This is a genomic window from Amycolatopsis orientalis (assembly GCF_000943515.2).
GTDB lineage: Bacteria > Actinomycetota > Actinomycetes > Mycobacteriales > Pseudonocardiaceae > Amycolatopsis > Amycolatopsis orientalis.
This window is the reverse complement of record NZ_CP016174.1, coordinates 6,341,208-6,455,023: the sequence shown is the minus strand read 5'-3', so window position 1 is coordinate 6,455,023 and position 113,816 is coordinate 6,341,208. Positions and strand designations below refer to the sequence as shown.

Genomic DNA, 113,816 nt, shown 5'->3' with positions numbered 1-113,816 from the left:
CGCCTCCGGGGCGCCGATCGTCGCCGGGCTGATCGCGGCCGTGGTGGGCGGTGTGGTCGCCGGCGCGCTCGGCGGCTCCCCGCTTCAGGTCAGCGGCCCGGCCGCCGGGCTGACGGTGATCATGGCCGAAACGATCGCCACCTTCGGCTGGGCGACCACCTGCGCGATCACCGTCGCCGCCGGGGCGCTGCAGATCCTGCTCGGGCTGAGCCGCATCGCCCGCGCGGCGCTCGCGATCTCGCCCGCCATCGTGCACGGCATGCTCGCCGGTATCGGCGTCACCATCGTCCTCGGCCAGCTCCACGTCGTACTGGGCGGCTCGGCCCAGAGCTCCGCGCTCAAGAACATCGCCCAGCTGCCCGCGCAGATCGTCGGCCATCACGACACCGCCACGCTGATCGGTGTGCTCACCATCGGCATCCTGCTGCTGTGGCCACGGCTGCCCGGGTCCGTCCGGAAGATCCCCGGCCCCCTGGCCGCCATCGCGGTGACGACCGTGCTGTCCGTCGTCGCCGGGATGACCCTGCCCCGCGTCGACCTGCCCGGTGACCTGCTCAACATCCGCTTCGCCCCCGAGTTCCCGGACACCGGGTGGGGCGCGTTCGCCATCGCGGTCATCACCATCGCGCTGATCGCCAGCGTGGAGAGCCTGCTGTCGGCCGTCGCGGTCGACAAGATGCACACCGGGCCGCGATCGAACCTCGACCGCGAACTGATCGGCCAGGGCGCCGCGAACATGACCTCCGGCGCGCTGGGCGGCCTCCCGGTCACCGGCGTGATCGTCCGCAGCTCGACCAACGTCGCCACCGGCGCCCGCACCCGCGCGTCCGCGATCCTGCACGGGCTCTGGATCCTGGTCTTCGTCGCCGCGTTCGCCGGGCTGATCCAGAACATCCCGCTCGCGGCGCTGGCCGGCCTGCTCGTCCACGTCGGCGCGAAACTGGTCAACCCCGGGCACATGCGCCAGGTCCTCAAACACGGTGACCTCGGGCTGTACCTGGTGACGCTCGCCGGTGTCGTCGTCTTCGACCTGCTCACCGGTGTGCTGCTCGGCATCGCGCTGTCGGTCCTGCTCATGCTGCGGCGCACGGTGTGGTCAGGGATCCACGCCGAACGCCACGGTGACGAGTGGCGTGTCGTCGTCGAAGGCGTCCTCACGTTCCTTTCGGTGCCGAGGCTGAGCCGGGTGCTCGCGACCGTGCCCAATGGCGCGAAGGTGACCCTGGAGCTTGTCGTCGACTACCTCGACCACGCCGCTTTCGAAAGCCTTTCGAACTGGCAGCAGGCGCACGAACGGGCCGGTGGCGAGGTGGTCGTCGACGAGGTCGGGCATCCGTGGTTCGCCAACGGCAAGTCCGGCGATCCCACCCTGACCCGGACGGACGCGGTGCGTTCGGTGCCCCGGTTCCTCGCGCCCTGGTCGGACTGGCAGGCCAAGGACGTCGAGGTACCCGGTCAGCGCGGCGGGCCGACCCGTCGCGGGGCGACCGAGTTCCAGCGGCGCACCGCCGCGCTCATGCAGCCCGCGCTCAGCAAGCTGGCGGGCGGTCAGTCGCCGCACACCCTGTTCATCACCTGCGGTGACGCCCGGATCGTGCCGAACATGATCACCACCAGCGGTCCTGGCGACCTCTTCACCGTCCGCAACATCGGGAACCTGGTGCCCGCGCGCCAGGCCGACCCGTCGATGGGCGCCACCGTGGAGTTCGCCGTCGGCGTGCTGAAGGTGCGCGAGATCGTGGTCTGCGGGCATTCCGGTTGCGGCGCGATGCAGGCGCTGGCCACCGGCGCCCCCGACGGCGCGCCGATGCTGGCCTCCTGGCTGCGGCACGCCGAGCCGAGCGCCAAGCGCAAGGTCACGGTGACCCTCGACGGCGAGCGGCCGGACGCCGAGGTCAACCGGCTGGCGCTGCAGAACGTGCTTCAGCAGCTGGACCACCTGCGTCACTATCCGCTGATCGCCGAAGCGGAGGCACGCGGCGAACTGCACCTGACCGGGATGTACTTCGACGTCGGGGCTGCCCAGGTCTATCTGACCGACGACGGGAGCCCGTCCTTCGTCCCGGTGGGTGCCGTGACCGCTTCCGGGAGCTGAAGGACGCCTTCCCCGCATGCCATGAGGTGAAAGCGCCCTTCACCCGATCGCATGCGGGGATGGTCCCCTTCAGCTCCTCTCCAGCCCGACCCACTAAGTTCAACCCACGTGAGCATGCTGGTCATGACCGGCACCGGAACCGGTGTCGGCAAGACGATCTCCACCGCCGCCATCGCCGCCCTGGCCGCCGGTCAGGGCCAGCGCGTCGCCGTGCTGAAACCGGCGCAGACCGGGGTGGGGCCGGACGAGCCCGGCGACCTCGCCGACGTCCTGCGCCTCGCCGGTCCGGTCACCACGCGCGAGCTGCGGCGATATCCGGATCCGCTGTCACCGGAAGCCGCCGCGCGGTTGTCCGGGCAGCCGACGCTGTCCCCGAGCGAGATCGCCGCCGCCGCGAGCGACCTCAACGGCGAGCACGACCTCACCCTCATCGAGGGCGCGGGCGGCCTGCTGGTCCGGTTCGACGCCGACGGCGCCACCCTGGCCGACGTCGCGTGGTCGCTCGGCGCGCTGGTCATCATCGTGGCCGAGGCGGGGCTGGGCACGCTCAACGCGACCGCCTTGACCGCCGAGGTCGCGACCAGGCGCGGGCTCACCGTGGCCGGGGTGATCATCGGCTCGTGGCCCGACGAGCCGGACCTGGCCGCGGTGTCGAACCTGCGTGACCTGCCGGTCGCGGCCGGTGCCCCGCTGCTGGGCGTGCTGCCCGCCGGGCTGGGCACGGCCGGGCGGGAAGAGTTCGCCGCGCGGGCCAGGGCGGGTCTCTCGCCGTGGTTCGGCGGGGAGTTCGACCCGGAGTGCTTCGTCGGCAGCGCCTCCGCCCAGAAGTGACCTTCGTCGCTGTGTGAGAGCCTTCCGGTCGTGCACGATGATGTGCCTTCGCTTTGATGCCCCACCCGAACAGGAGCCGCCTCGTGACCACAGCCCCGGAGACCGTCGACATCCTCGCCGTGGCGCGTGACCAGGTCCTCGAGCGTGGCGTCGGGCTCGCCGAAGAACAGATCCTCGAAGTGCTGCGGCTCGGCGACGAGCACCTGACCGACCTGCTGGCGCTGGCCCACGAGGTCCGGATGCGCTGGTGCGGCCCCGAGGTCGAGGTCGAGGGCATCATCAGCCTCAAGACCGGCGGCTGCCCGGAGGACTGCCACTTCTGCTCGCAGTCCGGCCGGTTCCCGACGCCGGTCCGTTCGGCGTGGCTGGACATCCCCGGCCTGGTCAAGGCCGCTCGCCAGACCGCCGAGACCGGCGCGACCGAGTTCTGCATCGTCGCCGCCGTCCGCGGCCCCGACAAGCGGCTGCTCTCGCAGGTGCGCGAGGGGATCAAGGCCATCCGCGAGGACGGCAACGACATCCAGATCGCCTGCTCGCTCGGGATGCTCACCCAGGAGCAGGTCGACGAACTCGTCGAGATGGGCGTGCACCGCTACAACCACAACCTGGAGACCGCGCGCTCGCATTTCGCGAACGTCGTCACCACGCACACGTGGGAAGAGCGCTGGGAGACCCTGCGCATGATCCGCGAGGCCGGCATGGAGGTCTGCTGCGGCGGCATCATCGGCATGGGGGAGAGCATCGAGCAGCGTGCCGAGTTCGCCGCGCAGCTGGCCGAGCTGAACCCGGACGAGTGCACGATGAACTTCCTCATCCCGCAGCCGGGGACGCCGTACGAGGGCTACGAGGTCGTCGAGGGCAAGGACGCGCTGCGCACCGTGGCCGCCTTCCGGCTGGCGATGCCGCGTCCGCTGCTCCGGTTCTCCGGCGGCCGCGAGCTGACCTTCGGCGATCTGGGCACCAAGCAGGGCATGCTCGGCGGTATCAACGCGATCATCGTCGGCAACTACCTGACCAACCTCGGCCGCCCGGCCACCGCGGATCTGGAGATGCTCGAAGAGCTGAAGATGCCGGTGAAGGCGATCAGTGACGTCCTCTGACCGACCGGCGTTCTGCGTCCACTGTGGACAGCCGTCCGACGGCGGCGCGGAACATCCCGCCTGCCACAACCCGAGAACGGCACTCGAACCGCCGCGCTACTGCACGTTCTGCGCGCGTCGGATGGTCGTCCAGATCACCCCGGTCGGCTGGACCGCGCGGTGCAGCCGCCACGGCTCGCTTTCCGGCTGACCCGCGTTTCGTCCTCTGGACGCGGTAATTGCACGCGCAAGTACCGCATCCAGAGGACGAAACGCGTGAGAGTGCCGGGTTGCGTGCGCTGGGAGCGTCATTGGTTACGCTCTGCACAAGCAGCGTGAGGGAGGAGTCCGGGTTGGGCGAGACGTCGGGCAAACCGGCACACCTGTCTTCCAGCGTGCCCGACCCCTGGTCGGTGCCCATGCTGCCGAAGCCGCGCCGTCCGCATCCCAAGGTCGTCGTCAAGGCCGATCTGCTGCCGGCGGTCAGCGTGCTGTCCACGGCCGGGCTGCTCGGCTTCCCGCTGGCGTGGCTGTGGTCGCGGCTCGCGCCGCCGCAGCGCATGCGGGTGATCAACGCCGAGGGCGGCCTCGCGCCACTGGAACTGGAGAGCTGGCACCGCTTCGACGACCTCGCCATCTACGGTTTCCTCGCCCTCGCCGCCGGGCTGCTGATCGGCGTCGTGACCTGGCTCCTGCGGGAACGCCGTGGCCCGGTCGTGCTGATCGCGGCCACCGGTGGCGCGACGCTCGCGGGCTGGCTCGGCACGACGATGGGTGTCTCGTTCGCCAACGGCCGCTACGAGATCGGGGCGGCGCCCGCCGTCGGTGACGTCATCCTGAAGGCGCCGCAGATCGAGTCGACCTGGATCATGCTCGCGGCGCCGCTGATGACCACGCTGGCCTACACGCTGCTGACCGCGTGGAACGGCCGGGAAGATCTGGGCCGCCGCCTCGGCTGACGTTTTTCCTCTAGGGTGGGCCGGGACTTCTCTAGGGGGCTTTTCTTGACTGACGACATCGAGGTTTCCCGGCACAACGCCGTCCGGTTCCCCGGCATCAGCCCGCGGGCCTACGAACACCCCGTCGACCGCGGCGCGCTGGCCACCCTGCGCGCGGTTCCCGGATTCGCGCAGGTCGTGAAGGCGGTTTCCGGTTTCTACGCCGAACGCGGCGAGCGGCTCATGGCGCTGGCGTCCGCGATCCGGGTCGGCCCGAAGCAGTACCCGGAACTGGACAAGCTGCGCAACGAATGCGCCGAAACGCTCGACCTCGACCGCGTGCCGAACCTGTTCGTCGCCCGCAGCCCCGAGGTCAACGCGCAGACGATCGGCATGGACGAGCCGTTCATCGTGCTCAACACCGCGGCCGTCGAGGCGATGGACCTGGCGTCGCTGCGGTTCGTGATCGGGCACGAGATGGGGCACGTGCTGTCCGGGCACGCGGTGTACCGCACGATCATGATCCGGCTGATCGGCCTGCAGATGTCGATGTCGTGGACGCCGGTGAGCGCCATCGGCATCCGCGTCGTCATCGCCGCGCTGCGCGAGTGGTACCGCAAGGCCGAGCTGTCCTGCGACCGCGCCGGGCTGCTGTGCTCGCAGGACCCGACGGCGGCGCTGCGGTCGCAGATCCTGGTCGCGGGCGGCGTCGACCCGGCGAAGATCGACATCCCGGCGTTCCTGCAGCAGGCCTCGGAGTACGAGTCGGTCGACGACATCCGGGACAGCTACCTCAAGCTGCGTTACGTCGAGACGATGTCGCATCCGCTGGCCGTCGTACGCGCCGCGCAGCTGCAGAAGTGGGCCGCCTCGGAGGAGTACCGGGCGATCCTGGCCGGCGAGTATCCGCGCCGTGACGCCGACTCGCCGTCGTCCACCTGGACCGACGACCTGAAGTCGGCCGCGAAGTCGTACAAGGACTCCTGGAACAGCTCGGCCGACCCGCTGACGAAGGTGTTCAGCGACGTCGGCGAGGCGGTGTCCGGGGCGGCGGGCAAGGTGTGGAGCAAGTTCGGCGGCGGCAACGGTTCGGACGACGAGGGCCCTGCCCAGGAGTCCGGAAAGTAGGGTCTCGCGCGCGCCATGAAAGGTCCTTTCCTTGCAAAATTTGCAAGGAAAGGACCTTTCATGGCGCTTGAGGGGGTTCGGTCTTGAGGGGGTTCAGTTCAGGTTTGAAGGGCGGGTGAACTCGCCGAGTTCCCCCGGCGGCATCGGCACAGCGCCGAGGGTGTTCAGGAACCCGGCCTCCCGCGTCAGCAGGCGGCAGGCGATCCGCAGCCGCCGCAGCGGGTTGGTCTCTTCCAGCAGGTGCTGCCGGTCCTCAAAGGGGAGCAGGCAGTCCGCGGTGAGCCGGTAGGCGAGGGCGGCGATGTCGCCGTCGTCGGGCGGGGTGGTCCAGTCGTCGGCGTGCCAGGCGGACTCGCAGTAGCGCCGGTGCGCGGCCTTGGCGACGTCGGCGAGCCTGGTCACGGTCTCGCCGGGCACGCTGGAGACCCGGTCGTCGGGCACCCATTCGACCGAACCGATCAGGTAAGGCGCCGAAACCCGGTCGAGTTCGAGCAGCCGGAACCGGCGCCGCGCGGTGGTGACGACGTCGAATCTGCCGTCCGGCAGCCGTTTCGCCTCGCGCAGCACCGTGCTGCAGCCGACTTCGTGGACGTGCTCGGGCCCGCTGACCTCCCTGATCACCGGCGTGCGCAGCGCGATGACACCGAATTCGCGGTCCGGGATGACGTCGCCGACGAGATCCGTCATCAGCTGCCGGTACCGCGGTTCGAAGATGTGCAACGGAAGGTGTGTTCCGGGCAGAAGCACTGTCTGTAGCGGGAACAGCGGCAAGATCGCCTTCCCGGTGGACTCCTCGCTCGGCTCGGTCACCCGTTCAAGGTACGGGGACCGCGTGGACTTCGCAGGACGGTCACTTCCCGGCCGGCGGGCGGAACACCGCGAACGGGTCGGTGATCTGCATACCCTTGCCCGCGAAGGAGAAGAGCGCCGCCGGACGGCCACCGCTGCGGCCGGGCGGGGCGGTGTGCCCGGTGGGGACGAGCAGTCCTCGCCGGGACAGCACGCGTTGCAGGTTCGTCGCGGACACCCGGTAACCCAGCGCAGCCGAGTACAGCCTCCGTAACGCCGATACGGTGAACTCTTCCGGGGCGAGCGCGAACCCGAGATTCGTGTAGCAGAGCTTCGAACGAAGCCGGTCCCGCGCGCGCAGCACGATGGACTCGTGGTCGAACGCCGTTCGCGGCAGCGCGGACACGTCGTGCCATTCGGTGTCTTCCGGGATTTCCGGGTCCACATCGGACGGTACGAGGCCGAGGAACGCCGTCGCCACGACGCGGGGCCCCGGCACCCGGTCCGGCGCGCTGAACACCGCCAGCTGCTCGACGTGCTTCAGCTGGCAGATGTCGACCTTCTCGGCGAGCTGCCGCCGGATCGACGCCTCGACGTCTTCGTCCGGGCGCAGCCTGCCGCCGGGAAGGGACCAGCGGCCCAGATGCGGATCGAGCGCACGACGCCACAGCAGGACCCGGAGTGTGTCCGAGCGCACTTGCAGGACCGCTCCCAAAACCTCGTGGGCGAGGGGGGTCTGGGTGTTAAGATGACTTCGCACGGTTTTCGATTGTAAGGCGAAAACCGACAGTGGACAAATCGGTCCGGAGGGCCAGAACGATGACGAGCATCCTGCAGAACGACCTGACTCCCTACGGTGGCGTCGTCGCCGACGCGGCCTGGGCGGAGGAGGTGCGGAGCCTCGCTCGCAAGCGCGACGCCGTCCTGCTCGCGCACAACTACCAGGTCCCCGAGATCCAGGACATCGCCGATTTCACCGGCGATTCCCTCGCGCTCAGCCGTATCGCGGCGAGCAGCGACGCGTCGACCATCGTCTTCTGCGGCGTGCACTTCATGGCCGAGACGGCGAAGATCCTGGCGCCGGAGAAGACGGTCCTGATCCCGGACGCGCGGGCGGGCTGCTCGCTCGCGGACTCGATCACCGGCGAGCAGCTGCGCGCCTGGAAGGCCGAGCACCCCGGGGCGGTCGTCGTGTCCTACGTGAACACCACGGCCGAGGTCAAGGCGGAGACCGACATCTGCTGCACCTCGTCGAACGCCGTCGACGTGGTCGCCTCCATCCCCGCTGACCAGGAGGTTTTGTTCCTGCCGGACCAGTTCCTCGGCGCGCACGTCAAGCGCGTGACCGGCCGGGAGAACATGCACATCTGGGCCGGGGAGTGCCACGTCCACGCCGGGATCAACGGTGCCGAGCTGGCCGAGCGGGCTTCGGAGAACCCGGACGCCGACCTGTTCATCCACCCGGAATGCGGCTGCGCGACGTCGGCGCTGTACCTGGCGGGCGAGGGCGCTGTCGCCCCGGAGCGGGTCAAGATCCTCTCGACCGGCGACATGGTCCACGCGGCCCGTGACACCAAGGCGAAGTCGGTGCTCGTGGCCACCGAGATCGGCATGATCCACCAGTTGCGCAAGGCCGCGCCGGAGATCGACTTCCGCGCGGTCAACGACCGGGCGTCCTGCCGGTACATGAAGATGATCACCCCGGCCGCCCTGCTGCGGTCGTTGCGTGAGGGTGCGGACGAGGTCCACGTCGACGCCGAGACCGCCGCCCGTGCCCGCGCTTCCGTGCAGCGCATGATCGAGATCGGGCAGCCTGGCGGCGGAGAATGACCGACCCGGTTACCGCCCTTCAGGCGAAAACCCACCCGGTGTGGGAGGCCGCCGCCGATCTCGTGGTGATCGGCAGCGGGGTCGCCGGTCTCACCGCCGCGCTGCGCGCGCGGGAACTCGGGCTGCACGTCCTGGTCGTCACCAAGGCGGCGGTCTCCGAGGGGAACACCCGCTGGGCACAGGGCGGGATCGCGGTCGTGCTGGAGGGTGAGCACGAGCCGGGTGACTCGGTCGGCAAGCACGCGGCGGACACGGTCACCGCGGGCGCCGGACTGTGCGACGAGGACGCCGTCCGCTCGATCATCGACGGCGGCCCGGCCGCGGTGGCCAGGTTGCGGGCGGAGGGCGCCCGCTTCGACCCGGCCGTCGAAGGCCATGGCGAACTGGCGCGTACCCGGGAAGGCGGGCACAGCGCGTTCCGCGTCATCCACGCCGGTGGCGACGCGACCGGCGCGGAGGTCGAGCGGACGCTGGTCGCGAAGGCCGGTGACCGGCGGATCCCGGTACTGGAGCACCACATCGCCGTCGACGCGATCCGCACACCCGCGGGCGAGGTCGTCGGCGTGACCGTCCTGGACCACAACGGCGTGCCCGGTGTCGTGCGGGCACCGGCGGTGCTGCTGGCCAGTGGCGGGCTGGGGCAGCTGTACCAGGCGACGTCGAATCCGGAGATCGCCACGGGGGACGGGCTGGCGCTCGCGTTGCGCGCGGGGGCGCAGGTGGCGGACGTCGAGTTCGTCCAGTTCCATCCGACGGTGCTGTTCACGCCCGGCGCGCGCGGCCGCCTCCCGCTGGTCACCGAGGCGGTGCGCGGCGAAGGTGCCACCCTGCACGACGCGACGGGGGCTTCGGTCATGCGCGGCGTGCATCCGCTCGGTGATCTCGCGCCGCGGGACGTCGTGTCGGCGGCGATCACCCGCCGGATGACGCAGGCGCCCGGCGGTATCGACGACCACGTCTTCCTTGACGCGACAGGGATCTCCGGGTTCGCCAAGCGCTTCCCAACCGTGTACGCGGCGTGCGCGGCGATCGGACTGGATCCGGCGGCGGAGCCGATCCCGGTCACGCCCGCGGCGCATTTCGCCTGCGGCGGTGTGGTGACCACTGTGGACGGACGTTCCGGCGTCCGTGGGCTCTACGCGGCGGGTGAGGTCGCGAGGACCGGTCTGCACGGCGCGAATCGACTGGCCTCCAACAGTTTGCTCGAAGGTCTGGTGGCCGGTCGCCGGGCGGCCGAAGCGGTCGCGGCGGATCTCGCCACGGGCAGGCTCGCCGACCCGCGCCGCGGCGTGCTCGCGCCTCCGGCGGAGGTGCCGGTGGCCGACCGTGACGCGCTGCAGCGGGCGATGAGCCGCTACGCCGCGATCGGCCGGGACGCCGAAGGCCTTTCGGTCGTCGGTTCGGTGCTGGATCTTTCGGTGATCGAGAGTCCTTTGTGGACGCCTCGGCTCGTGGAGGACGCGGCGCTCACCCTGGTGGCGGAGGCACTGGTCGCGGCGGCCGCGCGCCGGACGGAGTCCCGCGGTTGCCATGTGCGGACCGATTTCCCCGAACGCGACGACAACGTCTGGCAACGCGGCCAGCTCATCCGGCTCAGCCCGTCGGGGCAGCCGGTGCTGGCCGATCCGATCGCTTTGGAGGGTGTGGCATGAGCGAATTCTCCCCGTGGGTCACCAAGGCGCTGGCCGATCACGGCCTCGACGTCCTCGATGTGCACCGTGTCGTCACGACGGCCTTGACCGAGGATCTGCGGTACGGGCCCGACGCGACGACGAACGCCACCGTGCCCGAAGCCGCGAACGCGCTGGCCGAACTCACGCCGAGGACGGCGGGCGTGGTCGCCGGGATCCCGGTGGCGCTCGCGGTGTTCGACCTGGTCCTCGGCAAGGACCTGGAGATCCTGGCCGCCCGCGACGACGGTGACCGGCTGACCGCCGGCGAGCCCGCGCTGGTCGTGCGCGGTCCGGTGCGCGGCCTGCTCACCGCCGAACGCACCGCGCTGAACCTGCTGTGCCACCTCTCCGGCATCGCCACCGCGACCGCGGCTTGGGTGTCCGAAGTGGACGGTACCGGTTGTCAGGTCCGCGATTCCCGCAAGACCTTGCCCGGACTGCGGTTGCTGGAGAAGTACGCGGTCCGCGCGGGTGGCGGGGTGAACCACCGGCTCGGCCTCGGTGACGCGGTGCTGATCAAGGACAACCACGTCGTCGCCGCCGGTTCGGTGACCGCGGCGCTCGCCGCGGCCCGGGCGCACGCGCCCGAACTGCACTGCGAGGTCGAAGTCGACGACCTGGCCCAGCTGGAGGAGGCGCTCGCCGCGGGGGCCGACGAGGTGCTGCTCGACAACTTCACACCGGACGAATGCGCGAAGGCCGTCGACCGGCGTGACGAGGTCTCGCCGAAGACCCGGCTGGAATCCTCGGGCGGACTCCGGCTGGACGTCGCGCGGGCCTACGCGGAGTCCGGTGTGGACTTCCTCGCGGTCGGCGCGCTCACCCATTCCTCGCCCGCGCTCGACCTCGGGATGGACCTGCGCTGACTTGAGTGGTCATCATCGGACCAGTAGAATTCCCTTGTGTGACAAGGGAATTCTGGAGGAATGGTGGGCTTTGCCGGTAAAAGTGCCGTCGCGGGATGCGCCGGACTCATGGCACTGCTCGGCGCACCGGTCCCGGCGACAGCGGTCGCCGAGCAGTGCGCGAACCCGACGGGGACCTACACCGCCGCCGTTCCGTGGGGCCAGCGGCTGATCGACCCCGCGCGGGTCTGGCCGCTTTCGCGCGGCACCGGGCAGCTGGTCGCGGTGATCGGCACCGGGGTGGACGGCGGCAACGGCCAGTTCGCCCGCGGTCAGCTCGTCGGCGGACAGGGCACCGAGGCCGAGGACTGCGACGGCCGGGGCACGATCGCCGCCGGGATCGTCGGCGCGCAGCCGGATCCGTCCACCACCTTCGCCGGGATCGCTCCCGGGGTGAAGCTCCTGCCGCTGCGCTACACGCAGGCGAACGGCGGCGGCGATCCCGGTCAGCTCGCGTCCGCGATCGAGACGGCGCTCAACCGCGGTGCCGGGATCATCCTGATCGCCGTCCCGGCCGCTTCCGACAGCCCCGCGTTGTCCGGCGCCGTCTCGCGCGCCAGGGAGAAAGGCGCGCTGATCGTGTCGCCCGCCGCGGGGACACAGCAGGGCCAGACGTCCTATCCGACCGCGACGCCCGGCGTGCTCGCGGTGGGGTCTACCAATCAGGCAGGCGAGGCGGTGCAGGCGGAATCCGGCTCCTACCTCGGGATTTCCGCACCCGGCGCCGAACTGGTCAGCACCTCGGCCGGCGCGGGCGGGACCGTGGCGCACCGGTGGCCGGTGAGCGATCCCGGCCTCGCCGCCGCCCATGTCGCGGGCGTCGCCGCGCTCGTGCGCGCGTATCACCCCGGGCTTTCGCCGGAGCAGGTCGTCGCCCGGCTGACCCTGACCGCGCACCGCGGCCCGGGCGGAGGGCACGATCCGCGCCGGGGCTGGGGCTCGATCGACGCCTACGCCGCCGTTTCCGCCGCCATCCCGGCCGGGACGCCGGGACCGGGAGGGCCGCCGAGCGTCGGCCCGGACACCGTCGTCGTCCCCGCGGCCGCCCCCGCGCGTGGTGGCGCGGACAAGGTTTCCGGTGTGCTCGCCCTCGCCGGGGTGGCCGCTGCCGTCGCGGCGGGCGTGGTGGTGGCCGCGGTCCGGCGGGGCAAGCGCCGCGGTTGGCGGCCTTCGCGTTTCGTGGAGCGGTAGGGGCATGGCTCCCTGATGAGGCAGAGCGCATCACTACTGTCCACACAGGACAGTTTTCGGTCAATCGATGTCCGATTGATGCCTGCCTGTACGGTCCTGAATGGGGTCGTGAGTGGCAAAGAGGGTTAGAACGCTCTTTATCACTCACGACCAGCTTGTGAGACCGCGCGAACTGCTCAAATCGGACACTTATGGCCTGGAAAGTGTCTCTTGTGGACACCCGAAACGCAATCAGAGGACTGATTGCGAGACCGGGCAGTGCCTCGTGAGCGGCAGCGGCGTACTGGGGAACACCACTGCCGCTCACGAGGTCTTTCGCGACCCCCGGGGTTCTAGGGGACGGGTACGCAGGCTGTCGAGCCCACGATGGCCACGCCGTCGCCGACGCGGGAGACATGCACGTTGAAATCGGCGCCGTCGCGGCTGAACTGCGCGATCAGCTCACGCGGGTTGCTGCGATCGCGGGTCCGCCAGCCCTGGCCTTCCAGCATGGGCAGGACGACGTCGACGAGCTTGCGCACCGCGTCGGTCGCGTCGTCCACCCGAAGGCCGTACTGCCAGCAGAACAGGCGGCCAGGCTGGGTCGGATCGCAGTCCAGTTCGCCTTCCACGGTGCGCTCGGCGCTGCTGCCGAAGGTGCCCGCGACGCCGTCGATGACCGCGGTCAGGTCTTCGGCCAGTGGCTCGAGTCCGGTGTTCCCGGTGATCATGACCAACCCCTCACAAGCCTCGGCCGATGCCTTCGACGGCCATCTCCCGCAGGGAGCCACCCGTGAAGCCCTCGTGCGTGACCGGTCCGCCCGTGATCACACCGTAGATGTTGTTCCACGAATCCGAACCGGGTTTGAGCACCCCGCTGTGGGAGTCCAAGCCCCACTGCAGATCCCCGTTCGCGTCGCGGCCGGTTTCCAGTTCGACGACGCCGGGGAAGCGGTCGGGGTCCGCTCCGTGCCCGGCGCCGAGCCATTCGATCAGGCCGGCGTTGCCCTGCGCGACCACGATCGGATCGAGGGGAGCCGTCATGGAGTAGCGCTGTACCCCGGCTTGACTGGCGGGCAGATCGTTCGGGCCCCAGATCCCGTGGCCCATGCCCGCGGATTCGACGTGCAGCACCTGATCGGCCCTGAGCCCGAGCTGTTCCGCCAGCCCCACGGTCGCGCCGCCGTAACTGTGCCCGACGGCGGTGACCACGACGCCCGGACCGGCGTGGCTGTCGATCTGCCCGCGCAGTTCGTCGCCGAACGCCTTGAGCTCGGGGGCCATCGTCTGGGCGTAATGCGCGGCGGGGCCTTCGGTGACGACGTTCTGCGGGAAGACGCCGTCGGCCCAGACCACCATCGCGGTCCGTCCGGTGGCGTCGGCGGCGACCAGGCTCTTGCCGAGGTCGGCGTAGCTCTGGAAGTTGCCGAACGAGGTGTTGACGCCGGGCACGAACAGGCCGACGTTGCGGGTGCCCGGTTCGATCCGGCCGACCAGTTCGGCGATGCGCCCGTTTCCGGACGGGTCGAACCGCAGGATCTGCCGGTCGTTGGCGAGAATGTCCTCGTACAGCGCGATCCTGGTGCGCGCGTTCGCGATGTCGTCGGCTTTTCCGCCGTGTGCCAGAAGATTCGCGAGCCTGTCGCGTTCGGACGTCAGGGCGTCGGAGACCTTGACGCGGTTCTCGGCGATCGCGGTGGCCCACTTGCCGGTGTCGGCCGCGCCGCCGACACCCGCCGGATTCCCTGCCTTGGGCAACGGGTTCTCCGGCATCAGCGCCCGGTACGAGGCGGCGACCTGGACGTCGGCGCGCCGGTAGCCGCCCGCCGCCGCCGTCAGGCCCTGATGGATCACGGTCGCCTTGGTGACGCGGCCGTCGAGTTTGCCGGCGACGTCCTTGATCGTCTTGGTGTACGTCGCCGAAGCCGCTGCGGACGCGGAAACCTGGCCGAACGCGGCGGCGGGCACGTTCTCACCCGCCAGCGCGGCCTGCGCGGTCTTGAGCACGCCGGCGCGCTGTTCGAGTTCGGCCGCCGCCGCTTCGAGCCTGGCGGGGGCGACCCGGTAACCGCCCGCACTGGATGCCATCACCGAGCCGCCTCTCCTGCTTCAGGGATTTCAGTACTGTTCGGGTTCTTCGCCGAGCACGGCCGGGGCGACCGGGGACGACTGGCCCCAGACGTTCTCGGTCTCCACGAGCCACGGCGGGATCCGGCGGCCGGAGCCGAGGTCGCCGCCCGCGCCCATGCCCATCGGCATCATGGGCATCATCGGCATCGCGCCCTTGGCCGCCGCCGCGCCCGCGGCACCGGCGGCTCCGCCGGCCAGCCCGCTCATCGCGCTGCCCGCCGAACCGTCGCCGGCCAGACCCGAGAACGCGGCCGGTGCCTCGCCGGGACCGGAGAACCCGCCGCCCGCGCCGATCGCGCCACCGTCCAGCGACGGCGCGCCGCCACCGCCGATCGGGATGCCGCCCCCGGCGCCGCCCGCGGTCGCGCCCGTGCCCGCACCAGCGCCTCCGCCGACGACTTCGCCGTCTTTCTTGTCCTCTTTGGGATTCTTGCCCGCCGCCCAGCCGGGCCCCCGCGGCATGATCGAGCCGAACCGGCCGAACGCGGCGGCCGAGGCCGCGGCGAGACCGGCGGTGAACATGTCGCCGAACAACGGGTTCGACTTGATGGGCTGATTGGGCTGCCCGGTGGTGGGCGGGGTCGAGCCGTCCGAAGGCAGCGGGTGCGTGTTGTCGCCCGGGACAACACCGACGCCGGGAGCGCCGCCGATGTCGTTGCCGACGGCGCCGCCGCCCGGGGCGGTGCCGCCACCGGTCACCGGCGGCGGGGTGACGGCGTACGGCGAGGCGGGAATCGACTCCTCCGCCGAGGAGTACTCGCCCGCGAGCTGGGTCATCACCACGATCGCCTTGCTGTGCGCCGCGCTGGCCGCGCCCGCTGCCTGCTGCTGGGCCTCGACGTTCGCGATCGCCTGCTGCCGCTGCTGGGCGGCGCTGATGATCGTCGCCTGCGACGAATCCGGGGGCAGCAGCGGCGGATTGACCGCGAGCGCCACGTCGGCCGGGGAGACGTCAGGCACCGCGACCGGCGGCGGCATCTCCTTCTTGGCCTTCACCAGCGCGTCCGCCGCGTCCTCGAGAAGATGGTTCATCGCGTTCGCGGTCTGGGCGACCTTGCGGATCCCGCCGACGAGGTCGGAGATCATCGTGTGGTACTTGTCGGCCGCGCCGCCGGTCCAGCTGCCGGAGAAGTCCTTCAGCTCGCCGGTCAGGTTTTCGGCCTGTTCGAACAGAGTGGAACCCGTGGACTGCCATTTGTGGGCCGCGTGGCGCGCCGTGTTGGGGTCGCCCGCCTGCAACATCGCGTAGAGCTGCTGATGGGAGTAGGCGGCGAAGTTCGTGTGCGCGGTGTTCGTCATCCCTTGATCCCCCCGCCGTGAGAGCCGCCGTTGCCACCGAGGACTCCGCCGAGCACGTTGAGCAGCGGATCGAGCAATCCGGTCTGCTGGCTGGAGTGGTTCATGTCGCCCGCCACCGAGTCGTCGGCCGCCGCGTAGCCGTCGGCGACGGTCGTGGTGACGTCCTGCGCGAAGGTGATGGCGCCCTTGACCTGATCCAGCAGGCCCTGCATCTCGGCGACCGCCGCCTGATGGGCCTTGGTGAGGGAACCCGCCTCCCCGAACTCGCCGAACAGCAGCGGCTCTTCGCTCAGGGTCAGCAGGAAGTCGTTCGGCTTGGACATCGCGTGGATCTGGGTCTCCAGTTCCCGCACGAAGTCCTTCAGTGATTCCAGATGGACGTAGTACGACTGGTCTTGCATTGATCCCGGCTCTCTCGTGATCGGCCATGCCATCGAAGGACGACTACGCGCAAAGCCGGCCGACCGGTGCCGAGGGGGGTGAAAGCACCGGCCGGCCGACGGTGGGGGGATCAGCCGGCGAACAGGCCCTGGTTGCGGTTCTCCAGGCTGTGCTGGAGATCGTGGGCGTCGCCGACCTTGCCACCGAACTGCGCGATGATCGCCACGATGTCCGCGGTGGCCTGGCGCAGGCGGGTTTCAGACGCGCGGGCCGCCTCACCGGCGGAGCTGCCGGAGGCGTACCAGGTCTGGGTGATCGGCTGCAGGTTCGTGTGCAGCTGTTCGAGCTGGGACGTGAGCGCCTTGGCCTTGGCGGCCAGCGAGGCCGAGCTGTGCTGCAGCGCGGCGAAGTTGATTTCGACGACGTCAGCCATGATTGGTGGTCCTCTCGCGGATCAGGGGTTCAGCCGGTGGATCACGGTCTGGTCGACGGTTCCGCTGACCCCGGTCAGGCTTTCCCGGACCTGCTCGTCACCCGAGTTGTAGTTCCGGTTGCTCTCGTGGACAAGGCGCGACATCGTGTTGAGCTCGTTCACGGCGATGGTCATCTTCTCCTGCAGACGACGCTGCAGATCCCAGAACGCGACCGCCTGGTCACCCTTGTAGTTGTGCAGGGTCTGGGTCAGCTCGCTCTCCAAGCTGGCCATCGTCGTCTTGGCGTTCGACGCGGTTTCCTCGAACCCCTGGACGGCGCGCGCCATCGCGGCTGCGTCAGCCTGATATCCCGTACCGGTCATCGATGGGCCACCTCCTCTCATCTCGCTGGAAATCCCGGTGAGCACCAGGGCGCCCCTGTCTGCTCTTGTGAAGGACACGCTAGAAAACCGGGGAGTGTGGTCAAACGGCACAACTGCCGGTCACAGTGACGGCACTATTACCCACAGGTCGGTGGTGGGGCCTTCCCCACCACCGATCCGGGGGAGTGCGCCAGTGTCTCGACGGGGGTCCACCGGCACGCTCGAATCCATGGTGGACAAGGGATCCGTGACAGTACGGCATCGGCCGCTGATGATCTTGGCGGCCGCGATGGCGGTACTCGGGGTGATCGCGCTCGGTGGTCTCGTTTTCGATGATCGCAGCCTCGTCAACGCGCCCATCTGGCTCAAACCGCTCAAGTTCACGATTTCCGTCGGCCTTTACGCGGTGACTCTGGCCTGGCTGATCGGGCAGCTGACGCGGGGCCGCCGGATCGGCTGGTGGCTCGGGACGGTGTTCGCGGTCGGTCTCGGCCTGGACATGGCGCTGCTGTTCTGGCAGATCATCGTGCGCGGCCGGACACTGCACTTCAATCGGGCGACCCCGGACGACCAGTGGATCAACAACATGGTCGCGAACGGTGCCTTCACGGGCTGGGGCGCGACGGCGGCCATCGCGATTCTCCTGTTGTTCCAGCGTCTTCCCGACCGGGCGATGAACTCCGCGTTACGCGCGGGTGCCGCGTTGTCGGTGGTGGGCATCGGGATCGCGATGCTGATGTTCGGCCCGAACGAGCAGCAGAAGGCGCAATTCCGGTCCGGGGAGCGGCCATCGATCGTCGGCGCCCACGCGGTCGGGGTGCCCGACGGTGGTCCCGGATTGCCGGTGCTGGGGTGGAGCACCGAAGGCGGCGACATGCGCATCCCGCACTTCGTCGGGATCCACGCGATCCAGGTGCTGCCCCTGATCGCCTTCGGACTGCTCATGCTCGCCCGGCGGTATCCGGTGCTCGAAGCGGAATCCGTGCGGCGGAATCTCGTCCGGACCGCGTCCGTGGGTTTCGCGGGAGTGCTGGCGCTGCTCACGTGGCAGGCGCAGCGCGGTCAGTCCGTCGTGCACCCCGACTTCTGGACGCTGGCCGCGGGCGCCGGGATCATCGCCGTCGTCGCGGCTGGATCGGCGCTCGCGCTCCGGCAGCGGCGGCCGATGCACCAGCTCGCGTGATCTTCACCGTACCTCCACGAAATCCACTCGGGACTTCCTCGGGGATCCGATAGTTTCCGGGTGATGAAGGGGGTAAGCGTGCACAAGACGCGTACTAATCGGAGGATTTCGGGCAGACGCGCGGGCGTCGTGCTCACCGCCGCGGCGGTGCTGATCGGCGGGGTGGCGTGTTCGTCGTCGCCTGGCTCTCCCGACGGGGCCAAGCCGGCGGCGCCCGAGGTGTTCGGCCCGGCGGGTTACCGCGGTCTCACTCCGGGCATGGCGAAGGACGCCGCGTTGGCGGGCGGAAAGCTCGCTTCGGCACCGACGTCCACTTTGGACGGTTGTACCGATTTCTCCTATACCGGTGGTCCGGCACCCGACCCGGCACGGATGAAGGCGGAGGCCGACATCGAGGCCAAGGCCAAGGAGCTGAACAAGAAGGCCGACGAGCTGCAGACGAAGCCGGATCCGAAACCGGGTTCGTCCGCCGCGGACAGTGCCAAGGCCGCGGAGAAGGACGCCGCGGACGCCAAGCTGTACGCCGACGCCGCACTCGCGTCCGCCGATCTCGCGGGCAAGCGGGAGGAGCGGGACAAGGCGTTCGTCGCCGCCGGGGGTGCCTCCTTCGGCAAGGACGGGCTGCGTGAACTCGCGGCTCCGCCGGAAGCCAAGACGGCCGAAGGTATCGGCGCCGGGTCCTCGTTGGCCGACCTCAAAACGGCCTACGACGCCAAGGGCATGAAGACGGGCGACAACGGCCGGTTCCAGGTGCCTGTCGACGGGAAACCGGACTGGGTCTACGAGTTCACCGTCAACGGGGACAAGGTCGGATCGGTGTCGATGGTCAACCCGAAGTCGAAGTGCGCCTAGGGTTTTCGCGCGTTGAGTAAAGGGGCCGTCCGATTTCGGGCGGCCCCTTTCCTCAGCTGATCAGACTCCCGCGGTGGTGCGGATCCAGCTGCGGCTGGCCGCGACGCTGGCGTAGTTCTGGGTGCCCTGCGGGTTCGTACCGGAGTTGTTGCCGGTCGAGCAGACACCGACCTGGACCCCGCCCGAGAGCTGCGGGCCGCCCGAGTCGCCGTGCCACGCCGAACCGTTGACGCCGACGCTCGCGATGGCCTGGCCACCGTAGGCGTCGCTGCTGGTTCCGGTGATGCGGACGTTGGCCGTCTTCAGGACGCTCGACGGCGGGTTGCTGCCCTGCGTGCGACCCCAGCCGTAGATCTGGTTGGTGGTCCCGGTGGCCGGGTTGGCGGTGCCGAGCTTCATGTACGTCGTGTTGACCGCTGTCGTGAGGTGCAGTAGCGCGATGTCGCCGCTCGGGGCGGCCTTCTGCTGGTCGACGTCGGCCTCGGTGCCCTGGCCCAGGTTGACGTTTCCGACCTTGACGTGCATGCCGGGCTTGTTGAGGCAGTGCTTCGCGGTGAGGACCCACTGCGGGGCGATGATCGTGCCGGAGCAGTTGAAACCGCCGAACGCGGTGGCGTCGTCCCAGTAGATCTGGGCGCCCCACGGCGCGGAACTCACGGTGCCGCCGCCGATGATGTCCTGGCCCGCGTTCGCGGCAGGAGTAGCGGCAAGGGTCAGTGCCGCGGCGGTGCCGGCCACTGCTGCGACGATCTTGGACATACGCATGAATACGCCCTTCGGCCTGCGTCGGGGAGTTCGTTTCGAGTTGAAACGGTTTCACCAAGTTAGGCGGCGGTAAGGCTTTTTGTAACCTACCGAAGTCGGTAACCGGTGCGAGGAAAGTATTGGGCCGTCCGGGGTGGGACAGTCGGATGTGGACGCCGACCCTGGCCTCGGCTTCGAGGATCGCGAGCGCCACGCTTGAGACGCTGATCGTCACAGGCGAGGCGCATGGGACATCCGCTGTCTTGCTCCCTTGAGAGTCAAGGTCAGGTGCTTGGGGTCGACGGGATGGGGATACGGTCAAACTGGATGCAAGGGACATTTTCCTTGATTTGTATCCTCTGTGGACGGTCGGCGGGTCTGGGGAGCCCGCCTGAGCCGGTCGTGGCACGTTGGTCTTCTAGGGTGTCCTGGTGGGAACTCAGGTGATCGTGCTGAACGGTGGCTCCAGTTCGGGCAAATCGGGAATCGCCCGGTGTCTCCAGGCGGTGCTGCCGGACCCGTGGCTCACGCTCGGCGTGGACACCCTGATCGACGCCATGCCCGCCACTGTGGACGAGGGGATCGACTTCGCCGCGGACGGCGAGGTGAGCGTGGGGTCCGGGTTCCGGCGCATCGAGGACGCGTGGATGGCGGGTGTCGCGGCGATGGTGCGGTCGGGTGCCCGGGTCATCATCGACGACGCGTTCCTGGGCGGGGCCGAGTCGCAGCGTCGATGGCGTGACGCGCTGAAAGGGCTTGCGGTGCTGTGGGTCGGCGTCCGGTGTGACGGCGTGATCGCCGCCGGGCGGGAGATGGCACGCGGGGATCGGGTCGCGGGGATGGCCGAGGCGCAGGCGGAAATCGTGCATCGGGGCGTGGTTTACGACGTCGAGGTGGACACGGGGGCCGGTGAGGCTTTGGCCTGTGCGCGGGAGGTCGCCGCGCGGGTCGGGTGAGTGCTGCCGCTGGGGAGGGCCTTGCAGGTGGGCTGGCGGAGAGTGCGATGCCGCCGCTGTCGCAGTTCGGCGGCCAGGCTTTCTTCTGTGCTCGTGAGCGGGGCTCCAAAGTGGACAAGGGCGCTAGGTCGAGTCGGGAAGGCTCGATGGCCGTGGCTGAGGCACGAAGGTGCCTCCGGATGGCCTTCGTCGAAGTCGGGCGGGCTTCGGAACAGCGGGGTGTCGTCCTTTGGCTCCGGTGGTGGGCCGCGGAGTTGCGGATCGCGTACGACCGGGCTCGGCTCGACGACGTGCGGGGGCACGCGGGGGTCAGCGACTCCCTGTGGGTAGGGGTGGTTCGGGCGCGCTCATTTCAGGGCGCGCCGGTGCCGCCACCCGGCGCGCGTCCGGGTAGCCGCGGTCAGCTTCGCCCTGATCAGAACGGTGGGGTGTCGTCCTCCGGTTCCGGTTGTGGGTCGTGGAGTGGTTCGGGTGTCGCGCTGTAGGTGTGTCCACTGGGGGTGGTGATGGTCATGCCGCCGTTGCCGGTGGGTTCCGCGGTCCAGCCGGGTTCTTCCTTGAGCAGGTTGTGGGTTCTGCAGGCGCCGTGGCAGTTGTGGTGATCGGTCCTGCCGTCGCGTGCCCAGGTGACGATGTGGTCGATCTCGGAGAACTCCGCTGGACGATGGCAGGTGGGATGGGTGCATTCCCGGTCCCGCGCTTTGATCAACCTGGCCAATGAGGCTGGGGATCGGTACTTGTTCGGGCCGGCTTCGAGAAGTTGGCCGGTGGCGGAGTCGGTGATCAATCGAGACCACGTCGAGCCGGGGTCGGATGCGATTTCTCGCACCAGCCAATCGGGAATGGACCCGTATCCGGCGAGGAATGCGGGATCATCGCGGGCTCCGGTCAAGGTCAGGAAGTCGACATAGACATGAATGTGTGCGCGTGGCTTTCCGTGTCCGTCTTCGGCGAGGAGGCGTTCGGCGAACACGTCGGCTCGGTGCTGGTCGAGGGTGCGGGATTTGTCCTTCGCCCGTCGCGTCCGCGCGGCGCGGCTCAGCGACGCATAGATCGAACTGGCGACCTCGGCGGGGAGAAGACCCGACAGCGTCGACATGGTCTCGTCCTCGTGCTCCAGCGAAACATGCCGCAGGGCGCGTTTCTTCGTCGCCCGCTCCCGGTAACCTTCGGGATCGAACTTCTGTACCGCGCGGTTCACCGAACCTCGGATCGCCGACGGATCACGATCGGCGAGCCGCTTCTTCATGAACTCGTCCACTTGGGCCGCGACCTCGTCCGACACCTCCCGGGTCAACTGCGTGACCTTGGAGGCCTTGTACAGATCGATGTCGCCGTTTTCCAGCGCCGCCAACGTGTTCGGCAACCGGGCAACCAGGGCGCAGGAGGTTTCGATCAGCAGATACGCCTGATTGCGGGAGACCGAGAAGCGCAAGGAAACCTCCTCGGTCACCGATCTTCGGGAACCACCCACCGCGGCGAACCCGGCTATGGAACGCACCTGCCGCCCCTGTGCCCGACGAAGCACGACTTCCTCGTCATAAGCGGCATCGAGAAGGCGCGCGGCCTTCTGGTTATAAGTAAGAGTGTCGGTCATGACCAAGATCATACTCGAACAGGAGTTCGACAGCTACCAGATCTGTGGCGACGTTTACGCGGACAGTGAACTCTTTCATCCTGGAGTTCCGAGGTGAGGGGCTGAAGGGCCCTTTCCCCTCATCTCACGCGGCGAAGGGCGCTTTCCTCGCAAGCGATGCGGGGAAAGCGCCCTTCAGCCTCTTACCCACTCACGAGTCCGTGAGTGCTCAGTCCTCCACGGGTTTCGTCCAGGCCACCTGGACCAGTCCCGTCCCGTGCCGCCGCGAAACCAGCACGCCTCGCCCCGCCGGCTGTGGCTCCGGCTTGACGTCGCCGAGCAGCGCGCCCTCCTCCCGCGATCCGGACATCACGATCCCGGGCGACCCGAGTTCGCGGATCCGTTGCAGGACGGGCTCGAACAGCGAACGCCCGGCGCCGCCGCTGCCGCGTGCGAGGACGAGGTGGAGTCCGATGTCCCGCGCCTGCGGCAGGAATTCCAGCAGTGGCTGCAACGGGTTCCGCCCCACGGTCGCGACCATCTCGTAGTCGTCGACGAGGACGAACAGCTCCGGTCCGCGCCACCACGACCGGTTCCGCAGCTGCTCCGGCGTGACGTCCGGGCCGGGAAGCCGGTTCCGCATCGCCTGCTGGCACTGCTCGATCAGCCCGGTCAGGACGGTCTCGGATCCGGCGTAACCGAGCAGATGCGACTCCGCCACCGCGCCCAGCATCCCTCGCCGATAATCGGCGACGACGATCGCGGCCTCGGAAGGCGAGTATTTCGACACGATGCCTTGCGCGATCGCGCGCAGGAGCGAACTCTTGCCGGATTCCACGTCGCCGAAGGCCAGGAAATGCGGTTCGGTCGCGAAATCGAGGTAGACCGGCCGCAGGTTCGATTCCGCGATGCCGAGTGTGACCTGCTTGCGCGGTCCGGTCTCCAGGGAGTCCAGCGGGATCTCGGGTGGCAGCAACCGGACCTGAGGCGCGGCCGCACGCGGCCAGGCGGCGGAGATCCGCCGGTTCAGATCCAGTCCGCCCGCGCCGATGGTCTCCGGCCGCTGGTCCGAATCGATCCGCGGCAGCGCCGCGAGGAAGTGCAGTTTGTCCGCCGTCAGCCCGCGGCCCGGCTTGTCCGCCGGGACGTTCTGCGCGATCTTGCGGTCGATCAGCGAGTCCGCCGGTTCACCGAGCCGCAGTTCGAGTTTGGTGCCGATGGCGTCGCGCAACGGCGCGCGCATGCCCATCCACTGGTTGATCGAGACGACGACGTGGATCCCGAACCCGAGCCCGCGCGAGGCCAGGCTGGTGATCTGCTCCTCCAGCTGTTCGTATTCCTGCCGGATCGTGGTCCAGTTGTCCACGAACAGGAAGACGTCGCCGAACTCGCGGCCTTCCGTGCTCTCCTTGAACTCCGAACGCCGCTGGCGGAACGTCGTGATCGACTCGATCCCGTTGGTGGAGAAGAACTCCTCGCGCTGTTCGAGCAGGGTCGTCAGTTCCGCGACCACCCGGCGGCAGCGCTGGGCGTCGCGCCGCGTCGCGTAGCCGGACACGTGCGGCAGCCCGGCGATCGGCGCCAGCGCGCCACCGCCCATGTCCAGCACGAACAGCTGGACCTCTTCCGGGGTATGGGTGAGCGCGAGCATCGCGGCGATGTCGCGCATCAGCGTGCTCTTGCCGCTCTGCGGCGCGCCGACGATCAGCGCGTGCCCGGCGGCCCCGGAGAAATCGGCCCACAGCATGTCGCGCCGCTGCTCGAACGGCTTGTCCACCAACGCCACCGGGATCATCAGCTTGCCGTTGCCGCCCCAGCCCAGCGGGCACAGCCCGCGCTCGGGATCTTCGCCGATCGGCGGCAGCAGCTGGTCCAGCGTGGGCGGTTCGGCCAGCGGCGGCAGCCAGATCTGGTGTGCTTCCGGGCCTTTGCCTTCGAGCCGCGAGAGCATCGCGCCGATGATCGTCTCACCGGTGCCCTTTTCGACCGGCTCCTCCGCTTCGACGGTCACCGGGATCTCCACCGGCGCCAGCGTGAACGGCATCAGGCCGAGGCTCTGCCCGTCCTTGCGCACGATCTTGCTGCGCGGCGGCAGCTCACCCGAGACGTAGGCGGCCTTGAGCCGGATGAGGGTGTCGTTGTCGGACTTCAGGTACGCCGAACCCGGCACCGGCGGAAGCTGGTAGGCGTCCGCGACACCGAGCACCGCGCGGCTTTCCGAGGCGGAGAACGTCCGCAGGCCGATCCGGTAGGACAGATGCGAATCCAGCCCGCGCAGCCGTCCTTCCTCCAGCCGCTGCGACGCCAGCAGCAGGTGGATCCCGAGACTCCGCCCCAGCCGCCCGATCGCGACGAACAGGTCGATGAACTCCGGACGCGAGGACAGCAGCTCGCTGAATTCGTCGATGATCACCAGCAGCGAGGGCAACGGCCGCAGGTTGGCGCCCGATTCCCTGGCCTTTTCGTAGTCCCGCACCGACGCGTAGTTCCCGGCCGCGTGCAGAAGTTCCTGACGCCGCAGCAGCTCCCCGTTCAGCGCGTCCGCCATGCGGTCGACCAGCGCGAGATCGTCGGACAGGTTGGTGATGACGGCGCAGGTGTGCGGCAGCCCGGTCATCCCGGCGAAGGTCGCGCCGCCCTTGAAGTCGATCAGCGCGAGGTTGAGCTTTTCCGAGGAATGCGTGACGGCGAGCGCGGTGACCAGCGTCCGCAGCAGTTCGCTCTTACCGGATCCGGTCGCGCCGATGACGAGGCCGTGCGGGCCCATCCCGCCTTCGGCCGACTCCTTGAGGTCGAGGTCGACCGGCCTGCCTTCGGGGTTGACGCCCAGCGGGATCCGCAACCGGTCGCGCGCCGAACGCGGTGCCCAGGTGACCGCGGTGTCGGTGTCGCGCGGGTCGCCGATGCCGAGCAGCCCGGCCAGCCCGAACGTCGCCGACATCGGTGCCTCGCTGACCACCGCGGCCCCTTGGAACAGCGGCGTTAGCATGCGGGCCAGCGCCTCGGCGGCCCCGCGGTCCAGGGTGTCCGGTGTGCCGAGGAAACCGAGGTGCTGCTCGGTCCCGTCGCCGACGACCATCCCCAGCTGCCCCGGGCTCATGTGCAGGCTCAGGAGCCGATCGGACGACACCGACCGCGGCTGCTCCGTGCCGACCTCCACCACCGTGACGCCGAGCCTGCCCTCTTCGGCGACGAGTCTCGTGTCGCCGAGGGTGTGCCCGCCGTCCACGACCACGACGACATGGGGCAGGTCGAGCCGGGAATCCGGCCGCCGCGTGAACGCGGGCCGGTCGCCGAGGTCGGGGCCCAGCAGATCGGCGAGCTTCCCGGAGTCGGCGTCGACGAGCCGTCGCGGACCGGCGGCGTCGGCGGCGGTGGAGGCGACGTGCGGCAGCCACTTCGCCCATTCCCAGTCGTGCAGCCGGTCGTCCTTGACGCACAGCGCGATCCGCAGGTCACCGGGTGAGTGGAAGGTCGCGAGCTGGGTCAGCAGCGCCCGCGCGGTCCCGAGCGTGTCCGGGCGGCGGCCCGACAGCATGACCTGCGCGAACGAGCGCAGCGAGACCGCGACCGGAAGCCCGTCGACCGTCGAATAGGTCCGGATGAAGTGCTTGAGGTTCGTCGAGCACACCGGGTCGAGGTCTTCCAGCGGCACGGTCTGCGGCGCCTTCAACGGGGTCGCGAGCCGCTGCGGCCCCGTCCCGACGCGCACCTGCGCGAACTGCGAGTCGGACCGGCGGCGATCCCACAGCTTCCCCGCCTCGATGTACGCCCACAGATCGGCCGGATCGGGCTGCAGCGCCGTCATCGCCGCGCGCTGGTTGTCCGCGATGTCCCGGACCTGGCCGCGCAGCCCGGTCAGATATCGCTGGTAGTCCCGGCGTTCCTCGTTGATCTGCGCCTTCTTCGCCGCGCCGCCGCGCCCGAGCGACATCACCACCATGCCCGCCATCGCGGTGAGGAACAACGCGCCGAAGATGTAGGTCATCACCCCGCCGTCGCGTCCGATGTAGACGAACGACATGGCGCCCATGCCCAGCATCATCGGCATGAACATCAGCAGCTGCATGGCTCCGCCGCCGGAGCCCTTCGGCAGCATCGGCGGGGACTGCAGGACGATTTCACCGGGCTGCTCGCCCAGGGCCGGCAGGCGGTCGCGAGTGGCGCTCATCAGGGTCTTTCTGGCCGCTTGTGGGTAATCCTGCCGATCATTCTGGCCACTCGTGCCGCCCTCGCGGTGGGTACTTTTGCCGTCCGCCCGCGTCTGGTGACGAACTTACGCTGCTGGCACAGGGCAGACGCGGGGGAACGAGAGAAGGAGAACCATGGTCGGCACGGGCGAGTACCGGGCGGAGCCCGAGGCCATGCGCTCGGCGGTCGGGAACCTCGGCGGCATCATCATGCAGGGCATCAACGTCGTCGCCGACCTCGAACGCACCGTTCTCCAGCCGATGTCGTTCGCCACCTTCGGCAGCGCGGTGGCGGCGGCCAACACGGCGATGCAGAGCCAGCAGGTGGTCGCGGTCCGCACGCTCCTGCAGCTGCTGCAGCAGATCAACGGCTTCATCAAGAGCAGCGCCGACGCCTATCAGGCCGCCGACGAGGCCGTCGCGGGCGGATACGGCGGTCATCACGGTGGCGGCGCCGGTTCGACGTCGTCGATCTGGGGGAACTCGCACGCGGCCGAACTGGCGACGCTGGCCATCAACGACAGCGCGGGCGGCGCGGGCGAACCGTCTTCGGTCGGCAACGTCCTGCGCTACCTGGGGGACGCGCGGCTGGGGCAGCTCGGCGACCACCCGATCACCGACACGCGGTTCCAGGGCGTCTCGGACTTCAACGACTGGCTGGCCGGTGACGCCGACAACCAGGCACGGGTCGGGGTGATCGAGGTCTACGCCGGTACGGCACGCAATTTCGGCGACATCCCGGGCGGGGTGCACAGCGGGGACGTCGTCGTGGTCGAACCGCTCCTGTTCTCCGACAGCAAGCCGATCATCGCCATCGCCGGAGAAGGCGGGCAGCTCTACAACCACGGACTGATCGAGGCGGACATCAACGGCCTGGCGAAGGTCAGCGTCTACCGCCCGGCGTCCGTCTGACTTCCGGCCTGAGGAGCGAGGTTCCATGCTGACTTACCCGAATTCCAGCGCGATGGACGCCACGGCGTCCTCGGGCGGGCCGATCACCATCCTGCCGCAGATCCTCACCGGCCAGCCGGAACAGATCGCGAAGCACGTGCTCGAGGTGCTCAAGAAGGCCAACGAGTTCCTCACCATGTACAACGAGGTCACGAAGGCCGCCGAGCAGCTGGGCAAGATCTGGTCCGGCGCCGCGTCCGACTCGGCGTTGAAGAAGATCACCGACTCCCTGAACTCGCTCAACAAGATCATCCAGGTCGTGCAGAAGGGTGCCGAACTGCTCGGCGTCGCCGGGACGCTGATCAAGACCGCCCAGACGGCCTACAAGGCGGTGGTCTCGGCGGTGAACCCGACAGTCGCGGGCCTGATGTCGAATCCGTGGACCTACGGCGCCGCCGTCGCGCTTTCCACCGCCACCAGTGCCTCGCTGCGCGGGTTCATCACCGCGATCGGCGCGCTGCTGAAGGCACTCGGCGTCGTCGACCTCGCCAACCAGATCTCCCAGATCGCCGCCATCATCGGCGAGGTCCAGAAACTGTTCGGGCACAACGACTCCGGTGGCGGCGCGGCGGGCAACGCGGCCGTCTCCGGTACCCCGGTCACCGCTCCGCAGGCACCGGGTTCGGTCGCCAGTGGTGCGGGACAGGCCGCGATCGGCGGTGCGGGTGGAGGTGCGGGCGGCGCTTCCGGCGGTGGTTCGACGCCGGGCGAGGCGCCGCCGTTCACCCAGTACCGGCCGCCCGCCCTGGGCGGCAACGGGTCCCAGGGCGGCTGGCCGGGCGGTGCCGACGCCTGGATCCCGGTGGACAGGCCCTCCGGTGGCGGCTCGGGTTCCGGCGGCCCGCTGCCGGGCGCGGGTGCGGGCAACGGGAACACGGTCACCATCACCACCGACCTGAGCACCGGGAAGTCCACGGTGCAGGCGCCGGGCGGGCAGGACATCGATATCGACATCGACATGGACTACGGCGGTAAGCACTTCGAGCAGCACATCGACATCGATGCGGGAGCTGACTCACCGGCGAAGGGCAGGTAACCGTGTGGGGGAGCGGTGTGGTCGACGCGTCGGGCGTCGTCAGCTCGATCCTGTCGAACTACCGGCGGCTCGTGGTCGAGTACCAGCGGCGGGTCACCGGTGACCCCTCGGCGCTGACCGCGGCGGGACAGCGGTGCGGTGAGCGGGCGTCGACGGTTTCGGGCCGGGCGGAGGAGATCGGCAAGGCGGCGAAGGCGCTCAACGCCTCCTGGGAGGGCGACGCCTACATCGCGTTCGCCACGTCCGCGGCGGAACTGAGCCAGGACCTCGCCGAACTCGGCGCCAAGCTGAGCGACCAGTCGAACCGGCTGCGGGCGGGCGCGCAGGCACTGCAGGGCGCGAAGTCCTGTGTGGACTCGATCCTCGCGCAGTTCGACCAGTACGCCGCCCAGCTCGTCAGCCAGGCGCGGACAGCGAACGCGGGCGCGGTCAACGCGTTCATCTCCGCCGCCAGGCAGCTCGGTGAACGCGCCGCGCAGGCGGCGCGGGAGATCGCCGACGAACTGAGCGACGAACTCGCGCGGCTGTTCCCGCCCGAAGGCGTCGGCCGGATCGAGCACGAACTCGGCAAATGGGGCCGCGGCCCGTTGTACTGGCTCAACGGCGAGACGCTCGACGGGCGTAAGCGGCCGCGGTCGCATCCGTCCTGGTTCGGCAATTCGGGCTGGAAGAAACTCACCTGGGACGGTCTCGAAGGAACCCGCGCCCCGCGCGCCGCCGATACCCCTTTCGGCAGGCCGAAGCCGGAAGGCCTGCGCGACAAGGCCTGGAACAGCACCGAGATCACCTATCTCAAGTGGAAGCAGGAACAAGACGGCTTCACCCCGGGCTGGGACGCCAAGGTCTCCTCGCAGGGCTGGGACGTCAAAGCGTCCGGGCACGCCGAACTGGCCGCCTTCAAGGAAGAACTCGAAGGCAAGAAGGAATGGGGCGTCGCTTCGGCCGGCGCCAAGGGGACCGCGTTCGTCGGCGGTGAGGTGAACGGGTCGGTCCAGGCGGGCGCGCACGGTGTCGGCTTGCACGCCAACGCTTTCGTCGGCGGCAAGCTCGAAGGCGAGCTGGCGGCGGACGTGGCCGGGGTCGGCGTCGGGGCCAGCGGCACCCTCCAATATGGACTCGGCGCGCAGCTCGACGGACAGGCCGTCTACGACGCCGGGCATATCAAGGTCAACTTCAAGGCCGGTCTCGCACTCGGTCTCGGTGCCGGGGTCGGCGCGAAGATCGACATCGACCTGCCGAAGATCGCGGACACCGTCGGTGAATACGGCGGCGCGGCCGTCGACGCGGTGAGCGACGCGGCCGGCCAGGCCGCGGACGCCGTCGGCGAGGCGTGGGACGACGCGGTCTCCTACGTGGGCACGTGGTGAGCGGGATGGTCGCACAGGACCGGGTCTCCCTCCCTCTCGGCTTCGACATCCCGGACGGCTGGGTGCCCGTCGAGCCCGCGTCGGTCGGCGCCGACGGCGCGGTGTTCGTGGCCGTGCGTTCCGGACCGGCCGAAGAGTTCACCCCGAACATCACCCTGAGCGTGGGGCAGCGGCCTGACGGGGCGCGGATCACCGACATCGCCGACGAGGCCGTCGAACGCCTCGGCCGGTCCATGGCCGCGCTCGAAGTGGTGCGGCGCAAGGAAGTCGGCACTCCGGCCGCGCCCGGGGTGACGCAGGTGCTGCGCCTGCGCACCGGCGAAGGACGGGATCTCGTGCAGACCCAGGTGCAGCTGACCGTGCCCGGTGCGAGCCCGGCCGACCGGCTGGTCCTCGAAATCGCTTGCACCGCGACGCCCGAGACGGCCCGCCGGCTCGGCGACGACTTCCGCCGCTTCGTGGGCAGTGTCCACGTCCGGCGGGATTTCACCGCAGATGAAGGAGAAGACTCGTGACCACCGACCCCTACGCCATGCCGGACATGGACGAGCTGCTGGACCAGGTCCGCAAGCAGACCGAAGAGGTGCAGCGCATCCAGCGTTCGGTCGAAGCGATGGAGGTCAAGGCGCACTCGCGGCAGAACGAGGTCACCGTCGTGCTGCGCGGTGACGGCCGGTTCACCTCGATCGACATCGACCCGCGCGCGCTGCGCCAGTACGACGCGCGCAACCTTTCGGAGATCGTGCTGGAGGCGGTCAACAACGGGCTGCAGAAGCTGGCCGAGGCCAGCAGCGCCAAATTCGCCCCGGTCATCGAGTCCGCCAAGTCGATCGAAGCATGACCGCCGCGATCGCGGGCTCCACCCGGCGCGTCACGGTGGTGACACCGAGGGCGCGCGTCGACGTGGCGCTGCCGCAGCAGAGCACGTTCGCCGAACTGGTCCCGCAGCTCGTCCGGCTCGCGGGCGCTTCGGGGCAGGCGTCGGCCGAGCATCCGGGCTGGGTGCTGTCGCGGCTCGGCGGCGCTCCGCTCGCGCTCGGGCTCACGGTCGCCGCGGCCCAGGTGCGAGACGGCGAGGTGCTGCACCTGACCCCGCGGGAACGCCCGCGGGGCCCGTTGCTGTTCGACGACGTCGTCGACTCGATCGCCAGCGTCGCCGAATCGGGCACCGGCCGCTGGGGACCGGCGGTGGCGCGCAAGGCGGGCATCGTCGCGTCGGTGGTGCTGCTGCTCGCGGGTGGCCTGCTGGTGCAGGCGGCCGCGTCCGGCAGTGTGCTGGCGCCGATCGGGACCGGACTGCTCGCGCTGGTACTCGTGCTCGGTGGCGGGGCGCTGAGCCGCGCGTACGGCGACGCGGAAGCCGGTGCCGCCGGGGCGCTCGCCGGCGTCGGCGCCGCGCTGCTGGCCGGGATGTCGATCCTCCCGCCGCATCCGCTGTTCTCGCTGTCGGCGGGACCGCTGGCCGTCGGGCTCGCCGTCGTGACCGTGTACGGCGTGATCGCGGCCGTTTCGGTGGCCGACCGGCTGCCCTGGTTCGTCGCGGTGACGGTCGCCGCCGGGCTCGGCGCGATCACCACCGCCATCACCGTGCTCGCGGACGTCCGCCCGGTTTCGGCGGCCGCCGTGGTCGCCGTCGTGGCGACGGCGCTGGCCGCGGTGGCGCCGATGCTGGCGTTGCGGCTCGGCAGACTGCCGCTGCCTCGGGTGCCCGACGACATGGACGCGTTCCGCGCCGACGAGAACCCTTCGCTGGGCGAGGACATGGTCGGTGGGACGACCTACGCGCAGGCGTTGCTGACCGGGCTGCTCGTCGCGCTCGGCCTTGTCGTGGTTTCGGCTTCGGTGGTTCTGTCGGCTTCCGGCGGGGCTTGGGAAGCGGGCTTGTGCGCACTGCTGGGACTGGCGCTGATGCTGCGCTCGCGCGCCTTCGCCGGTCGTTCTCAGCGGCTCGTGCTCATCGGTTTCGGCGCGGCGGCCTTGGCGGCGGCCGGTTCCTGGCTCGCCGCGGGCGGGCCGCGTTCGTTCGTGTTCGGCGCGGGCTGCGCCGTCGTCGTCGCCGCGGGCGTCTGTCTCACCTACGCGACGCGGGTCGCGAAGGGACGTCGTTCTCCGTACTGGGCAAGGACTCTCGACATCATCGAGTTCCTGGTGCTGCTGTCGCTGATCCCGTTCGTCGGCATGATCGCCGGGGTCTACGAGGCCGTCCGGAACTGACCCACCCCCCCCGCCTGGCGGCGACGTTACGTCCGTGGAGGATTCCTTCCCTACCCTCAGAGAGGAAAGGAATCCTCCACGGACCGTCCCCTCAGTCCTCCAGCGCCAGCGGCAGGGTCCGCCGGACCGCCGCCGCGTGCCGTCCGTGCAGCGGGATCACCGCGATCCCCTTCGGCCGCACCGGCTCCGCTCCGGGCCGTCCGCCGACCCGGATGGTCACCTCGGATCTCTCCCGCCCGCCAGGGGTACGGCGCAGCGTGTACGAAGTCGCGGTGAACGCCGAGCCGGGTACGTGAAGATCCAGTGTCCGCGCGAGATCCCGCTCCGACCGCGGCCGGTAGCAGACCTGCGACGCGCCACCCCAGTCCCAGGAACGCCAGCCGTGCACGGGCGCGTCCCGGCCGCTGCCGAGCGCGACGCGCAGTTCCTCCGCCACCTCACCGGCTTCGAGCACGGTGCTCTCGAATCCGGCTTCCGCCAGCGAACCCATCAGCGACAGCGCCGCGCAGGCGGTGCTCCGCAGGGCGCCGAGTTCGCCGCCGCCGCGGGCGAGCGCCGCGATCGGCGCGTCCTCGGGCCGGTACCGGACGGTGAGCCAGCGGACCCGCAGCAACGACTGTCCATTGGGGACGGTCCAGGTCAGCAACTGCGCGCTGGACAACGGGATCCCGGTGCCCGCGTAGGCTTCGCGCAGAATGCCGATCAGCAGGTCCGGGCCGGGTGCCACCGCGCCGGGGGTGAGCCGCACGATGGCGCTCCAGCCGTCGCCGACCTCGGCGACCCCGAAGCGGTTGCCCGCGCGGTCGACGTGCTGGCGCACCCGGACGGGACCGGCGAGCCGGTGCAGCGGATCGGGGACTTCGCCCTTGTCACGGCGCTTCAACCGGTAACCGGCCCAGGTGACCAGCCAGCCCGCGGCGTGCCGTCCGGCGAAGCGGATCGACGTCGTCAGCACGAGGACACCGGCGGCCGCGGTGATGCTGATGCGTGCCGCCTGAGGGATCCCGTCGACGGTGAAGGCCAGCAGCACGGCGATCCCGGCGATCTCCCAGAACGCCGCCTGCAGCGGGCGGATCGGCAGCAGCCACGGCAGCGGCGCCGCACCCGCGACACCGCGTGCGGGGGCCTGATCCGGGACCGGGCGGACCGGGGCTTCAACCGACAAGGAATTCCCCTCCTCCGTGCACGCGCCCGACGGTAGTGCCCTCTCACGCGCGCGAGGGCGTAAAAATTACCCTCACCGCGAACCGGGTCGGAACCTAACGTGAGCACCCTCGATCGGGGCGGTTACGAACGGCGGGGGACGGGAGCGTGTGGACGCAGCGGGACCAGATCCAGGCTTACCAATTCCTCCGCAGGAGGCTGGTTTCGGCCCTGGTCTCGGCGGACGCCAACCATCCGGTCGCCCCGAGCCGCAGACTGGTGATCGGGACCTTGTGCGGCCTCGGCGTCGCCCTGCTGGTCACCGCGGTGTTCGGCGTGATCGGCCTGCTGAACCCCTCCGGCGGTAAGGACTGGCTGGCGGGCGGCAAGGTGATCGTCGAGGAGGACACCGGCGCGCGGTACATCCTCGGCCAGGACGGCGCGCTGCATCCGGTGCTCAACTACGCCTCCGCGCGGCTGATGGCCGGTGGCAACGGCGAAGCCACCGTGACCGTCCCCGCGGACAAGCTCGCGAAGGCGCCGCGTGGTGCGCAGATCGGCATTCCCGGCGCCCCCGATTCGCTGCCCGCGAAAGCCGCGCTGGTGACCACGCCGTGGACCAGTTGCTCGCGCACGACCCAGGACGCGCCGGCGTCGGCGGAACCGGCGACGACGGTGCTCCTCGGCGCGCCCGCCGCCGGGATCGACCTGCCGAAGGACCAGGCCGTCGTGGTCCGCGTCCCGGAGGGAGAGCGTTATCTCGTGACGGCCGGGCGCCGCTACAAGCTCACCCCGGAGGCCGCCGCGGCCCTGCAGTTCGACACCTATCCGGCGATCGCGGTCTCCTCCCGCTGGATCGGCACCGTCGCCGCCGGACGCGATCTGGCCTACCGCGCGATCGAGGACGCCGGCCGACCGGGTCCGCGGGTCGGGGACACCGCGACGAAGGTCGGTTCGGTGCTCGGCGTCATCGACGCGATGGCGTCGCCGGGCGACGCGACCTCGTACTACCTCGTCCGCGCCGACGGCCTCGAACCGATCGGCCAGACCGAGGCGAGCCTGGTGCTCAACACGCCGCAGAACGCGGACGCCTACAACGGCGTTCCGGCCCCCGTCGCGGTGCGCGCGGCCGACGTCGCCGCGGTGCCGAAGGTCGGCACGGCGAGGGCGGGCGGGGCCGATCCCGCGGAGTATCCGGACCGGATCCCGCGAAAAGCGCCCGTTACCGGACAGTCCGTGACGTTATGCGCACAGGGTTCTCGAATCGTTATCTCCGCGCAGGTCCCCTTGCCGCAAGGTGCGAAGGCGATCCCGGTGACGGCGCGGACGGACGCGCTGGTCGCCGACGAGGTTTTCGTGCCTCCGTCAGGAGGCGCGGTGGTGACGGAATCAGGTTCCGGCACGGTTTACGTCGTGACCGACACGGGGTTCAAGTACCCCGTGGCGAGCACCGAGGCCCTCGCTTCCCTCGGTTACGGCCAAGCCGAACGGCAACCGGTTCCGAATGGGTTGCTGTCACTGGTACCGCGGGGGCCCGCGCTGGATCCGGCGCAGGCCGGCCGCACGGTGTCCGCGGCGGGTGGGACGGGGTGAGCGGAACGTGCAGATGACTGAAGACAGGCCGGAGACCGACCGGGTCGACGTCGCGGTGATCGAAGACCATCCGTTGTACCGGCACGCCGTGGTCCGGGTCCTCACCGAGGCCGACGGGATCGAACTGGGCGCGGTCGTCGATTCGGTCGCCAGGTTCCACGTGCATCCGCAGCCGCCCGGCAGCGTGGTGCTGCTCGACCTCGGCCTGCCGGGGATCGCCGGGGCGGCCGCCGTGCTCCAGGTGTGCGAACTGGGCCATCACGTGCTGGTGGTGTCCGCGCAGGCGGAGTCCGAACAGGTGCTCGGCGCGATCGCCGCCGGTGCCAAGGGTTTCCTGTCCAAGGACGTCGACGTGGAGGAACTCCTGACCGCGATCAGGACGGTCGCGCGGGGGCGGGCCTATGTCTCGGCGGTGGTGGCCGGAATGATCATCAAGGACAACGCCGACCGTCCCGTGTCGGCCCCGGACGTCGCGCTGTCGGCGCGGGAGAAGCAGGTCCTGCGGCTGGTCGCGGCGGGCGAACGCGACGTCGACATCGCCCGCATCCTCGGGATCGGGGTCCGGACGGTCCGCGGTTACCTGGACCGGATCCGTGACAAACTCGGAGAAAGAAGGCGGGCCGGTCTGGTCCGCAAGGCCATCCAGCTCGGGCTCGCGTCTCCGCCGGAGGTGCCCGGCCCGTCTCGGCCGGTCGCGCCCCGCGACGACGCGGGCGGATTCGAAGGACGCCGGTGAACGCAGACGAGCAGCAGCCGAAACGCACCACACCGATCAACGTCGGGGTGATCGAAGATCATCCGCTGTACCGGGACGCCGTCGCACGTGTCCTCACCGAAGCGCCCGACATCGCGCTGGGCGCCGTGGCCGATTCGGTCGCGCGATTCGCCGTCCAGGAGCAGCCTCCGGGCAGCGTCGTCGTCCTCGATCTGAAGTTGCGCGGCGTCCAGGACGCCGCCGCGGTGCTCGAAGTGGGGCAGATGGGCCACAAGGTGCTCGTGGTGTCCGCGCACGCCGAGCAACCCGAGGTGCTGGGCGCCATGCAGGCCGGAGCGAAGGGTTTCCTCTCCAAGGACGTCGACGGCGACGAACTCCTGCGCGCCATCCGCACCATCGCCGACGACAACGCGTACGTGTCGCCGACGCTGGCGGGAATGATCATCCAGGACAGCGAAGACCGGCACGCCGGCCCGAAGATCGTGCTGTCCGAACGCGAGAAGCAGGTCCTGCGGCTGGTCGCGGCGGGCGAACGCGACGTCGACGTGGCGGAGATCCTGAACATCAGCGTGCGGACCGTGCGGTCCTACCTCGACCGGATCCGGGACAAGACCGGGGAACGGCGCCGGGCCGGCTTCGTGCGGGTGGCGATCCGCGAAGGCCTGCTGCGCTAGCCCCCTGCGCACTAGCCGCCCAAGCGCCAGTCACCCACGCGTTTAGTCCTCTGGATGCGGTAGTTGCCTTGCGCAAGGACCGCATCCAGAGGACTAAACGCGGGGTCCGGAGAAGTTCACCCGCAGCGTGTACACGGAACTCGACGCGGTGATGAACAGGTCGTTGCGCCGCGGCCCGCCGAAGGTCAGGTTCGAGCACACCTCGGGCACGTGCAGCTTCCCGATCCGCGTTCCGTCGGGCGCGAAGCAGTGCAGGCCGTCGTGCGCGGCGGCCCACACCCGGCCCGCCGCGTCCACGCGAACGCCGTCGAAACCGCCTGCGTCGCAGGTCGCGAAGATCCCGCCACCCGAAAGCCGACCGCCGTCCACCGAGAACACCCTGAGATGACTGGGGTTCTGCCGGGTGTCGGCGATGTAGAGCAGCGACTCGTCGAGGGAGAAGGCGAGCCCGTTGGGACGGCTGAAGTCGTCCGCGACGATCCGCACGGAGCCGTCCACCGGGTCGGCGCGGTAGACGTGGCAGGCGCCGATCTCGCTTTCGGCCTGATGGCCTTCGTAGTCGCTGTCGATCCCGTAACTGGGGTCGGTGAACCAGATCGCGCCGTCCGAGGACTCGACGACATCGTTGGGGCTGTTGAACTTCTTGCCCTGATACGTCTCCGCGAGCACGGTGGTGCTCCCGTCGTGCTCGGTGCGCGTCACCCGGCGGTTGCCCTGTTCGCAGCTGACGAGCCTGCCCTGCCGGTCGACCGTGTGCCCGTTGTGGAACCCGGCGGGCTCACGGAACACGCCGACCGCGCCCGTGGTCTCGTCCCAGCGCAGCACGCGGTCGTTCGGGATGTCGCTGAAGACCAGGTACCGGCCGGCGGGGAAGTAGGCGGGCCCCTCGGTCCACCGGCAGCCGGTGTGCAGCCGTTGCATCCACTCGTCCCCGTTGACGCGGGCGAACCGCTCGTCGAGAGCCTCGAATCGTGCCTTGACCTTGTCCATGGAAACCCCAGTTGTTCTGGATGACATCTTGTCTAGAGCATGTATCGCCGAACTTGATATGGTCAAGGCATGGATGACGTGGATCGCATGTTGCTGACCGAGCTGCAGCAGGACGCGACTCAGGCGTACGCCGCGCTCGGCAAGGTCGTCGGGTTGTCCGCGGGCGCCGCGCACGAACGGGTCCGCAAACTGCGGGAGCAGGGCGTCATCCGGCGTACGACCGTCGACGTCGACCCGGCCGCGGTCGGCCGGGGAGTGATGGCGTTCGTGCTGGTCGAGGCCAACTCGTGGATGGGCGACTCGCCGACCAAGGCCGCGCTGGAGGCGTTGCCGGAGGTGGTGGAGGCGCACGTCATCGCGGGCCCGGCAACGCTGCTGGTGAAGGTCCGCACGCCGACCACCGAAGAACTACAGGCGTCGCTGCGCAGGCTGTACGCCATCGAAGGCGTTTCCGGAACGCAGACGATCGTGGTGCTCGAGTCCTTTTTCGAGCGCTCGGTCGATGTCAAAGGCGACGGTTCGCCAACGCCCCCGTCGCCGCCCGGGCCTTCGCGCTGACCGCCGGATCGAGGTCGACGACCACCGTCTCCGGTCCCGCGCCCAGCTGGATGTGGACGCGCCCGAAGCCGTCGGAAACCGTCGAGTAACCGATCCCGGTCGGTGCCTTCGGGTTCACCCGCGTCCCGCTCGCGGCCGGGTCGGCCTGCCCGCAGCCGACGACCCAGCAGCCGGAGTCGAGCGCGCGTGCGCGCACCAGTACCTCCCACTGCTCGCGTTTCCCGTCGCCCGCGCCCCAGGACGTCGGCACGAGGACGATGTCGGCGCCTTCCTCGGCCAGCTTCCGGAACAGTTCGGGAAAGCGGATGTCGTAGCAGGTCGCGACGCCGAACGTGACCCCCTCGGCCTCGAACGTGACCGGCGCCGTCCCCGGCGCGACCGTGTCGGATTCGGCGAACCCGAACGCGTCGTACAGGTGGATCTTGTCGTAGCCGAGGTGCTGTCCGCCGCCGGTGACGAGCACCGTGTTGCGCACGCGGCCGTCGGGCGACGGCGTGAACATGCCCGCGACGATCATGACGCCGTGTTCTTCGGCGATGGACGCCACAGTGGACGCCCACGGCCCGTCCAGCGGCTGCGCGAGCGGCTTCAGCGGGACGCCGAAACGCGCCATCGACGCCTCGGGGAAGACCACGAGCCGCGCGCCGCCGTCCACCGCGGCCGCCACGCCTTCGCGAATCAGCTTCAGGTTCGTTTCGGGATCCTCGGCCGCTGTGAGCTGGCACAACCCGATTCGCGGCACGGCGGCCTCCCTCATCGTGGGATCGCTGGTCACCACCCCAGTGTGCCTGCTCGGCGCGATCCGGCCACCTCGTACCCTTGAGCCATGCTGAACCGTACCGACCTGCGTGGACAGGTCCCGTCCGTTGCCGAACTCAGGCGCACGCTCCCGCGTGCCGAGTACGACGTGGACGCGGCGCTGCATCACGTACGGCCGGTGGTCGAGGCGGTCCGCGAGCGCGGCGTCGAGGCGGTTCTCGAGTACACCGAGAAGTTCGACAAGGTCCGTCCCACCGGGGTGCGGGTCGCCGCCTCGGAACTCACCAGCGCGCTGGAGAACCTCGACCCCGCCGTCCGTGAGGCGCTGGAGGAGGCCATCGTCCGCGCGCGGAAGGTGCACGGCGATCAGCGTCGTCAGGACGTCACGACCGAGGTCGTCGACGGCGGCACCGTGACCGAGCGCTGGATCCCGGTCGAGCGCGTCGGGCTGTACGCGCCGGGTGGGCTCGCCGTGTACCCCTCGACCGTGGTGATGAACGTCGTCCCGGCGCAGATCGCCGGTGTCGGCACGCTCGTGGTGTGCTCGCCGCCCCAGGCCGCGTTCGGCGGGCTTCCGCACCCGACGATCCTGGCCGCCGCCGAACTGCTCGGCGTCGACGAGGTGTGGGCCGTCGGCGGCGCGCAGGCCGTGGCGCTGCTGGCGTACGGCGGCACCGACACCGACGGTACGACGCTGGAACCGGTCGACATCGTCACCGGGCCGGGCAACATCTACCTCACCGCGGCGAAACGGCTGCTGCGCGGGATCATCGGCATCGACTCCGAAGCCGGCCCGACCGAGATCGCGATCCTCGCCGACGAGACAGCCGACCCGGTGCACGTCGCCGCCGACCTGATCAGCCAGGCCGAGCACGACCCGCTCGCCGCGAGCGTGCTGGTCACCACGTCCGAGGAACTCGCGGACGCGGTCGACAAGGAACTGACCGGCCGCGTCGCCGCGACAAAGCACGCCGAGCGCGTGACGGAGGCGTTGAGCGGCAAGCAGTCCGGCATCATCCTGGTGTCTACTGTGGACGACGGCATCCGGATCGTCGACGCCTATGCCGCCGAGCACCTGGAGATCCAGACCGCGAACGCGCGGGAGGTCGCCGCTCGCGTGCGCAACGCGGGTGCGATCTTCGTCGGGGCCTACGCGCCCGTCTCACTCGGCGACTACTGCGCCGGTTCGAACCACGTCCTGCCCACCGGCGGGTTCGCGCGGCACTCGTCCGGCCTTTCGGTACAGAGCTTCCTCAAGGGCGTGCACGTCATCGACTACGACGAGGACGCGCTGCGCGAGATCGCCGGCCGGGTCGTCGCACTCGCCAACGCCGAGGACCTGCCCGCGCACGGCGAGGCCATCACGGCGCGGTTCGAGGGGGAGCGGGCATGACCATCGGCGAGGAGATCACGCTCGACTCGCTCCCGTTGCGGGAGGACCTGCGGGGCAAGACCCCGTACGGCGCGCCGCAACTGGACGTGCCGATCCGGCTCAACACCAACGAAAACCCGTACCCGCCGCCGGACGAGCTGGTGGCCGACGTCGCCGAAGCCGTCCGCGCCGAGGCCGCGTCGCTGCACCGCTACCCGGATCGCGACGCCGTGGCGCTGCGGCAGGACCTCGCGGATTACCTCGCGGTCTCCACCCGCGTGCTGCTCTCGGAGTCGAACGTGTGGGCCGCCAACGGGTCCAACGAGATCCTGCAGCAGATCCTGCAGGCCTTCGGCGGCCCCGGCCGCACGGCGCTGGGCTTCGAGCCGTCGTACTCGATGCACCCGATCATCTCGGCGGGCACCCGCACCGACTGGCTGCCGGTGCCGCGCCGCGACGATTTCACCCTCGACACCGAGAAGGCGGCCGCGCTGGTGCGCGAACGCCGCCCGGACATCGTCTTCGTGACCAGCCCGAACAACCCGACCGGCGGGTCGATCCCGTTCGGCGAGCTGCGCGGGCTGCTCGAAGCGGCGCCGGGCATCGTGGTGGTCGACGAGGCGTACGCGGAGTTCTCGTCGCAGCCGAGCGCCGTCGAGCTGATCGGGGAGTACCCGTCGCGACTGATCGTGTCGCGCACGATGAGCAAGGCGTTCGCCTTCGCGGGCGGGCGGCTCGGGTATCTCGCGGCCGCGCCCGCGATCGTCGACGCGCTGCAGCTGGTGCGCCTGCCGTACCACCTCTCGAAGCTCACGCAGGCCGCCGCGCGGGCGGCGCTGCGGCACGCGGACGCGACGCTGGCTTCGGTCGCCAAACTCGCGGCCGAACGCGACCGGGTGGTGGAATCGTTGCTGGGCTTGGGATTCACCCCGGTCCCGAGTGACGCGAACTTCGTCCTCTTCGGACGCTTCGCGGACGCGCCCGCGACCTGGAAGTCCTATTTGGACAACGGCGTGCTGATCAGGGACGTCGGCATCGAAGGGCATCTGCGGGTGACCATCGGGACGCCGGAAGAGAACGACGCCTTTCTCGAGGCCAGCAAGGAGGTGCCGCGATGAGTCGCGTCGGCAAGGTGGACCGCACCACCAGGGAATCGTCCATTTCGGTCCAGCTCGACCTGGACGGCACGGGGCAGGTGGAGATCGACACCGGTGTCCCGTTCTACGACCACATGCTCACCGCGTTCGGCGTGCACGGCTCGCTCGACCTGAAGGTGCAGGCGACCGGTGACGTGCACATCGACGCGCACCACACCGTCGAGGACACCGCGATCGTGCTCGGCCAGGCGCTGCGGCAGGCGCTGGGCGACAAGAGCGGTATCCGCCGGTTCGGCGACGCGTGGATCCCGATGGACGAAACCCTCGCGCACGCCGCGATCGACGTCTCCGGGCGCCCGTACTGCGTGCACCTCGGCGAGCCGGAGCAGTTCAACAGCTTCACCATCGGCGGGAACTACCCGTTCGTGCTGACGCGGCACGTGTTCGACTCGCTGTCGTTCCACGCCCAGATCGCGTTGCACGTGCGTGTCCTGCACGGCCGGGACCCGCACCACATCGCCGAAGCGGAGTACAAGGCCGTCGCGCGCGCTCTGCGTGCCGCCACGGAGCCGGACCCCCGCGCTGGCGGCATCCCGTCCACGAAGGGTGTCCTCTAGCCATGCGTTCAGTCCTCTGGATGCGGTAGTTGCACGCGCAAGGACCGCATCCAGAGGACGAAACGCGAGGGCGGCCGGGGGCGTCGGGGGCCCGGGCGCGCGGATGTGGCAAGGTGGCGGCGTGAGCAACTCGACCATCGCCGTGCTGCTGTTCGCGCTCGGCGGCTTCCTGATCGGCGGCGTCTACGCGACCTGGAAGAGCGTCAAGTTCCTGGCCGTCGTGCTGGGCCTTGCCGCCCTCCTCGCGATCGGCGGCGCCATCGCCTGGCTGGCCTGAGGCCGCCGACCGGTAAATCGCGTGCGCGCCGGACCGAGGGGCGAGCATGCTTTCACGCATGTCCCTGAACCCGCGCTCGGTCGACGAGGTCGTCCGGCTCCAACGAGCGGGGAAGCGCGTCAAATTCCTGTTCTTCTGGGGCCATCAGCCCCGGCGTGACGGCACGATCGGGCCGGAATGCTTCAGCCAGTGGTGGCCCGCCCGGTTCACCATCGACGGCGAAACCTTCTCGACGGCCGAGCACTACATGATGTGGCGCAAAGCCCTCTTGTTCGACGACGCCGAGAGCGCCGCGCGAATCCTGCGCGCCCGGCATCCGCGTGAAGCCAAGGCGCTGGGCCGGGAAGTGCGGGGATTCGAGCAGAGCCGCTGGGAAGACGAGCGCTACGGCATCGTCCTCGACGGAACCGTCGCGAAGTTCGGGCAGCATCCGGAACTGCGCGACTTCCTGCTCGGCACCAAGAACCGCGTGCTGGTCGAAGCCAGCCCGCTGGACACGATCTGGGGGATCGGCCTCGCCGCCGACCATCCGCGGGTGGAGAACGCCGAGCACTGGCGCGGCCTGAACCTGCTCGGCTTCGCCCTGGGGGAAGCGAGGACGAAACTCGCACCGGAGACGGCCCGCTCTCCTGCCCTTTAGGACACCCCTCCGCCGCCGACCCGCTGTCAGTATCCGGGCACGATCCGCGGCGGAGGGGAACAGGATGATCCTGGAGCAGGTGGTTTCACGGTACGACCCGGGTTTCGACATCGCGGGCGCGCAGCTGGGGCTCGGTCGCGACGGCCGGGCCTACCTCACCTACGCGGGACGCGTGCTGAGGACCGGCCTGGACGGTTCGTCGCCGTTCGCCGGTGAGGCGGGGTACTCCGCGCTCGCCGCCACCGCGAACGCGGCCGGGACGATCGCGACGGCGGAGGCGCATTTCCCGCACCGGGTCGCGTTCTGGGACGACGGGTTCGGCGCCCTCGGCCATATCGACGACTTCACCACCAACGACGCGAAGGGCTGGAGCGCGCCGTCGGCGGTCGAGGCGGGGGAGTCGGGTGACTTCTACGCGATCGACCAGTACGAGAACCGGGCCCTCCGGCTGAACCCCGGCGGCGTGGTCGCGGTCTACGAGCTGCCGCCGCTGGGCGAGACGGTGAAGCAGGGCCTTGCGGGTATGCGCGTCTCGGAGAGCCGGTCCAGGCTGTACACGTCCTGGCCGTCCGGCGTCTTCGTCACGGGCTTCGACGGCAGGCAGCTGTGGAACCTCCCGGTCCGGGCCGCGGGCGCGCACCTCGGCGGGGTCGACATCGCCGACGACGGCAAGCTCTACGTCCTGGTGTCCGGGAACGAGGTCCGGATCTTCGACGAGAACGGCGGTCCGGCCGGGACGCTCACCCTGCAGCTGCCCGACACCCGCTACCCGGTCTCGAATCTTCGCGTCCGCGGTGGCGAGATCTTCTTGAAGCGCACCGATCCGACGGCCCTGTTCGAGGTGTACGACCGCGCGACCGGGAAGCCGCTCCGGCGGGTGACCGCCGACGTCGAGCGGCTGACGGTCGGTTACGCGGAGCCTGTCTGGACAGCAGGGAGGCCGGTCCCGCTGAGCATCACCCACGACAGCGGCCGGTGGAAGGCGACTCCGCGGTTCCGGGTCTGGATCCGCCCGCTCGGTGTCCCCGAGTTCACCGAACTCCGGGTCGACGGCGGCGCCGTGACCGCGCCGCCCACCGCTCGCGGCCTCTACCACCTGCGGATCTCGCCCGATGTGGCCGGAAGGTACTCGGAGTACACAGTGGACGGTGTAGTCGAGGTCCGCGCGCCGGGCTCGGCCGGAACGGTGTCCGTAATGACCCCGCTCAACCGGTTCTACTACGGCCGCGGCGAGCCGATCCCGGTCACGCTGCTCGCGCGGGCCAAGCCCGGGACGGCGCTTCCTTCGGTCGTCAAGCTCCGCATCCTCAAGGCGGGCAAGGAGATCGGCTTTCGTGACGTCGCGATCACGAACGGCAAGGGTGAGGTGAGCCTCGACGGCGACCTGCAGCCGGATCGCTACACGCTCGACGCCGAAGTCCCCGGTTTCACCGTCGCGCCCCAGTACCTCGAAATCGGGCCCGGGCTCACCGACCGGCCTGACTTCCATATCGTGCAGCACGGCGACTATGTCCAGAGCTTTCCGGAGGATCCTCGGGGGAAGGCACAGATCCCGCGCTTCGCGGACGTCCCGGAGATCACCGCCGCCCACCTGGACCGGGCGGGGAAACTCGGCGTCAACCTGTTCGCCGACCGCATCGGACACGGACCTGAGGGTCGCTTCCAGAAGATCCCGGCCGATAACGAAACCGTTGCCAGACTGGGGAAAGACCCGGAAGCGGTCGCGCCGGACAAGGCGTACTTCGAAGACTGGAGCCGTCGCGCCATCGCCGGCTACGGCTCGCGGTCCATGGAGGAACAGGGAATCCTGCTCTACATGGACGCCGGGTTGCCGCTCGGCAAGCCGTACGACACCCGAACCCCGGAGAAGATGGTGGCGGACCTCAAGACCGTCACCGGACTGCTGGCCGCGTATCCGGCTTTCCGGGGCTGGAGCTGGGCGGCCAACTGGTGGCTGACGAAACTCGGCGCGGACGCAGCCGCCGACGAAACCGAGAAGGCCGCGTACCTCGCCGCGTGGAAGGTGGCGGACGAGACCGGTAAGTGGTCCCCTGTGCTCGACACGGTGTCGGACCGCGCGTTCGCCTACAAGGTCGACGCCGAGAAACTGTTCCGCGCCGCGATGGATTCGGTGGCACCCGGCCGAATCAGCGCGATGACCGCGCCGTACCGGGCGGTGCAGAGCCCGCCGCAGATCCTGTTCGAGGGCGCCGACGAGGTCGACCTGCAGACCAGTCCGAGCAGATCCAGCCGCCGCAGGTCACCGGGCACGCCGTCGACTTCTACCGCCGCCCGGGGAAACCGGCTTGGGGTCACCCCGAGCTGTACAACGACGACGGTACCGGCGGCATGTTCCTGCCGACTCTGCTGCAGCAGGTGATGCGCGGGGTGAACGGCACCGGCATGGTCGGCGACGCCGGTCGTCAGCATGTCGGGCACACCGCCGCTGACCCGCGTACCGGCGGGACCGGCGCACAGCTCGGTGACCCGCGGGCCGGGGGCGCGGGCAAGACCTCGGTCCTGCGGGCGGCGTTCGGTCTCGCCGCCGAAGTGGGACCGGCGATCGCCGCGGCCCGCCCCGGTGACCGGGTCGCGATCGTGGTCTCCACCCGGATGCAGCGGGTCGAGGGCAGGCAAGGCGGGATCAGCGGCTGGAACGGGAAGATCGGCGGCAAGTACTTCGATTCCCTTTTCGAGGCCTACAACGCCTGCCTGTACGCGCACCGGCCCGCATCGTTCGTGTTCACCGAGGACGTCAGCGCCGAAGTGCTCAAGCGGTACGACGCGGTGCTGCTCGTCGGGCAGCGGATGGAACTCGATCCGCCGCTGGCCGCGGCCCTCCGGGAGAGCGGGGTGCCGGTTTACTTCGACTCCACCTGCCGTCCGGAACTGGTCACCGGGTTCACGCCGCTGGGCGTCGGATTCGACAAGGTCAGCCAGGATCCCGTGGCGCACAACGACGATTCGGCGTATCCGCGCTTCCGGGGTTACTTCCTCGACCACGCCGAAACGGTGCGCGAGGTGCTGGCGGACGTCCGGCCGGTCGCCGGTTGCGACAACCCCGAGGTGCTGCTGTCCGAATGGGTCGACGGCGACATCCGGTACCTCTTGGCGGTCAACAACACCCTCCTCGACTGGGACCCCGGGCAGATGTGGCGGGTGGGCCTGTCGATGGGGCACCGGGTGCCCGTCATGGCCGGACTCGACGTCGAGCTGCCGCTGCTGCACCGGGTCGTCGACGTGCTGACCGGCCAGGACGTCTCGCTGATCGGCGGCCGGTTCACCGCCGACCTGCGCAGCGAGCCCGCCCGGCTGTACGCGATCGTTCCGTTGGTGCACAAGGAACTCCCGAAGGTCACCCCGGACCGGTTCGGCCCGCACGTCCGCGACGTCGCGGTGTCGGCCGACGGGAGGTCGGCGATGCTCGGCTGCTTCACCTGGGATCACAATCTGTACGGTGTGGACCTCGCCACCGGGAAGACCACTTGGCGGCGGAAGATCGGGCACCACTTCGCCCTCGCGCCGTCCGTCCACAAGGGAGGGTTCGCGGCGCGCGGTTTCGATCTCGACACGGCCGAGGGATACCACCTGTACCTGCTCGACGAAGCGGGGACGCCGCGCCGCAGGTTCGCCCTGTTCGGCCTCCCCAAACGCGCGACGGACTGGGCACGCGGGGAATGGATCCACGACACGGGGCTGGACAACTTCGCGGTGGCGCCCGCCGGGACCTGGGTCGCGACGTCCGGCGATCTCGGTCTCGTGGTGTGGGACAAGGCCGGGAAACAGCTGTGGGCGCGGGAATGGTGGACGACGAGCCGGACACCGCACCGTTTGCTGGCCGTGGACGACACGACGCTGGTCGCGTTCGCCGAGGGGAGGATCGCCGGACTGTCCGCTGTGGACGGACGCGAACTTTGGTCGGTGCGGCCCGCCCGTACGGGAGTGTTCCTCGGTGGTGCGGTCAGTACCGACGGCAAGACGATCGCGATCTGGTCCGACACCGACGGCGGCCGGGTCTTCGTGCTCCGGAACGGCGCTCTGGTCAACACCCTCCCGGTCGCCGCCGAAGAGGTCTCGCTTTCCGCCGACGGCTCACTGATCGCCGTGACCGAAGGCGAACGGCTCAGCGCCTTCACCGCGACCGGGGGTCTACTGTGGACCTTCACCGGCGACGACCTGATGCGTCGTCCCCGGGTTTCGCCGGACGGCACCAGGATCGCGGCCGGGAGCGAACTCGGCACGTTGTACGTCCTCGACGCGGCGGGAGTGGTGCTGACGCGGCAGGATCTGCGTGCCCTGCCGGTGCCGTCGTGGCTCCCCGGCGGCGACCTGCTCGTCGCGACCTGGATGGGTACCGTCGTCCGGTACGGCGCGAATCTCCAGCCCCGGTGGCGGAGCCGCATAGCCCCGGTCGAGACCGACGCGCGCTCGAAGCTGCGGGCACCCGATCCGACCCCGACCACCCGCAAGACCGGCTGGGGCAACGCCTCCGCCGAACCGCTGCCCTTGGTGCCCAACCTCATCGCGGACACGAAGGCGTTCGTGACCGCGGAGTCCGTGCGGCCGAAGCAGGTCCTCGAAGGCCAGTACCCCGCCGACCTCCTGCGTGACGGCAAGGCGGATCCGCCGCCGGGGCCGTGGCTGCGCTGGCACGACATCGGTTTCGTCAACAGCGGATGGCGCGACGAACTGGTGCTCAAGGTCGACACGTTCCGCACGCAGGTGCGGTTGACCGGGATCACCTTCGCCGAGGATCCGGCGCATCCCGAGTCGTGGCTGCGCGACGTCCGGCTGCAATGGTGGGACGGCGAAGGCGAGGTCTGGCGCGACGGCCCGCTGCTGTTGTCCGACAAGGCCCTTCACAGCCACGTGTTCGACCGGCCGATCGAAGCGTCGCGGTTCCGCTTCGTCAGCACCGGCGGCGGAAGCTGGCCGAACGGCAACCTCCGGCTCGGCGAACTGGTCTTCCACGGCGAACAGCTGGGGAACGCGCATCGCGACGTCCTGGCGAAACGGCCGAGGGCGGTGCTGTTCGACGAACGGGTCAAGGATCTCGACATGATGCTGTACCCGCCGACGTTCGGCTTCCGCCAGGGTGGCGCGTTCTCCGGCGGGACGAGCCTGGAACTGACCACGGCGGGGGAGGCGCATCCGGCGTACCGGGCGCCGTTCGGGCACGCGGTCCCGGACTGGGATTTCAAGATCGCGGAGAATCCGGGGCCCGGTCAGTACCGGTACTTCCAGTTCGCGTGGAAGGCGACATCGCCGGCGACGACCGGGATCGGGCTGCGGCTCGGCGGTCCGTGGCCGGGCCTCGCCGTCTGCGCGTCCGTCGGGGACTCGAAATGGCTCGATCACACCGTGCTCGCGGAGCACCGGGTGCCGGGCCCGCCGCCCACCGAGTGGACGCCGGTCCGGATCGACCTCTGGGCGATCACCGGGGGCAAGCCGCCGGTGATCCAGGGGCTGGGGCTGCGGTCCAACGGCGGTGGCGCGCTGTTCGACCGGCTGGTCCTGGGGCGCACCGAAGCGGACCTATGAGCTGAAGGGGACTTTCCTCGCATGTCATGCGAGGAAAGTCCCCTTCACCGCGTCTTATGCGGGGAAAGCGTCCTTCAGCTCCGGACCAGCTCCCGCTCGTCAGGGGTGTCGAGCTGCTTCGTGAGCTTCTCGCCTTCGACGTCGACGTCCGGCAGCACCCGGTCCAGCCACTTCGGCAGCCACCAGGCGCCACGCCCGAGCAGCGACATCAGGGCCGGCACGATGGTCATCCGGATCACGAACGCGTCCACCAGTACCCCGAAGGCCAGCGCGAACCCGATCGACTGGATCAGCGCGGACTCGGCGAGGACGAATCCGGCGAACACGCTGATCATGATCAGCGCCGCGGCGACCACGACCCGGGAGCCGTGCCGGAAACCGGTGACCATCGCCTGCTGCGGATCGGCGCCGTGGACGTACTCCTCCCGCATCCGCGTCACCAGGAACACCTGGTAGTCCATCGCGAGCCCGAACAGCACGCCGATCAGCAGGATCGGCAGCATGCTCATGATCGGGCCGGTCGTCTTCACCCCGAGCAGATCGGTGAGCCAGCCCCACTGGAACACCGCGACCACCGCGCCGAACGTCGCGACCACCGAGCCGAGGAAGCCCAGCGTCGCCTTGAGCGGGACGACGACCGAGCGGAACACCAGCATCAGCAACAGGAACGCGAGCCCGACGATGAGCGCGAGGTAGGGCAGCATCGCGTCGGCGAGCTTCTCCGAGACGTCGATGTTGGCCGCGGTCTGGCCGGTCACCGCCAGCGACGCGCCGGTGGCCGCGCCCAGGCCCGCGTTCAGGCCGCGGATGTCGCTGACGAGGTCTTCGGTCGCGGTGCTGCTCGGGCCGCTCTTCGGGATGACGGTCAGCAGCGCCAGGTCACCGTCGCGGTTGACCTTCGGCGGCGTGACGATCGGGCGTTCCTTGAGTCCGCCGATTCCCGCCGCGGCCTGCTGGAGCGCGGCCTGCCGGTCAGTGCTGCCGCCGAGGTCGACGACGACCACCAGCGGGCCGTTGGCGCCCTCGCCGAAGCTGCGGCTGACGGTTTCGTAGGCCTTGCGCTGGGTGCTGTCCGGCGCGGCGGTGCTGTCGTTCGGCAGGCCGAGCTGCATGCTCGCGGCCGGGACGGCGACGATCGCGAGTCCGGCGATCGCGGCGATCAGCACCGGGATCCGGTGGCGGGCCACGAAACGCGCCCAGCGCTCGCCGTGCGTCGTCGCGCCTTCCTTGCGGCGCAGGCGGATCTTGCCGCCCGCCAGCTTGCCGCCTGCGAAACCGAGGATGGCGGGCAGCAGGGTGAGCGCGATGACGACGGCGATGGCGACGGTGATCGCCGCGGCGATGCCCATCTCGCCGAGGAACGGGATGCCGACGACGGTCAGGCCGGCCAGCGCGATGATCACGGTCAGGCCGGCGAACACCACGGCGGAGCCTGCCGTGCCGGTGGCGCGGCCGGCGGCCTCCTCGGGATCGCGGCCGATGCCGAGTTCGTGCCGATAGCGGGAAACGATGAAGAGCGCGTAGTCGATGCCGACGGCGAGGCCGATCATCAGCGCGAGCACCGGCGTGTTCGTGTTCAGTTCGAGGAAACCGGAGGCCGTCGTGACCCCCGCCATGCCGATGCCGACCCCGATGAGCGCGGTCAGCAGCGGGATCCCGGCCGCGAGCAGCGAGCCGAAGGTGATGATCAGGACGACGGCGGCGACGGCGACCCCGAGGCCTTCGGTGGCGTTCGTCGCGGGCATCGCCTGGACGGCGTCACCGCCGAACTCCACGGTGTACCCGGCGGCCTTGGCGGGATCCGCCGCGGCCATCAGGCCCGCGCGGTCGGCGTCGGTCAGTTCGAAGCCGGGTACGCGGTAGCTGACCTGCGCCAGCGCCACGTGCTTGTCGGGCGAGATCGCCTGCATCTGCAGTGGGTCGACCACGCCAGCGACCTTCGGCGCGTTCTTGAGCTCTGCGACGAGACGGGTGATCGTCGCCCGCCCGGCGGCGTCGGTGATGTCGCCAGGGGCCGAGATGACCACCCGCGCGGTCGCGCCACCGGCGGCGGCCTCGGGGAACCGGTCCGCGAGCTGGTCGATCGCCTTCTGCGACTCGGTGCCGGGGATGCTCACCGAGTTCGAAAGCTGGCCGGACAGGGTCAGCGCCCCCGCGCCGAGGGCGACCAGGACGGCGGCCCACACCGCCGTCACCAGTGCCCGGCGCCGGAAAGAGAGCCGGCCCAGGCGGTAAAGGAAGCTGGCCACAGAAGTCTCCCGTTCACTCGATCAGGTTCATTCCAAGCTAGCCGATCGGCTAGGGCCCAACAAGCCGATCGGCAAGTATGTGACTAGCCGCACGGCTAGTACCCGTTTGGCCGTGGCCCTACACTTGACGTAGCCTCCGACGGCTGAATGAGGAGGGAACATGGACGTCGTCCACGTGGAGGACACCCGCACGCGACTGCTCCAGACGGCGTTGCGGCTGTTCACCGAACACGGCGTGGAAGGCACCTCGCTGCAGATGATCGCGGACGCCCTCGGCGTCACCAAGGCGGCCGTGTACTACCACTTCAAGACGAAGGCGGAGATCACCGAATCCGTCGCCGAGCCGGTGCTGCGCGAACTGGAGGGCATCGTCGACGACGCCCGCGCCCAGCGCACCCGCGGCGCGCAGATCGACCATCTGCTGGACGGTTTCGTCGATCTCGTGGTGCGGCACCGCGCGCTGGTCGCGTTGTTCTCCAGCGACCCCGGCATCGCCCGCGCGATCGAGAAGTCGGTGCACAGTTCGGAGACCTTCAAGAACCGGCTGCTCGAAATCCTGGTCGGCCCGGATCCGGACCTCGCCGCGATCGTGACCGCGCAGGTGCTGCTCGCCGGGATCGCCCTCGCCGGCGGCTCTCCCGACCTCGCCTCACTCGACGCCGAGACGCTGCGGGAAACGCTGATCAGTGTCGCCCGCAAGCTCCTGAACCGGCCGCGCCGCCGTCCGGGGCCCACCGCGTGAGGCGAGGGGGGCAAGGCAGGCACCGCCCGCGCTAGGGACGGCGCAGGAATCCCGGCGGGACGGCGGCGGTGAGCCAGACGCCGTTCGCGCTCACCTGGAATTCGTGCCCGGCCTCGGCCATGCCCCGCGCGTCGACGGTGAGCACGACGGGGACACCGCGCCGGGCTCCGACGGTCCGCGCGGTGGCCGGGTCCGCCGACAGGTGCACGGCGTGCCGCTTCATCGGCCGGAGTCCCTCGCGCAGGATCGCGTCAAGGAACCGGGACACGGTCCCGTGGTAGAGCACGTCCGGCGGGATGGCCGCGGGCAGCGCGAGGTCGACGTCGACGCTGTGGCCTTGGCTGGCGCGGATCCGCAGCCCGCTTTCGTCGAAGGCGAACCGCTGTTTGTCGTTGCCCGCCACGACTTCGTCGAGCTGGGCCCTGGTCAGGTTCAGCCCGTCGCGTCGCAAGGCGGCCAAGAGGGTGTCCACTTCGACCCAGCCGTCGGGGGTCAGGGTGATACCGAGGTCACCGGGCGCGTGCCGCAGGTGCCGGGAGAGTCGTTTCGAGACTCGGATGAGCTGTCTTTCTTCCATTTCGCGTCCCAGTGACGCATACCCGGCACCCGCGTGGCAACGGATTTCAGATGCCGCCCTCGGCGGCCGGACGCAGTTTCCCCGCGCCGGGGCCGAACCGGGACATCTGGTCGTCGGCGTTGTAGAGCCCGCAGCTGCGCAAGGACAGGCAACCGCAGCCGACGCAGCCGGTCAGCCTGTCACGCAGCCGCTGCAGCGCGTCGATCCGCGCGTCGAGCTCGTCCTGCCAGCCGCGGGAAAGCCGCGCCCAGTCGGCTTTGGTGGGGGCGTGGTCCTTCGGTAAGGTCTCCAGTGCCGAGCTGATGTCGTCGAGGCTGAGACCGACCCGCTGCGCGGCCCGGATGAAGGCGATCCGGCGGAGCACCGAACGCGGATACCGCCGCTGGTTGCCCGCCGAGCGCTCCGAGCTGATCAGCCCTTTGTCCTCGTAGAAGCGCAAAGCGGTATGGGGCACGCCGCTGCGGTCGGCGACCTGCCCGATGCTCAGGTGTTCAGCCAGTCTCGTCACGTCGCCAGGCTAGCCTTGACTTCGACCTAAGTCGAGGTTGCACGCTCGATTCCATGACCACCGACACGAAAACCGGCTACGAGGATCTGCCGAGACTGATCTCGTTGATGACCGGGGACGAGAAACACCAGGCCGCGGCCGAGTCCACTGTGGACGTCCTGTGGGTGCTTTACGATCGCGTGCTCGACATCACTCCCGACAATCTCCGTGATCCCGGCCGCGACCGTTTCCTGCTGTCGAAGGGCCACGGCCCGATGGCCTACTACGCCGTCCTGGCGAAGAAGGGATTCCTTGGCGAGGACGAACTCGCCGGCTGGACCTCGGCGGAATCCCGGCTCGGGCACCATCCCGACCGGGCGCGGCTGCCCGGTGCCGAGATCTCCAGCGGTTCGCTCGGCCACGGCCTCCCGATCGCCGTCGGTACCGTGTTCGGCCTGCGCGCCAAGGGATTCCGCGACGCCAAGGTCGTCGCGCTGATCGGCGACGCCGAACTCGACGAAGGCTCGAACTCCGAGGCCATCGCGGTCGCGGGCCGGATCGGCATGCCACAGCTGACCGTCGTCGTCATCGACAACTCCTCGGCCACCCATGGCTGGCCTGGCGGGATCGCACGCCGATTCGAGGTCGAGGGCTGGACGACCCGCACCGTCGACGGCCGGGACCACGACGCCCTCTACGCCGCCTTCACCGCACCCCATCCGGACCGGCCGCTCGCCGTGGTCGCGACCGTCGAGCGAAAGGCCTGAACCCGTGGACATGCGTGAAACATTCCTCAAGGCCACCGCCGAGGTGCTCGACGCCGACCCGAACGTCGCCGTCGTGCTCGCCGACATCTCCGCGGCACAACTCGCCTTCGCCGCGCGGAAACATCCGGACCGCGTGGTCAACGTCGGTATCCGCGAACAGCTGATGATGAGCACCGCGGGCGGGCTGGCGCTGGCCGGGATGCGCCCGATCGTCCACACCTTCTCGTCGTTCCTCGTGGAGCGGGCGTTCGAACAGATCAAACTCGATCTCGGCCACCAGGACACCGGCGCTGTGCTGGTGTCCGCGGGTGCCTCCTACGACATGCCGACCGCCGGTCGGACGCATCAGGCGCCCGGGGACGTCGCCCTCATCGACACGCTGCCCGGCTGGACCGTGCACGTACCCGGTCACCCCGAAGAAGCGCGGCGGCTGCTGCTGGAATCCATCCCGGGCGACGGGCGCGTCTACCTCCGGCTCTCCGCGCAGGAGAACGCGGAATCGCATCTGGGCGCGGGATTCCAGACGCTGCGTGAAGGCGGCCGAGGTGTCGTGGTGGCCGTCGGGCCGATGCTCGACCGGGCGCTGGAAGCGACCGCCGATCTCGACGTGACCGTGCTGTACACGTCGACGATCCGGCCGTTCGACGCCGCCGGGCTGCGGTCGGCCGTCGCCGCGGCGGGCACCACCGACGTCGTGCTGATCGAGCCCTACCTCGCGGGAACGTCGGCGCACGCGGTTTCGGACGCGTTGTCCGAAAAGCCGCACCGTCTGCTCTCGCTCGGAGTCCGGCGCGAGGCCGAGGTGCGGATCTACGGCGAGATGGCCGACCACGATCTCGCGCACGGTCTCGACGCGGGGTCCATCGCCTTGTCGGTCAAGGAATTCCTCCACTAGGTTCGGTGGATGCCCGCTATCCGCCCGCTCGCGCTCGCGATCGTCCGCCGTGGTGACGACCTCCTGGTGTTCGAAGGCCGCGACGAGGCCAAGGGGGAGACCTATCATCGGCCGCTCGGCGGCGGGATCGAGTTCGGGGAGACCGCGGCGGAAGCGGTCCGCCGCGAACTGAAGGAGGAACTCGACGCGGAGCTGACCGCCGTCGAACAGATCGCGGTATTGGAGAACGTGTTCACTTACGAAGGCAGGGCGGGGCACGAGATCGTGTTCCTGTTCGCCGCCGGACTGGCCGACAAGGCGTTCTACGAGCGCGACGAGGTCGGCGTCGTCCTCGATGAGGGCACACGCGTGCACTGGCTGCCGCTGGCCGACGTGGCGAGCGGCAAGGCGATCCTTTATCCGGATGGGCTCGCGGAACTCCTTTCAGCGCAGGCGTGACCGCGGGGTCGGCGTGAGTTCCAGGCGCTGCCAGGGACGTTCGAGCCTGCTCGCGAGCCCGGCGCCCGTCCGGTCGAGAAGTTCCCGGTGTTCTTCGGCGGCCTTGGCGAACCAGACGAACACCGTCTCGTTCTCCCGTACGGGAAGGCGGGGGAAGGTGTTCTCGGCGGGCTCGGTCTCGAAGTGGCCGAAGGTCTCCACGCCGGACTCCCGCAGTGCCGGAGCCACGGTGTCCGCGAAGTACTCGGAAAACTCCTTCACCGGCCCGGTGGGATGGCAGATCGTCACCAGCACCCGCGAATCGGATGCGCCGTCCGGAGCGGGGAATCCCGGCCCGGACGGCCGCAGCAGCAGGACGTCGGAAGCGTCGATCATCGTCTCGTTCGCCGCCGGGCCGTGTTCGCGCCACACCGGCCCGAAGTAGAACGACCCCAGCGCGGCCCGCCTGGTCTCCATGTCCCGGAAACCGCGCAGCCAAACGAACTTGTCCGGTTCGCCCACCTCGTGGAACTGGCCGAACAAGCGCATCCCGCAGGCTTCCTGCGTTTCCACGAACTCGCGTTCGAAGAGTTCGATCAGCTCGTCCCGGCGGCCGGGGTGCAGCGTGTACCGGCGCAGCTCGACGACGGACTGGAACTCGGCGGAATCGGTCATGCGGCGGACCCTAGAGGGCCCCACCGACAGTTTCGGTGCGCTCAGCGGAAGGCGGCGAGCCCGGTGACCGACTGGCCCAGTGACAGCGCGTGCATCTCTTCGGTGCCTTCGTAGGTCAGCACCGTTTCGAGGTTCGACATATGCCGCATCACCGGATACTCCAGCGAGATCCCGTTGGCGCCGAGCATGGCGCGCGCGGTCCTGGCGACCTCCAAAGCCGACCGGACGTTGGCGAGCTTGCCGAAGCTGACGTGGTTGTGGTGCAACGTGCCCGCGTCCTTGAGCCGCCCGATCCGCAGCGCCACCAGCCCGGCGCGGTTGACCTCGACGACGAGGTCGGCGAGCTTGCGCTGGGTGAGCTGGAACCCGGCCAGCGGCTTGCCGAACTGTTCCCGGCTCAGCGTGTACTCGAGCGCGGATTCGTAGCAGGACCGCGCGGCGCCGACGACGCCGAACAGGATCCCGTAGCGCGCTTCGTTCAGGCAGGACAGCGGGCCGCGCAGACCCCGGACCTCGGGGAACGCCGCCGATTCCGGCAAGCGGACGCCGTCGAGCACGAGTTCCGCGGTCAGCGAGGCCCGCAGCGACAGCTTGTGCTTGACCTCGTTCGCGGTGAACCCCGGCGTGTCCGTGGGGACGACGAAGCCGCGCACGCCGTCGTCGGTCTGCGCCCAGACGACCGCGACGTCGGCGACGGTGCCGTTGGTGATCCACATCTTCGTGCCGCTCAGCACCCAGTCCGAGCCGTCGCGCACCGCGCGGGTCCGCATACTGCCCGGGTCGCTGCCGGCGTCCGGTTCGGTGAGGCCGAAGCAGCCGAGCGCCTCACCGGCGGCCATCCGCGGCAGCCACTCCCGCTTGTGCTCCTCGGTGCCCCACTTGTGGATCGCGTACATCGCCAGCGAACCCTGCACCGAGACGAAACTGCGCAGCCCGGAGTCGACGGCCTCCAGCTCGCGGCAGGCGATGCCGTAGGCGACGGCGCTGGTCCCGGCGCAGCCGTAGCCCTCCAGGTGCATGCCCAGAAGGCCCAGCTGGCCGAACCCCTTCGCGAGTTCGGCGGCGGGGAGAACGCCCGTTTCGTACCATTCGGCGATGTTCGGCAGGAGCTGATCGTGCGCGTACGCGCGCACGGCGTCACGGATGGCCCGGTCCTCCGCGGAGAGTTCGGCGTCGAGATCGAGGAAGTCGCGCGGATCCGGGCTGCTGCTCATGCGGTCACTCCTGGTCGGCTCGGTGGGGTGTGGCTCTACGAAGAAAACCACACACACGACCGGAGTCGGGTGTCAGAGATCGCGCCATCCCGTGGTCTTCGTCACCTGAACCGATGCCGTGGCCGTCCGGACGGGGGCGGAGCGCTGCTTCTGCGCGGGGATCAGCAACTCCGCGAAGCTCGGGAAAGGGACACTCTCGATGTCCTCGCGCCAGGCCCGAAGAAGGCTGGTCAGGTCGTCGGCGTCCCGCATCGTTCCTCCAGAAGTGCAGGCGGTCCTGCGCCGGCCTTTCACTCGGCGTGGTTATTACCCGAACGAATGAAGAGTCAAACGTGGAATCCGGAGAAAATCCGGTCCGCTAACCTGGGGCGCGTGGCTACTCCTCGTGTGGTGATCCTGGACTACGGGTCCGGCAATCTCCGGTCCGCCGAACGCGCCGTCCAGCGCGCCGGCGCGGACGTCGAGGTCACCGCCGATCCCCATGCCGCGCTCGAGGCGGACGGCCTGGTCGTCCCCGGTGTCGGCGCTTTCTCCGCCTGTATGGAGGGGCTGCTCTCGGTGTCGGGGGAGAAGATCATCGGCAAACGCCTCGCCGGCGGCCGTCCCGTGCTGGGCATCTGCGTCGGGATGCAGATCCTGTTCGAACGCGGTGTCGAGCACGGCGAAGAGGCCGCGGGCACCGGTGAGTGGCCCGGCACGGTCGACAGGCTGGAGGCCGAGATCCTGCCCCACATGGGCTGGAACACCGTGCGCGCTCCGGAGGACTCCCAGCTCTTCGCGGGGCTCGACGCCGACACGCGGTTCTACTTCGTGCACTCCTACGCGGCGCGGACCTGGGAGCTGGATTCCGGGCTCGCCGGGCAGCAGCCGAAGGTGACCTGGGCGAACCACGGCCAGGACTTCGTCGCCGCTGTCGAAAACGGGCCGCTGTGGGCGACGCAGTTCCACCCGGAGAAGTCCGGGGACGCCGGGGCGCACCTGCTGCGCAACTGGCTGGGCACCCTCTGATGTCGTGAGTAAGTGACGTTCTGACCGAACTCCCTCTTAGTGGTGATGGCGTCACCGAGCCTGGTGGCGATGGTCCGAGCCGGCCGTGAAGGCCTCCTTGAGGGACCCAGAGTCCCTCAAGGAGGCCTTCACGGCCACCCGCTAACTCACACCCGGTAGGTACCTGAAACACCCTCGGCGCTAACGCCCTCACCGCTCACGACCGCGGCGGGGTGCGCCCTTGGGGACATCCCGTAACCGCCTGTCATAGAGTGTGCCCGTGACTTTCACGCTCCTTCCCGCCGTTGATGTGGCCGATGGCCAGGCCGTGCGACTCGTCCAGGGCGAGGCCGGCACCGAGACCTCCTATGGCAGCCCGCTGGAGGCGGCGCTGGCCTGGCAGCGTGACGGGGCGGAGTGGATCCATCTGGTCGACCTCGACGCCGCGTTCGGCAAGGGCTCGAACCGTGAACTGCTCGCCGAGGTCGTCCGCAAGCTGGACGTCCAGGTGGAGCTGTCCGGCGGCATCCGCGACGACGCCTCGCTGGAGGCCGCGCTGGCCACCGGCGCCCGCCGGGTCAATCTCGGCACCGCCGCGCTGGAAGACCCGGAGTGGACCGCGAAGGTCGTTTCCTCCTTCGGCGACCGCGTCGCCATCGGGCTGGACGTGCGCATCACCGAGGCCGGGCACCGGCTGTCCGCGCGCGGCTGGACGCAGGACGGCGGCGACCTGTGGGACGTCCTCGACCGGCTCGACCGTGACGGCGCGCAGCGCTACGTGGTCACCGACGTGAGCAAGGACGGCACCCTCCAGGGCCCGAACATCGACCTGCTCCGCGAGGTCGCCGCCCGCACCGACGCGCCGGTCATCGCCTCCGGCGGAGTGTCCAGTGTGGACGATCTCCGCGCGCTGGCCGCGCTGGCGCGCGACGGTGTCGAGGGCTCCATCGTCGGCAAGGCGCTCTACGCCGGGGCGTTCACCCTGCCCGAGGCGCTCGCAGCCGTCGCGGAGTTCTGAGCTTCACACCCGTGGCGGGACCGACTCGGCCCGGTAGCGCGTGAAGGCCCCCTTCCCTCGGCTCAGCCGAGGGAAGGGGGCCTTCACGCGGGCTACGTCGGCGTTGTGGTCGGTTCCGTGACCCGATGTCTCACCGGCCGAGGTCTCGACTGTGTGGATTTTGGGACGTTGGATGACCAGAAATCCGCAAAGTCCCGCGTGATCGGCCCGGCCAGACTGGTGGAGATGGGGAGGGGTGTGTGGAAATAGAGACAGTGAGCGTCTCTATTTCCACACACCCCTCACCTTGAGTGACAACTCGCGCGCTTGTCACCCGACACCTTTGCTCCCTGTGGCGTAGGTGTCACCGCGCCTCACGCCCCGCTTTACCTCCCAGGTAATCGACGCCACGCGCGCGTTCGGTCAGGATTCCTTCCAGGACAACGAAAACCTGGAGGGACACCATGACCGCCTACGGACTCGTCCACCTTCGCCCGCCCGCCGTGACGGCCGAAGAGGTCTTCGAATACCTGGAGCGGATCCAGGGCACGCTGGATCCCTTCGGCGGGAAGTTCCTCGTGCACGGAGCCGAGGTGCAGGTCCTCGAAGGCGAATGGCCGGGGACGCTGGTGATGATCGAGTTCCCGAGCGCCGCGGCGGCGCGCGAGTGGTACGACTCGCCCGCGTACCAGGAGATCCTGCACCTGCGGGCGGATCACATCCCGGGCGACCTGATCCTGGTCGAGGGCTGCGGACCGGACCACGATTCGGCGGCGATGGCCGCGGCCATGCGGGCCCACCAAAACGCCTCGTGAGTGGTGATGACGGTTAGAACCGCCATGAGACCGAGGTCATTCCACCAGCTTGACCGCGATTCCCACCGTCCGGTCCTTCGGCCCCCGCAGCTTGCCGAAGAACATGGTCACCTGCCCGACGATCCCGTACTTCCGGGCGATCACCTTGCGCGCGCGTTCGGTCTCCTCGAGGTCCAGCAGCCGCGCCTCGCCCGCGACGACGGCGCCATGGGTCTTGGTGCCGCGGAGGTCGCAGGCCTGGACCTCGACGCGGCCGCTGTTGCGGATGCGCTTGACCTTGCCCGCCTTCCGCTCGGACCAGAAAACCAGTTCGCCGCCGTCACCCGCCAGCCAGATCGGTGTCGGCACCGGGGTGCCGTTCTTGCGGAAGGTGGTCAGGACGACGTACTTCTCGGCGGCGAGCCGCTCGAACTCCGATCCCATGTGGAGAGTCTAGGGCGTGCGGCGGCGCAGCGTCGCCGCGCCGAGGACCAGCGCGGCCAGTGCGCACGCGCCGACGATGACCAGGTTCCGGATCAGCGTCGCGTCCACGGTGCCCGAAGTGGTGACGCGGGTGAGCGCTTCGACGGCGTACGAAAGCGGCATCACGTCGGACAGCAGGTTCAGCAGCCAGCCCATCTGGCCGCGCGGCACGAACAGCCCGCACAGCAGGAGCTGCGGCAGCACGAACAGCGGCATGAACTGCACCGCCTGGAACTCCGTCCGCGCGAACGCGCTCACGAACAGGCCGAGCGCCATCCCGAGCAGGGCGTCGAGGACGGCGATGAGCAGCAGCATCGCGATCGAGCCCGCGATGTCGAGGCCCAGCCAGGCGAGTGAGATCCCGGCCGCGACGGCGACCTGCACGATCGCGATCGAGCCGAACGCGATCGCGTAGCCGAAGAGCAGGTCCAGCCTGCCGATCGGCAGGGTCATCAGCCGTTCCAGGGTCGCCGTGGTGCGTTCGCGCAGGGTGGTGATCGAGGTGATCAGGAACATGATCGTGAACGGGAAGACGCCGAGCAGCGCCGGCGCGACGTGACTGAAGACCGGCTCGGAGTTGAAGACGAAGCGCAGCAGCACCATCAGCAGGGACGGGACGACGATCAGCATCACGACGGTGCGCGGATCGTGCCGTAGCTGCAGGAGGATGCGGCGGGCCGTGGCCAGGGTCAGCGCGGGATTCACGACGGGGTCACCTCCGGCTTCGACGCCGCGCGGACCAGCCGCAGGAAGGCCTGTTCGAGATCGGCCGTGCCGGTGCGTTCGCGCAGTCCGTCGGGGGTGTCGTCGGCGAGGATCCGGCCCTCGCGCATGAGCAGGAGATGGTCGCAGCGCGCGGCCTCGTCCATGACGTGGCTCGACACGAGCAGCGTCGCCCCGCCGTCGGCGAGGCGGCGGAACAGTGCCCAGAGTTCGTCGCGGAGCAGGGGATCGAGCCCCACGGTCGGCTCGTCGAGGACGAGCAGCTCGGGTTTCCCGAGCAGGGCGACGGCGAGGTTGGCGCGGCTGTGCTGGCCGCCCGAAAGGGAGCCGACCAGTTTGTCCGCGTGCTCGGTGAGGCCGACCTCGACGAGCACCCTGTCCACATCGGACAGTGGTGCGCGGAGGACGGAGGCGAAGTAGCGCAAGGCTTCCGCGATGGTGAGATCGGCGTAGATGGCCGGGTTCTGGGTGGCGTAGCCGATCAGCCTCCGCAGTGGCGGGCTACCCGCGGGATGGCCGAGCACGGTGACCTCGCCGCCCGCGACGATCTGCACGCCGACGACCGAGCGCATCAGCGTCGTCTTGCCGCAGCCACTGGGGCCGAGCAGGCCGGTAATGCGGCCGCGCGGTGTCTCGAACCCGATGTCCTTGACGACTTCGCGGCCGCCGCGGACCACCCGCAGGCCGGTCACGGTGATCGCCGAATTAGCCATGTGTTTAATTCTGCGCCCGTCGAGAACCGCTCGTCAAGAGGGCGTGGTTCAGGGCAGCCGGACCGCGATGCCCGGATAGTCGACGACCAGCAGGTGCTCGTCGTAGCGCAGCACGCAGGAGAACGCGAAAACCGGTGCGGTATAGGCGAAATCGCGGTCGCCGATCCGCTCGTAGCGCTGCTCCAGGCGCTCCACGGCGAGATCACCGGCCCGGACGTACGCGGCGGGTGCCTCCGCGGCGGCGCCCAGGGCGAGGCCGAGCCGGTGCACCGGCAACGTGTTCGTCATCGACGACGACTCGAGGTCGACGTCGAAACAGCCGTCGAGGCGCGGATCAGGGACACCGTCCACGCGCCATCGCCCGCCGCCGTCCGCTTCGAGTACCGTGCGCCGGGTCCCGGTGGCCGACCGGCCGGAGATCTCCGCCCGCCGCGTATGCCAGTCGGCGTCGACGGCGATCGAGTATTCGACGAACCAGGACTCGCCGTCCTCGACCGCCGTCGTGGCGCCGTTGATCCGCCAGCCACCTTCGTGGCCATGGAAGAACGCGACCTCGAGACCGGTCCTCGAATCCTGATGGCGCCAGCTCGCCGCCGCCGGGAGGCTCACGGCACCAGGACGAGCTTGCCCCGGACGTGTCCCGCTTCGCTCTCGTCCTGGGCGGCCGCCGCTTCGGCGAGCGGATAGACCCGGGCGATCGGCAGGTCGAGCTTGCCTTCGGCGGCGAGTGCGGCACCTTCGGCGAGCGCCCCGGGTACCCGCTCGGACGGTGTCCCGGAGGTGAAGTGGACGCCGTGGTCGGCCGCGTCCGGCGCGGCGATGGTGACGACGCGCTTCGGGCCACCGGTCAGCTCGACCAGGGCGCCCAGCGAGCCCCGTCCGGAGGCGTCAAAGGACGCGTCGATGCCTTGCGGTGCGACTTCGCGTACGCGTGCGGCGAGTCCTTCGCCGTACTGCACCGGGACGGCGCCCAGTGAGCGCAGGTAGTCGTGGTTCGCTTCGCTCGCGGTGCCCACGACGGTGAGCCCGCGCGCGACGGCGAGCTGGACGGCGATGGTGCCGACACCGCCCGCGGCCCCGTCGATGAGCAGCGTCTCGCCCTCGCCGAGGTTCAGCAGGTTGAGGGCGCGATAGGCGGTGTCGACGACGACGGGCAGCGCCGCCGCCAGCTCCCAGGAGAGCGCTTCGGGCTTGCGGGTCAGTTTCGCCGGATCCGCGAGGACGTACTCCGCGTATCCGCCGATGCCGGTTCCGAGGACCTCGTCACCGGCGGCGAAGCCGGACACCCCTTCGCCGACCGCGTCGACGACGCCGGCGACGTCTCCGCCGGGGACGGCAGGGAACGTCGTCGGGAACACCTCGGCCATGAGGCCGGACCGGATCTTCCAGTCGATCGGGTTCACGCCCGCGGCGCGGACGGCGATCCGGACCTGGCCGGGACCGGGCTCGGGAAGCTCCCGTTCGAGGACACGCAGGACCCCGGAGTCGCCGTATTCGGTGAACGCGATGGCGCGGTAGGTGTCCGTCATGCCGTCGACAACCCGTGCCCGCCCGCCGCTATTCCGGCACCTTCCCGAACCAGCCGTAGTCGCCGGGGATCAGCTGAACGCCGTTCGCGATGTCGAGCAGGGTGGCCCGGTCCCGTTTCCCCGACACGATGAGCCACCGCCCGCCCTCCACCTGGACGGCGACCGTTTCGTCCTGGTGGCCGAGCCTGCCTTCCCTCGGCGGCAGGGCGAAACCGTCGAGGCCCCGGACCCTGAGCGGCACGGGCGTGGCGTCGCCGTTGTCCGGCCGTTCGGCCCGGAGCGAGGCCGTGACGACCGCCGCCGCCGTGGGCTGCCCGGCACGGGTGGCTTCGAGATCGGTCGCACCCCCGCCGACCGTCATGAACGTGCTGACCCCGGACAACTCCAGGTCGTCGGGCAGCTTGCCGAACCGCAATTCGCCCGACACCCGGGCACGGTCGTCCTTGACCATCTCGTCGGCGACCCGCTGGCCGACCGCGCGCGGGTCCTTGACGTTGAGCAATCTCAAGTTCAGCAGGTAGACGTCGTCGGGGGACCAGGTCAGCAGCAGCCCCTGGCCGTAGACCTCCGCCGCCATGCCGACCCGGCCGTGCACGATGATCTGATTGGGCGCGGGCGCGATCGTCCACGGCCCGCCGCCCTTGGCCAGCGGGGTGCTGGTCAGCTGGATCTGACCCTGTTCGCCGGCGCTCCACTCCCGCGTCTGCGGCGCGGGGTGCGGCTTCGTGGCCCGCAGGGTCTCCTTGAAACCGTCGGGCAGCCACCCCGGCTTGTAGGGCAGCACGGCCCAGTCGGCGTTCACCTGCGAAGCCGGGGGGACGGCTGTGTAGGCCCGCAGCGCCAGCGGCACCCCGAGCGCGATGAGCGCGACCGCGGCCGCGACCAGTGCCAAGGCCATCGTCGGACGGCTTCGCGATCGCTGGTCCAGCGCGTCGCGGATCTCGGCCCCGTCGGGCGCCCGTGTCGCCAGGTGTTCGAGGCTCTCCCGGATCAGGCGTTCGGTGTTCTCTTCACTCAGTCGGGTCATTTGCGCGCTCCCGTGGGCTGAACAGACGAAGACGACCCGGTTTCCCGCAGCGTCGCGAGCGCGCGCGAAATCTGGCTGCGCACGGTCGACGTCGCGCAGCGGAGTACCGCGCCGATCTCCTCGTCGGAGTAGTTCTCGTAGTAGCGGAGCACGATCGCGGCACGTTGTTTGCGCGGGAGCTTCGCGAGCCTGTCCAGCATCGCGTCGCGTTCGTCGTACTCGATGGCGTGATCGGAGACCGGCGGGCTCACCAGGTCGAGTACCTCCGGCGACGACGACACCACCCGGCGGACCGACAGGCGCCGTCGCCACGACAGGTACTCGTTGGTCACCATCCGGCGGACGTACGTCGGTGGCGAGTCGATCTTCGGCCAGCGTTGCTGAGCACGCAGCAGCACCTCCTGCACGATGTCCTGCGCCAGATACGGATCGTCGGTCAGGACGGTCGCGTAGCGCAGGAGCCCGTCCAGGCGATCCGCGACGAACTCGTCGAAGGTCGCAGGCACGTGTTCCCCCTCAGCCGGTGGTCTCGACACTATGGACGCGCGAGACCGGCCGGCTGATGCATGGGGAGCGGAACTTTGTCGGTGAACACGGTCACCGCACGACGGCCTCCAGCCGGACGAAGGCGAACCCGGTCGTCGCGAGCTCCTCGCCGGAGGGGCCGGTGGCCGCCGGACGGCGCTCGCCGTCGTGCACCACCAGCAGGCCGTGCGGGAACAGCGGGCCCAGCGGCCGGGTGGTGATCGCGGCGCCGTCGGAGTGCTCGACCGAGTCGGTCCCGCGTCCGGCGACGATCCGGAAATCGCGCCTCGGGGTGCCGGGGCGGTCGTAGAGCACGAAGCGCGAGTCGCCCTGGCTCGACGCGAGCAGCTTGCCGTCGGCCAGCGTCAGCCCCTCCGCGTCCGCCGTCAGCCACTTGCCGCCGAAACCGGGATCGGGACCGTCGGCGACGCACTCTTCGGTGGCTTCGTCGAAGCGTTGCGGCACCCCGAACGAACGCACCTTGTCGATCAGCTCGGGGCGGCCGAAACCTTCGCCGTCCAGCGGGATCCGCCAGATCCCGACGTCCTCCTGCGCGGTGTAGAGCTGCCGGTGCTCGACGTCGAGCACCGAACCCTCCAGCTGCGGCCGCTCGTCCGGTTCGCCGCACGGCGACCACGTCTTCCCGTTCGGCAGCCGGAACGACGCGGGCAGGTCGATCGTGCCGATCGGAGCCGTGCCGACGGTGCCGTCCGGTTTGTCGACAAGTCGCAAGAGCGCCACGCGGGTCTCGTGCCGCCGGGTCACCGCGACCCAGCGCGTGCCGGTGCGCGGATCGCGTCCGGCGGCGAGCCCGTACGCCGTCCGCTGTTCGTCCACTTCGGACTCCGACGCGGAGAAGACCGGTGCGGCGGCGGGATCCGTGACGTCCCGCAGCACCCGTGAGCCCGCCGCGGCGCCGGCCGGGTCGATCCGGTAGACGCGGACACGGTCCCGGCCGCGGTCGCTCACCACCGCGAGGTCACCGATGACGTCGACGTTGTTGAACCGGCCGCCCGCGGGCACGGCGAGCTGCTGGAGCTGCCGCGCCTTCAGATCGAAGGCGGCCAGCCCGCCTTCCTTGAGGGTGCCGAGCACGACACTGGCCGAAGGGTTCTTCGGGTGGACCCAGATCGCCGGGTCGTCGGCGTCGGCGTTCGCCGGGTCCGCACCGGCGTCGTCGACGAACGCCCTGGTCTGGGCCACGGGTGAGGGGTTCTGACTCGCTTCGGCGGGTGCCCCGGTGAGCAAGGAGGCCGCCAGCAGCGGAGGGAGGAGAGCAGCGATGCGCATTTTCGGGAAGCTAGCCGCGCGGGGTGTCCGGCCGGTGAACGCCGTCGGTCAGGTAGTACTGCGCGACCGGGGCCAGCATCGCGACGACCTCGTCCTCCGAGGCGGCGACCAACGGCGGAAGCCCGATGACGTAACGCAGCAGCGCGAATCCGATCATCTGCGCGGCGATCCCGGCCACGCGGACCTTCGGCACGCCGCGCGCCTCGGCCACCTTCGCCAGAACCGCGCGTTCCAGGAACTGCCGCATCATGGTCGCGACCTGATCGTTGGTGGTCGCGGACCGGATCATCGCGAGGAACGGCGCGCGGCCCTCCGGGGCCTGCCAGAGGCCGAGGAAGGCGCGGACGAGGCGCTCGCCGATCTCCTCCTCGGGGCCGTCGAGGATGCGGGGGACCAGTTCGCCCGGGTCGACCGGCAGGTTCATCGACGCGGCGAAGAGCCGTTGCTTGGTGCCGAAGAAGTGGTGCAGCAGCGCGGCGTTGACCCCGGCGTCGGCCGCGATGGCGCGGACGGTCGCCCCGTCGTAACCCTGCTCCGCGAACCGGCGCCGCGCCGCGTCGAGGATCTCCTCCCGCGTCTCGGTCTGCCCCGGCCGCCGTCCCGCCTGTGCCATTCCGCGAGCTTAGAACGACCTTGACTACCCTTGTCCCCATGTCAGTCGCAGTCAGGGTCATCCCGTGTCTCGACGTCGACGCGGGCCGTGTGGTGAAGGGTGTCAACTTCGCCGACCTGCGTGACGCCGGCGACCCCGTCGAACTCGCCCGCCTGTACGACGCCGAGGGCGCCGACGAGCTCACGTTCCTCGACGTCACGGCGTCCTCCGGGGACCGTGAGACCACCTTCGACGTCGTGCGCCGGACCGCCGAGCAGGTGTTCATCCCGCTCACCGTCGGTGGCGGCGTGCGCACGAACGACGACGTCAACCGCCTGCTGCGCACGGGCGCGGACAAGGTGAGCATCAACACCGCGGCCATCGCGCGGCCGGAGTTCCTGCGCGAGGCGTCCCGCCGGTTCGGCGCGCAGTGCGTCGTCCTGTCGGTGGATGCCCGCCGGGTGCCCGAGGGAACCGAACCGACGCCGTCCGGCTTCGAGGTGACCACGCACGGCGGGCGCCGCGGTACCGGGATCGACGCCGTCGAATGGGCCGCGCGCGGCGAGGAACTCGGCGTCGGCGAGATCCTGCTCAACTCGATGGACGCCGACGGCACCAAGAACGGTTTCGATCTCGAACTACTTGCCCAGGTGCGCCGGGCGGTCCGCGTCCCGGTGATCGCCAGCGGCGGCGCGGGCGCGCTCGAACACTTCCTCCCCGCCGTCGAGGCGGGCGCGGACGCGGTGCTCGCGGCCAGCGTGTTCCACTTCGGACAGTTGAAGATCGGCGAGGTCAAGGGCGCGCTGCGCGCCGGGGGAGTCGTGGTCCGATGATCCCGGCCAAATGGAAGGCCGCCACCGAGGTCAAGGTCGTCTGCGCGCTGCTGGCCGGACTCGGCCTCGCGTACGTGGGCATGGCCGCGATCCTCATGTTCGCGCCGTACTCCACCGCGCGGACGTTCCTGCTGCCGGTGACTTCGGTGGTCCTCGGCGGGCTCGTCGTGGCCGGGCTGGTGCTGAGGATGTCGTCGGCGCGGTTCGCCGGTTTCGGCGTCAGCTTCCTGTTCGGTCTGCTGCACGCGCTGTCCATGCTCGCGGCGGAACTCTTCTGGGTGAAGATCGTCTCCGGGCTCCTTTTCGCCGGGTACATCTACACGGCGGTCCTGCTCAACTCGATGCCGGTGAAACGGCACCTCCTCGGAGCCACGAATGACGCTTGATCCCGCCCTCTCGGATCGCTTGAAGCGCAACGCCGACGGGCTGATCGCCGCCGTCGTCGTCGAACACTCCACATCGGACGTGCTGATGATGGCGTGGATGAACGACGAGGCGCTGGAACGCACCCTCACCACGCGGCGCGGGACCTACTACTCGCGCAGCCGCGGGGAACTGTGGGTCAAGGGCGAGACGTCGGGTCACGTCCAGCACGTGCGCGAAGTGCGGATCGACTGCGATGGCGATACCGTCCTGCTGCGCGTCGACCAGACCGGCCCGGCCTGTCACACCGGCACGCACACCTGTTTCGACACCGACGAGCGGCTGCTGCTGGCCGACGAGAGTGAGAACCTGTGAACGTCGTCGCCAACATCCTCGTCGGCATCGTCGCCCTGATCCACCTGTACATCGTCGTACTCGAGATGTTCCTGTGGACGACCCCGCGCGCCCGCGCCTCGTTCGGCACCACCGAGGAGTTCGCGGAGGAGACCAAGACGCTGGCGGCGAATCAGGGGCTGTACAACGGCTTCCTGGCCGCCGCGCTGATCTGGGGGCTGATCGCGACCGGGAGCACGGCGTGGCAGTTCAAGATCTTCGGGCTCGCCTGCGTGATCGTGGCCGGACTCTACGGGACGGCGACGGCGAGCAAGAAGATCTTCTTCGTACAGGTGGTCCCCGGCACGCTGGCGCTGATCGCGGTGCTGCTCGCGGGCTGACGCCGACGAGGCGCCTGCTCACTTGCACGCGCTGCCGGGGTTCGCGGTTGCCTCGGTGCGACAGTGAACTCGTTATCCGGGAAAGCCGCTGCTCCCGGCTATTCTCACCGCATGAAACCGGGGGCAGGGAAGAGAAGATCGGCCAAGGGCGACCGCTCGAGAAGACGTCCGCGCGTCGCCGGCCGTCCTCTGTCCACTTCGGACCCCGATGAAGTCGAATATGTCGTCTCGCCGACGATCCACGACGAAGTGGCCGGTCCGCTGATCGGGAAGCTGTCGCATTTCAAGGTGCGTGCGCTGGCCTTAACGGTGCCCTGGCTGGCTTTCTTCGTCGCCTGCCACGTGGTGATCGATGGGTACGCCGTCAGTGGCTCCGACGACGACTTGCTGACTCTGCTGTCTTTCTCCGCCTTCTTGGGCATCCCGGCTTGCCTGTGCGCCGCATGGCTCTGGCGGAGCCGGTATCGCTCGGCCTCGAAGACCGGCCTGCGTGAGGCCACGGCGACGGTGCGACCCGGCTGGTTGTTCCCCAAGATCGACGTCTATCTCGAGCACGACTACAAGCTGCTCCAGACGCGACGGTCGCTGCGGATCGCTCCCCGGTTCAAGGGCCTCCGAAAGGTTCCCGTCTTCGTCGGCGGCGAGGAAACCGACATGATCGTGATCTTCCCGCGCGGCCGGTTCCACAAGGACACGCTCCACACGGTTCCCGCCAAGGAGATCGAGCCGGACACGGACTGAGCCTCGTGAGTGGTAATGGTGGTTCTATTTGAGAGATAAGCCAAACATGGCGCGATCGGCTCGCAGCTGTGAAGGCCCCAAGTGGGGCAGGGTGCGTCCCATGTCTGTCCACAAGGGATAGTCACCAGCGCCTCGGTGTCCGATCGATGCCTGGAAGTACGGTTCCGAAGGAGGTCGTGAGTGATAAAGAGCGTTAGAACGCTACTTATCACTCACGACCCATCCCAAAACCGCGCAAACTACTCAAATTGGACGACCGGGGCCGGACAGGGGTCTCTTGCGGACACCTGGGGTCGAGACTGGCTTCCGTCAGCCAATCCGGTCCCGCGGCGGGGCACGCCATTTTTGCCTTACCCCTCAATAACCGTCATTGCCACTCACGAGGCCGGCACTTACCGTCGCTTCAGTCGATCTTGCCGGTCAGGTACCGCTGCAGGGTCGGCGCGATCGCGGTCACCAAAGGCTCGATCTCACTCGAAGCCATCGGCTCGAATTTCGCGACGTACCGCACCATCCCCATGCCGACCAGTTGCGACGCGCACAGGGTCGTCCGCAGTGCGCTGTTGTCGGAGCCGATGCCGCCGATCACCTTGGTGAAGAAGTTCTGGAAGAACCCGCGCAGCACGGCCGCCGCCTGCTCGTGCCCGGCGACGCTGCGGACGAGCGCCTGGAACACGTCGCCGCCCGCGCCGTCCCAGCGGGTGAGGAAGGTGCGCACGATCCGCTGGCCGAATTCGTCGTCGGGCCCGTCCTGAAGCGTCGTGAGCAGTTCGTGCGGGTCGAACGGGAGCTTCAGGATGGCTTGCGCGAAAAGGCCTTCCTTGCTGCCGAACCAGTGGTTGACCATTGCCGCGTCCACCCCGGCGCGTGTCGCGATCGCGCGCACGGTCGCGCCGTCGAAGCCGCTTTCGCCGAACACCGCGCGCGCGGCCTCGATCAGCGCCGTGCGGGTGTCCTGCCCGCCGGGCCGCCGTCCCCGTCGCCGGACGGTAGTGTCTTCACCAGCCATGGCGTCATCATGAACGGACCCGCCGCAAAATTCAACAATGCTTGAATTTTGCCCCCGGTCCCGGCCCCGGGCACCGTTGCAGCACAATGAGCGACATGGTCAGCGCCGCACACGCCAGCCCGTCGGGGCTCGGCTCGGTCAGCCCTTCGCGCGACGAGTTCCGCGCACTCGCCGAGGGCCGTCGCGTCATCCCCGTTGTCCGCCGCGTGCTCGCCGACGGTGAGACCCCCATCGGGGTCTACCGCAAGCTCGCCGCCGACAGGCCGGGGACGTTTCTCTTCGAATCGGCGGAGAACGGCGCCTCCTGGAGCCGATGGTCGTTCATCGGTGTCGACAGCCCCGCCGCGCTGACCGTGCGTGACGGCCGGGCCGTCTGGACCGGCACGCCGCCGGTCGGCCTGCCGACCGAGGGTGACCCGCTGACCGTGCTGCGCGAGACCGTCGCCGCGCTCCACACCGAGCAGCTCCCCGGGATGCCGCCGCTCACCGGCGGCATGGTCGGCTACATCGGTTACGACGCCGTCCGCTGGCTCGAACGGCTCCCCGAACTCGCCGACCGCGACCTCGACATCCCCGAGCTCACCATGCTCCTGGCGACCGACCTGGCCGCCTTCGACCACCACGAGGGCACGGTCACGCTGATCGCGAACGCGGTCAACTGGGACGACTCGCCCGAGCGGGTCGACGCCGCGTACGACGACGCGGTCGCGCGCCTCGGCGCGATGACCCAGCAGCTGCACGTCGCGGCCCCGGCCACGGCCGCCGTCTTCGACCGCCCGGCGCCGGAGTTCACCCGCCGCCGGTCCAAGCCGGACTTCCACGCCGCCGTCGAGAAGGCCGTCGAGGCGATCAAGGCGGGCGAAGCGTTCCAGATCGTGCCGTCGCAACGGTTCGAGATCGAAACCCAGGCCGACGCGCTGGACGTCTACCGGGTGCTGCGCACGTCCAACCCGAGCCCGTACATGTACCTGCTGCGCCTGGACGGCTTCGACATCGTCGGCTCCAGCCCGGAGTCGCTGGTCACCGTCCGGGACGGCCGCGCGACCACCCATCCGATCGCGGGCACCCGCTGGCGCGGCGCCGATCCGGAAGAGGACGCGCAGCTGGCCAAGGACCTGCTCGCGGACGAGAAGGAGCGCGCCGAGCACCTGATGCTCGTCGACCTCGGCCGCAACGACCTCGGCAAGGTCTGCAAGCCCGGCACCGTGCGCGTCGTCGACTTCTTCGACGTCGAGCGCTACAGCCACGTCATGCACATCGTCTCCACGGTCACGGGCGAACTCCTGGACGACAAGACGGCCTTCGACGCGGTCACCGCCTGTTTCCCGGCCGGGACGCTCTCGGGCGCGCCGAAGGTCCGCGCGATGCAGCTGATCGAAGAGCTGGAGCCGACCCGCAGGGCGCTCTACGGCGGTGTGGTCGGGTACCTCGACTTCGCCGGGGACGCCGACACCGCGATCGCCATCCGCACCGCGCTGATGAAGGACGGCGTCGCGTACGTCCAGGCAGGTGGCGGCGTCGTCGCCGACTCGGTGCCGGACTACGAGGACACCGAGTCCCTCAACAAGGCCCGCACCGTGCTGTCCGCCGTCGCGGCGGCGCAGACGATGATCGCGGCGGACGAACTCGACCCGGCAGGTGACCGCACTCGTGTCTGAGGACCCGGAAGGCGCCGCCCCGCGGGCCGGGAAGGCCAAGCGTCCACTGTGGATCGCCGTGGCCGGGCTGCTTTTGGGCGCGGTGGCGTTGTGGGGATCTTCACGGCTCGTCTGGTTCGCCGAGTTCCGCGACGGCGGCGTGCGCGGCACGGTGCTGTACACCGAAACCGGGTCACAGCGCGCTGTTGCGCTGATTCCGCTCGCCCTGCTCGCGCTGGCGGGCACGGCGGGGCTGGTCGCCACCGGTGGCTGGCCACGCCGGGTGCTCGGGGTGGTACTCGCGGTCGCGGGCATCGCGGCCGTATGGATCGGCGTGGTCGGTGGCGCGTTCACCGGATTCGCCGACGGGCTGCCCGTCGCCCAGATGCTGGGCGCCAGGGGATTGGCGATCCTCGGGGGAATTCTCGTGACCGCCGGGGGGTTGGCAGCCATCAAGGGCGCGGGCCGGATGCCGCGCCTCGGCGCGAAGTACTCGGCGCCGGGGGCGAAGAAGCGGGCCGCGAAGGATCCGGAGACCGAGCTGTGGGAGGCGCTGACCGACGGCGAAGATCCCACCGCGGCCCGGTGACGACAGCGGAATTCGCGGGTTTCGGAGATCTACGCCGGGAAAGATGGCACGGTGGGCATTCGGAGTAACGGACATACCCGGAACCAGGCCGTATTCGTGCGGGGGTTAGCATCGTTTCGGCGGGAAGGGGAAGGTTTTTGTGAGCGACCTTGCGAAGGAATCCGTGAGTACGACAGCCGGTGAGGTCCGCCGGTGAGCGTGCTCGAAGACATCGTCGCCGGCGTCCGCGCCGATCTCGCCGAGCGCGAGGCGGCTCTGCCGTTCGACGAACTGAAGAAGCGCGCGACCCAGGTCGCGCCCCCACGTGACGTGCTCGCGGCCCTGCGTGAGTCCGGTATCGGCGTCATCGCCGAGGTGAAGCGGCGCAGTCCCTCCAAGGGCGATCTGGCCGAGATCCCGGATCCGGCCGCGCTGGCGAAGGACTACGCCGACGGCGGCGCCAGGGTGATCAGCGTGCTGACCGAGCAGCGGCGGTTCGGCGGTTCGCTCGCCGACCTCGACGCGGTCCGCGCGGCGGTCGACATCCCGGTGCTGCGCAAGGACTTCATCGTCAGCCCGTACCAGGTCCACGAGGCGCGGCTGCACGGCGCGGACATGGTCCTGCTGATCGTGGCGGCACTGGAGCAGAACGCCCTGATCGCGCTGCTGGACCGGGTCGAATCCCTCGGGATGACCGCGCTGGTCGAGATCCACAACGCCGAAGAGGCCGACAAGGCCCTCGAAGCCGGCGCGAAGGTGATCGGCGTCAACGCCCGCAACCTGCACACCCTCGAGGTCGACAGGGACGTCTTCTCGCGGCTGGCCCCAGGCCTGCCGATGGACGTCTTCAAGATCGCCGAGTCCGGTGTCCGCGGCCCCGGTGACCTGATGTCGTACGCGGGCCACGGCGCCGACGCCGTTCTCGTGGGCGAAGGGCTCGTCGCTTCGGGCGACCCGAAGGGTGCCCTGGTCAAGCTCGTGACCGCCGGTTCGCACCCCGCTTGCCCGAGGCCGTCTCGATGAGCGTGGAGTACACCGAAACACCGCACGGCGAGCACGACCCGGACGACCGGGGCTATTACGGCCCGTACGGCGGCCGGTTCATGCCCGAGGCCCTGATCGGCGTCGTCGACGAGGTCGCGGCCGAATACGACAAGGCCCGCACGGACCCGGACTTCGTCAACGAGTTCCGGCGCCTGCTGCGTGACTACGCGGGTCGCCCGTCGCTGCTCACCGAGGCCAAGCGCTTCGGTGAGCACGCCGGTGGCGCCCGCGTCTTCCTCAAGCGCGAGGATCTGAACCACACCGGTTCGCACAAGATCAACAACGTGCTGGGCCAGGCGCTGCTCACCAAGCGGATGGGCAAGAAGCGGGTCATCGCCGAGACCGGGGCCGGTCAGCACGGCGTGGCCACCGCCACCGCCTGCGCGCTGCTGGACCTGGAATGCATCGTCTACATGGGCGAGGTCGACACCGAGCGGCAGGCGCTGAACGTCGCCCGCATGAAGCTGCTCGGCGCCGAGGTCGTCCCGGTGAAAACCGGTTCGCGCACGCTCAAGGACGCGATCAACGAAGCGCTGCGTGACTGGGTCACCAACGCCGACACCACGCATTACCTGTTCGGCACGGCGGCGGGCCCGTACCCGTTCCCGATGATGGTGCGGAACTTCCACAAGATCATCGGCGAGGAGGCCCGCGCTCAGATCCTGGAGCAGGCCGGACGCCTGCCGGACGTCGTCGCGGCCTGCGTCGGCGGCGGGTCGAACGCGATCGGCATCTTCCACGGCTTCATCGACGACCCCGAGGTCCGTCTCGTGGGTCTCGAGCCGGGTGGCGAGGGCGTCGAGGGCAACCGCCACGGCGCCACGCTGACCAAGGGCACCCCCGGCAACCTGCACGGCGCGATGACGTACCTGCTGCAGGACGAGGACGGCCAGACCGTCGAGTCGCACTCGATCTCCGCGGGCCTGGACTATCCGGGCGTCGGCCCGGAGCACTCGTGGCTCAAGGACAGCGGCCGCGCCGAGTACCGGCCGGTGACCGACGCCGAGGCGATGGACGCGTTCAAGCTGCTTTCGCGCACCGAGGGCATCATCCCGGCGATCGAGTCGGCGCACGCGCTGGCCGGCGCGCTGGTGCTGGGCCGTGAACTCGGCCCCGAGGGCCTGATCGTGGTGAACCTGTCCGGTCGTGGCGACAAGGACATGGACACCGCCGCGAAGTACTTCGGCCTGGTGGAGAACGCATGAGCGAGTTGGGTGACGTTTTCGCCAAGACGCGCGAAGAGGGTCGCGGAGCGCTGATCGGGTACCTCCCGGCCGGCTTCCCGACGGTCGACGGGTCGAAGGATCTGCTGGCCGCGGTGGTCGACGGCGGCGCCGACCTGGTCGAGGTGGGCGTGCCCTACTCGGATCCGGTGATGGACGGCCCGACCATCCAGGCCGCCTCGGTGAGCGCGCTCACCAGCGGTTTCAAGCTCAAGCACCTGTTCGAGGTCGTCGAGTCGGTGTCGTCGCGCGGTGGCAAGGCCGTCGTGATGACGTACTGGAACCCGGTGCACCGCTACGGCGTCGACCGCTTCGCGCGGGACCTCGCCGCCGCGGGCGGGCTCGGGATGATCACCCCGGACCTGATCCCGGACGAGGCCGACGAGTGGATGGCCGCGTCCGAACAGCACGGCCTGGACCGGATCTTCCTGGTCGCGCCGTCCTCCTCGGAGGAGCGGATCGCGAAGACCGTCGAGGCGGCTTCGGGTTTCGTGTACGCGACCGCGGTGATGGGCGTGACCGGTGCCCGTGACCAGGTCGGCGTGCACGCCGAGGATCTGGTCGCCCGGACCCGCGCGCATACGGAGCTGCCGATCGGGGTCGGGCTGGGCGTCCGCTCCGGCGCGCAGGCGGCCCAGGTCGCCGGTTTCGCCGACGGTGTCATCGTGGGCTCGGCCCTGGTGACCGCCGCGGCGAGCGGACTGGACGCGGTACGCGAGCTTTCGGCCGAACTGGCCGCCGGGGTGCGGAAAGCCGTCGCACCCGCTTGATCTGACGTGAGCCGAAAGGGCCCTTCACCGCGTGCGACGCGGTGAAGGGCCCTTTCGGTTCAGCACTCGGTGATGGACAGCGGTGACGAGTGGAAGCTGGTGTACCAGGTGAATCCGGCGACGTTGTTCGCGTGGTCGACGTACAGATCCCAGCGTCTGGACACGCCATCGGGGCCGGTGATGAACCCGAGCGTGCAGACGGCCGCGACGTCGTGTCCCGGGTACATCGCCTCATAAGCCCAGTCGGGCCTCGGGTAGAGATGCACCCACGTCTCGGCCTTGGCGCCGCCTGTCTTCATGCCGACGTTCCCGCACCACTGCGTCGACTGCGTCGTCAGGTAGGACGCGTAGGTGTAGCCGGTCCGCATCTGGAAGTCGTCGTAGATCAGGTTCCAGCGGACATTGCCCTGGTCGATGTAGCAGATGGTCCTGAGCGCGACGTTGCTGACGACGAGGTGGGCGAGTGAGCGTCACTTTAGAGACGATCGGGGTGCCGGACCAGGTCTGTTTCGGTGACCGAACGCGGCTCCTGTTTGTCCAAAGTGGACAGTGAAACTTGCCATGACGGCTTCCATCCCTAGGGTGGGGCGCACTCGCCGATCACGGGAAGGGACACGCCATGCCGGGACCAGGGATCCTGCCGTTCGTGGCCGAGACGCCGCTGGTGGACCATCACTGCCACGGGGTCGTCACCGGAGACCTCGGCCGGATCGAGTTCGAGCAGCTGCTCACCGAGGCCGACACCGTCTCGTCACTGGGCACGACCCTGTTCGACTCGCTGATCGGCCTCGCCGTCCGTGCCCGCTGCGCCCCGATGCTCGGCCTGCCGCCGCATGTCCCGGCGGACGCGTATCTGGCCCGCCGCGCCGAACTGGGTGCCGCCGAGGTCAACGCGCGGTTCCTGCGGGCCACCGGCACGACCGACTTCCTGCTCGACGGCGGTTTCCTGCCGGACACGCTGACCACGACCGGGCAGTTCGCGGCGTTGTCCGGCGCCCGCGCCCGCGACATCGTCCGGCTCGAACAGGTCGCCGAAGCGGTGATCGAATCCACCACGGCGGCCGGGTTCGCCGCGGCCTTCGCCGGGGAACTGGCGAAACGCGCCACGACGGCGGTCGGCTTCAAGTCCATCGCCGCCTACCGGGTCGGCCTGGACCTGGCGGGGGAGCGGCCCACCGGCGCCGAGGTCGCCGAAGCGGCGGGCCGCTGGCTCGCCAGGATCGAGGCGGGCGAACCGGTCCGGCTCGCGGACGAGGTACTGCACCGGTTCCTCGTCTGGACCGGGATCGACCTGGCCCTGCCGGTCCAGTTCCACGTCGGTTTCGGCGATTCCGACGTGGACCTGCACCGCTGCGATCCGCTGCTGCTCACCGGGCTGCTGCGGGCGACCCGGTCGTGCGGGGTACCGATCATGCTGCTGCACAACTATCCCTTCCACCGGAACGCCGCGTATCTGGCGCAGGTCTTCGAGCACGTGTTCATCGACGTGGGTCTCGCGACGCACAACGCCGGTCACCGTGCGGCGGCGATCATCGCGGAGACAATGGAGATCGTGCCGTTCGGGAAACTGCTGTTCTCCACGGACGCGTTCGGGCTGGCCGAGCTGTACCACCTCGGCACCGCGCTCTTCCGGCAAGGGCTGTCGGATTTCCTGTACGCGGGGCTCACCGCGGACGTACTGTCCGAAGTGGACGCGCGCCGGATCACGGCGCTGGTGGGGCACCGCAACGCCGAACGGGTGTACGGGCTGGAGGGGACATGACGGAACTGGACGAACTGCAGGACCGGTGGGAGGCCGCCGTCGAGGCGGAGCTGCCGTCCGCGATCGAGCTCCGGCACCGGGTGCACGCGGACCCCCGCGCGTCGGGGGACGAAGAGGACACCGCGCGGGTCCTCGTCGAGGCGCTGGGCGGGGACGAGGGCGTCCGGGTCGCCAAGACCGGCCGTGCCGTGCTGTTCCCTGGCACCGGGCCCGGGCCGGCCGTGGCCCTGCGCACCGAACTGGACGCGTTGCCGGTCACCGAGCGGACCAGGGTCCCGTGGGCTTCGGAGACGCCGCTGATGCATGCGTGCGGCCACGACGTGCACATGGCCGCGCTCGTCGCCACCTGCCGCGCCGCGGCCGTCGTCGGGGTGCCGAGGCCGCTCCTCGCGCTCCTGCAGCCGCGTGAGGAGACGTCGCCGTCCGGCGCGCTGGACATCGTGGAGTCCGGCGTGCTCGCCGAGTACGGCGTCGACACGGTCATCGGCGCGCACGTCCAGCCCCGGCTCGCGGCGGGCGTGGTCTCGGCGGTGCCGGGCCCGGTCAACGCCTCCACCGACGAGTTCGAAGTGATCGTCCGCGGCCAGGGCGGGCACGCCGGCTACCCGCATCTGCTCCGGGACCCGATCCTCGCGCTCAGCCAGCTCGTGGTGAGCCTGCAGCAGCTCGCCAGCCGCCGGGTCGACCCGGTGTTCGGCGCGGTCTGCTCGGTCGGCCGGATCGAGGCGGGGACGACGGCGAACGTCGTGCCGAACGAGGCCCGCCTGTCCGGCTCGCTGCGGCTGATGCGCGCCGAAGACCGCGACCTCGCGCTCGAGGGGCTCGCCGAGGTCGTCCACGGCACCGCGAAGGCGCACGGCTGCCGGGCCGAACTGGAGATCAGCCCGTGCGAACCGGTGCTGCACAACGACGCCGGGCTCACCCAGCACGCGCATCGGCGGCTCGTCCGGGCCGGGGCGGGCGTCGACACCGACTTCCGGTCGTTCGGCGCCGACGATTTCGCGCACTACTGCGGGGTGACCCGCGGGCTGATGATGTTCGTCGGCCTCGGCGACACGGCGGGCGCGCCGAGCCTGCACGACGAGCTCTTCCTGCCGCCGGACGGCGCCGTCGGGCAGGTCGCGTCCGCGCTGATCGCGGGCTATCTGGCCGCCGTCGAGGGCTGACGCCCCCAAGACGCGCCCGAAGCGCTACGGTGGCCGACGTGAATACCGCCTCGGCAGCGTTCCTCGCGACCATCCCCAGTCCCGACCAGGGCGTCTGGCATATCGGGCCGATTCCGATCCGGGCCTACGCGCTGTGCATCATCGCCGGCATCATCGCGGCGATCTGGCTGGGCGAGCGGCGATGGATCGCCCGGGGCGGCACGAAGGGGACGGTCATCGACGTCGCCGTCTTCGCGGTGCCGTTCGGCCTGGTCGGCGGGCGGTTGTACCACGTCATCACCGACAACCAGCTGTACTTCGGCCCCGGCAAGAACCCGCTCAACGCGCTGAAGATCTGGGACGGCGGCCTCGGCATCTGGGGCGCCATCGCGCTGGGCGCGGTCGGCGCGCTGATCGCCTGCCGCCGCAAGGGGATCCCGCTGCCCGCGATGGCCGACGCGCTCGCGCCGGGCATCGTGCTGGCGCAGGCCGTCGGACGGCTCGGCAACTACTTCAACCAGGAGCTCTACGGCGCGCACACGGACCTGCCGTGGGGCCTGGAGATCTACCAGCGCTACAACCCGACCGACCCGAACGATTTCCTGAACGGCGTCGCGATCGGGCACGTCCCGCTGCCGGACAGCCCGGTGCATCCGACGTTCCTCTACGAGCTGCTCTGGAACGTCGGCGTGGCGCTGCTGGTCATCTGGGCGGACCGGAAGTTCCGCCTCGGCCACGGCCGCGTGTTCGCGCTCTACGTCGCCGGATACACCGCGGGCCGGTTCTGGATCGAGCTGATGCGGACCGACTCCGCGAACCACATCCTCGGCCTGCGGGTCAACGTGTGGACCTCGATCCTGCTGTTCGCCGCGGCGATCGCGTACTTCGTCCTGGCGGCGAAGCGGGGGCCGCGGGAAGCGCCGGAAACCCTGTGGAGCAAGGACGTGCCGCGGGAGGACGCCCCCGATGCCTCGGGTGCCTCCGATGGCGAGGGTGCCTCCGGCACCTCTGCCGCCTCTGTGGCCGCCTCCGCCGCCGAGGGTGAGGCGCACGCCGACGTCGCGGCGGCGCCGGACACCGTGCGCGACTCCGCCGCCGACAAGGCGACCGAGGACCCGAAACCCGACTCGGAAAAGTAGCCGCTTCGCTCCCTCTCGCGTGTTATGAACGGGACTTTCATTGCAAATTTTGCAATGAAAGTCCCGTTCATAACATCCGGGGTCCCAGGGGCGACGGGTCCCTGAAGGACCTCAGGGAGCGACCAGGCCCCGTCCCGTCACCAACGGCAGGTCCAGCGCGGTCAGCAGCCCGGGCGGAGCCGCCACCACCGCCGGGATCGCGTTCACCAGCCGCATCGCGGTCGCCTTCAGCCCGGCCGTGTTGTGGTCGCCGTCGGTCCCGACCAGCCGCAGGTCCAGCACGTACTCGGGCTCACCGGTCACCTGGACGCGGTAGCAACCCTGCCCGCTCGGCTGCGGCCAGTCCGGGCCGAGGTCGCCCCGCAGGCGCGTGACGTGCTCCAGCACGCACACCGCCCGCCCGCCGCGCATCCCGCGCACCTCGAACCGCAGCGCCGCCGCCGTCCCCTCCTTGATCGTCCCGGAGGCGATCTCGAACGTCTCGGGAGCCGGAAGGCGCTCGTAACTCTCCTCGACGCCGTCGAGTTCGACGTCGAGCCCCGCCGCCAGCTGCCGGACGACACTGCCCCACGCCAGCGACAGCACGCCGGGCTGCAGGAGCATCGGCAGGTCGTCCATCTCGCGGCCGAAGCCCATGATGTCGAAGAGGACCTTGCCGTTGTCGTACGTGGAGTAATCGAGGATCTCCAGGCATCGCACCTCGTCGATCCGTTCGCAGACGCCGGTGAGCACCAGCGGCAGCCAGTCGTTGGCGAAACCGGGGTCGACGCCGTTGACCCACAGCGAAGCGCCGCCCTCTCGCGCCGCGGCACGGATCGGCTCGATCAGGTCCGGCGGGACGACACCTTCGGGGTACTGGAGGAACACCGGACTGCTGGACACCACGTTGATCCCCGCGCGCAGGAACCGTTTCAGGTCCTCGACGGCCTCCATCAGCCGGTCGTCGGCCATCGCCGTGTAGAGCACGCAATCCGGCTTCAGCGCGATGAGGGCCTCCGCGTCGGTCGTCGCGGTGACGCCGAGCGGGCGGCCGAGTCCGGCCAGCTCCCCGGCGTCCACACCGGCCTTCGCCTCGCTCGAGACCCAGACCCCGGCGAGTTCGAGGTCGGGGCGCGCGGCGATCCCGGCCAGCGCGTGGCGGCCGACGTTCCCGGTACTCCACTGGACCACGCGCACGGCGTTCGCCTCCTGATGTCTGAATGGTGAACCCGCGTCCGCGATCGACGTCGGCAGGACGCTGCCTGGTAGACCACCTCACGGTAGACGAACAGGGCGTCCTGCCACCGCGATAGCGGGGGCCTTCGGCCAGGGCGGGTTCACGCGTATGGTCACTTCCCCGGTGCCTCTCAGCTCCGCCAACCGTTTCCTACAGATCGGGCAGGCCCAGTTCCAGGTTCGGGGCCTGCAGTCCACCGTCGACTTCGAGGATCTTGCCGGTGACGTACCGGCCCGCCCGCGACGCCAGGAACACGACCGTGGCCGCGATGTCCTCGGCCTCGCCGATCCGGCGCAGGGGAGTGGCCGCCTCCATCCGGCCGCGCAGCTCGTCGTTGCCCACCACCACTTCGAGTGCGGAGGTCGCCACCGAACCGACCGAGATCGCGTTCACCCGCACCTTCGGCGCGAGGTCGGCCGCCGCGAGCCGGGTGTAGTGCGCCAGCGCGGCCTTCGCCGTCCCGTACGCGGCGAAGCCCCTGCCGGTCACGCGGCCCATGACCGACGAGATGTTGACGACCGACCCGCCCGTCTCCAGTAAGGACGGTGCGGCCGCGACGGTCAGCGCGTGGGCGGTGGAAACGTTGAAGCGAAAGGCTTCTTCCAGGAACTCGGCGGTGGTTTCCAGCAGCGGGCGGGGATAGGTCCCGCCGACATTGTTGACCACCAGGTCCAGCCGCCCGAATTCCGCCGTCGCGATCCGCGCCAGCTCGCCGGCGGCGGCCGGGTCGCTCAGATCGGCGGGCACCACGTGCGCCCGGCGGCCGGTGGCGGCGACCTGCTCGGCGACCTCCGCGAGCTCGGCTTCGGTACGGGACGAGATCAGCACGTCGGCACCGGCCTCCGCGAGGGCCACGGCCGTCGCCGCGCCGATGCCGCGTCCGGCGCCGGTGACCACGGCGACCTGGTCGGTGAGCCGGAAACGGTCCAGGATCATGCGCGAAACTGTAACACGTTCTACTTACCTCGTGCTGCGGAAGAAGTCCGGAGTGACTAGGGTCGCCTCACCGCACTACTTGACATGCCGGAACGGGACATATACTTAGCGGTACGAACTACCGCGTCCCCATCAGGAACTGCGTCGTTCCGATCACCCAGATCGTTACCCATCGGCGGAATTTCGCGCCCGCTGAACTGATGCCACCATGTTTCCTAGGTGTTAAAGTCGCGTCAACGAACGGGCCATCGTCGTCCCGTGCGCATTCCCCCGGCCGGCCTGTCCGGTCGCTGAGCACAGACGACGAAGGAGGTCCCTTCATGATCTTCTCCGCCATTCCCGGCAAACAAGGTCTCTACGATCCCGAATCCGAACAGGACTCCTGCGGTGTGGCCATGGTGGCCGACATCCGCGGGCGCCGTTCGCACGGCATCGTCACCGACGGCCTGTCCGCGCTGACGAACCTCGACCACCGGGGCGCCGCCGGCGCGGAACCGACCAGTGGTGACGGCGCGGGCATCCTGCTGCAGCTGCCCGACGAGCTGCTGCGCGCGGAAGCGGGCTTCATCCTGCCCGAGCCGGACGCCGACGGTCACCAGACGTACGCGACCGGTATCGGCTTCCTGCCCTCGGACGTCGAGGAGCGCGGCAAGGCCGTCGCCCTGATCGAGCGGATCGCCACCGAAGAGGGCCTCCAGGTCCTCGGCTGGCGCGAAGTCCCGGTCGACGCCGACCGTGCCGACATCGGCCCCACGGCGCGTTCGGTGATGCCGCATTTCGCGATGCTGTTCGTCGCGGCCCAGGAGACCGACGGCAGGCGGCCGGGCGGGCTCGGACTGGACAGGCTGGCCTTCTGCCTGCGCAAACGCGTCGAGAACGAGAGCCTGACCAACGGCTGCGGGACGTACTTCCCGAGTCTGTCCTCGCGCACGATCGTCTACAAGGGAATGCTGACCCCCGAGCAGCTCCCGCTCTTCTTCACCGACCTGACCGACACCCGGCTCACCAGCGCCATCGCGCTCGTGCACTCGCGGTTCTCCACCAACACCTTCCCGTCGTGGCCGCTGGCGCACCCGTTCCGGTTCGTCGCGCACAACGGCGAGATCAACACCATCCGGGGAAACCGCAACCGGATGCGCGCCCGTGAGGCACTGCTCGAATCGGACCTCCTTCCCGGCGACCTGACCCGGCTGTACCCCATCTGCTCGGCCGACGCGTCGGACTCCGCCTCCTTCGACGAGGTGCTGGAGCTGCTGCACCTCGGTGGCCGTTCGCTGCCGCACGCGGTGCTGATGATGATCCCCGAGGCGTGGGAGAACCACACCGGGATGAACGCCCAGCGTCGTGCGTTCTACCAGTTCCACGCCAGCCTGATGGAACCGTGGGACGGCCCGGCCTGCGTCACCTTCACCGACGGCACCCTCGTCGGCGCGGTGCTGGACCGCAACGGGCTGCGCCCGGCCCGCTGGTGGCGCACCGCGGACGACCGCGTCGTGCTGGCCAGTGAGGCCGGTGTCCTCGACGTCGCCCCCGCGGACGTCGTCGCCAAGGGCCGCCTCAAGCCCGGCCGCATGTTCCTGGTGGACACCGAGGCGGGCCGGATCGTCGACGACGAAGAGGTCAAGTCCGAGCTGGCCAAGGAACTCCCGTACGAGGGGTGGCTGCACGCCGGTCTCCTGCAGATCGCCGACCTGCCGGATCGCGACCACATCGTGCAGAGCCACGATTCGGTGCTGCGGCGCCAGCTTTCCTTCGGCTACACCGAAGAAGAGCTGAAGATCCTGCTAGCGCCGATGGCGGTCAAGGCCGCCGAGCCGATCGGTTCGATGGGCTCCGACACCCCGCCCGCGGTGCTGTCCCAGCGTTCCCGGCTGCTCTACGACTACTTCAAGCAGAACTTCGCCCAGGTCACCAACCCGCCGCTGGACGCGATCCGCGAAGAGCTCGTCACCTCGATGAGCCGGATCATGGGCCCGGAGCGGAACCTGCTCGCCCCCGGCCCGGCCTCCTGCCGTCACGTGCAGCTGCCGTATCCGGTGATCGACAACGACGAACTCGCCAAGCTGATCCACATCAACGACGACGGCGACCTTCCCGGCTTCGCCTGCAGTGTCCTTTCCGGACTGTACGAAGTGGATGGTGGGGCCGACGCGCTGGCGTCGGCGATCGAGCGGGTCCGGCGCGAGGCCTCCGAGGCGATCGCGGCGGGCGCGCGCACGCTCGTGCTGTCCGATCGCGATTCCGACCACCGCATGGCGCCGATCCCGTCGCTGCTGCTGGTCTCCTCGGTGCACCACCATCTGGTGCGTACCAAGGAAAGGCTCCGCGTCGCACTGGTCGTCGAGACCGGGGACGCCCGCGAGGTCCACCACATCGCGCTGCTGCTCGGCTACGGTGCCGCGGCGGTGAACCCGTACCTGGCCTTCGAGACCATCGAGGACATGATCCCGACCGGTGCCATCACCGGGATCGAGCCGGCCAAGGCGATCCGCAACTACGTCAAGGCGCTCGTGAAGGGCGTCCTGAAGATCATGTCGAAGATGGGCATCTCGACCGTCGGCGCCTACACCGCGGCCCAGGTCTTCGAATCCTTCGGCCTGGCCCAGGATCTGCTCGACGAGTACTTCACGGGGACGTCGTCGAAGCTTGGCGGCGTCGGGCTGAGCGTGCTCGCCGAAGAGGTCGCCGTCCGCCACCGCCGCGCGTACCCGGACAACCCGACCGACCGGGTCCACCGTGGACTCGAGACCGGCGGCGAGTACGCGTACCGCCGCGAGGGCGAACTGCACCTGTTCACCCCGGAGACCGTCTTCCTGTTGCAGCACGCGACGAAGACCGGCCGGGAAGAGGTGTACAAGAAGTACTCCGACGAGGTGCACCGGCTCTACCGCCAGGGCGGCGCGCTGCGAGGGCTGTTCTCCTTCCGCGAGGGCGCGCGCGAGCCGGTCCCGCTGGACGAGGTCGAGCCGGTCGAGGCGATCTTCAAGCGGTTCAACACCGGTGCGATGTCCTACGGCTCGATTTCGGCCGAGGCGCACGAAACCCTCGCCATCGCGATGAACCGCATCGGTGGCCGGTCCAACACCGGTGAGGGCGGGGAAGACCCCGCGCGCCTCTACGACCCGGAGCGGCGCAGCGCGATCAAGCAGGTCGCGAGCGGCCGGTTCGGCGTCACGAGCGAGTACCTGGTCAACGCCGACGACATCCAGATCAAGATGGCGCAGGGCGCGAAGCCGGGCGAGGGCGGGCAGTTGCCGCCCAACAAGGTCTACCCGTGGATCGCCCGCACGCGACACTCGACGCCGGGCGTCGGGCTCATCTCGCCGCCGCCGCACCACGACATCTACTCGATCGAGGATCTCGCCCAGCTGATCCACGACCTCAAGAACGCCAACGAGAACGCCCGCATCCACGTGAAGCTGGTGTCCTCGCTCGGGGTCGGCACGGTCGCGGCGGGCGTGTCCAAGGCGCACGCGGACGTCGTGCTGATCTCCGGCCACGACGGCGGCACCGGCGCCTCCCCGATGAACTCGCTCAAGCACGCGGGGACGCCGTGGGAGATCGGCCTCGCCGAGACGCAGCAGACGTTGCTGCTCAACGGTTTGCGCGACCGGATCACCGTGCAGGTGGACGGCGCGATGAAGACCGGCCGCGACGTCGTCATCGCCGCGCTGCTCGGCGCGGAGGAGTACGGTTTCGCGACGGCGCCGCTGATCGTCGAGGGCTGCGTCATGATGCGCGTCTGCCACCTCGACACCTGCCCGGTCGGCGTCGCGACCCAGAGCCCGGAGCTGCGCAAGCGGTACACCGGACAGGTCGACCACGTCGTCAACTACTTCCGGTTCGTCGCCGAAGAGGTCCGGGAAACGCTGGCGGCACTCGGTTTCCGTACCCTCGACGAGGCGATCGGGCACGCCGAGGTGCTGGACACCGACAAGGCGATCGAGCATTGGAAAGCCTCCGGGCTGGACCTCTCGCCGATCTTCGAAATGCCCACTGAAACCCCGTACGGCGGGGCGAAGCGGCGTACGCGCGGGCAGGACCACGGCCTGGAGCACGCGCTCGACCGGACGCTGATCCAGCTCGCCGAGGCGGCGCTGGAGGACGCGCATCCGGTTCGGCTGGAACTGCCGGTGCGGAACGTGAACCGGACCGTCGGCACGCTGCTGGGGTCCGAGATCACCCGCCGCTACGGCGGCGAGGGCCTGCCGGAGGACACGATCCACGTGCTGCTGACCGGATCCGCCGGGCAGTCGCTGGGCGCGTTCCTGCCGCGCGGCATCACGCTCGACATGGTCGGCGACGCGAACGACTACGTCGGCAAGGGGCTTTCGGGCGGGCGGATCATCGTGCGCCCGCATCCGGACGCGAAGTTCGCCGCGGAGGGCCAGACCATCGCCGGGAACACGCTCGCCTACGGGGCCACCGGCGGGGAGATGTTCCTGCGCGGCCAGGTCGGTGAACGGTTCTGCGTGCGCAACTCCGGTGCGGTGGTCGTCGCCGAGGGCGTCGGTGACCACGCGTTCGAGTACATGACCGGTGGACAGGCCGTCGTGCTCGGCCCGACCGGGCGCAATCTCGCGGCCGGGATGTCCGGCGGCGAGGCGTACGTGCTCGACCTCGATCGCGGCCGGGTCAACGAGGAGATGGTGAACCTCCTGACCCCGACGTCCGAGGATCTCGCCTGGCTCAAGAAGACCGTGCAGAAACACTATGACCTCACACGTTCGGCCGTGGCCGCGTCGCTGCTCGGCGACTGGCCGCGTCGTTCGGCGGCGTTCACCAAGGTGATGCCCCGCGACTACCAGCGTGTCCTTGACGCGGCGAAGGCGGCGCGTGCCGCCGGCCGCGACGTCGACGAAGCGATCATGGAGGCCGCTCGTGGCTGATCCGACGGGTTTCCTGAAGTACGAACGCGAAGAGCCGAAGAAGAAGTCCAAAGAGGAACGTCTCGCCACTTGGGGCGAGGTGTACGCCGACGTGGAACCCGGCGAGCGCAACGAAAAGGTGCGCAAGCAGGCTTCGCGCTGCATGGACTGCGGCATCCCGTTCTGTCATTCCGGTGGTTCCGGCTGCCCGCTGGGCAACCTGATCCCGGAGTGGAACGACCTGGTGCGCCGCGGTGACTGGGCCGCGGCGAGCGACCGGCTCCACGCCACCAACAACTTCCCCGAGTTCACCGGGAAGCTGTGCCCCGCGCCGTGCGAGGCGGGCTGTGTCCTGTCGATCTCACCGCTGTCCGGCGGACCGGTGTCGATCAAGCGGGTCGAGCAGACGATCGCCGACCAGTCCTGGGAAGCGGGTTACGTGCAGCCGCAGGTCTCGGCGGTGTCGTCGGGCCAGCGGGTCGCGGTCGTCGGCTCCGGTCCCGCCGGGCTCGCCGCCGCGCAGCAGCTGACCCGCGCCGGTCACGAGGTGACCGTCTACGAACGGGACGACCGGCTCGGCGGCCTGCTGCGGTACGGCATCCCCGAGTTCAAGATGGAGAAGAAGGTCCTCGACCGGCGGCTCGCCCAGCTGCGCAAGGAGGGCACGAAGTTCGTCACCGGCTGCGAGGTCGGCGTCGACCTGACCGTCGAGGAACTCCGCGCCACCTATGACGCCGTCGTGCTCGCCGTGGGCGCGCTGCGCGGCCGTGACGACACCACGACGCCGGGGCGCGAACTGTCCGGGATCCATCTGGCGATGGAACATCTGGTCCCCGCCAACAAGTACGTCGAGGGTGACGGCCCGTCGCCGGTCGACGCGGCGGGCAAGCACGTGGTCATCATCGGCGGTGGCGACACCGGCGCCGACTCGTACGGCACCGCGACCCGGCAGGGCGCGCTTTCGGTGACCCAGCTGGACCAGTACCCGACCCCACCGTCCACAAGGGACGACGAACGCTCGCCGTGGCCGACCTGGCCGTACATCCTGCGCACCTATCCGGCGCACGAGGAGGCGGGCGAGCGCAAGTTCGCCGTCGCGGTCACCCGCTTCATCGGTGACGACGACGGCAACGTGCGCGCGGTAGAACTCCGGCAGGTCCGCGTGGTCAAGGACCCCGAGACCGGCAAGCGCATGGTGACCCCGGTCAACGACGAGGTCGAGGAACTGCCCGCCGACCTCGTGCTGCTCGCGATCGGGTTCGAGGGTGTCGAGCACATGCCGTTGCTGGACGGGCTCGGCCTCTCGCTGACGAAGCGCGGAACGCTTTCGTGTGGCTCGGACTGGCAGACGTCCTCGCCGGGCGTGTTCGTCTGCGGGGACGCGCATCGCGGCGCTTCGCTGGTGGTGTGGGCGATCGCGGAAGGACGCTCGGTGGCCAGCGCCGTCGACGCGTACCTCACCGGCGCGTCCGACCTCCCGGCACCGGTGCACCCGACGGCGCTGCCGCTCGCGGTGGTCTGACGAACGGCGGTCCCGGCTCCCACCCAAGGTGGAGGGCCGGGACCAGCCTCGGGTACGACGCGGTAGGGCGGTCGTGCGCGCGACGATCCCCGCATGAAGAAAGTGCTGGCCTTACTGGCTTTCCTCCCGTTCATGGCCGCGGTCCCGGCGACCGCCGAAGCGGCTCCGGCGGTGAAGTGGACGTCCCCTTGCCCGGACTACGGCATGACGCCCTCGCCGACCGCCGGGCTCGAATGCGCGACACTCAAGGTGCCGCTGGACTACGCCGACTCCGGCGGTCGGACCATCGAACTCACCCTGTCCCGTAAGGCGAGCACTTCGCCGAAGCGCCGGGGCGTGCTGCTGATGAATCCCGGCGGCCCGGGGAGCCCCGGCCTGGCGATGCCCGCGCAACTGGCGCAAAGACAAGGGCACACCGGTCTGCTGGACAGCTACGACGTCATCGGGTTCGACCCGCGCGGGACCACCTACAGCACGCCAGTGACCTGTGACCTCACCCAGGACCAACGGTTCATCCTTGTCGGACCGTACGCGGCGGGCCCGCGCGATGTCGCCGAGAAGGCGGCGAAGTCCCGTGTGGTGGCGAAGCAATGCGCCGAGTCGAAGACGGCGGATCTCCTGCCGCAGATGACCACCGCCAACACCGCGCGCGACCTGGACCGGATCCGAGAGGCGCTGGGGGAGCGGAAGATCTCGTACTACGGCGTCTCGTACGGGAGCTATCTCGGCGCCGCTTACGCGTCGATGTTCCCCACGCGCACGGACCGGATCGTGCTGGACAGCCTCGTCGGTCCGGCCGGGCTGGACGTCCGGGCGCACCAACGCTTCGCGGACGGCTTCGACGACCGCTTCGTTGACTTCACGGCATGGGCGGCGGCGCGCGACGACGTCTACCACCTCGGGCGGACGTCGGCCGAGGTGACGGCGAAGTTCTTCGAACTGGTGGAGGAACGCGGCGACGACATCCGGTCCGCTACCTGGGCGGCGCTGTACGACGACGCGAACTTCCCCGCGCTGGCCGGGAAATGGGCCGCCCCGGCCGCATCGGCGCACGGCGGGCCACTCGACGGCGACAACCACGCGGCGCTCCAGCTCCAGGTGCTGTGCAACGACACCGACTGGCCGGAAAGCGTGCGCTACTACCAAAAAGCGGTCGATCGGGCCCGCGTGACGCACCCGATGTTCGGCCCCGCGGCCGCCAACATCACCCCCTGTGCGTTCTGGCCTGTCGAGCGCCGCGAGCCGCCGGTGCGGATTCACGCCCGCGGACCGTCGAACATCCTGCTGGTGCAGAACCTCCGCGATCCGGCGACCCCGCTCGTCGGCGCCCGCGAAATGCGGTCGGCGCTGGGCGCTCGGGCGAAGTTCGTCACCGTGGACGCCGGCGGGCACGGCGTCTTCACCAAGGAGAACGCCTGCGGTAACGACGTCGTCGTCCGATACCTGCGGGACGGCGCCTTCCCGGCCGCCGACTCCCACTGTCCCGCTTGATCAGGTCGTTTTCCGAACGCGGCGGCCGAGGATTCACGTTCTCACCGCGGCGTTCCGCCACGCTGGGCCGAACGGCCCATACGCCGTCCCGGATGCGGCCGAACGGTCGCTTGTACGCCCCGTAGCAGGGCAAATACTTTCAGAAAGTCGTGCAGGTCATACGGCAATTCACCGGTGGCGAAAGGTGGTATGCCATGAAGAGGACGGCTTCCCGGACGGGGATCCTGGCGGCGCTCGTGGGGCTGGCGGTGACGGGGCTGACGGCGGTCGCGGGTCCCGCTCAAGCCGGACCGGTCCATCATCAGGCGGCGGCCGACGCGCAGGCGGTGGCGGCCTACTGGACACCCGAGCGGATGCGGTCGGCGGTGCCGATCGAACAACTGGTCCAGGCCCCGCCCCTTTCGCTCAAGGACGTCGCGAAGGGCGAGAGCACGATCATCCAGAGCATCCCCAACGGCGGCGGCGCGTGGACCGGGGCGGGCAAGGTCGTGCAGACCGCCGGCCGGGTGTTCTTCACCATGGGCGGGCGGAACGCGTCGTGCTCCGGTGACGCGGTCACCAGCGCTAACGGCAGTGTCGTCATCACCGCCGGGCACTGCGTGAAGTACCAGGGCGCGTGGCACACCAACTGGACCTTCGCGCCCGGCTACAACAACGGCAACACGCCCTACGGGACCTGGGCCGCGAAGAGCACGCTGACCACTCCGCAGTGGGAAGCGAGCGAGGACATGAACTACGACGTCGGCGCGGCCGTGGTCAACCCGCTCAACGGGCAGAGGCTGACCGACGTGGTCGGCGCGCAGGGGATCGCGTTCAACCAGGCGCGCAACCAGTCGATGTACACGTTCGGGTATCCGGCGGCGGCGCCGTACGACGGGACGAAGCTGATCTACTGCAGCGGAAGCACGTTCACCGACTTCCTGCTGACCAAGGACCACGGGATGAACTGCAATATGACCGGCGGTTCGAGCGGCGGCCCGTGGTTCCTCAACTTCAGCGAGGCGACCGGTGCCGGTGTCCAGGCGTCGGTGAACAGTTTCGGCTACACCTTCCTGCCGGGGTACATGTTCGGTCCGTACTTCGGCACCGACGCGCAGAACCTCTACAACAAGGCGCAGGCCGCCTGACCGTCCCGGACCGCCCGTCCACCTTTTGGGACTTTCGTCCCGGTGGGCGGGCGGCTTCCGGCCCGGCATATCCTGGGCCGGTGAACTGGACAGTGGACGTTCCCGTCGACACGCTCCCCGAATTGCCTCCTCTGCCGCCCGAGCTGCGCAACCGGCTCGACGACGCGCTCGCCCGGCCCGCCGCGCAGCAGCCCGAGTGGCCGGACCCCGAGCTGACGAAGCGGGTCCGCGGGGTGCTCGAAAGCGTGCCGCCGATCACCGTCCCCGCCGAGATCGACCGGCTCTCCGACCGGCTGGCCATGGTCGCCCGCGGCGAGGCGTTCCTGCTGCAGGGCGGCGACTGCGCGGAGACCTTCGAGTCGAACACCGAACCGCATATCCGCGCCAATCTGCGCACCCTGCTGCAGATGGCCGTCGTCCTCACCTACGGCGCGAGCCTCCCGGTGGTGAAGGTCGGCCGGATCGCCGGGCAGTACGCGAAGCCGCGTTCGGCGTCCACCGACGCGCTCGGCCTGCCGGTCTACCGCGGCGACATCATCAACTCGCTCGTCGCCAAGCCCGAACTGCGCGTGCCCGACCCCGGCCGGATGATCCGCGCCTACGCCAACGCGGGCGCCGCGATGAACCTCGTCCGCGCGCTGACCGGCGCCGGCATGGCGGATCTGCACCAGGTGCACGACTGGAACAAGGACTTCGTGAAGTCCTCGCCCGCCAGTGAGCGGTACGAGGCGCTGGCCTCGGAGATCGACCGGGGCCTGCGGTTCATGTCGGCCTGCGGCGTCACCGACTCCTCGCTGCAGTCCACCGAGATCTTCGCCAGCCACGAGGCGCTGCTGCTCGACTACGAGCGCTCCATGCTGCGGATGGACCGCGCGGACGCGGCGAACCCCAAGCTGTACAACCTGTCCTCGCACTTCCTGTGGGTGGGCGAGCGGACCCGGCAGCTCGACGGCGCGCATATCGCGTTCGCCGAACTGCTGGCCAACCCGATCGGCCTCAAGATCGGCCCGACGACCACGCCCGAACAGGCCGTCGAGTACGTCCGGCGGCTCGACCCGCGCAACGAGCCCGGCAGGCTGACGCTGATCGCCCGGATGGGCAACGGCAAGGTCCGCGAGGTGCTGCCCGCGATCGTCGAGAAGGTCGAGGCGTCCGGGCACAAGGTCATCTGGCAGTGCGACCCGATGCACGGCAACACCCACGAGTCGTCCACCGGCTACAAGACCCGGCACTTCGACCGGATCGTGGACGAGGTCCAGGGCTTCTTCGAGGTGCACCGCAAGCTCGGCACCTACCCGGGCGGCATCCACGTCGAGCTGACCGGCGAGGACGTCACCGAATGCCTCGGTGGCGCGCAGGAGATCTCGGATCTGGACCTCTCGGGCCGGTACGAGACCGCCTGCGACCCGCGGCTGAACACGCAGCAGTCGCTGGAGCTGGCCTTCCTGGTCGCCGAGATGCTTCGCGGCTGACCGAAGCCCCCTTACGCGCGCCATGAAAGGTCCTTTCCTTGCAAATTTTGCAAGCAAAGGACCTTTCATGGCGTCTTTTCATCCTGGTTACGGCCCGGGGCTGAAGGGCGCTTTCCCCGCATCGCATGCGGGGAAAGCGCCCTTCGCCGCGTGAGATGAGGGGAAGGGGCCCTTCGGCAACGCGGACGGGACGTACCACTCACGAGCCCGTCAAGCGGCGTCCAGCAACCGCGCGGCCGACTTGAGCACCCCGTCCCGCAGCGAGCCCACGTCCGGGACCGCCGCCCCGTTCGCCTGCAGTCCGATGTGGACCGAGTCCCGGTAGGTCGCCACCGCGATCCCGAGTGCCTGCCGCGGCGCCAGCGGCACGAACGGGTACACCCCTTCGAGCCGGGTCCCGTCCAGGGTGAGCCGGTTGGGCGGGACCGGCACCGTGGTCACCACGAGGTCGAACAGCAGCGGCGCGGCCAGCCCGGCGGCCTTGCTGCCGAGCCGGTGCAGCATCGGCGGCATCCGGTCGGCGAGCAGGGGGAACGCGCCGGCGCCACGGGCGGGACCGGCGGCCTTGTTCCGGCTCATCTCGCGCTGGACGGCCAGCAGCCGCTCCACCGGGTGGTCGAGACCGACCGGGAGCTCGCAGAGATACCCGGACAGCTTGTTGCCGCCGAGCTGATCGGCGGACCGCCCGCGCACGCTGACCGGGATGAGCGCCCGCAGTGTCCGGTCGTCGGCGCGCTGGCCGCGGTTGATCATCCATTCGCGCAGCGCACCGGCGAGGATCGCCAGCACTACGTCGTTGGCGGTGCCGCCGTGGGCCCGGCGGATCCGCCGGATGTCCGCGGTGTCGAGCCGGGCGAAACCGAGCCGTCGTTCGGTCGACGGCGGCGCGCTGATCGGGGACAGCGGCGAGCGGGTCGCGCGGACGACCGACGAGGCGATCCCGGCGGACTCCCCGGCCTGGGCCAGGGTGGCGCCGAGGACGTTTTTGACGGCGTCCACAGGGGAGCGTGGCGCGGGTGGTTCGGCGCCGCTGTGCGCGCGCCTGGTGGTGCGGGGGAGTTCGTCGAGCAGACCCGAGGCGACGGCGTACGCGCCCGCCCCGTCGGTGAGCGCGTGGTGCAGTTTCAGCAGCAGCGCGAACTCGCCGTCCGGCAGTCCGGTGACGAGTTGCAAGTCCCACAAGGGCTTTCCGGTGTCGAGCGGCCGTCCCATCCAGCGTGACGCATGGGCGGACAGCGGGTCCGGTTCGTACAGGGAACTCAGGTGATGATGTGAAATATGTTCACTGGCAACGAAATCCGGGTCCTCGGCCCAGATCGCGGCGCCGGGCGGGAACAGTGCGGTGCGGGGGCGCTGGCGCAGCTTCGGGATGCGCGCGGCACGTTCGGCGAGCAACGCGATCAGCTTACGCGCGTGCACCTGCCCGTGCGGGCGGAAGGTGACCACCGCGCCCATGTGCATGGGCGTCGTTTCGCTTTCCAGGCAAAGGAAAGCGACATCGAGTGCGCTCAGCTGGGGGCCTGACATCATCTGCCTTTCCTGGGTGCTCCGGCTATGGCACCCACTGCACCAGCCTGACATGACGGGCGGGTGGTCGTCATGTTTCGCGGGCGCTAACTACCGCTGGTTTCACTCGAACGATGGGATCATGTTCGGACATGGACCACGGCTCTGCGACAGATGGTGGACAGGGGTAACTCGTTAGCGGATCATCCGAGGAAACCGGCAGACTGCAGCACCATGACCGACGAACCGAAGCGTCCCGAACCGCCGCTCACCGGCGACGAGCGCACCCAGCTGAACGGCTTCCTCGACTTCCTCCGCGCCACGGTCGTGTGGAAGTGTTCGGGCCTCACCGACGAGCAGGCCCGGCGCCCGCTCGTCCCCAGCGAACTGACCACCGTCGCCGGTCTGCTCGGGCATCTGACCCTTGTCGAGCAGTACTGGTTCACCGTGGTGCTCGACGGCGCCGAGGACGTCTGGAAGGAGGCGCTGGAGGTCGATCCGGACGCCGAATTCCGGGTCGCCATGCAGACCCCGATCGAGCGGCTGATCGCCGCCTACGAGGCCGAGTGCGAGCGGAGCCGCCAGGTCGTCGCCCGGATGGGGCTGGACGACGAGGTCGCGTTCCGGGGCGACCGCAAGGTCAACGTCCGGTTCGTGGTCGCGCATATGATCGAGGAGACCGGCAGGCACGCCGGCCACCTCGACCTGCTGCGCGAACTGATCGACGGGCTCACCGGGGAGTGACGCGGCGCGGGGGCAGCGGGAAGAACCCGCTGGTGCGTTCGACGTAGGTCGCGTATCCCGGCCGGGAGCGCCGCAATCCCTTTTCCAGCAAAGGTTTTCCGGTGCCCTTGGCCAGCGTGTACGTCATCGCGACCGGGGAGAGCACGGTCGCCGCCCCCGTCCAGCTCGAACACGCGAGCAGGTAGAGGCCCCACCACACGCACGCGTCCCCGAAGTAGTTGGGATGCCGCGTGTACCGCCACAGCCCCTTGTCGAGCACCTTCCCCTTGGTGTCCGGATCGGCCTTGAACCGGCGCAACTGCTCGTCGCCGACCGTCTCGAACCCGAAGCCGACCAGCCACACCGCGACGCCGATCCAGGCCGTCACCCCGAAGGAATCGCCGTACATCGCGAACTGGACCGGCAGCGAGACGAACCAGAGCACCACCGCCTGCACCAGGTACACGCGGACGAAGAGCTTGAGCGCCGGATTCTCCCCGGCGCGCTCCGCCATCCGCACGTAACGCGGGTCTTCGGGCAGTTCGTGGTTGCGCAGATGAAGGTGCACGCCGAGGCGGACACCCCAGACGACGGTCAGCGCCGCCGTGACCACGCGCAGTGCCGTCGAACCGTCCCCGAGCGGGGCCGCGACGAGTGCGACGAGCGCGAAGCCCGGCCCCCAGAACGTGTCGATGGTGTCGTATCGCCCCCGCGCCCGTGCGATGCCGAAGGTGACGACGACCGCCAGCAACGTGATGGCGGCGGTGACGAGCAGCGTTCCCCCCAACGGCATCTAGGACCACTCCCGGGTGGCGGGCAGCGCGCTCAAGCCGTGCTCGGACGGCCGGACGGCGAGGATCTGGTCCACGCCCATCCGGTTCTCCTCGAAGGCGAGCGCGCCGCCGACCAGGTAGAGCCGCCAGACCCGCGCGCCCGGTTCACCGATCAGCGCCACGACGTCGTCCCAGTTGGCCTCGAGCGTTCTCTCCCATGCCCGGACCGTACGCACATAATGCTCGCGCAGCGCGTGGACGTCGCGGATCTCGAAGCCCGCGGTCTCCAGATGCCCGAGCGTGCGGCTCAGCGGCCGCATCGTCATGTCGGGAGCGATGTAGCGCTCGATGAACGCGCCACCGCCCGGCGCCACCGCGCCGCGGGACATCTGCTGCAGGACCAGCCGTCCGGTGGGCCGGAGCATCCGGAACAGCGTCCGCGTGTACTCGGGATAGTTCTGCTCGCCGACGTGCTCGCCCATCTCGATGGAGGCGACGGCGTCGAACGGCTCGTCGGTCAGTTCCCGGTAGTCCTGCCTGCGGACTTCGACGCGCTCCTCCAGGTCGTGCTGGACGAGACGGCCTCGGATGTGCTGCCGCTGTTCCGCCGAGAGCGTGATGCCGACGGCGTGCACCCCGTGATGTTTCGCCGCGTGCACCAGCAGCGAGCCCCAGCCGCAGCCGACGTCGAGCAGCCGCATCCCGGGCCGGAGGCCGAGCTTGCGGCAGATCAGTTCGAGCTTGTCCCACTGGGCCTGCTCCAGGTCGTAGCCGTCCTCGTCGGAGGTCCAGTACCCGGACGAGTAGGCCATCGATTCGTCGAGCAGCAGCTGGTAGAAGGCGTTGCCGAGGTCGTAGTGGTGCGCGATCGCGGATTTGTCCCGGCGCAGGCTGTGCAGCGCCCCGGACAGCCGCGCCTCCTCGGCGGGTGGTTTGGGCGGCGGCCCGACGACGCCGAGGCCGACCGCGATCCGGAGCGCTTCGGCCCACTCGCGGGGGCCGAGCGCGGCTCCGCGGACGGCGCCCGATCGGGTCAGCGCCCAGATCCGGCGGAATCCGTCGGCGAGATCACCTTCGACATCGAGATCACCGGAGACGTAGGCCCTGGCGAGGCCCAATTCGCCGGGGGCGTACAGGAGACGGCGCAGGGCCCGCCGGTTCCGGAGCACCACGGTCGGCGCGTCCGGGGGACCGGCGCGTACGCCGTCCCACGTACGGAGACCGACCGGGAGTGAGCCGCCGAGCAGCCGCTCGGCGAACGGGACCAGACGGGAGGCGGGACTGTTCGGCATAGTCGTCATTCGGCCCCGGACGGGAAAAGGATGGGTCGGACGATGCCCTGGTTCACCCGGTCCAATCCGGTCCGCGTCCTGTTCCGAATCCCTGTCGTGCACACCAAGGGTCAACGCATCGGAGTCATCGGCAGCGGCGTCGCCGGGCTCACGGCCGCCTATCTGCTGCAACGCCGCTACGAAGTGCTGCTGTTCGAAGCCGACGACAGGCTCGGCGGCCACGCTCACACCCACGACGTCCCGAGCGCGCACGGCGGCACCGTCGGCGTCGACTCCGGGTTCATCGTGCACAACGAGCGCACCTACCCGAACCTGCTCCGCCTGTTCGCCGAACTGGGCGTCGCCACCCGCGACACCGAGATGTCGATGAGCATCCGCTGCGACGGCTGCGGTCTCCAGTACGCCGGCGCCAAGGGCCTCAAGGGCCTGTTCGCCCAGCCGCGCAACATCACCCGCGGCCGCTACCTGCGGATGCTCGCCGACGTCAAGCGCTTCCACCTGCACGCGAAACGCGTCCTCGACTCGCCCGAGGCGGGCGATGTCACGCTCGGCGCGTTCCTCGCGATCGGCGGGTACACGAAGTACTTCGTCGACCACTTCATGCTCCCGGTCGTTTCGACCGTCTGGTCGGCCGACCGGAACGACACGCTCAGGTATCCCGCGCGCTACCTGTTCGAGTTCCTGCGCAACCACGGGATGCTGTCGGTCGGGGGATCCCCGAGCTGGCGCACCGTCGTCGGCGGCTCCCGCGAGTACGTCGAGCGGGCGGCCAAGCAGCTGACCGCCGTGCACTTGTCGACGCCCGTCCGCTCGGTCAAGCGCACCGCGCGGGGGATCGAGCTCCGCGACGACGCCGACACCCGGCACCGGCTCGACAAGGTCGTCCTGGCCACGCACGCGGATCAGGCGCTGAAGCTGCTCGCGTCGCCGACCGAGGCCGAGCGCGAAGTCCTCGGCTCGTTCCGGTACTCCAGCAACGAGGCGTGGCTGCACACCGACACCGGCGTGCTCCCGACGGCGGAATCCGCGCGGGCGGGCTGGAACTACGCCACTCCCGCCTGCGGCGCGGACAACGGCGCCGTCCAGGTGTCCTACGACATGAACCGCCTGATGCGGCTCGACGAGCCGACCGGCTACGTCGTCACGCTCAACCCCGGCACCGCCCCCGACCGCGGGTCGGTGCTGGCCAAGATGACTTACGAACACCCCGTCTACACGCCGGAATCCGTCGCCGCGGGCCGTCGCCTGCCCGAACTCGACGACGACGCGATCGCCTTCGCCGGCGCGTACCACGGCTGGGGGTTCCACGAGGACGGCTGCGCGTCCGGCGTCCGCGCGGCCGAGAACTTCGGGGTGCGATGGTGACCGTCATGGCCGTGCTCTACGACGCCACGGTGGCGCATGTGCGCCGCAACGACCCGCCGATCTCGTTCGCGCACCGCGTCTACCTGTGGTTCATCGACCTCGACAAGCCGCCGAAGCTTCCGTGGTGGCTGCGCCCCTTCGCCCGCTTCGATCCGCGAGACCACTTCGCGCCCGAGGACACCGCCAGCATTCGGTCCAAATTGGACCGCTGGCTCGCCGCGCGCGGGGTCGACCTGCGGGGCGGCCGGGTCCTCATGCTCGCGGGCGCGCGCATGCTCGGCCACGCCTTCAACCCGATCACCCTCTACTGGTGCCACCGGCCCGACGGCGAACTCGAATGCGTCGTCGCGGAGGTCCACAACACCTACGGCGGCAGGCACGCGTACCTCCTGCGTCCCGACGCCGACGGGAACGCGCACGCCGACAAGGAGTTCTACGTCTCGCCGTTCCAGTCGATGGACGGCGCGTACCGGATGGAGGTGCCGCGGCCGGAGTCGCTGCTGTCGGTCAAGATCGCGCTCCGGCAGGGCGGGCGGACCCCGCTCACGGCGTCGCTGCGCGGCGTGCGGCGGCCAGCCACCACCAAATGGCTGGTGCACCTGCTGCTCACCCGTCCGCTCATGCCGCACCGGGTCTCCGCGCTGATCCGGCGGCACGGGGTCAGACTGTGGTTGAAGAAGGCACCGATAACCCCACGGACCCCTCGCACACCGCAGACCGCCGGAGGCAGACTTGATGGATGAATCGGCACGTCCACGCCGGATGGCACCCGTTCCCGGAACGGGCGGCGAACCGGCAGGGCCGACGGCCGAGGATCTGCTCGTCCGGGTGGCGAAGGGGGACGAGCGGGCCTTCGACGCGCTGTACGACCAGCTCGCCGGACCGATCCTCGGCCTGGTGCGGCGGATCCTCCGCGACGTCGCACAGTCCGAAGAGGTCACTCAGGAGGTCATGGTCGAGCTGTGGCGCACGGCCGCGCGGTACTCGCCGGAGCGGGGGAGCGCGTTGAACTGGGCCATGACGCTCGCGCACCGCCGCGCCGTCGACCGCGTCCGCTCGGCACGGGCCAGTTCGGACCGCGAGGTCAAGGCCACCTTCGAGGCCGCCCGGGCGAGGCCCTTCGACGAGGTGGCCGAGGCCGTCGCGGCCCGCTGGGAACGTTCGCAGGTGCGCCGCTGCCTGACCAGCTTGACCGAGCTGCAACGGGAATCGGTGTTGCTCGCCTACTACCAGGGGTACACCTATCGCGAGGTCGCAGAGGTGCTGCAGACCCCGCACGGGACCATCAAGACTCGACTCCGGGACGGCCTGATCAGGCTCCGGGACTGTTTGGGGGTGACGGCATGACGATGCCCGAAATGCACACGCTCACCGGGGCATACGCCGTCGACGCGTTGTCCGAAGTGGAGCGTGCCCAGTTCCAGCGGCACCTCGGCGAATGCGCTTCGTGCGCTCAAGAGGTCCTCGAACTGCAGATGACCGCGACCCGGCTCGGCGCCGCGCTGGCCGAGGACCCGCCGCCGGAACTCAAGCGCCGCGTGCTCGCGCAGGCGATGGCGACCCGGCAGCAGCCGCCGAAGACGCGGTTCGAGGCCGGAGAGCGCGTCAAGGGCCGCAGGCGCGCCCCGCGCTGGGCGATCGCCGCGGCCGCGGCGGCGATCGTCGGACTGGCGGGCACCGCCGTGTTCGGCGGCATCGCCTACGACAACCACACCCAGCTGACCGCCGCGCGGGAACAGGCGGCGCAGTACGCCCAGCGGTACCAGCCCGTCGCCGAGGTGCTCTCGGCCGCCGATCTCAGGACCGGGCACGCCGACGCGTCCGTCGGGGGCGGCGGGACCGTGATGATGTCGCGTTCGAAGGACCGGCTCGTCTTCATGGCGGCACGACTGGCGAAGAACGATCCGGGCCGGATCTATCAGGCCTGGTTCATGTATCCGGGCGCCCCGCCGAAACCCGCCGGACTCATTTCCGGTGGTCAGGACGGTGCGCTACTGGTCGCGGACGGGCTCGCCGGAGCCGAGAACTTCGCGCTGAGCGTCGAACAGGCCGGCGGATCACCGACCGGAACGCCGTCGAAGGACGTCGTCATGGTCATGCCCATGCCGACCTGATCCGGCGCCAATACCAGGCCGCCGTCCGGCGCTTCCGGGGGGTCTCGCTCTTGCGCCCGCGAACATGTTGTGGCAAAACACTTTTGCGACACACGGCGTGGCTACTGGATTCAAGCCAGCCTGGTGCATACCGTCCTGCTTCAACGTCGGCAGTTGACATAACTCTCAATCTGAACTTCAGCTCGAGGGTTTCGGCTCCAGGTTCAGCGACCGGCGGGCAGCACGAGCACACACGATCAGGAAGGCGGCTCCGATGACGCCCCCGCACAACTACCTTGCGGTGATCAAGGTCGTCGGTATCGGCGGCGGCGGAGTGAACGCCGTGAACCGCATGATCGAGGTCGGCCTCAAGGGCGTCGAGTTCATCGCGGTGAACACCGACGCTCAGGCACTGCTCATGTCCGACGCCGACGTCAAGCTCGACATCGGCCGGGAACTGACCCGCGGTCTCGGCGCCGGCGCCGCCCCCGAGGTGGGGCAGAAGGCCGCCGAGGACCACCGCGAAGAGATCGAAGAGGTCATCAAGGGCGCCGACATGGTGTTCGTGACCGCGGGTGAAGGCGGTGGCACCGGTACCGGTGGCGCGCCGGTCGTCGCCCAGATCGCCCGCAAGCTCGGCGCGCTGACCATCGGCGTCGTCACCCGCCCGTTCACCTTCGAGGGCAAGCGCCGCAGCAAGCAGGCCGAGGACGGCATCCAGCAGCTGCGCAACGAATGCGACACCCTCATCGTCATCCCGAACGACCGGCTGCTGCAGCTGGGCGACATCGGCGTCTCGCTGATGGACGCCTTCCGCTCCGCGGACGAGGTGCTGCTGTCCGGTGTCCAGGGCATCACCGACCTGATCACCACCCCGGGTCTGATCAACCTGGACTTCGCCGACGTCAAGAGCGTCATGTCCGGCGCGGGTTCCGCGCTGATGGGCATCGGCTCGGCGCGCGGCGAGGGCCGGGCGATCCAGGCGGCGGAGAAGGCGATCAACTCGCCGCTGCTGGAAGCGTCGATGGACGGGGCGCACGGCGCGCTGCTGTCGATCGCGGGCGGGTCGGACCTCGGCCTGTTCGAGATCAACGAGGCCGCGTCGCTGGTGCAGGAGTCCGCGCACCCCGACGCCAACATCATCTTCGGGACGATCATCGACGACTCGCTCGGCGACGAGGTCCGGGTCACCGTGATCGCGGCCGGTTTCGACGCGGGCACGCCGACCCACAAGAAGCTCGACCCGTCGACCTTCGGCTCCCGGTCGAACTCGACCGCGTCCGCGCAGGCGGGCCAGGTCAACGGCGGCGGGGCGACGCCGGTGCAGAGCGCGCCGTCGGGTGCCACGCCGGTTCCGTCGACCGGCTCCAACGGCTACCCGGTCCCGCCGACGCGCCCGCATTCGCAGATGCCGTCCTCCCGGGGCGAGGGCAACGGCTCGATGACCGGTGGGCTCCCGCAGCCCGGCGGCGGTTCGCGCGGCTACTCGCCGATCGGGTCGAACTCGACCCACGGCAGCCTGCCCGGCCGCGCCACCCCGGTGCACGACGACCCGTCGGACGACGAGGTCGACGTGCCGCCGTTCATGCGGCGGTAGCTCGCCAGTACGTTCCGTGAAGGCCTCCTTGACTACAGTCGAGGGGGCCTTCACTCAGGTCTAGGAGGAAACGCGTGCGGGTACGGCGGGTTGTCACGACAAGGGCGGGCGGGGCCTCCCGGCCGCCTTACGACACCTTCAACCTCGGTGATCACGTCGGCGACGACGCCGGTGACGTCTACGCCAACCGCAAACGTCTCGCCACCGAACTCGGCCTCGCCGAGGACAGGCTGGCGTGGATGGAGCAGGTGCACGGCCGGACCGCCACCATCGTCGACGGCTCCGAGACCTCGGCGGCCGAAGCTACCGACGCGCTCGTGACGGCCGAGCCGGGTCTCGCGCTCGTCGTGCTCGTGGCCGACTGCGTCCCCATCATGCTCGCCGACGTCGAAGCCGGTGTCGTCTCCGCCGTCCACGCGGGCCGCGTCGGCGCGCGGGTCGGCGTCGTCCCCGCCGCGATCGAAGCGATGCGCTCGCTCGGTGCCGAACCGGGCCGCACCGAAGCGCTGCTCGGGCCGGCGATCTGCGGTGACTGCTACGAAGTCCCCGCCGCCATGGCCGCCGACGTCGAGAAGCACGTCCCGGGCAGTGCCTGCAAAACCCGCAAGGGCACCCCGGGCCTCGATCTGCGCGCCGGGCTCTGGCGGCAACTCGCCGACCTCGGTGTCGGCAAGATCGGCGTGGATCCGCGCTGTACCAACGAAGACAAGACCCTGTTCAGTTTCCGTCGCGACGGCACCACCGGGCGGATCGCGGGCATCACCTGGCTGGACGCGTCATGAGCGCCGACCGCAAGGCGGAACTCGCCGCGTCCCTCGCCCAGGTGGAAGAGCGGATAGCCGCCGCGTGCAAGGCCGCGGGCCGGGACCGCGACGAGGTCCGGTTGCTCGCGGTCACCAAGACCTTTCCGGCGCTCGACGCCGCGCTGCTCACCGACCTCGGTGCGTTCGACCTCGCCGAGAACCGTGATCAAGAGGCGGGCGCGAAGGCCGAAGAGGTCGCCGCACTGCGCCCGGACGCCCGCGTCCGCTGGCATATGGTCGGCAGTCTTCAGCGGAACAAGGCCCGCTCGGTCGTGCGCTGGGCCGACGAAGTCCAGTCCGTCGACTCCGAACGGCTCGCCGACGCGCTCGCCAAGGCGACCAGGTCCGCACTCGATTCCGGGCAACGTGATCACCCGCTGGACGTCCTCATTCAGGTAAGTCTCGACGACGATCCGAAACGCGGGGGTTTCCGGGTGAACGAGGTGGGCCGCCTGGCCGAGCGGATAGGCCATGTGGGTGATCTTCGGCTCCGTGGGCTTATGGCGGTGGCTCCGCTGGGTATTGACCCCGCTGAGGCGTTCGAGAAACTTGCGCGTGCCTCGGAGCGTCTTCGGGAAGATCACCCAAATGCCCGTGAACTCTCCGCCGGAATGAGCAATGATCTCGAACAGGCGATCGCGCACGGCTCGACCTGTGTGCGTGTCGGAACCGCGCTGCTCGGCGGACGCGGTTTAGCCTCGCCTTAGGGAATACCGTCTCGTCGCTACGGGGAGTGGCGACGGGGGCGGGGGAGCACGGTGCGGGACGCGGCTAAGGCTAGGGAGAGGCATGAGCGCGCTGCAGAAGCTGAAGGCCTACTTCGGGATGGTGCCCGCGGACGAAGACGGCTATGACGTCGAAGATGACTACCGGCGAGGCTACGCCGAAGACGGGTACGACTACGAAGATGAGCCACCGGCCCGGTCACGGGGTGGACGTTACCGGGACGTCGATGACACGTATGACGAGCCTGTCGCCCGGCCACGGTCACGCTCCGTGGTCAGCCCGGAGCCGGCGGTCCACGGGGCGCTGGCGATCGATCGCCAGCCCGAACCGGTCGCCCGGCTGCGTCCGGTCACCGAGCCGGTCCGTCCGGCCGTCCGTGACCCGTTGAGCCGGATCACCACGTTGCACCCGACGAGCTACGCCGAAGCGCGGGCGATCGGGGAGCACTACCGCGAAGGCATCCCGGTGATCATGAACCTCACCGAGATGGAGAACGCGGACGCGAAGCGACTCGTCGACTTCGCGGCCGGTCTCGCGTTCGCGTTGCGCGGGTCGATGGACAAGGTCACCAACAAGGTGTTCCTTCTCTCACCACCCGATGTGGACGTCACCGCGGAAGACCGTCGGCGGATTGCCGAAGGCGGATTATTCCTGCGCGGCTGATCACCCGGTGACCGCTGAGCGCAGCCGGATGTGATTTTGTCGACTCATCGCCATCTGACGCCCGTCAACTGCGTCTTTTGACGCGGGGCATGGCAGAGTGGTTACGTGAATGCTGTGTTGCTGGTCGTCTGGTACGTGCTGTTCGCTTTCTGGCTCCTGCTGACGGCACGGATCGTCGTCGAGCTCGTGCGTGCTTTCGCTCGCGAGTGGCGTCCTGCCGGAGGGGTTGCGGTAACGCTCGAGACCATCTACACAGTGACCGACCCACCGGTTCGTCTGTTCAGACGAATCATCCCGACCGTACGAATCGGCGGCGTCGGACTGGACTTATCGATTATGGTGCTGCTGTTGGTTGTGTTCTTCGCGATGCAGCTGGCAACGCCAGGGTGATTTTCGGGGAAGCCCCGGTGGACCTGCAGGCCATGGAGTGCGTGAGGTGATCTGATGTCGTTGACCCCCGCTGACGTGCACAACGTCGCGTTCAGCAAGCCGCCCATTGGCAAAAGGGGCTACAACGAGGACGAGGTGGACGCGTTCCTCGACCTGGTGGAGACCGAGCTTGCCCGGTTGATCGAGGACAACAACGAGCTGCGGCAGCAGGTCGAGCAGCTCGACAACGAGCTCGAGACCACCCGTGGTGAGCTCGAGAACGCCAAGGCGGGCGCCGTAGGCCCGCCGCCACAGGTGCGCGACGAGCCGTCGCGTCGCCTGGCGCCGGTGCCGCCGCCGCAGTCGGCGATGGAGCAGACCCAGGCCCACTCGATGGTGCCGGACAACGGGGAGCCCAACGTCCAGGCCGCGAAGGTGCTCGGGCTGGCGCAGGAAATGGCCGACCGGCTCACCGCCGAGGCCAAGACCGAGTCGGACGGCATGCTCGCCGAAGCCCGGACCAAGTCCGAGCAGCTGCTTTCGGACGCGCGGTCCAAGTCGGACTCGATGGTGAACGAGGCGCGCACGCGCGCCGAGACCATGCTGAACGACGCGCGAACCCGTGCCGAGACCTTGGAGCGCCAGGCGCGCGACAAGGCGACGACCATGGAGCGCGAGGCTCAGCGCAAGTACACCGAGACCATGAACAACATGAACGCGGAGAAGGGCTCGCTGGGCAAGAAGATCGAAGAGCTGCGCACGATCGAGCGGGAGTACCGCACGAGGCTGCGCGGGTTCCTCGAGTCCCAGCTGCGTGAGCTCGACGACCGCGGTTCGGCCGCTCCCGCTTCGGCGTCCTCGTCGAACTCGGGGCAGTCGGCGTCGTCTTCGGGCGGTGGACAGGGCTACTCGTTCGGTCCCCGCGCGGAAGCCGGCTGATCGGCTCTCGGTAGCAACGCATGGGAACGGCCTCGGCACTCTCCGGAGGGTCGGGGCCGTTCCGCTTGCCCGTCGTGTTGTAATTCACCGTGCTCTACATCGTCCTGGTACTGGTACTGGCGGCTCTGGGGCTGCTCGTCGCGGCGCTCATCACCGCGAACTCCCTGTGGGCCTGGATCTCCATCGGTCTCTCCATCGTCGCCGGGTTGCTGCTCGTCTTCGACTGGCTGCGACGGCGGAAGAAGCGTTCGGCCGAGGCCGACGCTTCCGTCGAGGAGACGGCGGACGACCCCTCGGACGAGACGGAGGAAGCCTCGGAGTCCGAGGAGGGCGACGAGAAGAAGCCCGAGGACGCCGAGCAGACCGTTCTGATGCCCGCCACCGGTGAGCTGGGCGACGCGGACGAGACCGAGCCCGCGGCTTCGGAGACGAAGCCCATCGGGGACCCGGGTGAAGAGAAGAGCGATCCCGCGGACGTGGCGATCGTCTCCGAACTCGAGATCGAGGTCGTCGTCGTCGACGAGTACCCGCGGTATCACGTGACCACTTGCACGTGGCTCGAAACCCGGGACACCATCCCGCTCGGTATCGGGGAGGCCCGGCAGCTCGGGTTCACCCCGTGCGCGCTGTGCACACCCGACGCCGAGATCGCCGGGCAGCACCGCGACAGCGCCTAAACCCCCTTGAGCGTCTGAGCCGCCTCGCCGACCGCGACCACGTCGGCGGCGATCATGTCGAGCACCAGACGATGTTCCTCGTCGGCGTCCGGCGGCACCGGGATCTCCGCCGCGTCTTCGGTTCCGAGCGCGCGAGCGGCCTCCTCGACGGCGTCCGCCGTCCCGGCCGGTCCGGGGCGCAGCAAGAGCGACGACGTCGTGACGGACAGGCCCCGCAAGGCTTCGGCCGTCTTCTCCAGGGCGTCGCGTTGCCCGGGCGCGGGTTCCTGCGTGCCCGGTTCCGCGGCGAGCAGGCCGTGGTGCGCGACGGCGGCGGCGCGGAACTCGCGGCCGAGTGTCCGCGGATCGACGTCCTCGCCGCGTAGTTTTCGTCCCACTGAGCCGAGAAGCGCGCGAGTGGCACCGACGGCGCTCTCGAACCGTTCCACCGGACCGGGTTTCGGCACCCCGGGGATCGCGGCGAACCCGAACAGCAGCGCGATCGCGCCGGCGAGGACCATCAGGAGCAGGTACTCGACGAGTACGTAGCGCGGGTCGAGATGCTTGGTCGTCGCGTTCATGCCGACGGACATCAGCACCATGCAGCCGTTGAAGATCGTCGGCCGCGTCCGCATGACGGAGAACCCGCCGAGCAGGGCCACGAGTCCGATCGGCAGCAGGAACCCTTGCGGCAGAAGCCAAAGTACGAGCGCGAGAACGACCGCGCCGCCGAGCGAACCGCCGATGCGCTGCCAGGCCTTGCTGAGGCTGTCGTGCCATTCCGGTTGCATGATGGCGAAAGTGCCGAGCAGGAAGGACACGGTGAGCGGGTCGCCGGGCCGGAAACTCGCGACGACGAGCGCCAGCGCCACCCCGAGGCCGCAACGGAGGGCGTGCCGGAACTGCGGTGACTGCCAGGAAAACGCGCCGCTCAGCTCGATCCGGCGCAGTTCCTTGCGAAGTCCTTTCGGAACGTCCACACGCGACTCGTCGCGTTCGGACGCCGCGGTCCGGATGCTTTCGAGGGAGTCCCAGAGCGCGGTGACGACCCTCGCCGTGTCGCCGGGTAGCGCGCCGGGTTCCTCGCGCCGCACCGGCTCGATGGCCTCCGGCGCCTTCGGTGGGCGCACGGCGTCCGCGAGCCTGACGGCTTCCTCCTTGGCCGCGTCGAGGATGTCGCCGATTTCCCGGCTGTCCAGCCGTTTCCGGCGGATCTCGAGCAACCCGGTCGCCGCGCGGTACCGGAACATGCCGCCGAGGACCTTGCCGGTCCACCGGCGGGGCCGGTCCGCGAGCCAAAGCCTCGCCGCGCGTTCCTGCGTTTCGGACGTCCCCGCGGCGAGCGCGTCGGCCAGCGCTTCCCGGGTCGGCTTGGCCGGGTCTTTGGCGCCCATCGCCACCCTCAGCAGCAGGATGACCCCCACCGCGAGCGCAGGCGCGCCCAGGATCTGCCCGGCCGACGCCGTCCCCGTCAACTGGAAGCCGTAACCGAACAACGACGCCATCCCGAGCCCCAGCCCGACCGTGACGAACCGGGAGCCGAGCACCGGCAGCAGACCGGCGACGACCACGATCACCACCAGCAGCCCGATCGCGGCCCACCGCGAAACCTCGCCCAGCAACCGCGGTACCCCGACCGCGAGGATCAGCCCCGGCGCGAACCACGCCAGCAGCCGCAGATCCGCCCAAAGCGGCCCGCCGACCGCCGCGATGAGGCAGAAGAGCGCCGTCAGCGCGGCGAGGATCGCGGCGTTGCCCAGGCCCAGCGTGAAACCGAGGCCGCTGACGCCGCCGAGGACCACGAGCAGGACGATGAGGAGTCCGGGCCCTTTCATCGGGCCCCGTAGATCGACATACCCGTCAACTTAGAGGCGGTGAGGGCGACCGCAACTCGGGGGTGGCCTGTGTCCTTGGAACGCGATTCACCACTCGCCTCAGGTGTTTTTGAGGCTTCTTCTGTGACTTCTGTAGTCTGAATATGCTATAGCACAGGCGTTCGAGTGTGGGTAGCGTTGGGGTCGTGGCCAGCGATAACAGACCTCAGACGGCGCGTACCGAGTGGTGGCGTGTCGATACGGCGGCGCTGCATGCCCGTAAGCAGGAATGGGAAGTTCTGAAGCGCCGGTTGGATGCGGAACAGAATGCGATCCCGGCGGAAATCAATAACCGGGGTGTTCGCGGGTGTTCGGGTCATGCGACGTTGGCGGCGATGATTTTCGAGGACTTCCATGTCACGGACAAGGAAGCCGCTGCCCGGGCCGATCGGGTGCTGGCGTTGCATCCCGGGGTGGCGGGCGGCGAGGTCGTGCCGCCTCTCTCGCCCTTGACCGCCGACGCCGCCGCCGAGGGTGCGATCGGCGGCAGCCAGATCGACGCGATCCTCCGCACCCTCGCCCGCATCCCGTCCACCGTCCCCGAAGAGGACGTACGGAGCGGGGAGAAAATCCTCGTCGACCTCGCCCGCCAGGCCGGGCCCCGGCAGATCGCCCGGGCCGGACGGCACCCTCGGCCTCACAGCCACCCTGGACCTGGAAACCTATGCGCGGTTGAAGTCCGACCTGGACCCAATGGCTAAACCGCACAAAGCGATCGATGGGGTCCGGGACTCCCGGACCCAGGACGAACGCTACGGGGACGCTTTCACCGACTATGTGCGGTTGAAGACCACCAGCCGCAACCTGCCCGGCCAAGCCGGCGAGGCCACCCACATCCTCGTGACCATGTCCTACGACGACCTGATCCGGGACCTTGGTGAAGCGCATCTGGATCTGGTCGGGCCGATCAGCGCGACCGATGCCCGTATCCTCGCCTGCGACGCCCGCGTCCGGCCCGGGGTCCTCGGCACCGCGGGCGAACCCTTGGACATCGGCCGGTCCAAACGGACGGTGTCACTGGCCCAGAAATACGTGTTGACCCTCCGCGATGGCGGCTGTGCCTTCCCGGGCTGTGACAGGCCGGTGCCGCGCTGCACCGCGCACCACATTGTTTTCTGGCGCCACCACGGCGAAACCAAAATCGACAACCTCGTCCTGCTCTGCACCAAACACCACCGGCTCATCCACCACAGCGAATGGACAGTCGCCATCGCCCCACCCGCCTACCTCGACCCCACCGGCCAACCCCGGCGCAACACCATGCACCTCAGAACCTAGGCCGATTGTGTATAACGCCCTACACGTCCGCGCGCCACGGAATCCGCTCAGGATCGGTGAAGGCGAGGACCGATTCGTCGAGCCGTCGGTAGATCAGCCCGCCCGCGGCGGTCTCCTCCAGTTCCCCCACGACCAAGGCGAGCGGCTGCGCTCCGATCCGGAAGTGCACTTCGGACAGGATGGCGTCGTGCTGAAGGACGATCACCTGGTCGACCGGACCGACGGGCAACTCGGTCAGAGACCGCCACCGGTAGATCCCGTCCCAGCGATCGTCGTCGTCCTGACCTGCTCGACGAGCGGCCGTAGAGACCGAATCCGTCGTCGTCCTGATAGGTGCCGACCTCCAACGCGCCGTCGCCGTCCAGCCAGGCGTGAAGCCGGTAAAGCTGAAGGCAAGAAACATCGGAGTCGGCGAATTGCGGGCCGTTTCCGGCCACATCCTCCCGCAACGCCATCTCCACACCGGCCCACATATCGACTCGCCTGCCTTGGAGTGCCGTGAAATTCCGCGACTGCTCGGTCACCCACTCGTCTCGCCCCATCCCGGCAGTATCACCGAAACTGTCGGTCCCTCACGGCACACTGCCGCCGTGACCATCACGCAGACTCAAGCCTGGGTCGAATCCCTCGGCGGCCCGCTCATCGTCGTGCCCGTCTCCGCCTTGGCGCACTGGAAGGGGAGCCTCGAAGGGGGCGAAGACGACTACGACCGTGCCTGCGCGGTGAACGCGCTCGCGGGCGCGCTCCCCGTCGGCGGGACGACGGGCCTCGTCCTCGGCGACGAACCCGCCACCACCTGTTACCTCCCGTGCCATCGCGCGTTCCTTCGCTGGCTCGCCGCCGACTCCGAGGCCGACCTGCTCGCCGAGGCCGAAAGGGTCCTCGCCGATTCCGCTACGCCGTGGGAGGACTGCGGCCTCTGGGAGACCGACGGTCCCGCGGTCCTCATGGACTCGGTGACCGCGGGCGCGGAGTTGGGCGTCGAGTTTCCCGCCGGCGGGAAACCGGAGCAGGCCGAGGTCCCGATCGAAGAAGGACGCTTCCGGGTGCGGGCCGTCCACACGGACGGGGAGGCCGCCTGGGTCGGCCTGGTCCAGCTCGTTCCCGAAGCAGACGGCCGGTGAACCACCGCCAGGCCGGACCCCGGACAATCCGGTTGCCCTCGCGCGCTACCCTTGAACCAACTGGCACCGATCCGGCCATCACCGGGGAGCCTCCGGAAGAACAGGGCCCGCGCCCTCAGTAGAACCGGACGGGTACGGCCCGTCACAGCCGTCGAATGAGCGGCCCAGCCGGAACACCACCGGCCGGGCAAGCGGGGTGGTACCGCGGAACGCGCCGGAAACGGCCGTCTCGTCCCCGTGTGGGTGAAAGCCCGTACGAGAGCGACGAACCGCGAGGAGCACCGAAGATGTATCCCAAGGCACAGATGGACGGCGAGAACGGCGTCCCGTCCCAGCCTTCGTTCCCCGAGTCGGAAAAGCGCGTCCTCGCGTACTGGGAATCCGATCGGACGTTCCAGGCCAGCATCGACGCCCGCGAGGCCGGGACCAACGGCTCGAACGAGTACGTCTTCTACGACGGCCCGCCGTTCGCCAACGGTCTTCCGCACTACGGTCACCTCCTCACCGGGTACGTGAAGGACCTGGTGCCGCGATACCAGACCATGAAGGGCAAGCGCGTCGAGCGCCGCTTCGGCTGGGACACCCACGGTCTGCCCGCCGAACTCGAGGCGATGCGCCAGCTCGGGATCACCGAGAAGTCCGAGATCGACGCCATGGGCATCGACGTCTTCAACGACGCGTGCCGCGAGTCCGTGCTGCGCTACACCGGCGAATGGCAGGACTACGTCACCCGCCAGGCCCGCTGGGTGGACTTCGACAACGACTACAAGACGCTCGACGTCACCTACATGGAGTCGGTGATCTGGGCGTTCAAGCAGCTGTGGGACAAGGGTCTCGTCTACGAGGGCTACCGCGTCCTGCCCTACTGCTGGCGTGACGAGACGCCACTGTCCAACCACGAGCTGCGCATGGACGACGACGTCTACGCCAGCCGCCAGGACCCGGCCGTCACGGTCGGTTTCCGCCTGGAGGGCAACGACAACGAACTCGACGGCACCTATCTGCTGATCTGGACCACGACGCCGTGGACGCTGCCGTCCAACGTCGCGACGGCGGTGCACCCCGACGTGCGGTACGTCGTCGTGGAGTCCGAGGCCCAGGAGGGCAAGCGGTTCCTGCTCGCCGAGGCCCGCGTCGCCGCGTATGCCCGCGAACTCGGCGAGGAGCCCACCGTCGTCGGGCACTACACCGGTACCGAACTGCTCGGAACCCGTTACGCGCCACCGTTTCCGTACTTCGTCGGGCATGAGAACGCGCACCGCGTGCTGCCCGCGGACTACGTCACCACCGAGGACGGCACGGGGATCGTCCACATCGCGCCCGCCTACGGTGAAGAGGACAAGGTCGTCACCGACGCGGCGGGCATCGTCCCGGTCACGCCGGTCGACGCGCAGGGCAAGTTCGACGCCACCGTCGGGGATTACGCGGGCCAGCAGGTGTTCGACGCGAACCCGAACATCATCAAGGATCTCAAGAACGGCACCGGTTCCGCGGGCCGTCAGGGCGCGGTGCTGCTGCGCCACGAGACCTACGAGCACCCGTATCCGCACTGCTGGCGCTGCCGGAACCCGCTGATCTACCGCGCAGTCTCGTCGTGGTTCGTCGCGGTGACCGAGTTCAAGGACCGGATGGTCGAGCTGAACCAGCAGATCACCTGGTACCCGGAGAACGTCAAGGACGGCCAGTTCGGCAAGTGGCTGGAGAACGCCCGCGACTGGTCGGTCTCGCGCAACCGCTACTTCGGCACGCCGATCCCCGTTTGGCAGTCCGACGACCCGGCGTACCCGCGCACGGACGTCTACGGCTCGCTCGACGAGCTGGAGCGCGATTTCGGCGTGCGGCTGGAGAACCTGCACCGGCCCTACATCGACGAGCTGACCCGGCCGAACCCGGACGACCCGACCGGGAAGTCCACCATGCGCCGGATCGAGGACGTGCTCGACGTCTGGTTCGACTCGGGTTCGATGCCCTACGCGCAGGTGCACTACCCGTTCGAGAACACCGAGTGGTTCGAGCACCACTACCCGGGCGACTTCATCGTCGAGTACATCGGGCAGACCCGCGGCTGGTTCTACCTGCTGCACGTGCTGGCGACCGCGCTGTTCGACAGGCCTGCCTTCCGCACCTGCATCTCGCACGGCATCGTGCTCGGCTCGGACGGCCAGAAGATGTCCAAGTCGCTGCGGAACTACCCGGACGTCAACGAGGTGTTCGACCGCGACGGCTCGGACGCGATGCGCTGGTACCTCATGTCGAGCCCGATCCTGCGCGGCGGCAACCTGATCGTCACCGACCGGGGCATCCGCGACGCCGTCCGCCAGGCCGTGCTCCCGCTGTGGAACTCGTACTACTTCCTCGCGCTCTACGCGAACGCCGAGGGAGTGGAAGGCAAGTGGCGCACGGATTCGAAGCACGTGCTCGACCGCTACGTGCTGGCGAAGACCCACGAACTGGTGACGGACGTCGAGTACGCGCTCGACACCTACGACGTCGCCGGTGCCTGCTCGACCGTCCGTGACTTCCTCGAAGTGCTCACGAACTGGTACGTGCGCCGTTCGCGCGACCGGTTCTGGGCGGGCGAGCAGGACGCGATCGACACCCTGCACACCGTGCTGGAGGTGACGTCGCGGGTGGTGGCGCCGCTGCTGCCGCTCACCTCCGAGGTCGTCTGGCGCGGGCTGACCGGCGGCCGTTCGGTCCACCTGACCGACTGGCCGAACTCGCTCGACCTGCCCGCCGACGCGGCGCTGGTGACGGCGATGGACCGGGTGCGGCAGGCGGCGTCTTCGGCGCTTTCGCTGCGGAAGTCGAACAAGCTGCGGGTCCGGCTGCCGCTGGCCAAGCTGGTCGTCGCCGCGGACGAGGCCGACTCGCTGCGCGAGTTCACCGACATCCTGCGCGACGAGGTCAACGTCAAATCCGTCGAACTGACCACGGACGTCGCCGCGCACGGTGGCTTCGAGGTCGCGGTCAACGCCCGCGCCGCCGGCCCGCGGCTGGGCAAGGACGTCCAGACGGTGATCAAGGCCGTCAAGGCGGGCGAATGGACGACGACCGAAAGCGGCGCCGTCGTGGCCGCCGGGATCGAACTCGTCGAGGGCGAGTACGAGCGGCGCCTGGTCGCCAAGGGTGGCGGCGCGGCCGCGGAACTGCCCGGCGGGGCGGGGCTGGTGCTGATCGACACCGAGGTCACCGACGAACTGGCGGCCGAGGGCCTGGCCCGTGACCTGGTCCGGGTCGTCCAGCAGGCTCGCCGGGACGCCGGTCTCGACGTCGCCGACCGGATCTCGCTCACCGTCGACGCGCCGGAGGACGTGGTCGCGGCCGCGACCACGCACGAGGAGTTCATCGCTTCGGAGACCCTGGCGACTTCGGTGACCTACGCCGACATCGCCGACGGCTCGGCCGGGACGGTCGGCGAGGGCACCAAGGTGACCGTGGCGGTCGCCAAGGCATAGTCCTCAGACATGTTATGAACGGGACTTTCATTGCAAATTTTGCAATGAAAGTCCCGTTCATAACATCCGGCGCGGGTTCTCACCCGGCGGCGATCACGAAACGGATTCGGAAACGTAGCTTTCTCGCTCGAAACCGGCCTTGCCCGGCGGAAATCGGCAGGCTGGCCCGAAGCGCGCGAGGGGCGCGCCGCACTGGGGGAGAGCGAGTCCATGAGTCCTGCCCGAAAACGAGGGATCCTGATCGGCGCCGCGCTGGCGGTCGTCGCCATCGTGGTGGCCGCGGTGGTGCTGCTGGTCAAGGAGGATCCGGCGCCCGCCGCCACGGGTGGGCCCGGGGGATCCGCCGAGACCGCGCAAGAGAGCCCGGCGCAGGTCGCCACCCGGTTCCTGCGGCAGTTCGACACCGGTGACCTGACCGGCGCTCCGGTCGACGACCCGGCGGCGAGTACGGCCGCCCTGTCCGCGGCTCGGGGCGCACTCAGCCCGACGTCGGTCAAGACGGTCCTCGGTGAGGTCCCGACGACGCCAGGGGACGCGACCACCACTTCGGCCACCTTCAACGCTTCGTGGACTCTCGCGGGCAACAGCGTCTGGAAGTACGAAGGCAAGCTGGAGCTGGTCCGCAACGCCGGGAAATGGGTGGTCCGCTGGGCGATGTCGGTGATCCACCCGAAGCTCGAAGCCGGTCAGCAGTTGTCGGCCGCGCCCGTATCGGCCAAGCCGGTGGTGGCCGACCGGGACGGCAAGGCCTTCGTCGGCGGGGACGCGGCGGGGGTCGCGCCGATCCTGCAGGGGGCGCTGTCCAAGGTCGCGGCCGAGCGGAACGGCGGCACCGGGACCCCGGCCACCGTCACGGTGTCGCGCGTCGACGCCTCCGGCAAGCCGGTCGAGACCCTGTTCGGGCAGGCCGAGGAGACCGACCAACCGCTGGTTTCGACCCTGAGTGTGGCGTCGCAGAGCGCCGCGCAGAAGGCCGTCGACGGCTTTCAGGGGCCGGCGATCATCGTCGCGATGAAGACCTCGGGCGACCTCCTCGCGGTGGCGCAGAACGGCGCGGCCGGGAACCAGCCGAAGGCGCTCAGCGGGCTGTACTCGCCGGGCTCTGCCTTCAAGATCGCCACGGCGACCGCGGCACTGCAGCAGGGCGGGGTCTCCGCCGACACGCCGATGGCCTGCCCCGGCAGCGAGCAGATCGGGACCCGCAC

The 113,816-nt window shown here is 69.6% G+C and carries 108 protein-coding genes and 1 pseudogene (2 of these 109 cut by a window edge); 71 read left to right on the top strand and 38 right to left on the bottom strand.

Going from position 1 to position 113,816, the window contains the following annotated elements; all coding sequences use genetic code 11:
• The 6 genes from SD37_RS27885 to SD37_RS27865 form a co-directional block, all read left to right on the top strand.
• Positions 1–2,095, top strand: the 3' portion of a protein-coding gene (locus SD37_RS27885) for a SulP family inorganic anion transporter (protein ID WP_145926749.1). The gene continues 104 nt to the left of window position 1, outside the view; 2,095 of the gene's 2,199 nt are visible here — the last part of the coding sequence; its start codon lies off the left edge, out of view; the stop codon is at positions 2,093–2,095.
• 114 nt (positions 2,096–2,209) lie between these two features.
• Positions 2,210–2,926: a dethiobiotin synthase gene (gene bioD, locus SD37_RS27880; protein WP_173426381.1), complete on the top strand. Its 717-nt coding sequence runs from the start codon at positions 2,210–2,212 to the stop codon at positions 2,924–2,926.
• An 83-nt stretch (positions 2,927–3,009) separates the two neighbouring features.
• Entirely contained in the window at positions 3,010–4,026 is a 1,017-nt protein-coding gene (bioB, locus tag SD37_RS27875; RefSeq protein WP_037309442.1) for a biotin synthase BioB, read from the top strand.
• Positions 4,013–4,216 (top strand): biotin synthase auxiliary protein BsaP, encoded by a 204-nt coding sequence (bsaP, locus tag SD37_RS42155; RefSeq protein ID WP_037309445.1) that lies wholly within the window; start codon positions 4,013–4,015, stop codon positions 4,214–4,216. The genes bioB and bsaP overlap by 14 nt, the downstream gene beginning before the upstream one ends.
• Positions 4,217–4,358: 142 nt before the next feature.
• Positions 4,359–4,964: a DUF2567 domain-containing protein gene (locus SD37_RS27870; protein ID WP_044850069.1), complete on the top strand. Its 606-nt coding sequence runs from the start codon at positions 4,359–4,361 to the stop codon at positions 4,962–4,964.
• 45 nt (positions 4,965–5,009) lie between these two features.
• Entirely contained in the window at positions 5,010–6,071 is a 1,062-nt protein-coding gene (locus tag SD37_RS27865) for a M48 family metallopeptidase (RefSeq protein ID WP_044850068.1), read from the top strand.
• Positions 6,072–6,164: 93 nt separating this feature from the next.
• Here SD37_RS27865 and SD37_RS27860 read toward each other — a convergent pair whose 3' ends face one another.
• Positions 6,165–6,881 carry an LON peptidase substrate-binding domain-containing protein gene (locus SD37_RS27860; protein ID WP_044850067.1) on the bottom strand — a complete coding sequence of 239 codons (717 nt, stop codon included), beginning with the start codon at positions 6,879–6,881 and terminating at the stop codon, positions 6,165–6,167.
• A 40-nt stretch (positions 6,882–6,921) separates the two neighbouring features.
• A complete protein-coding gene (locus SD37_RS27855) occupies positions 6,922–7,557 on the bottom strand; it encodes an NUDIX hydrolase (RefSeq protein ID WP_037309459.1) in 636 nt (211 codons plus the stop codon).
• 122 nt (positions 7,558–7,679) lie between these two features.
• Between SD37_RS27855 and nadA the strand changes: the two genes are divergently transcribed.
• From nadA to SD37_RS27835, 4 genes are read left to right on the top strand one after another with little or no spacing between them, the layout of a single operon-like run.
• The gene (gene nadA / locus SD37_RS27850; protein WP_037309462.1) at positions 7,680–8,690 is read left to right on the top strand and encodes a quinolinate synthase NadA; all 1,011 of its coding nucleotides are present in this window, start codon (positions 7,680–7,682) and stop codon (positions 8,688–8,690) included.
• Positions 8,687–10,342, top strand: coding sequence for an L-aspartate oxidase (locus SD37_RS27845; protein ID WP_083255102.1), 1,656 nt, complete (start codon positions 8,687–8,689; stop codon positions 10,340–10,342). The genes nadA and SD37_RS27845 overlap by 4 nt, the downstream gene beginning before the upstream one ends.
• Positions 10,339–11,229, top strand: a complete 891-nt coding sequence (gene nadC / locus SD37_RS27840) for a carboxylating nicotinate-nucleotide diphosphorylase (RefSeq protein ID WP_044850066.1) — start codon at positions 10,339–10,341, stop codon at positions 11,227–11,229. The genes SD37_RS27845 and nadC overlap by 4 nt, the downstream gene beginning before the upstream one ends.
• A gap of 60 nt (positions 11,230–11,289) precedes the next feature.
• Entirely contained in the window at positions 11,290–12,459 is a 1,170-nt protein-coding gene (locus tag SD37_RS27835; RefSeq protein WP_044850065.1) for a S8 family serine peptidase, read from the top strand.
• Positions 12,460–12,791: 332 nt separating this feature from the next.
• Here SD37_RS27835 and SD37_RS27830 read toward each other — a convergent pair whose 3' ends face one another.
• The 6 genes from SD37_RS27830 to SD37_RS27805 form a co-directional block, all read right to left on the bottom strand.
• Entirely contained in the window at positions 12,792–13,169 is a 378-nt protein-coding gene (locus SD37_RS27830; RefSeq protein WP_044850064.1) for a hypothetical protein, read from the bottom strand.
• A 10-nt stretch (positions 13,170–13,179) separates the two neighbouring features.
• On the bottom strand, positions 13,180–14,526 hold the full coding sequence (locus tag SD37_RS27825; protein WP_044850063.1) for an alpha/beta hydrolase: 1,347 nt from the start codon (positions 14,524–14,526) through the stop codon (positions 13,180–13,182).
• Between the two features lie 30 nt (positions 14,527–14,556).
• On the bottom strand, positions 14,557–15,867 hold the full coding sequence (locus SD37_RS27820; RefSeq protein ID WP_065913000.1) for a WXG100 family type VII secretion target: 1,311 nt from the start codon (positions 15,865–15,867) through the stop codon (positions 14,557–14,559).
• On the bottom strand, positions 15,864–16,268 hold the full coding sequence (locus SD37_RS27815; RefSeq protein ID WP_044850061.1) for a hypothetical protein: 405 nt from the start codon (positions 16,266–16,268) through the stop codon (positions 15,864–15,866). The genes SD37_RS27820 and SD37_RS27815 overlap by 4 nt, the downstream gene beginning before the upstream one ends.
• Before the next feature lie 110 nt (positions 16,269–16,378).
• Positions 16,379–16,681 carry a hypothetical protein gene (locus SD37_RS27810; RefSeq protein WP_005155348.1) on the bottom strand — a complete coding sequence of 101 codons (303 nt, stop codon included), beginning with the start codon at positions 16,679–16,681 and terminating at the stop codon, positions 16,379–16,381.
• Positions 16,682–16,702: 21 nt separating this feature from the next.
• Positions 16,703–17,044 carry a WXG100 family type VII secretion target gene (locus SD37_RS27805; RefSeq protein ID WP_073848466.1) on the bottom strand — a complete coding sequence of 114 codons (342 nt, stop codon included), beginning with the start codon at positions 17,042–17,044 and terminating at the stop codon, positions 16,703–16,705.
• Positions 17,045–17,273: 229 nt separating this feature from the next.
• On the opposite strand from SD37_RS27805, the gene SD37_RS27800 reads away from it, so the two are divergent.
• The gene (locus SD37_RS27800; protein WP_044850060.1) at positions 17,274–18,227 is read left to right on the top strand and encodes a hypothetical protein; all 954 of its coding nucleotides are present in this window, start codon (positions 17,274–17,276) and stop codon (positions 18,225–18,227) included.
• 63 nt (positions 18,228–18,290) lie between these two features.
• Positions 18,291–19,079 (top strand): hypothetical protein, encoded by a 789-nt coding sequence (locus SD37_RS27795; RefSeq protein ID WP_236725483.1) that lies wholly within the window; start codon positions 18,291–18,293, stop codon positions 19,077–19,079.
• Positions 19,080–19,139: 60 nt separating this feature from the next.
• Here SD37_RS27795 and SD37_RS27790 read toward each other — a convergent pair whose 3' ends face one another.
• A complete protein-coding gene (locus SD37_RS27790) occupies positions 19,140–19,838 on the bottom strand; it encodes a S1 family peptidase (protein ID WP_044850059.1) in 699 nt (232 codons plus the stop codon).
• 416 nt (positions 19,839–20,254) lie between these two features.
• On the opposite strand from SD37_RS27790, the gene cpt reads away from it, so the two are divergent.
• On the top strand, positions 20,255–20,779 hold the full coding sequence (gene cpt, locus SD37_RS27785) for a chloramphenicol phosphotransferase CPT (protein WP_083255101.1): 525 nt from the start codon (positions 20,255–20,257) through the stop codon (positions 20,777–20,779).
• A 415-nt stretch (positions 20,780–21,194) separates the two neighbouring features.
• Here the strand turns inward: cpt and SD37_RS27780 are convergent, their stop codons facing one another.
• Both SD37_RS27780 and SD37_RS27775 read right to left on the bottom strand, forming a co-directional pair.
• The gene (locus SD37_RS27780) at positions 21,195–22,376 is read right to left on the bottom strand and encodes an HNH endonuclease signature motif containing protein (protein WP_083255327.1); all 1,182 of its coding nucleotides are present in this window, start codon (positions 22,374–22,376) and stop codon (positions 21,195–21,197) included.
• Between the two features lie 208 nt (positions 22,377–22,584).
• Entirely contained in the window at positions 22,585–26,526 is a 3,942-nt protein-coding gene (locus SD37_RS27775) for a type VII secretion protein EccC (RefSeq protein ID WP_044850056.1), read from the bottom strand.
• A 154-nt stretch (positions 26,527–26,680) separates the two neighbouring features.
• On the opposite strand from SD37_RS27775, the gene SD37_RS27770 reads away from it, so the two are divergent.
• The 6 genes from SD37_RS27770 to eccD are packed head-to-tail and all read left to right on the top strand — an operon-like array spanning position 26,681 to position 32,113.
• Positions 26,681–27,457 (top strand): WXG100 family type VII secretion target, encoded by a 777-nt coding sequence (locus SD37_RS27770; protein ID WP_044850055.1) that lies wholly within the window; start codon positions 26,681–26,683, stop codon positions 27,455–27,457.
• A gap of 25 nt (positions 27,458–27,482) precedes the next feature.
• Positions 27,483–28,532: a hypothetical protein gene (locus SD37_RS27765; RefSeq protein WP_044850054.1), complete on the top strand. Its 1,050-nt coding sequence runs from the start codon at positions 27,483–27,485 to the stop codon at positions 28,530–28,532.
• A 17-nt stretch (positions 28,533–28,549) separates the two neighbouring features.
• A complete protein-coding gene (locus SD37_RS27760) occupies positions 28,550–29,899 on the top strand; it encodes a WXG100 family type VII secretion target (RefSeq protein WP_083255100.1) in 1,350 nt (449 codons plus the stop codon).
• 5 nt (positions 29,900–29,904) lie between these two features.
• Complete coding sequence (locus SD37_RS27755) at positions 29,905–30,414, top strand: hypothetical protein (protein ID WP_044850052.1); 510 nt, start codon at positions 29,905–29,907, stop codon at positions 30,412–30,414.
• A complete protein-coding gene (locus tag SD37_RS27750; RefSeq protein WP_233223736.1) occupies positions 30,411–30,740 on the top strand; it encodes a YbaB/EbfC family nucleoid-associated protein in 330 nt (109 codons plus the stop codon). The genes SD37_RS27755 and SD37_RS27750 overlap by 4 nt, the downstream gene beginning before the upstream one ends.
• Positions 30,737–32,113 (top strand): type VII secretion integral membrane protein EccD, encoded by a 1,377-nt coding sequence (gene eccD, locus SD37_RS27745; RefSeq protein WP_044850051.1) that lies wholly within the window; start codon positions 30,737–30,739, stop codon positions 32,111–32,113. Before SD37_RS27750 ends, eccD begins: the two co-directional genes overlap by 4 nt.
• A gap of 91 nt (positions 32,114–32,204) precedes the next feature.
• Here the strand turns inward: eccD and SD37_RS27740 are convergent, their stop codons facing one another.
• Positions 32,205–33,278 carry a type VII secretion protein EccE gene (locus tag SD37_RS27740; RefSeq protein ID WP_044850050.1) on the bottom strand — a complete coding sequence of 358 codons (1,074 nt, stop codon included), beginning with the start codon at positions 33,276–33,278 and terminating at the stop codon, positions 32,205–32,207.
• Between the two features lie 146 nt (positions 33,279–33,424).
• Between SD37_RS27740 and eccB the strand changes: the two genes are divergently transcribed.
• Genes eccB through SD37_RS27725 form a run of 3 tightly spaced genes read left to right on the top strand, consistent with a single transcriptional unit; the run spans position 33,425 to position 36,238 of the window.
• Positions 33,425–34,849: a type VII secretion protein EccB gene (eccB, locus tag SD37_RS27735; protein ID WP_044850049.1), complete on the top strand. Its 1,425-nt coding sequence runs from the start codon at positions 33,425–33,427 to the stop codon at positions 34,847–34,849.
• 13 nt (positions 34,850–34,862) lie between these two features.
• Positions 34,863–35,585 carry a response regulator transcription factor gene (locus SD37_RS27730; RefSeq protein WP_044850048.1) on the top strand — a complete coding sequence of 241 codons (723 nt, stop codon included), beginning with the start codon at positions 34,863–34,865 and terminating at the stop codon, positions 35,583–35,585.
• Entirely contained in the window at positions 35,582–36,238 is a 657-nt protein-coding gene (locus SD37_RS27725) for a response regulator (protein ID WP_037309519.1), read from the top strand. The genes SD37_RS27730 and SD37_RS27725 overlap by 4 nt, the downstream gene beginning before the upstream one ends.
• 93 nt (positions 36,239–36,331) lie before the next feature.
• On the opposite strand, the gene SD37_RS27720 is transcribed toward SD37_RS27725, so the two are convergent.
• The gene (locus tag SD37_RS27720) at positions 36,332–37,228 is read right to left on the bottom strand and encodes an SMP-30/gluconolactonase/LRE family protein (RefSeq protein WP_044850047.1); all 897 of its coding nucleotides are present in this window, start codon (positions 37,226–37,228) and stop codon (positions 36,332–36,334) included.
• Between the two features lie 69 nt (positions 37,229–37,297).
• Between SD37_RS27720 and SD37_RS27715 the strand changes: the two genes are divergently transcribed.
• Positions 37,298–37,786, top strand: coding sequence for an Lrp/AsnC family transcriptional regulator (locus tag SD37_RS27715; protein ID WP_044850046.1), 489 nt, complete (start codon positions 37,298–37,300; stop codon positions 37,784–37,786).
• Here SD37_RS27715 and SD37_RS27710 read toward each other — a convergent pair.
• Complete coding sequence (locus SD37_RS27710) at positions 37,734–38,528, bottom strand: carbon-nitrogen hydrolase family protein (RefSeq protein WP_044850164.1); 795 nt, start codon at positions 38,526–38,528, stop codon at positions 37,734–37,736. The two genes, SD37_RS27715 and SD37_RS27710, sit on opposite strands and share 53 nt — an antisense overlap.
• Positions 38,529–38,612: 84 nt before the next feature.
• Here SD37_RS27710 and hisD point away from each other — a divergent pair, with 84 nt between their 5' ends.
• The 7 genes from hisD to SD37_RS27680 all read left to right on the top strand — a co-directional run bounded on the left by hisD (position 38,613) and on the right by SD37_RS27680 (position 48,089).
• Positions 38,613–39,938, top strand: coding sequence for a histidinol dehydrogenase (hisD, locus tag SD37_RS27705; protein ID WP_044850045.1), 1,326 nt, complete (start codon positions 38,613–38,615; stop codon positions 39,936–39,938).
• On the top strand, positions 39,935–41,035 hold the full coding sequence (locus SD37_RS27700) for a histidinol-phosphate transaminase (protein WP_044850044.1): 1,101 nt from the start codon (positions 39,935–39,937) through the stop codon (positions 41,033–41,035). Before hisD ends, SD37_RS27700 begins: the two co-directional genes overlap by 4 nt.
• Positions 41,032–41,631 (top strand): imidazoleglycerol-phosphate dehydratase HisB, encoded by a 600-nt coding sequence (gene hisB, locus SD37_RS27695; RefSeq protein WP_005155296.1) that lies wholly within the window; start codon positions 41,032–41,034, stop codon positions 41,629–41,631. Before SD37_RS27700 ends, hisB begins: the two co-directional genes overlap by 4 nt.
• A 121-nt stretch (positions 41,632–41,752) precedes the next feature.
• On the top strand, positions 41,753–41,908 hold the full coding sequence (locus SD37_RS43260) for a hypothetical protein (RefSeq protein WP_162835868.1): 156 nt from the start codon (positions 41,753–41,755) through the stop codon (positions 41,906–41,908).
• Between the two features lie 58 nt (positions 41,909–41,966).
• A complete protein-coding gene (locus SD37_RS27690) occupies positions 41,967–42,548 on the top strand; it encodes an NADAR family protein (protein WP_236725133.1) in 582 nt (193 codons plus the stop codon).
• A 64-nt stretch (positions 42,549–42,612) separates the two neighbouring features.
• Positions 42,613–44,928 carry an NHL repeat-containing protein gene (locus SD37_RS27685; protein ID WP_065912999.1) on the top strand — a complete coding sequence of 772 codons (2,316 nt, stop codon included), beginning with the start codon at positions 42,613–42,615 and terminating at the stop codon, positions 44,926–44,928.
• A complete protein-coding gene (locus tag SD37_RS27680; RefSeq protein ID WP_044850041.1) occupies positions 44,898–48,089 on the top strand; it encodes an outer membrane protein assembly factor BamB family protein in 3,192 nt (1,063 codons plus the stop codon). Before SD37_RS27685 ends, SD37_RS27680 begins: the two co-directional genes overlap by 31 nt.
• A gap of 74 nt (positions 48,090–48,163) precedes the next feature.
• On the opposite strand, the gene SD37_RS27675 is transcribed toward SD37_RS27680, so the two are convergent.
• A complete protein-coding gene (locus tag SD37_RS27675) occupies positions 48,164–50,338 on the bottom strand; it encodes an MMPL family transporter (RefSeq protein WP_065912998.1) in 2,175 nt (724 codons plus the stop codon).
• A gap of 160 nt (positions 50,339–50,498) precedes the next feature.
• Here SD37_RS27675 and SD37_RS27670 point away from each other — a divergent pair, with 160 nt between their 5' ends.
• Positions 50,499–51,080, top strand: coding sequence for a TetR/AcrR family transcriptional regulator (locus tag SD37_RS27670; RefSeq protein ID WP_044850039.1), 582 nt, complete (start codon positions 50,499–50,501; stop codon positions 51,078–51,080).
• 31 nt (positions 51,081–51,111) lie between these two features.
• Here the strand turns inward: SD37_RS27670 and SD37_RS27665 are convergent, their stop codons facing one another.
• Together SD37_RS27665 and soxR are read right to left on the bottom strand one after the other, a co-directional pair.
• The gene (locus SD37_RS27665) at positions 51,112–51,657 is read right to left on the bottom strand and encodes an RNA 2'-phosphotransferase (protein ID WP_044850038.1); all 546 of its coding nucleotides are present in this window, start codon (positions 51,655–51,657) and stop codon (positions 51,112–51,114) included.
• 46 nt (positions 51,658–51,703) lie between these two features.
• Positions 51,704–52,165, bottom strand: coding sequence for a redox-sensitive transcriptional activator SoxR (soxR, locus tag SD37_RS27660; RefSeq protein WP_037309544.1), 462 nt, complete (start codon positions 52,163–52,165; stop codon positions 51,704–51,706).
• A gap of 53 nt (positions 52,166–52,218) precedes the next feature.
• Here soxR and SD37_RS27655 point away from each other — a divergent pair, with 53 nt between their 5' ends.
• From SD37_RS27655 to SD37_RS27645, 3 genes are read left to right on the top strand one after another with little or no spacing between them, the layout of a single operon-like run.
• The gene (locus SD37_RS27655) at positions 52,219–52,911 is read left to right on the top strand and encodes a thiamine pyrophosphate-dependent enzyme (protein ID WP_044850037.1); all 693 of its coding nucleotides are present in this window, start codon (positions 52,219–52,221) and stop codon (positions 52,909–52,911) included.
• Between the two features lie 4 nt (positions 52,912–52,915).
• Positions 52,916–53,806 (top strand): transketolase family protein, encoded by an 891-nt coding sequence (locus SD37_RS27650; RefSeq protein WP_044850036.1) that lies wholly within the window; start codon positions 52,916–52,918, stop codon positions 53,804–53,806.
• Between the two features lie 9 nt (positions 53,807–53,815).
• Complete coding sequence (locus SD37_RS27645) at positions 53,816–54,244, top strand: NUDIX hydrolase (protein ID WP_044850035.1); 429 nt, start codon at positions 53,816–53,818, stop codon at positions 54,242–54,244.
• Here SD37_RS27645 and SD37_RS27640 read toward each other — a convergent pair.
• The 3 genes from SD37_RS27640 to SD37_RS27630 form a co-directional block, all read right to left on the bottom strand.
• Positions 54,230–54,898 carry an NIPSNAP family protein gene (locus tag SD37_RS27640; RefSeq protein WP_044850034.1) on the bottom strand — a complete coding sequence of 223 codons (669 nt, stop codon included), beginning with the start codon at positions 54,896–54,898 and terminating at the stop codon, positions 54,230–54,232. The genes SD37_RS27645 and SD37_RS27640 overlap by 15 nt on opposite strands.
• 41 nt (positions 54,899–54,939) lie before the next feature.
• Positions 54,940–56,112 (bottom strand): acyl-CoA dehydrogenase family protein, encoded by a 1,173-nt coding sequence (locus SD37_RS27635; protein WP_044850033.1) that lies wholly within the window; start codon positions 56,110–56,112, stop codon positions 54,940–54,942.
• A 72-nt stretch (positions 56,113–56,184) separates the two neighbouring features.
• A complete protein-coding gene (locus SD37_RS27630; RefSeq protein WP_044850032.1) occupies positions 56,185–56,364 on the bottom strand; it encodes a hypothetical protein in 180 nt (59 codons plus the stop codon).
• 135 nt (positions 56,365–56,499) lie between these two features.
• Between SD37_RS27630 and hisH the strand changes: the two genes are divergently transcribed.
• The 3 genes from hisH (at position 56,500) to SD37_RS27615 (ending at position 58,911) form a co-directional block, all read left to right on the top strand.
• Positions 56,500–57,120, top strand: coding sequence for an imidazole glycerol phosphate synthase subunit HisH (hisH, locus tag SD37_RS27625; RefSeq protein WP_044850031.1), 621 nt, complete (start codon positions 56,500–56,502; stop codon positions 57,118–57,120).
• A gap of 259 nt (positions 57,121–57,379) precedes the next feature.
• Entirely contained in the window at positions 57,380–58,117 is a 738-nt protein-coding gene (priA, locus tag SD37_RS27620; protein ID WP_044850030.1) for a bifunctional 1-(5-phosphoribosyl)-5-((5-phosphoribosylamino)methylideneamino)imidazole-4-carboxamide isomerase/phosphoribosylanthranilate isomerase PriA, read from the top strand.
• Between the two features lie 443 nt (positions 58,118–58,560).
• Positions 58,561–58,911: a DUF1330 domain-containing protein gene (locus SD37_RS27615; protein WP_044850029.1), complete on the top strand. Its 351-nt coding sequence runs from the start codon at positions 58,561–58,563 to the stop codon at positions 58,909–58,911.
• A 36-nt stretch (positions 58,912–58,947) separates the two neighbouring features.
• On the opposite strand, the gene SD37_RS27610 is transcribed toward SD37_RS27615, so the two are convergent.
• The 9 genes from SD37_RS27610 to SD37_RS27570 form a co-directional block, all read right to left on the bottom strand.
• The gene (locus tag SD37_RS27610; RefSeq protein WP_044850028.1) at positions 58,948–59,334 is read right to left on the bottom strand and encodes a PPOX class F420-dependent oxidoreductase; all 387 of its coding nucleotides are present in this window, start codon (positions 59,332–59,334) and stop codon (positions 58,948–58,950) included.
• A gap of 9 nt (positions 59,335–59,343) precedes the next feature.
• Complete coding sequence (locus SD37_RS27605) at positions 59,344–60,078, bottom strand: ABC transporter permease (RefSeq protein WP_044850027.1); 735 nt, start codon at positions 60,076–60,078, stop codon at positions 59,344–59,346.
• Positions 60,075–60,809 (bottom strand): ABC transporter ATP-binding protein, encoded by a 735-nt coding sequence (locus SD37_RS27600; protein ID WP_044850026.1) that lies wholly within the window; start codon positions 60,807–60,809, stop codon positions 60,075–60,077. The genes SD37_RS27605 and SD37_RS27600 overlap by 4 nt, the downstream gene beginning before the upstream one ends.
• 48 nt (positions 60,810–60,857) lie before the next feature.
• A complete protein-coding gene (locus SD37_RS27595) occupies positions 60,858–61,418 on the bottom strand; it encodes a putative glycolipid-binding domain-containing protein (protein ID WP_044850025.1) in 561 nt (186 codons plus the stop codon).
• A complete protein-coding gene (locus tag SD37_RS27590) occupies positions 61,415–62,338 on the bottom strand; it encodes an NADP-dependent oxidoreductase (protein ID WP_044850024.1) in 924 nt (307 codons plus the stop codon). The genes SD37_RS27595 and SD37_RS27590 overlap by 4 nt, the downstream gene beginning before the upstream one ends.
• A gap of 28 nt (positions 62,339–62,366) precedes the next feature.
• Entirely contained in the window at positions 62,367–63,365 is a 999-nt protein-coding gene (locus SD37_RS27585; protein ID WP_044850023.1) for a hypothetical protein, read from the bottom strand.
• Positions 63,362–63,871, bottom strand: coding sequence for a sigma-70 family RNA polymerase sigma factor (locus tag SD37_RS27580; protein ID WP_037309590.1), 510 nt, complete (start codon positions 63,869–63,871; stop codon positions 63,362–63,364). Before SD37_RS27580 ends, SD37_RS27585 begins: the two co-directional genes overlap by 4 nt.
• Positions 63,872–63,962: 91 nt before the next feature.
• Positions 63,963–65,180 (bottom strand): phytase, encoded by a 1,218-nt coding sequence (locus SD37_RS27575; protein WP_044850022.1) that lies wholly within the window; start codon positions 65,178–65,180, stop codon positions 63,963–63,965.
• 10 nt (positions 65,181–65,190) lie between these two features.
• Entirely contained in the window at positions 65,191–65,793 is a 603-nt protein-coding gene (locus tag SD37_RS27570) for a TetR/AcrR family transcriptional regulator (protein ID WP_037309595.1), read from the bottom strand.
• Between the two features lie 38 nt (positions 65,794–65,831).
• Here SD37_RS27570 and hisF point away from each other — a divergent pair, with 38 nt between their 5' ends.
• From hisF to SD37_RS27545, 5 genes are all read left to right on the top strand, one after another.
• Positions 65,832–66,605 (top strand): imidazole glycerol phosphate synthase subunit HisF, encoded by a 774-nt coding sequence (gene hisF, locus SD37_RS27565; protein WP_037309597.1) that lies wholly within the window; start codon positions 65,832–65,834, stop codon positions 66,603–66,605.
• Positions 66,602–66,991 (top strand): hypothetical protein, encoded by a 390-nt coding sequence (locus tag SD37_RS27560; RefSeq protein ID WP_037309600.1) that lies wholly within the window; start codon positions 66,602–66,604, stop codon positions 66,989–66,991. Before hisF ends, SD37_RS27560 begins: the two co-directional genes overlap by 4 nt.
• On the top strand, positions 66,981–67,343 hold the full coding sequence (gene hisI / locus SD37_RS27555) for a phosphoribosyl-AMP cyclohydrolase (RefSeq protein ID WP_044850021.1): 363 nt from the start codon (positions 66,981–66,983) through the stop codon (positions 67,341–67,343). Before SD37_RS27560 ends, hisI begins: the two co-directional genes overlap by 11 nt.
• On the top strand, positions 67,340–67,702 hold the full coding sequence (locus SD37_RS27550) for a DUF1304 domain-containing protein (protein WP_044850020.1): 363 nt from the start codon (positions 67,340–67,342) through the stop codon (positions 67,700–67,702). Before hisI ends, SD37_RS27550 begins: the two co-directional genes overlap by 4 nt.
• Before the next feature lie 111 nt (positions 67,703–67,813).
• A complete protein-coding gene (locus SD37_RS27545; RefSeq protein ID WP_145926748.1) occupies positions 67,814–68,443 on the top strand; it encodes a hypothetical protein in 630 nt (209 codons plus the stop codon).
• Positions 68,444–68,846: 403 nt separating this feature from the next.
• Here the strand turns inward: SD37_RS27545 and SD37_RS27540 are convergent, their stop codons facing one another.
• Positions 68,847–69,452 carry a TetR/AcrR family transcriptional regulator gene (locus SD37_RS27540; RefSeq protein WP_044850018.1) on the bottom strand — a complete coding sequence of 202 codons (606 nt, stop codon included), beginning with the start codon at positions 69,450–69,452 and terminating at the stop codon, positions 68,847–68,849.
• Between the two features lie 95 nt (positions 69,453–69,547).
• Here SD37_RS27540 and SD37_RS27535 point away from each other — a divergent pair, with 95 nt between their 5' ends.
• The 5 genes from SD37_RS27535 (at position 69,548) to trpA (ending at position 74,694) form a co-directional block, all read left to right on the top strand.
• Positions 69,548–71,110 (top strand): anthranilate synthase component I, encoded by a 1,563-nt coding sequence (locus SD37_RS27535; protein WP_044850017.1) that lies wholly within the window; start codon positions 69,548–69,550, stop codon positions 71,108–71,110.
• Positions 71,103–71,678, top strand: coding sequence for a Trp biosynthesis-associated membrane protein (locus SD37_RS27530; protein ID WP_083255326.1), 576 nt, complete (start codon positions 71,103–71,105; stop codon positions 71,676–71,678). The genes SD37_RS27535 and SD37_RS27530 overlap by 8 nt, the downstream gene beginning before the upstream one ends.
• Before the next feature lie 192 nt (positions 71,679–71,870).
• Positions 71,871–72,680: an indole-3-glycerol phosphate synthase TrpC gene (trpC, locus tag SD37_RS27525; protein WP_005155232.1), complete on the top strand. Its 810-nt coding sequence runs from the start codon at positions 71,871–71,873 to the stop codon at positions 72,678–72,680.
• Positions 72,677–73,906 carry a tryptophan synthase subunit beta gene (gene trpB, locus SD37_RS27520; RefSeq protein ID WP_044850162.1) on the top strand — a complete coding sequence of 410 codons (1,230 nt, stop codon included), beginning with the start codon at positions 72,677–72,679 and terminating at the stop codon, positions 73,904–73,906. Before trpC ends, trpB begins: the two co-directional genes overlap by 4 nt.
• The gene (trpA, locus tag SD37_RS27515; protein WP_044850016.1) at positions 73,903–74,694 is read left to right on the top strand and encodes a tryptophan synthase subunit alpha; all 792 of its coding nucleotides are present in this window, start codon (positions 73,903–73,905) and stop codon (positions 74,692–74,694) included. Before trpB ends, trpA begins: the two co-directional genes overlap by 4 nt.
• 59 nt (positions 74,695–74,753) lie before the next feature.
• Here the strand turns inward: trpA and SD37_RS27510 are convergent, their stop codons facing one another.
• Positions 74,754–75,062 carry a hypothetical protein gene (locus SD37_RS27510; protein WP_044850015.1) on the bottom strand — a complete coding sequence of 103 codons (309 nt, stop codon included), beginning with the start codon at positions 75,060–75,062 and terminating at the stop codon, positions 74,754–74,756.
• A 251-nt stretch (positions 75,063–75,313) separates the two neighbouring features.
• Here SD37_RS27510 and SD37_RS27505 point away from each other — a divergent pair, with 251 nt between their 5' ends.
• From SD37_RS27505 to lgt, 3 genes are read left to right on the top strand one after another with little or no spacing between them, the layout of a single operon-like run.
• Entirely contained in the window at positions 75,314–76,456 is a 1,143-nt protein-coding gene (locus tag SD37_RS27505; protein ID WP_044850014.1) for an amidohydrolase family protein, read from the top strand.
• Positions 76,453–77,622 carry a M20 metallopeptidase family protein gene (locus SD37_RS27500; protein WP_044850013.1) on the top strand — a complete coding sequence of 390 codons (1,170 nt, stop codon included), beginning with the start codon at positions 76,453–76,455 and terminating at the stop codon, positions 77,620–77,622. Before SD37_RS27505 ends, SD37_RS27500 begins: the two co-directional genes overlap by 4 nt.
• 29 nt (positions 77,623–77,651) lie before the next feature.
• The gene (gene lgt / locus SD37_RS27495) at positions 77,652–78,740 is read left to right on the top strand and encodes a prolipoprotein diacylglyceryl transferase (RefSeq protein ID WP_044850012.1); all 1,089 of its coding nucleotides are present in this window, start codon (positions 77,652–77,654) and stop codon (positions 78,738–78,740) included.
• 111 nt (positions 78,741–78,851) lie between these two features.
• Here the strand turns inward: lgt and SD37_RS27490 are convergent, their stop codons facing one another.
• Both SD37_RS27490 and SD37_RS27485 read right to left on the bottom strand, forming a co-directional pair.
• A complete protein-coding gene (locus SD37_RS27490) occupies positions 78,852–79,916 on the bottom strand; it encodes an NAD(P)H-dependent amine dehydrogenase family protein (RefSeq protein WP_044850011.1) in 1,065 nt (354 codons plus the stop codon).
• A 190-nt stretch (positions 79,917–80,106) separates the two neighbouring features.
• On the bottom strand, positions 80,107–80,892 hold the full coding sequence (locus tag SD37_RS27485) for an SDR family oxidoreductase (protein WP_044850010.1): 786 nt from the start codon (positions 80,890–80,892) through the stop codon (positions 80,107–80,109).
• A gap of 320 nt (positions 80,893–81,212) precedes the next feature.
• Between SD37_RS27485 and gltB the strand changes: the two genes are divergently transcribed.
• The 5 genes from gltB to SD37_RS27460 all read left to right on the top strand — a co-directional run bounded on the left by gltB (position 81,213) and on the right by SD37_RS27460 (position 91,372).
• Entirely contained in the window at positions 81,213–85,781 is a 4,569-nt protein-coding gene (gltB, locus tag SD37_RS27480) for a glutamate synthase large subunit (protein WP_044850009.1), read from the top strand.
• Complete coding sequence (locus SD37_RS27475; protein WP_044850008.1) at positions 85,774–87,282, top strand: glutamate synthase subunit beta; 1,509 nt, start codon at positions 85,774–85,776, stop codon at positions 87,280–87,282. Before gltB ends, SD37_RS27475 begins: the two co-directional genes overlap by 8 nt.
• A 93-nt stretch (positions 87,283–87,375) precedes the next feature.
• Positions 87,376–88,773 (top strand): alpha/beta hydrolase, encoded by a 1,398-nt coding sequence (locus SD37_RS27470; RefSeq protein ID WP_044850007.1) that lies wholly within the window; start codon positions 87,376–87,378, stop codon positions 88,771–88,773.
• Positions 88,774–88,967: 194 nt separating this feature from the next.
• Complete coding sequence (locus SD37_RS27465; RefSeq protein WP_037309642.1) at positions 88,968–89,900, top strand: trypsin-like serine peptidase; 933 nt, start codon at positions 88,968–88,970, stop codon at positions 89,898–89,900.
• 80 nt (positions 89,901–89,980) lie between these two features.
• Positions 89,981–91,372 (top strand): class II 3-deoxy-7-phosphoheptulonate synthase, encoded by a 1,392-nt coding sequence (locus SD37_RS27460; protein WP_037309643.1) that lies wholly within the window; start codon positions 89,981–89,983, stop codon positions 91,370–91,372.
• Positions 91,373–91,582: 210 nt separating this feature from the next.
• Here the strand turns inward: SD37_RS27460 and SD37_RS27455 are convergent, their stop codons facing one another.
• A complete protein-coding gene (locus SD37_RS27455; protein ID WP_083255099.1) occupies positions 91,583–92,902 on the bottom strand; it encodes a wax ester/triacylglycerol synthase family O-acyltransferase in 1,320 nt (439 codons plus the stop codon).
• Between the two features lie 210 nt (positions 92,903–93,112).
• On the opposite strand from SD37_RS27455, the gene SD37_RS27450 reads away from it, so the two are divergent.
• Positions 93,113–93,622, top strand: a complete 510-nt coding sequence (locus SD37_RS27450; RefSeq protein WP_044850005.1) for a DinB family protein — start codon at positions 93,113–93,115, stop codon at positions 93,620–93,622.
• On the opposite strand, the gene SD37_RS27445 is transcribed toward SD37_RS27450, so the two are convergent.
• The gene (locus SD37_RS27445; protein WP_044850004.1) at positions 93,609–94,394 is read right to left on the bottom strand and encodes a DUF1295 domain-containing protein; all 786 of its coding nucleotides are present in this window, start codon (positions 94,392–94,394) and stop codon (positions 93,609–93,611) included. The genes SD37_RS27450 and SD37_RS27445 overlap by 14 nt on opposite strands.
• The gene (locus SD37_RS27440) at positions 94,395–95,666 is read right to left on the bottom strand and encodes an SAM-dependent methyltransferase (RefSeq protein ID WP_044850003.1); all 1,272 of its coding nucleotides are present in this window, start codon (positions 95,664–95,666) and stop codon (positions 94,395–94,397) included. It abuts the gene before it with no gap.
• Positions 95,667–95,708: 42 nt separating this feature from the next.
• Here SD37_RS27440 and SD37_RS27435 point away from each other — a divergent pair, with 42 nt between their 5' ends.
• The 11 genes from SD37_RS27435 (at position 95,709) to SD37_RS27385 (ending at position 104,898) form a co-directional block, all read left to right on the top strand.
• The gene (locus tag SD37_RS27435) at positions 95,709–97,031 is read left to right on the top strand and encodes an NAD(P)/FAD-dependent oxidoreductase (RefSeq protein ID WP_236725132.1); all 1,323 of its coding nucleotides are present in this window, start codon (positions 95,709–95,711) and stop codon (positions 97,029–97,031) included.
• Positions 97,025–97,774, top strand: a complete 750-nt coding sequence (locus SD37_RS27430; protein WP_044850002.1) for a DUF1365 domain-containing protein — start codon at positions 97,025–97,027, stop codon at positions 97,772–97,774. Before SD37_RS27435 ends, SD37_RS27430 begins: the two co-directional genes overlap by 7 nt.
• Entirely contained in the window at positions 97,767–98,378 is a 612-nt protein-coding gene (gene sigK, locus SD37_RS27425; protein WP_044850001.1) for an ECF RNA polymerase sigma factor SigK, read from the top strand. Before SD37_RS27430 ends, sigK begins: the two co-directional genes overlap by 8 nt.
• Entirely contained in the window at positions 98,375–99,145 is a 771-nt protein-coding gene (locus SD37_RS27420) for an anti-sigma factor (protein WP_044850000.1), read from the top strand. The genes sigK and SD37_RS27420 overlap by 4 nt, the downstream gene beginning before the upstream one ends.
• A gap of 253 nt (positions 99,146–99,398) precedes the next feature.
• Positions 99,399–100,721, top strand: coding sequence for a cell division protein FtsZ (gene ftsZ, locus SD37_RS27415; RefSeq protein ID WP_044849999.1), 1,323 nt, complete (start codon positions 99,399–99,401; stop codon positions 100,719–100,721).
• A 74-nt stretch (positions 100,722–100,795) separates the two neighbouring features.
• Positions 100,796–101,503, top strand: coding sequence for a peptidoglycan editing factor PgeF (gene pgeF / locus SD37_RS27410; protein ID WP_044849998.1), 708 nt, complete (start codon positions 100,796–100,798; stop codon positions 101,501–101,503).
• A complete protein-coding gene (locus SD37_RS27405) occupies positions 101,500–102,231 on the top strand; it encodes a YggS family pyridoxal phosphate-dependent enzyme (protein WP_044849997.1) in 732 nt (243 codons plus the stop codon). The genes pgeF and SD37_RS27405 overlap by 4 nt, the downstream gene beginning before the upstream one ends.
• Before the next feature lie 82 nt (positions 102,232–102,313).
• Positions 102,314–102,913, top strand: coding sequence for a cell division protein SepF (locus SD37_RS27400; protein ID WP_044849996.1), 600 nt, complete (start codon positions 102,314–102,316; stop codon positions 102,911–102,913).
• 114 nt (positions 102,914–103,027) lie between these two features.
• Complete coding sequence (locus SD37_RS27395) at positions 103,028–103,303, top strand: YggT family protein (protein WP_005155180.1); 276 nt, start codon at positions 103,028–103,030, stop codon at positions 103,301–103,303.
• A gap of 54 nt (positions 103,304–103,357) precedes the next feature.
• Positions 103,358–104,221 (top strand): DivIVA-like cell division protein Wag31, encoded by an 864-nt coding sequence (wag31, locus tag SD37_RS27390; RefSeq protein ID WP_037309673.1) that lies wholly within the window; start codon positions 103,358–103,360, stop codon positions 104,219–104,221.
• 89 nt (positions 104,222–104,310) lie between these two features.
• The gene (locus tag SD37_RS27385) at positions 104,311–104,898 is read left to right on the top strand and encodes a cytochrome c-type biogenesis protein (protein WP_044849995.1); all 588 of its coding nucleotides are present in this window, start codon (positions 104,311–104,313) and stop codon (positions 104,896–104,898) included.
• On the opposite strand, the gene SD37_RS27380 is transcribed toward SD37_RS27385, so the two are convergent.
• Positions 104,895–106,712 (bottom strand): FUSC family protein, encoded by a 1,818-nt coding sequence (locus SD37_RS27380; RefSeq protein WP_044849994.1) that lies wholly within the window; start codon positions 106,710–106,712, stop codon positions 104,895–104,897. The genes SD37_RS27385 and SD37_RS27380 overlap by 4 nt on opposite strands.
• A gap of 185 nt (positions 106,713–106,897) precedes the next feature.
• On the opposite strand from SD37_RS27380, the pseudogene SD37_RS27375 reads away from it, so the two are divergent.
• Positions 106,898–108,029, top strand: a pseudogene (locus tag SD37_RS27375) (HNH endonuclease signature motif containing protein).
• A gap of 19 nt (positions 108,030–108,048) precedes the next feature.
• On the opposite strand, the gene SD37_RS42150 reads toward SD37_RS27375, so the two are convergent.
• Positions 108,049–108,234: a hypothetical protein gene (locus tag SD37_RS42150; RefSeq protein WP_145926746.1), complete on the bottom strand. Its 186-nt coding sequence runs from the start codon at positions 108,232–108,234 to the stop codon at positions 108,049–108,051.
• A 385-nt stretch (positions 108,235–108,619) separates the two neighbouring features.
• Here SD37_RS42150 and SD37_RS27365 point away from each other — a divergent pair, with 385 nt between their 5' ends.
• From SD37_RS27365 to SD37_RS27355, 3 genes are all read left to right on the top strand, one after another.
• Positions 108,620–109,153, top strand: a complete 534-nt coding sequence (locus SD37_RS27365) for an Imm21 family immunity protein (RefSeq protein ID WP_044849993.1) — start codon at positions 108,620–108,622, stop codon at positions 109,151–109,153.
• 287 nt (positions 109,154–109,440) lie between these two features.
• Positions 109,441–112,611, top strand: a complete 3,171-nt coding sequence (ileS, locus tag SD37_RS27360; RefSeq protein WP_044849992.1) for an isoleucine--tRNA ligase — start codon at positions 109,441–109,443, stop codon at positions 112,609–112,611.
• 210 nt (positions 112,612–112,821) lie between these two features.
• Positions 112,822–113,816, top strand: the 5' portion of a protein-coding gene (locus SD37_RS27355) for a penicillin-binding transpeptidase domain-containing protein (RefSeq protein WP_044849991.1). Its footprint extends 610 nt past the window's final position; the window shows 995 of its 1,605 coding nt (coding positions 1–995); its start codon is at positions 112,822–112,824; its stop codon lies beyond the right edge, outside the window.

Excerpts from the sequence above, each read along its gene's own strand:
- eccD (WP_044850051.1), top strand. The coding sequence starts at position 30,737 with ATGACCGCCGCGATCGCGGGCTCCACCCGGCGCGTCACGGTGGTGACA.
- SD37_RS27455 (WP_083255099.1), bottom strand. The coding sequence starts at position 92,902 with ATGATGTCAGGCCCCCAGCTGAGCGCACTCGATGTCGCTTTCCTTTGC.
- SD37_RS27540 (WP_044850018.1), bottom strand. The coding sequence starts at position 69,452 with ATGGCTGGTGAAGACACTACCGTCCGGCGACGGGGACGGCGGCCCGGC.
- SD37_RS27835 (WP_044850065.1), top strand. The coding sequence starts at position 11,290 with ATGGTGGGCTTTGCCGGTAAAAGTGCCGTCGCGGGATGCGCCGGACTC.
- SD37_RS27420 (WP_044850000.1), top strand. The coding sequence starts at position 98,375 with ATGACGATGCCCGAAATGCACACGCTCACCGGGGCATACGCCGTCGAC.
- SD37_RS27800 (WP_044850060.1), top strand. The coding sequence starts at position 17,274 with ATGGTGGACAAGGGATCCGTGACAGTACGGCATCGGCCGCTGATGATC.
- ftsZ (WP_044849999.1), top strand. The coding sequence starts at position 99,399 with ATGACGCCCCCGCACAACTACCTTGCGGTGATCAAGGTCGTCGGTATC.
- SD37_RS27720 (WP_044850047.1), bottom strand. The coding sequence starts at position 37,228 with ATGGACAAGGTCAAGGCACGATTCGAGGCTCTCGACGAGCGGTTCGCC.
- SD37_RS27470 (WP_044850007.1), top strand. The coding sequence starts at position 87,376 with ATGAAGAAAGTGCTGGCCTTACTGGCTTTCCTCCCGTTCATGGCCGCG.
- SD37_RS27670 (WP_044850039.1), top strand. The coding sequence starts at position 50,499 with ATGGACGTCGTCCACGTGGAGGACACCCGCACGCGACTGCTCCAGACG.
- gltB (WP_044850009.1), top strand. The coding sequence starts at position 81,213 with ATGATCTTCTCCGCCATTCCCGGCAAACAAGGTCTCTACGATCCCGAA.
- SD37_RS27575 (WP_044850022.1), bottom strand. The coding sequence starts at position 65,180 with ATGCGCATCGCTGCTCTCCTCCCTCCGCTGCTGGCGGCCTCCTTGCTC.
- SD37_RS27465 (WP_037309642.1), top strand. The coding sequence starts at position 88,968 with ATGAAGAGGACGGCTTCCCGGACGGGGATCCTGGCGGCGCTCGTGGGG.
- SD37_RS27405 (WP_044849997.1), top strand. The coding sequence starts at position 101,500 with ATGAGCGCCGACCGCAAGGCGGAACTCGCCGCGTCCCTCGCCCAGGTG.
- SD37_RS27630 (WP_044850032.1), bottom strand. The coding sequence starts at position 56,364 with ATGCGGGACGCCGACGACCTGACCAGCCTTCTTCGGGCCTGGCGCGAG.
- SD37_RS27775 (WP_044850056.1), bottom strand. The coding sequence starts at position 26,526 with ATGAGCGCCACTCGCGACCGCCTGCCGGCCCTGGGCGAGCAGCCCGGT.
- SD37_RS27545 (WP_145926748.1), top strand. The coding sequence starts at position 67,814 with ATGAAACCGGGGGCAGGGAAGAGAAGATCGGCCAAGGGCGACCGCTCG.
- SD37_RS27610 (WP_044850028.1), bottom strand. The coding sequence starts at position 59,334 with ATGGGATCGGAGTTCGAGCGGCTCGCCGCCGAGAAGTACGTCGTCCTG.
- SD37_RS27445 (WP_044850004.1), bottom strand. The coding sequence starts at position 94,394 with ATGCCGTTGGGGGGAACGCTGCTCGTCACCGCCGCCATCACGTTGCTG.
- SD37_RS27510 (WP_044850015.1), bottom strand. The coding sequence starts at position 75,062 with ATGCGGACCGGCTACACCTACGCGTCCTACCTGACGACGCAGTCGACG.
- SD37_RS27535 (WP_044850017.1), top strand. The coding sequence starts at position 69,548 with ATGGTCAGCGCCGCACACGCCAGCCCGTCGGGGCTCGGCTCGGTCAGC.
- SD37_RS27500 (WP_044850013.1), top strand. The coding sequence starts at position 76,453 with ATGACGGAACTGGACGAACTGCAGGACCGGTGGGAGGCCGCCGTCGAG.
- SD37_RS27845 (WP_083255102.1), top strand. The coding sequence starts at position 8,687 with ATGACCGACCCGGTTACCGCCCTTCAGGCGAAAACCCACCCGGTGTGG.
- SD37_RS27810 (WP_005155348.1), bottom strand. The coding sequence starts at position 16,681 with ATGGCTGACGTCGTCGAAATCAACTTCGCCGCGCTGCAGCACAGCTCG.
- SD37_RS27765 (WP_044850054.1), top strand. The coding sequence starts at position 27,483 with ATGCTGACTTACCCGAATTCCAGCGCGATGGACGCCACGGCGTCCTCG.
- SD37_RS27655 (WP_044850037.1), top strand. The coding sequence starts at position 52,219 with ATGACCACCGACACGAAAACCGGCTACGAGGATCTGCCGAGACTGATC.
- SD37_RS27600 (WP_044850026.1), bottom strand. The coding sequence starts at position 60,809 with ATGGCTAATTCGGCGATCACCGTGACCGGCCTGCGGGTGGTCCGCGGC.
- SD37_RS27715 (WP_044850046.1), top strand. The coding sequence starts at position 37,298 with ATGGATGACGTGGATCGCATGTTGCTGACCGAGCTGCAGCAGGACGCG.
- SD37_RS27505 (WP_044850014.1), top strand. The coding sequence starts at position 75,314 with ATGCCGGGACCAGGGATCCTGCCGTTCGTGGCCGAGACGCCGCTGGTG.
- SD37_RS27440 (WP_044850003.1), bottom strand. The coding sequence starts at position 95,666 with ATGCCGAACAGTCCCGCCTCCCGTCTGGTCCCGTTCGCCGAGCGGCTG.
- SD37_RS27815 (WP_044850061.1), bottom strand. The coding sequence starts at position 16,268 with ATGCAAGACCAGTCGTACTACGTCCATCTGGAATCACTGAAGGACTTC.
- SD37_RS27400 (WP_044849996.1), top strand. The coding sequence starts at position 102,314 with ATGAGCGCGCTGCAGAAGCTGAAGGCCTACTTCGGGATGGTGCCCGCG.
- SD37_RS27790 (WP_044850059.1), bottom strand. The coding sequence starts at position 19,838 with ATGTCCAAGATCGTCGCAGCAGTGGCCGGCACCGCCGCGGCACTGACC.
- SD37_RS27690 (WP_236725133.1), top strand. The coding sequence starts at position 41,967 with ATGTCCCTGAACCCGCGCTCGGTCGACGAGGTCGTCCGGCTCCAACGA.
- SD37_RS27755 (WP_044850052.1), top strand. The coding sequence starts at position 29,905 with ATGGTCGCACAGGACCGGGTCTCCCTCCCTCTCGGCTTCGACATCCCG.
- sigK (WP_044850001.1), top strand. The coding sequence starts at position 97,767 with ATGGATGAATCGGCACGTCCACGCCGGATGGCACCCGTTCCCGGAACG.
- SD37_RS27820 (WP_065913000.1), bottom strand. The coding sequence starts at position 15,867 with ATGACGAACACCGCGCACACGAACTTCGCCGCCTACTCCCATCAGCAG.
- SD37_RS27795 (WP_236725483.1), top strand. The coding sequence starts at position 18,291 with ATGAAGGGGGTAAGCGTGCACAAGACGCGTACTAATCGGAGGATTTCG.
- SD37_RS27665 (WP_044850038.1), bottom strand. The coding sequence starts at position 51,657 with ATGGAAGAAAGACAGCTCATCCGAGTCTCGAAACGACTCTCCCGGCAC.
- SD37_RS27825 (WP_044850063.1), bottom strand. The coding sequence starts at position 14,526 with ATGGCATCCAGTGCGGGCGGTTACCGGGTCGCCCCCGCCAGGCTCGAA.
- SD37_RS27830 (WP_044850064.1), bottom strand. The coding sequence starts at position 13,169 with ATGATCACCGGGAACACCGGACTCGAGCCACTGGCCGAAGACCTGACC.
- trpA (WP_044850016.1), top strand. The coding sequence starts at position 73,903 with ATGAGCGAGTTGGGTGACGTTTTCGCCAAGACGCGCGAAGAGGGTCGC.
- SD37_RS27430 (WP_044850002.1), top strand. The coding sequence starts at position 97,025 with ATGGTGACCGTCATGGCCGTGCTCTACGACGCCACGGTGGCGCATGTG.
- SD37_RS27615 (WP_044850029.1), top strand. The coding sequence starts at position 58,561 with ATGACCGCCTACGGACTCGTCCACCTTCGCCCGCCCGCCGTGACGGCC.
- SD37_RS27585 (WP_044850023.1), bottom strand. The coding sequence starts at position 63,365 with ATGACCCGACTGAGTGAAGAGAACACCGAACGCCTGATCCGGGAGAGC.
- hisF (WP_037309597.1), top strand. The coding sequence starts at position 65,832 with ATGTCAGTCGCAGTCAGGGTCATCCCGTGTCTCGACGTCGACGCGGGC.
- SD37_RS27450 (WP_044850005.1), top strand. The coding sequence starts at position 93,113 with ATGACCGACGAACCGAAGCGTCCCGAACCGCCGCTCACCGGCGACGAG.
- SD37_RS27805 (WP_073848466.1), bottom strand. The coding sequence starts at position 17,044 with ATGACCGGTACGGGATATCAGGCTGACGCAGCCGCGATGGCGCGCGCC.
- ileS (WP_044849992.1), top strand. The coding sequence starts at position 109,441 with ATGTATCCCAAGGCACAGATGGACGGCGAGAACGGCGTCCCGTCCCAG.
- trpB (WP_044850162.1), top strand. The coding sequence starts at position 72,677 with ATGAGCGTGGAGTACACCGAAACACCGCACGGCGAGCACGACCCGGAC.
- SD37_RS27640 (WP_044850034.1), bottom strand. The coding sequence starts at position 54,898 with ATGACCGATTCCGCCGAGTTCCAGTCCGTCGTCGAGCTGCGCCGGTAC.
- hisB (WP_005155296.1), top strand. The coding sequence starts at position 41,032 with ATGAGTCGCGTCGGCAAGGTGGACCGCACCACCAGGGAATCGTCCATT.
- SD37_RS27560 (WP_037309600.1), top strand. The coding sequence starts at position 66,602 with ATGATCCCGGCCAAATGGAAGGCCGCCACCGAGGTCAAGGTCGTCTGC.
- hisD (WP_044850045.1), top strand. The coding sequence starts at position 38,613 with ATGCTGAACCGTACCGACCTGCGTGGACAGGTCCCGTCCGTTGCCGAA.
- nadA (WP_037309462.1), top strand. The coding sequence starts at position 7,680 with ATGACGAGCATCCTGCAGAACGACCTGACTCCCTACGGTGGCGTCGTC.
- SD37_RS27700 (WP_044850044.1), top strand. The coding sequence starts at position 39,935 with ATGACCATCGGCGAGGAGATCACGCTCGACTCGCTCCCGTTGCGGGAG.
- SD37_RS27770 (WP_044850055.1), top strand. The coding sequence starts at position 26,681 with ATGGTCGGCACGGGCGAGTACCGGGCGGAGCCCGAGGCCATGCGCTCG.
- SD37_RS27590 (WP_044850024.1), bottom strand. The coding sequence starts at position 62,338 with ATGACGGACACCTACCGCGCCATCGCGTTCACCGAATACGGCGACTCC.
- SD37_RS27685 (WP_065912999.1), top strand. The coding sequence starts at position 42,613 with ATGATCCTGGAGCAGGTGGTTTCACGGTACGACCCGGGTTTCGACATC.
- SD37_RS27645 (WP_044850035.1), top strand. The coding sequence starts at position 53,816 with ATGCCCGCTATCCGCCCGCTCGCGCTCGCGATCGTCCGCCGTGGTGAC.
- SD37_RS27435 (WP_236725132.1), top strand. The coding sequence starts at position 95,709 with ATGCCCTGGTTCACCCGGTCCAATCCGGTCCGCGTCCTGTTCCGAATC.
- SD37_RS27780 (WP_083255327.1), bottom strand. The coding sequence starts at position 22,376 with ATGACCGACACTCTTACTTATAACCAGAAGGCCGCGCGCCTTCTCGAT.
- hisI (WP_044850021.1), top strand. The coding sequence starts at position 66,981 with ATGACGCTTGATCCCGCCCTCTCGGATCGCTTGAAGCGCAACGCCGAC.
- SD37_RS27380 (WP_044849994.1), bottom strand. The coding sequence starts at position 106,712 with ATGAAAGGGCCCGGACTCCTCATCGTCCTGCTCGTGGTCCTCGGCGGC.
- nadC (WP_044850066.1), top strand. The coding sequence starts at position 10,339 with ATGAGCGAATTCTCCCCGTGGGTCACCAAGGCGCTGGCCGATCACGGC.
- bioD (WP_173426381.1), top strand. The coding sequence starts at position 2,210 with ATGCTGGTCATGACCGGCACCGGAACCGGTGTCGGCAAGACGATCTCC.
- SD37_RS27680 (WP_044850041.1), top strand. The coding sequence starts at position 44,898 with ATGTTCCTGCCGACTCTGCTGCAGCAGGTGATGCGCGGGGTGAACGGC.
- SD37_RS27570 (WP_037309595.1), bottom strand. The coding sequence starts at position 65,793 with ATGGCACAGGCGGGACGGCGGCCGGGGCAGACCGAGACGCGGGAGGAG.
- wag31 (WP_037309673.1), top strand. The coding sequence starts at position 103,358 with ATGTCGTTGACCCCCGCTGACGTGCACAACGTCGCGTTCAGCAAGCCG.
- SD37_RS27485 (WP_044850010.1), bottom strand. The coding sequence starts at position 80,892 with ATGATCCTGGACCGTTTCCGGCTCACCGACCAGGTCGCCGTGGTCACC.
- SD37_RS27730 (WP_044850048.1), top strand. The coding sequence starts at position 34,863 with ATGACTGAAGACAGGCCGGAGACCGACCGGGTCGACGTCGCGGTGATC.
- SD37_RS27635 (WP_044850033.1), bottom strand. The coding sequence starts at position 56,112 with ATGAGCAGCAGCCCGGATCCGCGCGACTTCCTCGATCTCGACGCCGAA.